This is a genomic window from Lutibacter sp. Hel_I_33_5 (assembly GCF_007827455.1).
GTDB lineage: Bacteria > Bacteroidota > Bacteroidia > Flavobacteriales > Flavobacteriaceae > Polaribacter.
The window spans coordinates 1,253,529-1,368,871 of the sequence record NZ_VISM01000001.1; the positions used below are offsets into that span (position 1 = coordinate 1,253,529).

At 29.7% G+C, this 115,343-nt stretch carries 116 protein-coding genes and 2 tRNA genes (2 of these 118 cut by a window edge); 40 read left to right on the forward strand and 78 right to left on the reverse strand.

Translation table 11 applies throughout. The annotated features are described in order from the left end of the window. Together OD91_RS05470 and OD91_RS05475 are read right to left on the reverse strand one after the other, a co-directional pair. Positions 1–372: the start of a formylglycine-generating enzyme family protein gene (locus OD91_RS05470; protein WP_144895378.1), read on the reverse strand. Its footprint begins 714 nt before the window's first position; 372 of the gene's 1,086 nt are visible here — the first part of the coding sequence; the start codon lies at positions 370–372; its stop codon lies off the left edge, out of view. A 56-nt stretch (positions 373–428) separates the two neighbouring features. Beyond that, positions 429–510: transfer RNA gene (locus tag OD91_RS05475), tRNA-Leu, on the reverse strand. Positions 511–605: 95 nt separating this feature from the next. Between OD91_RS05475 and OD91_RS05480 the strand changes: the two genes are divergently transcribed. The 4 genes from OD91_RS05480 to OD91_RS05495 all read left to right on the forward strand — a co-directional run bounded on the left by OD91_RS05480 (position 606) and on the right by OD91_RS05495 (position 6,621). Beyond that, positions 606–1,994 (forward strand): dipeptidase, encoded by a 1,389-nt coding sequence (locus OD91_RS05480; RefSeq protein ID WP_144895379.1) that lies wholly within the window; start codon positions 606–608, stop codon positions 1,992–1,994. 242 nt (positions 1,995–2,236) lie between these two features. After that, on the forward strand, positions 2,237–2,608 hold the full coding sequence (locus tag OD91_RS05485) for a BlaI/MecI/CopY family transcriptional regulator (RefSeq protein WP_144895380.1): 372 nt from the start codon (positions 2,237–2,239) through the stop codon (positions 2,606–2,608). Further along, positions 2,605–5,433, forward strand: a complete 2,829-nt coding sequence (locus tag OD91_RS05490; RefSeq protein ID WP_144895381.1) for a M56 family metallopeptidase — start codon at positions 2,605–2,607, stop codon at positions 5,431–5,433. Before OD91_RS05485 ends, OD91_RS05490 begins: the two co-directional genes overlap by 4 nt. A gap of 87 nt (positions 5,434–5,520) precedes the next feature. Next, positions 5,521–6,621 (forward strand): DUF4407 domain-containing protein, encoded by a 1,101-nt coding sequence (locus OD91_RS05495; RefSeq protein WP_144895382.1) that lies wholly within the window; start codon positions 5,521–5,523, stop codon positions 6,619–6,621. A 252-nt stretch (positions 6,622–6,873) separates the two neighbouring features. Here OD91_RS05495 and OD91_RS05500 read toward each other — a convergent pair whose 3' ends face one another. After that, positions 6,874–7,470, reverse strand: a complete 597-nt coding sequence (locus OD91_RS05500; RefSeq protein ID WP_144895383.1) for an alkylphosphonate utilization protein — start codon at positions 7,468–7,470, stop codon at positions 6,874–6,876. 146 nt (positions 7,471–7,616) lie between these two features. Between OD91_RS05500 and OD91_RS05505 the strand changes: the two genes are divergently transcribed. Then, positions 7,617–8,120, forward strand: coding sequence for a GNAT family N-acetyltransferase (locus OD91_RS05505; protein ID WP_186434410.1), 504 nt, complete (start codon positions 7,617–7,619; stop codon positions 8,118–8,120). Positions 8,121–8,153: 33 nt separating this feature from the next. Here OD91_RS05505 and OD91_RS05510 read toward each other — a convergent pair whose 3' ends face one another. The 7 genes from OD91_RS05510 to OD91_RS05540 form a co-directional block, all read right to left on the reverse strand. Further along, positions 8,154–8,468, reverse strand: a complete 315-nt coding sequence (locus OD91_RS05510; protein WP_144895385.1) for a GIY-YIG nuclease family protein — start codon at positions 8,466–8,468, stop codon at positions 8,154–8,156. 176 nt (positions 8,469–8,644) lie between these two features. Next, on the reverse strand, positions 8,645–10,267 hold the full coding sequence (gene ade / locus OD91_RS05515) for an adenine deaminase (protein ID WP_144895386.1): 1,623 nt from the start codon (positions 10,265–10,267) through the stop codon (positions 8,645–8,647). A gap of 3 nt (positions 10,268–10,270) precedes the next feature. Next, a complete protein-coding gene (locus tag OD91_RS05520) occupies positions 10,271–10,819 on the reverse strand; it encodes a 5-formyltetrahydrofolate cyclo-ligase (RefSeq protein ID WP_144895387.1) in 549 nt (182 codons plus the stop codon). Positions 10,820–10,833: 14 nt separating this feature from the next. Continuing rightward, a complete protein-coding gene (locus OD91_RS05525) occupies positions 10,834–12,081 on the reverse strand; it encodes an FAD-binding oxidoreductase (RefSeq protein WP_144895388.1) in 1,248 nt (415 codons plus the stop codon). A gap of 1 nt (position 12,082) precedes the next feature. Continuing rightward, entirely contained in the window at positions 12,083–13,093 is a 1,011-nt protein-coding gene (locus tag OD91_RS05530) for a 4-hydroxyproline epimerase (RefSeq protein WP_144895389.1), read from the reverse strand. A gap of 1 nt (position 13,094) precedes the next feature. After that, positions 13,095–14,678: an aldehyde dehydrogenase (NADP(+)) gene (locus tag OD91_RS05535; RefSeq protein ID WP_144895390.1), complete on the reverse strand. Its 1,584-nt coding sequence runs from the start codon at positions 14,676–14,678 to the stop codon at positions 13,095–13,097. Between the two features lies 1 nt (position 14,679). After that, positions 14,680–15,597 (reverse strand): dihydrodipicolinate synthase family protein, encoded by a 918-nt coding sequence (locus OD91_RS05540; protein ID WP_144895391.1) that lies wholly within the window; start codon positions 15,595–15,597, stop codon positions 14,680–14,682. A 154-nt stretch (positions 15,598–15,751) separates the two neighbouring features. Between OD91_RS05540 and OD91_RS05545 the strand changes: the two genes are divergently transcribed. Further along, the gene (locus tag OD91_RS05545; RefSeq protein ID WP_144895392.1) at positions 15,752–16,597 is read left to right on the forward strand and encodes an AraC family transcriptional regulator; all 846 of its coding nucleotides are present in this window, start codon (positions 15,752–15,754) and stop codon (positions 16,595–16,597) included. Here OD91_RS05545 and OD91_RS05550 read toward each other — a convergent pair. Genes OD91_RS05550 through OD91_RS05570 form a run of 5 tightly spaced genes read right to left on the reverse strand, consistent with a single transcriptional unit; the run spans position 16,594 to position 20,295 of the window. Then, positions 16,594–17,652 carry an ATP-binding protein gene (locus tag OD91_RS05550; RefSeq protein ID WP_144895393.1) on the reverse strand — a complete coding sequence of 353 codons (1,059 nt, stop codon included), beginning with the start codon at positions 17,650–17,652 and terminating at the stop codon, positions 16,594–16,596. The two genes, OD91_RS05545 and OD91_RS05550, sit on opposite strands and share 4 nt — an antisense overlap. Next, positions 17,652–18,785, reverse strand: coding sequence for an FIST signal transduction protein (locus OD91_RS05555; protein ID WP_144895394.1), 1,134 nt, complete (start codon positions 18,783–18,785; stop codon positions 17,652–17,654). The genes OD91_RS05550 and OD91_RS05555 overlap by 1 nt, the downstream gene beginning before the upstream one ends. Before the next feature lie 56 nt (positions 18,786–18,841). Then, a complete protein-coding gene (locus OD91_RS05560) occupies positions 18,842–19,261 on the reverse strand; it encodes a response regulator (protein WP_144895395.1) in 420 nt (139 codons plus the stop codon). A 57-nt stretch (positions 19,262–19,318) separates the two neighbouring features. Then, positions 19,319–19,684, reverse strand: a complete 366-nt coding sequence (locus tag OD91_RS05565) for an MmcQ/YjbR family DNA-binding protein (RefSeq protein WP_144895396.1) — start codon at positions 19,682–19,684, stop codon at positions 19,319–19,321. Then, positions 19,684–20,295 carry a DUF4230 domain-containing protein gene (locus OD91_RS05570; RefSeq protein WP_144895397.1) on the reverse strand — a complete coding sequence of 204 codons (612 nt, stop codon included), beginning with the start codon at positions 20,293–20,295 and terminating at the stop codon, positions 19,684–19,686. Before OD91_RS05570 ends, OD91_RS05565 begins: the two co-directional genes overlap by 1 nt. Positions 20,296–20,383: 88 nt before the next feature. Between OD91_RS05570 and OD91_RS05575 the strand changes: the two genes are divergently transcribed. Then, positions 20,384–20,857, forward strand: coding sequence for a hypothetical protein (locus OD91_RS05575; protein WP_144895398.1), 474 nt, complete (start codon positions 20,384–20,386; stop codon positions 20,855–20,857). A gap of 2 nt (positions 20,858–20,859) precedes the next feature. On the opposite strand, the gene OD91_RS05580 is transcribed toward OD91_RS05575, so the two are convergent. Genes OD91_RS05580 through ruvC form a run of 4 tightly spaced genes read right to left on the reverse strand, consistent with a single transcriptional unit; the run spans position 20,860 to position 24,258 of the window. After that, a complete protein-coding gene (locus OD91_RS05580) occupies positions 20,860–21,807 on the reverse strand; it encodes an alpha/beta fold hydrolase (protein ID WP_144895399.1) in 948 nt (315 codons plus the stop codon). A 4-nt stretch (positions 21,808–21,811) separates the two neighbouring features. Further along, complete coding sequence (locus OD91_RS05585; RefSeq protein WP_144895400.1) at positions 21,812–22,561, reverse strand: cyclase family protein; 750 nt, start codon at positions 22,559–22,561, stop codon at positions 21,812–21,814. Between the two features lie 18 nt (positions 22,562–22,579). After that, positions 22,580–23,707, reverse strand: coding sequence for a radical SAM family heme chaperone HemW (gene hemW, locus OD91_RS05590; protein ID WP_144895401.1), 1,128 nt, complete (start codon positions 23,705–23,707; stop codon positions 22,580–22,582). Then, positions 23,704–24,258, reverse strand: coding sequence for a crossover junction endodeoxyribonuclease RuvC (gene ruvC, locus OD91_RS05595; RefSeq protein WP_144895402.1), 555 nt, complete (start codon positions 24,256–24,258; stop codon positions 23,704–23,706). Before ruvC ends, hemW begins: the two co-directional genes overlap by 4 nt. Before the next feature lie 21 nt (positions 24,259–24,279). On the opposite strand from ruvC, the gene OD91_RS05600 reads away from it, so the two are divergent. The 3 genes from OD91_RS05600 to OD91_RS05610 all read left to right on the forward strand — a co-directional run bounded on the left by OD91_RS05600 (position 24,280) and on the right by OD91_RS05610 (position 27,299). Further along, positions 24,280–25,239: a lysylphosphatidylglycerol synthase domain-containing protein gene (locus OD91_RS05600; RefSeq protein WP_144895403.1), complete on the forward strand. Its 960-nt coding sequence runs from the start codon at positions 24,280–24,282 to the stop codon at positions 25,237–25,239. Then, a complete protein-coding gene (locus tag OD91_RS05605) occupies positions 25,236–26,390 on the forward strand; it encodes a glycosyltransferase (RefSeq protein WP_144895404.1) in 1,155 nt (384 codons plus the stop codon). The genes OD91_RS05600 and OD91_RS05605 overlap by 4 nt, the downstream gene beginning before the upstream one ends. A gap of 168 nt (positions 26,391–26,558) precedes the next feature. Beyond that, the gene (locus tag OD91_RS05610) at positions 26,559–27,299 is read left to right on the forward strand and encodes a Bax inhibitor-1/YccA family protein (RefSeq protein ID WP_144895405.1); all 741 of its coding nucleotides are present in this window, start codon (positions 26,559–26,561) and stop codon (positions 27,297–27,299) included. A gap of 138 nt (positions 27,300–27,437) precedes the next feature. Here OD91_RS05610 and mnmD read toward each other — a convergent pair whose 3' ends face one another. Next, positions 27,438–28,091: a tRNA (5-methylaminomethyl-2-thiouridine)(34)-methyltransferase MnmD gene (mnmD, locus tag OD91_RS05615; RefSeq protein WP_144895406.1), complete on the reverse strand. Its 654-nt coding sequence runs from the start codon at positions 28,089–28,091 to the stop codon at positions 27,438–27,440. Position 28,092: 1 nt separating this feature from the next. Beyond that, complete coding sequence (locus OD91_RS05620; protein WP_370511741.1) at positions 28,093–28,587, reverse strand: DUF4920 domain-containing protein; 495 nt, start codon at positions 28,585–28,587, stop codon at positions 28,093–28,095. Positions 28,588–28,701: 114 nt separating this feature from the next. Here OD91_RS05620 and OD91_RS05625 point away from each other — a divergent pair, with 114 nt between their 5' ends. From OD91_RS05625 to OD91_RS05640, 4 genes are all read left to right on the forward strand, one after another. Continuing rightward, on the forward strand, positions 28,702–29,757 hold the full coding sequence (locus OD91_RS05625; protein WP_144895408.1) for a branched-chain amino acid aminotransferase: 1,056 nt from the start codon (positions 28,702–28,704) through the stop codon (positions 29,755–29,757). A gap of 41 nt (positions 29,758–29,798) precedes the next feature. After that, positions 29,799–32,519 carry a glycoside hydrolase family 2 TIM barrel-domain containing protein gene (locus OD91_RS05630; RefSeq protein WP_144895409.1) on the forward strand — a complete coding sequence of 907 codons (2,721 nt, stop codon included), beginning with the start codon at positions 29,799–29,801 and terminating at the stop codon, positions 32,517–32,519. Positions 32,520–32,599: 80 nt separating this feature from the next. Next, entirely contained in the window at positions 32,600–33,544 is a 945-nt protein-coding gene (locus OD91_RS05635; RefSeq protein ID WP_144895410.1) for an MBL fold metallo-hydrolase, read from the forward strand. Positions 33,545–33,665: 121 nt separating this feature from the next. Then, positions 33,666–34,157 carry a nuclear transport factor 2 family protein gene (locus OD91_RS05640; RefSeq protein ID WP_144895411.1) on the forward strand — a complete coding sequence of 164 codons (492 nt, stop codon included), beginning with the start codon at positions 33,666–33,668 and terminating at the stop codon, positions 34,155–34,157. Positions 34,158–34,302: 145 nt separating this feature from the next. Here the strand turns inward: OD91_RS05640 and OD91_RS05645 are convergent, their stop codons facing one another. Both OD91_RS05645 and OD91_RS05650 read right to left on the reverse strand, forming a co-directional pair. Next, positions 34,303–34,689, reverse strand: a complete 387-nt coding sequence (locus tag OD91_RS05645; RefSeq protein WP_144895412.1) for a nucleoside triphosphate pyrophosphohydrolase family protein — start codon at positions 34,687–34,689, stop codon at positions 34,303–34,305. 52 nt (positions 34,690–34,741) lie between these two features. Further along, positions 34,742–35,422: an HAD family hydrolase gene (locus OD91_RS05650; RefSeq protein ID WP_144895413.1), complete on the reverse strand. Its 681-nt coding sequence runs from the start codon at positions 35,420–35,422 to the stop codon at positions 34,742–34,744. Between the two features lie 75 nt (positions 35,423–35,497). Between OD91_RS05650 and OD91_RS05655 the strand changes: the two genes are divergently transcribed. After that, a complete protein-coding gene (locus OD91_RS05655) occupies positions 35,498–35,713 on the forward strand; it encodes a hypothetical protein (protein ID WP_255513189.1) in 216 nt (71 codons plus the stop codon). Here the strand turns inward: OD91_RS05655 and OD91_RS05660 are convergent. Genes OD91_RS05660 through OD91_RS05670 form a run of 3 tightly spaced genes read right to left on the reverse strand, consistent with a single transcriptional unit; the run spans position 35,691 to position 38,353 of the window. Beyond that, positions 35,691–36,458 (reverse strand): hypothetical protein, encoded by a 768-nt coding sequence (locus OD91_RS05660; protein ID WP_144895414.1) that lies wholly within the window; start codon positions 36,456–36,458, stop codon positions 35,691–35,693. The two genes, OD91_RS05655 and OD91_RS05660, sit on opposite strands and share 23 nt — an antisense overlap. Further along, complete coding sequence (locus OD91_RS05665; RefSeq protein WP_144895415.1) at positions 36,442–37,005, reverse strand: DNA-3-methyladenine glycosylase I; 564 nt, start codon at positions 37,003–37,005, stop codon at positions 36,442–36,444. Before OD91_RS05665 ends, OD91_RS05660 begins: the two co-directional genes overlap by 17 nt. A gap of 4 nt (positions 37,006–37,009) precedes the next feature. Beyond that, a complete protein-coding gene (locus OD91_RS05670; protein WP_144895416.1) occupies positions 37,010–38,353 on the reverse strand; it encodes a M24 family metallopeptidase in 1,344 nt (447 codons plus the stop codon). 101 nt (positions 38,354–38,454) lie between these two features. On the opposite strand from OD91_RS05670, the gene OD91_RS05675 reads away from it, so the two are divergent. Then, positions 38,455–38,880 (forward strand): DUF6146 family protein, encoded by a 426-nt coding sequence (locus OD91_RS05675; protein ID WP_144895417.1) that lies wholly within the window; start codon positions 38,455–38,457, stop codon positions 38,878–38,880. A 58-nt stretch (positions 38,881–38,938) separates the two neighbouring features. Further along, a complete protein-coding gene (sppA, locus tag OD91_RS05680) occupies positions 38,939–40,687 on the forward strand; it encodes a signal peptide peptidase SppA (RefSeq protein WP_144895418.1) in 1,749 nt (582 codons plus the stop codon). A gap of 1 nt (position 40,688) precedes the next feature. On the opposite strand, the gene OD91_RS05685 is transcribed toward sppA, so the two are convergent. Together OD91_RS05685 and OD91_RS05690 are read right to left on the reverse strand one after the other, a co-directional pair. Further along, on the reverse strand, positions 40,689–41,126 hold the full coding sequence (locus OD91_RS05685) for a DinB family protein (protein ID WP_144895419.1): 438 nt from the start codon (positions 41,124–41,126) through the stop codon (positions 40,689–40,691). Positions 41,127–41,141: 15 nt separating this feature from the next. Then, a complete protein-coding gene (locus OD91_RS05690; RefSeq protein WP_144895420.1) occupies positions 41,142–41,630 on the reverse strand; it encodes a dihydrofolate reductase in 489 nt (162 codons plus the stop codon). Positions 41,631–41,929: 299 nt separating this feature from the next. On the opposite strand from OD91_RS05690, the gene OD91_RS05695 reads away from it, so the two are divergent. Then, entirely contained in the window at positions 41,930–42,226 is a 297-nt protein-coding gene (locus tag OD91_RS05695; RefSeq protein WP_144895421.1) for an isoamylase early set domain-containing protein, read from the forward strand. A gap of 42 nt (positions 42,227–42,268) precedes the next feature. Here the strand turns inward: OD91_RS05695 and OD91_RS05700 are convergent, their stop codons facing one another. From OD91_RS05700 to OD91_RS05725, 6 genes are all read right to left on the reverse strand, one after another. Then, on the reverse strand, positions 42,269–43,093 hold the full coding sequence (locus tag OD91_RS05700; protein WP_144895422.1) for a thymidylate synthase: 825 nt from the start codon (positions 43,091–43,093) through the stop codon (positions 42,269–42,271). Between the two features lie 163 nt (positions 43,094–43,256). After that, entirely contained in the window at positions 43,257–44,654 is a 1,398-nt protein-coding gene (locus tag OD91_RS05705; protein ID WP_144895423.1) for a NupC/NupG family nucleoside CNT transporter, read from the reverse strand. A 15-nt stretch (positions 44,655–44,669) separates the two neighbouring features. Then, positions 44,670–45,278, reverse strand: coding sequence for a bifunctional nuclease family protein (locus OD91_RS05710; protein ID WP_144895424.1), 609 nt, complete (start codon positions 45,276–45,278; stop codon positions 44,670–44,672). A 130-nt stretch (positions 45,279–45,408) separates the two neighbouring features. After that, entirely contained in the window at positions 45,409–46,365 is a 957-nt protein-coding gene (locus OD91_RS05715; protein WP_144895425.1) for an electron transfer flavoprotein subunit alpha/FixB family protein, read from the reverse strand. A gap of 68 nt (positions 46,366–46,433) precedes the next feature. Continuing rightward, positions 46,434–47,174, reverse strand: a complete 741-nt coding sequence (locus OD91_RS05720) for an electron transfer flavoprotein subunit beta/FixA family protein (protein ID WP_144895427.1) — start codon at positions 47,172–47,174, stop codon at positions 46,434–46,436. A 113-nt stretch (positions 47,175–47,287) separates the two neighbouring features. Continuing rightward, positions 47,288–49,786: a hypothetical protein gene (locus tag OD91_RS05725; protein WP_144895428.1), complete on the reverse strand. Its 2,499-nt coding sequence runs from the start codon at positions 49,784–49,786 to the stop codon at positions 47,288–47,290. Between the two features lie 232 nt (positions 49,787–50,018). On the opposite strand from OD91_RS05725, the gene OD91_RS05730 reads away from it, so the two are divergent. The 3 genes from OD91_RS05730 (at position 50,019) to OD91_RS05740 (ending at position 54,261) form a co-directional block, all read left to right on the forward strand. Further along, positions 50,019–50,996: a pyruvate dehydrogenase complex E1 component subunit beta gene (locus OD91_RS05730; protein WP_144895429.1), complete on the forward strand. Its 978-nt coding sequence runs from the start codon at positions 50,019–50,021 to the stop codon at positions 50,994–50,996. Between the two features lie 148 nt (positions 50,997–51,144). Continuing rightward, positions 51,145–51,672 (forward strand): inorganic diphosphatase, encoded by a 528-nt coding sequence (locus tag OD91_RS05735; RefSeq protein ID WP_144895430.1) that lies wholly within the window; start codon positions 51,145–51,147, stop codon positions 51,670–51,672. 120 nt (positions 51,673–51,792) lie between these two features. Then, the gene (locus tag OD91_RS05740; RefSeq protein WP_144895431.1) at positions 51,793–54,261 is read left to right on the forward strand and encodes a sodium-translocating pyrophosphatase; all 2,469 of its coding nucleotides are present in this window, start codon (positions 51,793–51,795) and stop codon (positions 54,259–54,261) included. A gap of 66 nt (positions 54,262–54,327) precedes the next feature. On the opposite strand, the gene OD91_RS05745 is transcribed toward OD91_RS05740, so the two are convergent. From OD91_RS05745 to OD91_RS05780, 8 genes are all read right to left on the reverse strand, one after another. Beyond that, positions 54,328–55,482 (reverse strand): NAD(P)/FAD-dependent oxidoreductase, encoded by a 1,155-nt coding sequence (locus OD91_RS05745; RefSeq protein WP_144895433.1) that lies wholly within the window; start codon positions 55,480–55,482, stop codon positions 54,328–54,330. A 27-nt stretch (positions 55,483–55,509) separates the two neighbouring features. Continuing rightward, complete coding sequence (locus OD91_RS05750; RefSeq protein WP_144895434.1) at positions 55,510–56,355, reverse strand: biotin-dependent carboxyltransferase family protein; 846 nt, start codon at positions 56,353–56,355, stop codon at positions 55,510–55,512. Then, a complete protein-coding gene (gene pxpB, locus OD91_RS05755; protein WP_144895436.1) occupies positions 56,352–57,074 on the reverse strand; it encodes a 5-oxoprolinase subunit PxpB in 723 nt (240 codons plus the stop codon). Before pxpB ends, OD91_RS05750 begins: the two co-directional genes overlap by 4 nt. Next, positions 57,067–57,783, reverse strand: coding sequence for a 5-oxoprolinase subunit PxpA (gene pxpA, locus OD91_RS05760; RefSeq protein ID WP_144895437.1), 717 nt, complete (start codon positions 57,781–57,783; stop codon positions 57,067–57,069). The genes pxpB and pxpA overlap by 8 nt, the downstream gene beginning before the upstream one ends. After that, a complete protein-coding gene (locus OD91_RS05765; RefSeq protein ID WP_144895439.1) occupies positions 57,784–59,010 on the reverse strand; it encodes an Nramp family divalent metal transporter in 1,227 nt (408 codons plus the stop codon). Continuing rightward, on the reverse strand, positions 59,003–60,112 hold the full coding sequence (locus OD91_RS05770) for a DUF2891 domain-containing protein (protein WP_144895441.1): 1,110 nt from the start codon (positions 60,110–60,112) through the stop codon (positions 59,003–59,005). Before OD91_RS05770 ends, OD91_RS05765 begins: the two co-directional genes overlap by 8 nt. Positions 60,113–60,200: 88 nt before the next feature. After that, positions 60,201–61,811: a phosphoenolpyruvate carboxykinase (ATP) gene (gene pckA / locus OD91_RS05775; RefSeq protein WP_144895442.1), complete on the reverse strand. Its 1,611-nt coding sequence runs from the start codon at positions 61,809–61,811 to the stop codon at positions 60,201–60,203. A gap of 95 nt (positions 61,812–61,906) precedes the next feature. Then, a complete protein-coding gene (locus OD91_RS05780) occupies positions 61,907–62,281 on the reverse strand; it encodes a DUF423 domain-containing protein (RefSeq protein ID WP_144895443.1) in 375 nt (124 codons plus the stop codon). A gap of 71 nt (positions 62,282–62,352) precedes the next feature. On the opposite strand from OD91_RS05780, the gene OD91_RS05785 reads away from it, so the two are divergent. Further along, positions 62,353–63,723: a saccharopine dehydrogenase family protein gene (locus tag OD91_RS05785; protein WP_144895444.1), complete on the forward strand. Its 1,371-nt coding sequence runs from the start codon at positions 62,353–62,355 to the stop codon at positions 63,721–63,723. A 2-nt stretch (positions 63,724–63,725) separates the two neighbouring features. Here the strand turns inward: OD91_RS05785 and OD91_RS05790 are convergent, their stop codons facing one another. Next, a complete protein-coding gene (locus tag OD91_RS05790) occupies positions 63,726–64,448 on the reverse strand; it encodes a tRNA1(Val) (adenine(37)-N6)-methyltransferase (protein WP_144895445.1) in 723 nt (240 codons plus the stop codon). A gap of 101 nt (positions 64,449–64,549) precedes the next feature. On the opposite strand from OD91_RS05790, the gene OD91_RS05795 reads away from it, so the two are divergent. Continuing rightward, complete coding sequence (locus tag OD91_RS05795) at positions 64,550–65,200, forward strand: peptidoglycan-binding protein (RefSeq protein ID WP_144895446.1); 651 nt, start codon at positions 64,550–64,552, stop codon at positions 65,198–65,200. Positions 65,201–65,213: 13 nt separating this feature from the next. Here OD91_RS05795 and OD91_RS05800 read toward each other — a convergent pair. From OD91_RS05800 to OD91_RS05810, 3 genes are all read right to left on the reverse strand, one after another. After that, positions 65,214–65,298: transfer RNA gene (locus tag OD91_RS05800), tRNA-Ser, on the reverse strand. After that, entirely contained in the window at positions 65,297–65,824 is a 528-nt protein-coding gene (rimM, locus tag OD91_RS05805) for a ribosome maturation factor RimM (RefSeq protein ID WP_144895447.1), read from the reverse strand. Before rimM ends, OD91_RS05800 begins: the two co-directional genes overlap by 2 nt. Before the next feature lie 17 nt (positions 65,825–65,841). Continuing rightward, positions 65,842–66,420, reverse strand: a complete 579-nt coding sequence (locus OD91_RS05810) for a 30S ribosomal protein S16 (protein WP_144895448.1) — start codon at positions 66,418–66,420, stop codon at positions 65,842–65,844. Between the two features lie 335 nt (positions 66,421–66,755). Here OD91_RS05810 and dnaE point away from each other — a divergent pair, with 335 nt between their 5' ends. From dnaE to OD91_RS05825, 3 genes are read left to right on the forward strand one after another with little or no spacing between them, the layout of a single operon-like run. Then, complete coding sequence (gene dnaE / locus OD91_RS05815; RefSeq protein WP_144895449.1) at positions 66,756–71,093, forward strand: DNA polymerase III subunit alpha; 4,338 nt, start codon at positions 66,756–66,758, stop codon at positions 71,091–71,093. Between the two features lie 24 nt (positions 71,094–71,117). Then, on the forward strand, positions 71,118–72,950 hold the full coding sequence (locus OD91_RS05820; RefSeq protein WP_144895450.1) for a hypothetical protein: 1,833 nt from the start codon (positions 71,118–71,120) through the stop codon (positions 72,948–72,950). 2 nt (positions 72,951–72,952) lie between these two features. Then, positions 72,953–73,633 (forward strand): hypothetical protein, encoded by a 681-nt coding sequence (locus OD91_RS05825; RefSeq protein ID WP_144895451.1) that lies wholly within the window; start codon positions 72,953–72,955, stop codon positions 73,631–73,633. Here OD91_RS05825 and gldA read toward each other — a convergent pair. Beyond that, positions 73,630–74,523 (reverse strand): gliding motility-associated ABC transporter ATP-binding subunit GldA, encoded by an 894-nt coding sequence (gene gldA / locus OD91_RS05830; protein WP_144895452.1) that lies wholly within the window; start codon positions 74,521–74,523, stop codon positions 73,630–73,632. The two genes, OD91_RS05825 and gldA, sit on opposite strands and share 4 nt — an antisense overlap. A gap of 94 nt (positions 74,524–74,617) precedes the next feature. Here gldA and lipB point away from each other — a divergent pair, with 94 nt between their 5' ends. Then, the gene (gene lipB / locus OD91_RS05835) at positions 74,618–75,322 is read left to right on the forward strand and encodes a lipoyl(octanoyl) transferase LipB (RefSeq protein ID WP_144895453.1); all 705 of its coding nucleotides are present in this window, start codon (positions 74,618–74,620) and stop codon (positions 75,320–75,322) included. A gap of 96 nt (positions 75,323–75,418) precedes the next feature. Here the strand turns inward: lipB and OD91_RS05840 are convergent, their stop codons facing one another. Both OD91_RS05840 and OD91_RS05845 read right to left on the reverse strand, forming a co-directional pair. Then, complete coding sequence (locus tag OD91_RS05840) at positions 75,419–76,471, reverse strand: nucleoid-associated protein (RefSeq protein WP_144895454.1); 1,053 nt, start codon at positions 76,469–76,471, stop codon at positions 75,419–75,421. 59 nt (positions 76,472–76,530) lie between these two features. Further along, positions 76,531–77,130, reverse strand: coding sequence for a ribonuclease HII (locus OD91_RS05845; RefSeq protein ID WP_144895455.1), 600 nt, complete (start codon positions 77,128–77,130; stop codon positions 76,531–76,533). 84 nt (positions 77,131–77,214) lie between these two features. On the opposite strand from OD91_RS05845, the gene OD91_RS05850 reads away from it, so the two are divergent. Then, positions 77,215–79,179: a putative porin gene (locus OD91_RS05850; RefSeq protein WP_144895456.1), complete on the forward strand. Its 1,965-nt coding sequence runs from the start codon at positions 77,215–77,217 to the stop codon at positions 79,177–79,179. A 38-nt stretch (positions 79,180–79,217) separates the two neighbouring features. Next, positions 79,218–79,451, forward strand: a complete 234-nt coding sequence (locus tag OD91_RS05855; protein WP_144895457.1) for a hypothetical protein — start codon at positions 79,218–79,220, stop codon at positions 79,449–79,451. Positions 79,452–79,607: 156 nt separating this feature from the next. Here the strand turns inward: OD91_RS05855 and nhaC are convergent, their stop codons facing one another. Beyond that, positions 79,608–81,074 carry a Na+/H+ antiporter NhaC gene (gene nhaC / locus OD91_RS05860; RefSeq protein WP_144895458.1) on the reverse strand — a complete coding sequence of 489 codons (1,467 nt, stop codon included), beginning with the start codon at positions 81,072–81,074 and terminating at the stop codon, positions 79,608–79,610. A 78-nt stretch (positions 81,075–81,152) separates the two neighbouring features. Here nhaC and OD91_RS05865 point away from each other — a divergent pair, with 78 nt between their 5' ends. Further along, positions 81,153–82,172 carry a metal-dependent hydrolase gene (locus OD91_RS05865; RefSeq protein ID WP_144895459.1) on the forward strand — a complete coding sequence of 340 codons (1,020 nt, stop codon included), beginning with the start codon at positions 81,153–81,155 and terminating at the stop codon, positions 82,170–82,172. Between the two features lie 50 nt (positions 82,173–82,222). On the opposite strand, the gene OD91_RS05870 is transcribed toward OD91_RS05865, so the two are convergent. Then, positions 82,223–83,440, reverse strand: coding sequence for an aminotransferase class I/II-fold pyridoxal phosphate-dependent enzyme (locus tag OD91_RS05870; RefSeq protein WP_144895460.1), 1,218 nt, complete (start codon positions 83,438–83,440; stop codon positions 82,223–82,225). A 157-nt stretch (positions 83,441–83,597) separates the two neighbouring features. Here OD91_RS05870 and OD91_RS05875 point away from each other — a divergent pair, with 157 nt between their 5' ends. After that, the gene (locus tag OD91_RS05875; RefSeq protein WP_144895461.1) at positions 83,598–84,056 is read left to right on the forward strand and encodes an Lrp/AsnC family transcriptional regulator; all 459 of its coding nucleotides are present in this window, start codon (positions 83,598–83,600) and stop codon (positions 84,054–84,056) included. Between the two features lie 59 nt (positions 84,057–84,115). Here the strand turns inward: OD91_RS05875 and OD91_RS05880 are convergent, their stop codons facing one another. The 7 genes from OD91_RS05880 to OD91_RS05910 all read right to left on the reverse strand — a co-directional run bounded on the left by OD91_RS05880 (position 84,116) and on the right by OD91_RS05910 (position 90,247). Next, on the reverse strand, positions 84,116–84,754 hold the full coding sequence (locus tag OD91_RS05880) for a YceI family protein (RefSeq protein WP_144895462.1): 639 nt from the start codon (positions 84,752–84,754) through the stop codon (positions 84,116–84,118). A 60-nt stretch (positions 84,755–84,814) separates the two neighbouring features. Next, positions 84,815–85,267 (reverse strand): D-aminoacyl-tRNA deacylase, encoded by a 453-nt coding sequence (gene dtd / locus OD91_RS05885; RefSeq protein ID WP_144895463.1) that lies wholly within the window; start codon positions 85,265–85,267, stop codon positions 84,815–84,817. Positions 85,268–85,273: 6 nt separating this feature from the next. Beyond that, positions 85,274–86,233: a ribosome small subunit-dependent GTPase A gene (gene rsgA, locus OD91_RS05890; protein WP_144895464.1), complete on the reverse strand. Its 960-nt coding sequence runs from the start codon at positions 86,231–86,233 to the stop codon at positions 85,274–85,276. Between the two features lie 96 nt (positions 86,234–86,329). Next, positions 86,330–87,412 (reverse strand): bifunctional 3-deoxy-7-phosphoheptulonate synthase/chorismate mutase type II, encoded by a 1,083-nt coding sequence (locus OD91_RS05895; protein WP_144895465.1) that lies wholly within the window; start codon positions 87,410–87,412, stop codon positions 86,330–86,332. A 20-nt stretch (positions 87,413–87,432) separates the two neighbouring features. Next, positions 87,433–88,284, reverse strand: a complete 852-nt coding sequence (locus OD91_RS05900; protein ID WP_144895466.1) for a prephenate dehydrogenase — start codon at positions 88,282–88,284, stop codon at positions 87,433–87,435. Then, positions 88,281–89,423 (reverse strand): pyridoxal phosphate-dependent aminotransferase, encoded by a 1,143-nt coding sequence (locus OD91_RS05905; RefSeq protein WP_144895467.1) that lies wholly within the window; start codon positions 89,421–89,423, stop codon positions 88,281–88,283. The genes OD91_RS05900 and OD91_RS05905 overlap by 4 nt, the downstream gene beginning before the upstream one ends. Then, positions 89,420–90,247, reverse strand: coding sequence for a prephenate dehydratase (locus OD91_RS05910; protein WP_144895468.1), 828 nt, complete (start codon positions 90,245–90,247; stop codon positions 89,420–89,422). Before OD91_RS05910 ends, OD91_RS05905 begins: the two co-directional genes overlap by 4 nt. A gap of 386 nt (positions 90,248–90,633) precedes the next feature. On the opposite strand from OD91_RS05910, the gene OD91_RS05915 reads away from it, so the two are divergent. Continuing rightward, positions 90,634–91,656, forward strand: a complete 1,023-nt coding sequence (locus OD91_RS05915; RefSeq protein WP_144895469.1) for a type IX secretion system membrane protein PorP/SprF — start codon at positions 90,634–90,636, stop codon at positions 91,654–91,656. On the opposite strand, the gene murI is transcribed toward OD91_RS05915, so the two are convergent. The 8 genes from murI to OD91_RS05955 form a co-directional block, all read right to left on the reverse strand. Then, positions 91,653–92,450 carry a glutamate racemase gene (gene murI, locus OD91_RS05920; protein WP_144895470.1) on the reverse strand — a complete coding sequence of 266 codons (798 nt, stop codon included), beginning with the start codon at positions 92,448–92,450 and terminating at the stop codon, positions 91,653–91,655. The two genes, OD91_RS05915 and murI, sit on opposite strands and share 4 nt — an antisense overlap. A 68-nt stretch (positions 92,451–92,518) precedes the next feature. Then, a complete protein-coding gene (locus OD91_RS05925) occupies positions 92,519–93,025 on the reverse strand; it encodes an OmpH family outer membrane protein (protein ID WP_144895471.1) in 507 nt (168 codons plus the stop codon). A 14-nt stretch (positions 93,026–93,039) separates the two neighbouring features. Next, on the reverse strand, positions 93,040–93,807 hold the full coding sequence (locus tag OD91_RS05930) for an OmpH family outer membrane protein (RefSeq protein WP_144895472.1): 768 nt from the start codon (positions 93,805–93,807) through the stop codon (positions 93,040–93,042). 62 nt (positions 93,808–93,869) lie between these two features. Next, positions 93,870–96,452 carry an outer membrane protein assembly factor BamA gene (gene bamA, locus OD91_RS05935; protein ID WP_144895473.1) on the reverse strand — a complete coding sequence of 861 codons (2,583 nt, stop codon included), beginning with the start codon at positions 96,450–96,452 and terminating at the stop codon, positions 93,870–93,872. Beyond that, the gene (locus OD91_RS05940; protein WP_144895474.1) at positions 96,382–97,125 is read right to left on the reverse strand and encodes an isoprenyl transferase; all 744 of its coding nucleotides are present in this window, start codon (positions 97,123–97,125) and stop codon (positions 96,382–96,384) included. Before OD91_RS05940 ends, bamA begins: the two co-directional genes overlap by 71 nt. Positions 97,126–97,129: 4 nt before the next feature. Beyond that, positions 97,130–97,807, reverse strand: coding sequence for a DUF6089 family protein (locus tag OD91_RS05945; RefSeq protein ID WP_144895475.1), 678 nt, complete (start codon positions 97,805–97,807; stop codon positions 97,130–97,132). 105 nt (positions 97,808–97,912) lie between these two features. Then, the gene (locus tag OD91_RS05950) at positions 97,913–98,812 is read right to left on the reverse strand and encodes an NAD kinase (RefSeq protein WP_144895476.1); all 900 of its coding nucleotides are present in this window, start codon (positions 98,810–98,812) and stop codon (positions 97,913–97,915) included. Beyond that, positions 98,812–99,471, reverse strand: a complete 660-nt coding sequence (locus tag OD91_RS05955; RefSeq protein WP_144895477.1) for a CBS domain-containing protein — start codon at positions 99,469–99,471, stop codon at positions 98,812–98,814. The genes OD91_RS05950 and OD91_RS05955 overlap by 1 nt, the downstream gene beginning before the upstream one ends. Before the next feature lie 59 nt (positions 99,472–99,530). Between OD91_RS05955 and OD91_RS05960 the strand changes: the two genes are divergently transcribed. Both OD91_RS05960 and OD91_RS05965 read left to right on the forward strand, forming a co-directional pair. After that, on the forward strand, positions 99,531–100,244 hold the full coding sequence (locus OD91_RS05960) for a pyridoxine 5'-phosphate synthase (protein ID WP_144895478.1): 714 nt from the start codon (positions 99,531–99,533) through the stop codon (positions 100,242–100,244). 1 nt (position 100,245) lies between these two features. After that, positions 100,246–101,010, forward strand: coding sequence for an alpha/beta fold hydrolase (locus OD91_RS05965; RefSeq protein ID WP_144895479.1), 765 nt, complete (start codon positions 100,246–100,248; stop codon positions 101,008–101,010). Positions 101,011–101,013: 3 nt separating this feature from the next. Here the strand turns inward: OD91_RS05965 and OD91_RS05970 are convergent, their stop codons facing one another. The 8 genes from OD91_RS05970 to OD91_RS06005 form a co-directional block, all read right to left on the reverse strand. Continuing rightward, on the reverse strand, positions 101,014–102,390 hold the full coding sequence (locus OD91_RS05970) for a leucine-rich repeat protein (RefSeq protein WP_144895480.1): 1,377 nt from the start codon (positions 102,388–102,390) through the stop codon (positions 101,014–101,016). Between the two features lie 74 nt (positions 102,391–102,464). Next, positions 102,465–103,196 (reverse strand): DUF4097 family beta strand repeat-containing protein, encoded by a 732-nt coding sequence (locus OD91_RS05975; protein ID WP_144895481.1) that lies wholly within the window; start codon positions 103,194–103,196, stop codon positions 102,465–102,467. Between the two features lie 131 nt (positions 103,197–103,327). Further along, a complete protein-coding gene (locus OD91_RS05980; RefSeq protein WP_144895482.1) occupies positions 103,328–104,122 on the reverse strand; it encodes a DUF4097 family beta strand repeat-containing protein in 795 nt (264 codons plus the stop codon). Positions 104,123–104,134: 12 nt separating this feature from the next. Continuing rightward, positions 104,135–104,878, reverse strand: coding sequence for a zf-HC2 domain-containing protein (locus tag OD91_RS05985; RefSeq protein WP_144895483.1), 744 nt, complete (start codon positions 104,876–104,878; stop codon positions 104,135–104,137). Between the two features lie 2 nt (positions 104,879–104,880). After that, positions 104,881–105,420 carry an RNA polymerase sigma factor gene (locus OD91_RS05990; protein ID WP_144895484.1) on the reverse strand — a complete coding sequence of 180 codons (540 nt, stop codon included), beginning with the start codon at positions 105,418–105,420 and terminating at the stop codon, positions 104,881–104,883. Positions 105,421–105,557: 137 nt separating this feature from the next. Next, the gene (mscL, locus tag OD91_RS05995; RefSeq protein WP_144895485.1) at positions 105,558–105,968 is read right to left on the reverse strand and encodes a large conductance mechanosensitive channel protein MscL; all 411 of its coding nucleotides are present in this window, start codon (positions 105,966–105,968) and stop codon (positions 105,558–105,560) included. A gap of 39 nt (positions 105,969–106,007) precedes the next feature. Then, a complete protein-coding gene (gene alr, locus OD91_RS06000) occupies positions 106,008–107,105 on the reverse strand; it encodes an alanine racemase (RefSeq protein WP_144895486.1) in 1,098 nt (365 codons plus the stop codon). Further along, positions 107,098–107,721 (reverse strand): thymidine kinase, encoded by a 624-nt coding sequence (locus OD91_RS06005; protein ID WP_144895487.1) that lies wholly within the window; start codon positions 107,719–107,721, stop codon positions 107,098–107,100. Before OD91_RS06005 ends, alr begins: the two co-directional genes overlap by 8 nt. A gap of 103 nt (positions 107,722–107,824) precedes the next feature. On the opposite strand from OD91_RS06005, the gene OD91_RS06010 reads away from it, so the two are divergent. From OD91_RS06010 to OD91_RS06025, 4 genes are read left to right on the forward strand one after another with little or no spacing between them, the layout of a single operon-like run. Further along, a complete protein-coding gene (locus OD91_RS06010) occupies positions 107,825–108,595 on the forward strand; it encodes a hypothetical protein (RefSeq protein WP_144895488.1) in 771 nt (256 codons plus the stop codon). A gap of 15 nt (positions 108,596–108,610) precedes the next feature. Next, a complete protein-coding gene (locus tag OD91_RS06015; RefSeq protein ID WP_144895489.1) occupies positions 108,611–109,006 on the forward strand; it encodes a DUF6165 family protein in 396 nt (131 codons plus the stop codon). An 8-nt stretch (positions 109,007–109,014) separates the two neighbouring features. Then, on the forward strand, positions 109,015–110,028 hold the full coding sequence (locus OD91_RS06020) for a DUF3089 domain-containing protein (RefSeq protein ID WP_144895490.1): 1,014 nt from the start codon (positions 109,015–109,017) through the stop codon (positions 110,026–110,028). A 46-nt stretch (positions 110,029–110,074) separates the two neighbouring features. Further along, entirely contained in the window at positions 110,075–110,551 is a 477-nt protein-coding gene (locus OD91_RS06025; protein ID WP_144895491.1) for a DUF4252 domain-containing protein, read from the forward strand. 18 nt (positions 110,552–110,569) lie between these two features. On the opposite strand, the gene OD91_RS06030 is transcribed toward OD91_RS06025, so the two are convergent. After that, positions 110,570–110,917, reverse strand: coding sequence for an arsenate reductase family protein (locus OD91_RS06030; RefSeq protein ID WP_144895492.1), 348 nt, complete (start codon positions 110,915–110,917; stop codon positions 110,570–110,572). 40 nt (positions 110,918–110,957) lie between these two features. On the opposite strand from OD91_RS06030, the gene OD91_RS06035 reads away from it, so the two are divergent. Then, the gene (locus OD91_RS06035) at positions 110,958–111,413 is read left to right on the forward strand and encodes a DinB family protein (RefSeq protein WP_144895493.1); all 456 of its coding nucleotides are present in this window, start codon (positions 110,958–110,960) and stop codon (positions 111,411–111,413) included. 41 nt (positions 111,414–111,454) lie between these two features. Further along, positions 111,455–112,603 (forward strand): cystathionine gamma-synthase, encoded by a 1,149-nt coding sequence (locus tag OD91_RS06040; RefSeq protein WP_144895494.1) that lies wholly within the window; start codon positions 111,455–111,457, stop codon positions 112,601–112,603. Here OD91_RS06040 and OD91_RS06045 read toward each other — a convergent pair. From OD91_RS06045 to OD91_RS06055, 3 genes are all read right to left on the reverse strand, one after another. Then, positions 112,592–113,398 carry a hypothetical protein gene (locus tag OD91_RS06045; protein ID WP_144895495.1) on the reverse strand — a complete coding sequence of 269 codons (807 nt, stop codon included), beginning with the start codon at positions 113,396–113,398 and terminating at the stop codon, positions 112,592–112,594. The genes OD91_RS06040 and OD91_RS06045 overlap by 12 nt on opposite strands. A 77-nt stretch (positions 113,399–113,475) precedes the next feature. Next, positions 113,476–115,080 carry an Ig-like domain-containing protein gene (locus OD91_RS06050; protein ID WP_255513190.1) on the reverse strand — a complete coding sequence of 535 codons (1,605 nt, stop codon included), beginning with the start codon at positions 115,078–115,080 and terminating at the stop codon, positions 113,476–113,478. A 51-nt stretch (positions 115,081–115,131) separates the two neighbouring features. Continuing rightward, positions 115,132–115,343, reverse strand: partial view of a ComF family protein gene (locus OD91_RS06055; protein ID WP_144895496.1) — the 3' portion only. The gene runs 475 nt beyond the window's last position; the window shows 212 of its 687 coding nt (coding positions 476–687); its start codon lies beyond the right edge, outside the window — the gene reads right to left on this strand; the stop codon is at positions 115,132–115,134.

Below are 115,343 nucleotides of genomic sequence, written 5' to 3' on the forward strand. Positions count from 1 at the left end.
CTTTTGAGCATTTGAAGGAAGTTGTTTTTTCATTTCTTCCCAATCAATTACTCTTTCCGCTATCGTAATATAATTAGTGGCTTCTACAAATTTTTTATATTGTTTATTGGTAACCTCAGTAATATCAATAAAAAAACCATCTACAGTTACCTTATGTGCTGGCTTTTCTCTTTCCATAGCATATGTATCAGACTTTTTTGCACCTTGAATAAACGTTTTTCTCTCAACCCAAACCATCCCTTTAGGAGGGTTAATTTTAGATATTTCTTTATCTTTAATTGTCTCTTTTTCTTTTGAGTTCTTTTTACAACTAAAAGAAATAGCAACAATGCAGAAGAAAACTAGTTTAATGAAGTAATATTTTTTAATCATCTTATACAAATAAATTAAAAAATCGCTGAAAATCAAAAGATTAACAGCGATTATTGTACAGGCGGAGAGACTCGAACTCTCACACCTCGCGGCACTAGATCCTAAGTCTAGCGTGTCTACCAATTCCACCACGCCTGCATTAATTTAGGACTGCAAATATAAACAATCCACTTAAACTGCAAAGTAGTTCATAATTATTTTTCTATTTTTGAAAGAGACAAAAAAAACAATCCATGCAAGACATAAAAACGTATATCAAAAATAATAAAGAACGCTTTTTAAATGAATTAATTGAGCTTCTTAAAATTCCTTCAGTAAGTGCAGATACAGCATTTACTCAAGATGTTTTTAATACAGCAGATGCAGTAAAAACTAGTTTAGAGAAAGCAGGTTGTGATAAAGTAGAAGTATGTGAAACTCCTGGATATCCAATTATTTATGGAGAAAAAATTATAGATAAAAACTTACCCACTGTTTTAGTCTATGGACATTATGATGTTCAGCCAGCAGATCCAATCAATTTATGGGACTCGCCACCGTTTGAACCTATCATTAAAAAAACAGAAATTCATCCAGAAGGCGCAATTTTTGCACGAGGATCTTGCGATGATAAAGGACAAATGTACATGCATGTGAAGGCATTAGAATATATGACATCAACAGGTAATTTACCTTGTAATGTTAAGTTTATGATAGAAGGTGAAGAAGAAGTTGGTTCCGAAAGCTTAGCTTGGTTTGTACCAAGAAATAAAGAAAAACTAGCCAATGATGTTATTCTAATTTCAGATACTGGTATGATAGCAAATGATATTCCATCAATAACAACAGGTTTACGTGGTTTAAGTTATGTAGAAGTAGAAGTTACAGGGCCAAACAGAGATTTACATTCAGGGTTATATGGTGGTGCCGTTGCAAACCCAATTAATATTTTAACAAAAATGATTGCCTCTTTACATGATGAAAACAATCATATTACAATACCTGGGTTTTATGATAATGTAGAAGAATTATCTACTGAAGAAAGAGCAGAAATGGCAAAAGCACCATTTTCATTTGAAGCCTATAAAAATTCTTTAAAGATTAAAGATGTGTATGGAGAAAAAAGCTATACAACAAACGAAAGAAATTCAATCCGACCAACTTTAGATGTAAACGGAATCTGGGGCGGTTACACTGGCGAAGGTGCAAAAACAGTAATTGCAAGTAAAGCCTATGCAAAAATCTCGATGCGATTAGTTCCAAATCAAGATTGGAAAGAAATAACTGAACTATTTAAAAATCATTTTGAAAGTATTGCTCCAAAATCTGTGTCTGTAAAAGTTACACCACATCATGGCGGTCAAGGTTATGTTACACCAATTGACAATATTGGTTATAAAGCGGCAAGCAAAGCGTATGAAGCTACTTTTGGCAAAACTCCAATTCCGCAAAGAAGTGGTGGTAGTATTCCTATTGTAGCTTTATTTGAGCAAGAATTGAAAAGTAAAACTATTTTAATGGGCTTTGGTTTAGATTCAGATGCAATTCACTCACCTAACGAACATTTTGGAGTTTGGAATTATTTAAAAGGTATAGAAACCATTCCGTATTTTTATAAATATTTTACTGAATTATATAGATAAAATAATACTTTGGGCGTTTCCCAATTATTTGAAATAAAATAATTGGGTCAGGCTTTTCGTTACAATCTTTTACCTTGTTCTCGATACTCGCTACGCGAACTCGAACCGACGGTAAAAGGATTTCCACTACAATCCTTAACGCGCTTTCTTGCCAACTTATAGAAAATTGAAACATATTTAAACTCTACATTTGTAGAATTCATTTTTTTACTCTATGTTTGTAGAGTAAAAAGTGAATTCTTATGCAATTATCTAAAACAGAAGAACAATTAATGCAATATTTATGGAAACGTAAAAAAGCATTTTTAAAAGAATTATTAGAAGATTTTCCAGAACCAAGACCAGCTACAACAACCGTTGCAACTTTATTAAAAAGAATTTCTGATAAAGGTTTTATAGATTATAAATTATTCGGTAAGTCTAGAGAATACTTTCCTATTATAAAGAAAACAGACTATTTTTCTAATCATGTAAACGGATTGATAAAAAATTTCTTTAACGATTCCGCAAGTCAGTTTGCTTCATTTTTTACTAAAGAAACAAATCTTTCAACAGATGAATTAGAAGCACTTAAAAAAGTGATTGACAATCAAATTAAAAAACAACAAAAATGATAGTTTACATTTTAAAATCAGCAAGTTGTTTAGCGTTATTACTTTTCTTCTATCATTTAGTTTTAGAGAAAGAAAAAATGCACAACTTTAATCGTTATTATTTATTAATTGGGGTTGTTGTTTCATTATTAATTCCGTTTGCAACAATAACAATTAATGCCATTCCAGAAACTATTGCAACAATTCAAACCATAGAGCAACCAAAATATGTTATAGAAGAAACTGCTCCTTTAATTATCGAAGAAACAATAGATTACTCAAAATATGTAATTGGATTTTACATTTTAATTTCATCAATATTACTCATTAGATTTGGAAGAAATTTATTTAAAATCATTCAAAAAATTAGAGTTAATAAACAATTAGAACACAAAAATGCAACTTTAGTTTTAGTAGATGATAAAATTTTACCACACACTTTTTGGAATAAAATTTTCATAAACAAAAAAGCTTATGAACAAGGTGAAATTGAAGAGGAACTTTTTACACATGAACTAACACATGTTACGCAAAAACATACGATTGATGTATTATTAATAGAACTTTTACAGGTTGTCTTTTGGATAAATCCTTTATTTATATTTCTTAAAAAAGCAATACAATTAAATCATGAATTTTTAGCGGATGGAACCGTTATAAATCAGCATAAAAATACATTCCAATATCAGCATTTATTATTGAATAAAGCTGCTTGGAACAACGAATATTACTTGGCCAGTAATTTGAATTACTCACTTACTAAAAAAAGATTAAATATGATGACAACAAAAAGTTCACGTACAAAAATCTTGTTAAAAAAACTGGCGGTAATTCCGCTATTAACAGGATTTGTTTTTCTCTTTGCAGAAAGAATTGAAGCACAAGAAGTTATTAAGACTATTTATGAGAAAACAGAAAATGGTAAAAAATTGACAGATTCTGAAATTTATAAAGAATATGTTTATCAACAAGGCTATATACAAACAAAGGATGAATATGGTAATAAAATCTATAAAAAGTATTCTGAATTATCTAAAGAAGAAAAAAACAAAGTTCCACCACCACCGCCTTTAAAATCAAAAAATAAAATTCTATCGAAAGAGTTATTTGAAAAATTAAAAAACAATCAAAAATATGCTGTTTGGATTGATGGAAAGGTAGTTGAAAATGAAGTCTTAAATAAATATAAAAACTCAGATTTTCATAACTCCTATGTAAGTTTTATACATGCAAATGCTAGAAGTAAACGATTTCCACAAAATTATCAAGCATATTTAGAGACAAAAAAATATTTTAAAGATAATATTGAAAAAAGAGTTTACAATTTTGTGAAGTGGAAAAAAGAAAAAGAAAGATTTAAAAAAGCAAAATGGCAAAAAGGGCCAGATGGAGAACAAATACAAATCATTGAATCTCCAACTAAAGAATATATTGATTCAGAAATCCAAAAAGAATATTCATCAAAAATAACAATATCTGAACAATCTATTACTGGAAATAAAAATAATGCCACTCTAGAAGAACTAAAAGAATATAATGTTTTAGCTAAAAAATATAATAAAGTTGATATCGAAAAACGTATCATTAAATTAAAAGATTTAAATAGATTGGAGATACTGTTTAATAAACTTTCTGAAAAACAAAAGAAAGATGCTCAATCGTTTCCAGAATGTATTCCTTCAAAACCAATAATAAAAAATGATAATTATAGAGAAGTCAGTGCGAAATTTATTAAATCTTCGTATCTAAAAGAATTAAAATTATACTTAAAACAAATTCAAATTTACAAGAAAGATAAAAGTAATTACAATAAAAAATTATTAAATAGTCACTATACTAACATAAAATACTTGTACAATAAAATAGACTCACAAGAAAAAAACATCCCACCACCACCAATGATTCCTGTTCCGGAAAAGGATAAAAAAACAATAAAACCTGTAAATTTAGATGTTGAAAAGGATAAAAAATTAATTTTAAACGGAAATCAAATTGATAGAAAAAAAATTGTAAATGAAATTATAAAAATTAATGCACATTTATCTAAAGAAGAACAAAAAGAGTATGTTATTGTATCAATTATTATTCCAGATAAAAGCTATTCAACATTTGTAAATAAAATCCGATTAGAATTAAACCAAAAAAGAATTTCTTTTATAGTTGTTGGTTATAAATCAGAATTAAAAAAATCACACAATCCTAAACATATCAGTATATATGACGGCCTAACAATAAATGAAGCTAAAATAAAAAATGAAAAGAAAAAAAATAAAACATTAAAAAAAGATTCTCCTTGGTCAATAAGTGAGCCTAAATTTGAAATAGTAGAATTTATTCCAGGTAATCATAAACTCGAAAAATTTAAAAAAAATGATATAGATTTCACAAAAGAGTATAAAGACAATGATAAGATTAAATATTATTTAGATGGAAAGAAAATTTCTAAAACTGAATTAGATAAAATTAAACCAACAAATTTCAAAAATGTTAATGTTGATAAAAGAACAAATTCAATTTTTATAATTACAAAAAAAGCGACTGAAGTTAATAATTTAGTGAGTAGAACAACTTCAGAATCATTTCCAAAAAAGGAGAATACCAAAAATGAAATAAATAGTGGTTGGATTTACTCTAATAACAAAACATTGTTTCACGTAAAATTAAATGGTGAAAAAAAATATTTCAACCGATTTGGGCATTTAGTTAATAAAAGAGGGGAAGTATTATCTAAAAATGGAATTGGCAGTACTGGTTGGAAAAAAATTAACGGTAATACCTATTTCTATATAACAAGAAATAAAAAAACTGAATATTTTGATCAAAAAGGAAATAAAGTTAAATTCTAAACTTTTGTTAAAAGCCTCACATTGTGAGACTTTTTTGTAACATATACTTAAAATTATCGTTGGTATTGTATACCAAACTTATATGTTATGCTTAAAAAGTTTTTTCTTACTTGTTCTGGAGTCGATCTAGATATTATTAAAAATTGTGCAAACGGAGAACAGAATAAATACGTTGGCATTGGTGCAACCGTATTTTTCACAGCAATAATGGCAACGATTGCTAGTAGTTATGCGTTATATACAGTTTTTGAAAATATTTACACTTCAATTTTCTTTGGTCTTATTTGGGGATTACTCATTTTTAATTTAGATCGTTTTATTGTTTCTACTATTAGAAAAAATGATTCTAAATGGAAAGAAATTGTACAAGCCTTACCTCGTTTAATTTTAGCAATTATCATTGCTATTGTGATTTCTAAGCCTTTAGAAATGAAACTTTTTGAAAAAGAAATTAATCAGGTTTTATTAACTGAAAAGAATCAAATGACGTTGGATAACAAAACTCAGATTGCGCAACAATTTACACCCGAAATTCAAAATATTCAATCAGAAATTGCTGGTTTAAAATCTGAAATCACTTTAAAAGAAAACGAAACCAATGTTTTATATGAAACGTATATAGCGGAAGCGGAAGGCAGAAAAGGAACAAAACTTTTAGGTAAAGGACCTGTTTATAAAGAAAAAAGAGAAAAACACGATGCAGCTTTAGCTGAACTAAGTCAACTTAAAAAAGAGAATGCAGAAAAAATAAAAGAAAAAGAGAAAGCTATTGTAAGTTTAGTTGAAAATCAAAAAACTGTTGAAACAAAAACACAACCAATTATTTCTAATTTTGATGGTTTAATGGCTCGTATTAATGCTTTAAATAAATTACCTTGGTTACCTTCTTTTTTTATATTCCTATTGTTTTTAGCGATAGAAACATCGCCAATATTTGCAAAACTAATTGCACCTAAAGGCGAATATGATTATAAATTGGAAGATAAAGAAACTGCTTTACAAACTTGGGTAGCTCAACAAGTAAATCAACGCGAAGAAATGCTGCAAGCGGATATTGACATCAATAAAAAAATATATTCAGATATTAAAACTGAAGAAGAATTATTTGCCTACAAACAGAAAATGGCTCGTGATTTAATGAAGCTTCAAGCTGATTCTTTCTATAAAAAACAACAAAAAATGTTGTAGTTTCATTCCGAACTTGTTTCGGAATCTCAGTATGAGAAGCTGAAATAAATTCAGCTTGACGTAATAGTAATCACAAAATTTGGCAAATAAGCCAGCGTTAGCGATTGAAACGGCATCCTTTTTAGTTGTCAGTTCGAGTGAATTTGTGAAGAATGAACAAATTTGTGTCGAGAACAAAAACTAAAAAGATATAGTGTAAAGCGCGACCTGAAAGGGAACGTCCAACTTCTCGGCCGTACTCGAAATGACATTCTATTCTTTTTCAGCCATTTTCTTTACATAATCTGTAATAATTACAATCTGAGTTGGCCCAACTTTGCCTTCTATATATTTTGCATTTTCATGATCTAAAGAAATTCTACGCACCGCAGTTCCTTGTTTAGCGACCATGCTAGAGCCTTTTACTTTTAAATCTTTAATCAACACAACACTATCGCCAGCTTGTAAAATAGCACCGTTAGCATCTCTATGGATTATCTTTTCACTCTCATCTAAATGATCTCCAGATTCTTTGGCAAAACGCAAATCATCATCCTCTAAATACATCATATCAAGTAAATCTTTAGGCCAACCTTCGTTTCTTAATCGTGATAGCATTCTCCAAGCAACAACTTTTACAGCTCTAAATTCACTCCACATAGAATCATTTAAACAACGCCAATGATTTGCATTTGTTTCTTCTGGATTGTTAATTTGAGTAACACAAGTTTCGCAAGCTAATAAACTACCATCTACTCCACCACCGCCTGTTAATGTAGGTTTTACTTCATAAATTGATAAATTATCTGTTGCTGCGCATAATTCGCATTGATTGCCACTTCTTTTTTGTAAATCTTCTAATAAACTCATGCTTAAATTTTAGTGGAGTAAAAGTACATATAATAGAAATAGTTTATCTAAATTTAATTAGGTTTGTCTTTCCAGCGAAAGCAGGAATCTATAGTTAGCTTTATATGGATTCCCGATTTCTCGGGAATGACAAAAAAATGAACATCATGTATTTAGAAAGTGAACGACTAATTATTAGAGATGCAAAAGTAAGCGATGCTGCTTTTTATTTTCAATTGTTTAATGATCCTGATTGGATACAGTTTATTTCTGATAAAAATTTAAAATCGGTTGAAGAAACCGAAGTCTATTTAAAAGATATTTTATTGAAGAACTTTCAATTAGGTGGATTAGGTTTTTTTACAGTAATTTTAAAAAAAACTAATGAACCTATTGGAACTTCAACAGCTTTACAAAGAGAAAAACCTGAATATATTGATATTGGTTATGGATTTTTACCTAAAGGAAGAGGAAAAGGTTACGCTACTGAAGCTACAAAATTGATTATTGAATATGTGCGTACTACTTTTAAACAAAAAAAAGTGTTTGCTTTTACAATGCAACATAATAAAGCTTCACAAAAATTATTAGAAAACCTCAACTTTACATATGTAGGTCTTCAAAATGTTTTTGATGATGGTGAAGATGCTGTTTATGAGTTTGAGTTTTGACATTTGTCATTCCCGAGAAATCGGGAATCCAAACTAATCATTCAAAATATTATCATACCAATCGCTTGCTAAATCTTTCCATTTAATATTCTCTTTTTCTATTAACTCTATTTTCCAAGACCTATTCCATTTCTTTAATTTTTTCTCTCTATCTATGGCTTCATTAACGTTTTGAAAAGTTTCAAAATACATTAATTTATTCACACCATATTTTAGTGTAAATCCTTTTTTAATTCCCATTTTATGTTCGTAAACTCTTCTTTGTAAATCATTTGTCATACCAATATATAACGTCCCTCTTATTTTACTAGCTAAAATATAAACGTAATATTGATGTATGATTTTCATAATTCTAAACTAATTCTGGATTCCCGATTTTTCGGGAATGACAAAGAGATTTTCATTTTTATTACTAAAGAAGTAAATTTATAACGAATTACTTTATGTTTGTCATTCCCTTGAAAAAGGGAATCTAGACTACCTTTTTAGGCTTTCAAATTCTCGGGAATGACAAACATGCTCTGTTATTTTAATTCTAAAGAAGTAAATTTAAATGTATTACCGTCAAACAAACCTTTATCTGATAGTTTTAAAGAGGGAATTACCAACAACGCCATAAAAGACAAACTCATATAAGGAGCGCTTAATTCACTTCCCATTTGTTTTGCCATCGCATCTAATTCAGCATACATTTTTCCAATTTCTTGTGCTGGTTTATCAGACATAATTCCTGCAACTGGTAGCGGAACAATTTTTTCTTCTGATGCAGTTACAGCACAAACTCCACCTCTATTTTTAGTGATTAAATTCACTGCTTTACAAATCATTTCGTCAGAAACTCCAACTGCAATAATATTATGAGAATCATGCCCAACTGAGCTTGCAATTGCTCCTTCTTTAAGTCCGAAGTTTTTTATAAAAGCAATTGAAGGCGCTGCATTTTTGTAACGATTTACAACCGTCATTTTTAAGACATCTTTTTCAACATTAGAAACTAAATTCCCATCAATAATTAAAGAATTAGCTTCAATTTGATTTGTCACTAATTCACCATCTAAAGCTTCTATAACTCTTATTTTTTTTGCTGTTGATTCAAATCTAAAATCTTCAACTTTTTTCTTTTCAGTATTAAAGTTATTTAAAACTTCAAATTCAATATTTTTTACAAAAGATTGACCATTCTTTGAAACCAATTCTCCATTAATATATGTTTCTAAAACCTTAAACTTTTCTAAATCTTCAATAATAATAAAATCTGCATCATCTCCTTTTTGCAATAATCCAACATCTAAGTTATAATGCTTTACAGGATTTATACAAGCAGCTTTTAGAACTTTAAAAACTTCGATTCCTTTTGAAACTGCTCTTTCACATAATTGATTGATATGACCTAGCAATAAATCGTCCGGATGTTTATCATCAGAACAAAACATCATATTCTCAAAATGTTCTGGCAACAAATCAATTAATACTTCAAAGTTTTTTGCTGCACTTCCTTCTCTAATAATGACTTTCATTCCTTTCTGAAGCTTTTCCAATCCTTCATCATAGGTAAAACATTCATGATCTGTAGAAATTCCGGCAGCAATATATTTGGTTACATCTTCTCCTCGTAAACCTGGTGCATGACCATCAATTGATTTGTTATTATTTTTTGCGTGTTGAATCTTTTTTAAAACTTCTTCATCATCAAACAAAACACCAGGATAATTCATCATTTCTGCTAAATATTTGATATCTGGGTTTTCCATCATCAATTTAATATCATCAGAATTAATTACCGATCCAGCGCTTTCAAAAGATGTTGCAGGAACACAAGATGGTGCTCCAAAATTGAATTTTAACGGAACTTTCTTTCCATTTTCAATCATGAAATCCACACCCTTAACGCCTAAAACATTTGCAATTTCATGAGGATCTGAAACTGTTGCAACTGTACCATGAACAACAGCAATTTTTGCGAACTCTGAAGGAACCAACATAGAGCTTTCGATATGAATATGTGCATCTACAAAACCAGGAAGGATAAAATTTTCTTTAGAATGATTCGCTTTTCTAATGTCAATAATTTTTCCGTTTTTAACTTCAACTTCTCCTTTATAAATATTTCGATTTAAAATATCTACAATTTTTCCTTGTACAATCATCTGTTATTTTGGGTATATAATTTGATCTAAAGCTACATCAAATTTATTAAGGTCTTCTATTTTTTCTACTGGTTTAAAAAAGTTGATTCCTACTGTTTTTACTTCATTTTTACATGCTGATAAAAATCGATCATAAAACCCTTTTCCATAACCAACACGGTATTTTTTTACATCAGAAATTAATAAAGGAACAATTACTAATTCAATTTCTTTTACATCAATTTCTTTAGCATTTACAGGTTCTGGAATTCCGTAGGTGTTAATTTTTAAGTCGGTTGATCTATCAAAAATATAATGCTGTAAAGTATTATTAGAAAAATCACTTTTAGAAACTACAACCGTTTTTTGATGACTTAACAAATAGTCGATTATCGGATTTGTATTGATTTCTTTTTGCTTTTCAATAGATAAAAAAACATGAACAAATTGAATTTGAGAAAAATCATATTCAAAAAATTGAGTATAAATATTTTCTTGAATGTCTAAAATTTGACTTTCAGTTAACTCTTTTCTCTTTTGTTTATAAATTCTACGAAGTGTGTTTTTTTTCATGAATAACAAAGATATCAAGAATATCTTTCTACATGAAATGGTGTTAAATTTAAACTTGTTTTCTTATCAGAAATAATTTCAGAAACTAATTTACCTGTTGCTGGCCCTAAACTCCAGCCCATCATTGCATGCCCAGAAGCAACTGTTACATTTTTCACCTTAGACAATCGTCCAATATAAGGTAATCCATCAGGGGAACACGGTCTTAATCCACATTCTGCATTTTCTTTTTCTTGCTGATTAATTTTTAATCCGTTATAGTAATTTTCTCCTGCTCTTGCTATGGCATGTACTCTTTTTGCGTTTACGTTATGATTAATTCCTCCAATTTCCATCGTTCCAGCAAACCTTGTAAAACCATTCATGGGTGTTACTGCAACTTTTGCTTCCATTAATATTGCGGGGATATTAATTTTAGTTTCTCTTTCAACATTAATTCGATATCCTTTTCCTGCTTGAATTGGAATTTCAACTCCTAATTTTTTAGCCACTTTTTGTGTCCAACTTCCAGTTGCCAAAACAATCTCATCTGCTTTTAATTCTTGACTTTCTGTTTTAACAGCTTTCACTTTTTTATTATCAATAACAATATCAACTACCTCTTCATTTGATAAAATAGTAACTCCATTTTTTTCTAAATAGTTTTTTATTTGAGGCATAAATTCATTAGGCGTCATATGTGCATCCGAATGATAATACACTGCACCTTTAATATTTAAATCTACATTAGGTTCGAGTTTTTTAACTTCTGCTTTCGATAAATTTTCTACTTTCAAACCTTCATTAATCGCTATTTTTCCCGTATTCCATTCTTCTTCACCCACTTTTTCAGTTTGATAATACATTAATAAACCTTTATGCTTATAGAAGAAATCAAACTCATTTGAAGTTTTTAATTCTTCAAACAACTCTCTACTCAATAAATTTATATCTTTTATAATTGGGATTGATTGTGCTACTTTTTTATGCGTTGCTGATTTTTTAAAAAAATAACTCCATTTTATAAAATCATAATCTAATCTAGGTTTTACATAAAACGGACTCGATGAATTAAACATCCATTTAATCCCTTTTGAAATCATTCCAGGAGCTGCTAAAGGAATAATATGACTTGGAGTAATATACCCAGCATTTACATAAGAAGCGCCACTTTTAAAATCAGACTTATCGATAACAGTGACTTGATGTCCTTCTTTTTGAAGATAATATGCAGAGCATAAACCAATAATTCCTCCTCCGATTATGATTACTTTTTTACTCATATTAAATTACACTAAATCCATAAGCGTACGGATCATCATCAGTATCAATCGTAATGGTATTATGTCCATATATTTTTGCCCAACCTTTAACACTTGGAGTAATTGCTAATTTTCCATCTAACAATGTTTCTTTTTCTACACATCCAATAAACTTAGACCCAATAAAGCTTTCATGAATAAAAGGTTCGCCAATTTTTAATTTTCCTTTTGCATATAATTGTGCTAAACGAGCAGAAGTTCCTGTTCCACATGGGCTTCTATCAATCGCTTTATCCCCATAGAACACTGTATTTCTTCCTGATGATTTTGGGTCAATTGGATTTCCTGTCCATAATAAATGGGTTACATTTTTTATTGTTTTATTCTCGGGATGAATAAATTTTTCTGAATATTTTTGGTTGATGCGCTCTCTTACTATTTGAGAATATTGAATTATTTTACTTGCTGTAAAATCATGAATTCCAGAAAAATTTTCTTGAGGATCTATTATTCCATAATAATTTCCACCGTAAGAAACATCGAAATTAATTTCACCTAATTCTGGACATTCAACCGATAAGTTTTCGGCAGCCAAATAACTTTTAACATTTGATAATTTTACCCAATCTACTTTATTCTTTGTTTGCTGATATTCGATCTCCACTAAACCTGCAGGAGCTTCCATCCTAATTTTTCCTGGAGTTTTAGGCGTTACTAAACCTTCTTCTATAGCAACAGTTATTGTCCCAATAGTTCCATGTCCACACATAGGTAAACAACCAGAAGTTTCTATAAATAAAATGGAAAAATCATTTTCTGGATTGTGTGGTGGATATAAAATTGAACCACTCATCATATCATGACCACGAGGTTCAAACATCAATCCTTTACGAATCCAATCATATTCTTTTATAAAATGCTGACGCTTTTCACTCATGGTTTTTCCAATCAGTTTTGGCCCACCTTCTTTAATTACACGAACTGGATTTCCACACGTATGCGCATCAACACAAATAAAAGTCGAACTACTCATTTTATATTTTTTCTAAAGTCTGTTCACCATTTACATTTCTAGAAATGTGTAACGGATTCTCATTTTTCAATTCGTCGGGCAACAAATCATTTGGCCAATCTTGATAACTAAATGGACGTACCCAACGCTTAATTGATGAAACTCCAACAGCTGTAAATCTGCTATCGGTAGATGCTGGATAAGGCCCGCCATGAACCATCGATGGACAAACTTCTACACCAGTTGGAACTCCATTAAAAATAATTCTTCCAACTCTATTTTGTAGTGCTGCAATAACTTTTGAATATGAACTGATTTCATTATCATCAGAAATAACAGTTCCCGTTAATTGCCCTTCTAATTGTGAAATTATCTGTTGTAACTCATCTGAATCTTTACATTGAACCACCATCGAAAACGGCCCAAAAACTTCTTGATGTAATGTTGGATTTTCTAAAAATATCTTTCCACTTACAGTCGTTATAACTTGTGATGCATAATTTGATTTTACTGCACTTTTATACTCATTTACAACTTGTAATCCTTCTTGTAAAATTAATTTAGACTTATTGCTTTCGTATCCTTTTACAATGTTTGGATGTAACATACAAGACGGATTCATTGCTACCATTGTATCAGCTAATTCTTTAGTGAAATTTGATAAATCATCACTTTTTATTCCTAAAATTAACCCTGGATTTGTACAAAATTGACCTGTTCCTAAATTAACAGAACCTGCATAGGTTTTAGCAATCGCTTCTCCTCTATTTTTTAATGCTTTTGGTAATATTACAACAGGATTTATACTTCCCATTTCTGCAAAAACAGGAATTGGTTCTTCTCTTTTTATTGCTAGATCTAATAATGCCCTTCCTCCTTTTATACTTCCTGTAAACCCAACCGCTTTTACTTTTTGATGCGCAACTAATTGTTGTCCAACTTCTATTCCGCTTGAATTTAAATTTGAAAAAACACCATTTGGCATATTTGTTTTTTCTGCTGCTTTAATAATTGCTGAAGCAACTAATTCTCCTGTACCTGCATGCATTGGATGCGATTTTACAATTACGGGACATCCAGAGGCTAAAGCCGCTGCTGTATCTCCTCCTGCTGTTGAATAGGCTAACGGAAAGTTGCTTGCTCCAAAAACCACAACGGGACCTAATGGAATATTCATTTTTCTAATATCCGATTTTGGCATCGGTTCTCTATCGGGAATTGCTGTATCTATAGTAGCATCTACCCAAGAACCATCTGCAACTAAATCTGCGAATGAACGCAATTGAAAAACAGTTCTACCTCGTTCTCCTTTTGCCCTTCCTTCTGGCAAACCTGTTTCCGAGCAATACGTTTTTATCAATGTATCATCTAATGCTAGAATTTCATCAGCAATTGCATTTAAAAAAGCAGCTTTTTTACTTCCAGAAATTGTGTTGTATTCTTTAAATGCATTAGCTGCTAATTCAATAGCATCATTAATTTCTTCGTTAGTAGCTTCAAAAAAAGTAAAATTATTTTCTTTATTTGCTTCAGGATTAAACGTTGTATATGTTTTTGTCCCTTTTGCTGATTGTTGACTTCCTATATAATTTTTTCCTGATATCATCCTACAAATTTTTATATGCTGGTAATGTTGGTCTTACTTTTAAACCTTCTTCAATTATTTTCTCTATTCGGATTCTTTCTTCTCCTTGTAACATTAATCTTGGCGCTCTCACATATTCTGAACCAATATTTGTGAATTTGGAAGCTAATTTAATGTACTGCACTAATTTAGGATTAATATCTAATTCTAACAAAGGCATAAACCATCTATATATTTCTAAGGCTTCTTTAACTCTACCAGCTTTTTGCAACTCATAAATAGCAACCGTTTCTGCTGGAAAAGCATCAACTAATCCAGCTACCCAACCATCTGAACCTATTAATAAACTTTCTAATGCCAGGGTATCTACACCACATAAAATAGCTAATCTATTTCCAAACCTATTTTTGATTCTTGTAATGTTTGTAGTATCTCTAGTTGATTCTTTAACTGCTTGAATATTTGAACATTCTTTCAGTAACTCTTCAAACATATCTAAAGTAATTTCAATTTTATAATCTACTGGATTGTTGTAAATCATAATTGGAAGTTTGGTGCTATTTGCAACTGTTTTAAAATATTCTACAACTTCTGCATCGCTAGCTTTATAACGCATTGGAGGCAACATCATTAAAGCCTTTGCACCATCTTCTTCGGCTGTTTTTGCTAATTCTATAGCGGCTTTTGTTGTTTGCTCTGCAATGTTCATTAAAACTGGAATCTTACCTTCAACTAATTTTACGGTTTCTCTAGTTAAAATTCTACGTTCTTCATTTGTTAGTGTACTAGCCTCTCCTAAAGTTCCTCCTAAAACAATTCCATGAACTCCAGCATCTATCTGAGCTTTAATATTAACACTAAACATTTCTAAATCTAACTCATCATCTTTAGTAAACTGAGTTGTAACTGCTGGCATAACGCCTTTCCAAACTATATTCATATTCTTAATATTTTATTCAAAATTAATATTGATTTCTGATAATTACATTTTTAAAATTATCTGAAATTAATACTATACTATCCTATTTTGTATTTTAACAATTAAATATGAATATTATTTGCATATTTTTACAAATTAAGATGAGTGAAAATATATGAAGGTTTTACCTTTTAAAATTCCGAAGACTAAAAATATAGGTCTTATTTATCAAGAAGATAAAGCCTCAATTTTTTATGATAAACTTCATCAACATGAAGAAATTCAAATTTGTATTATCATTCAAGGTGAAGGAACGTTAATTGTTGGCGATACAATTAATGAGTATAAATCTGATGATATTTTAGTAATAGGAAGCAATATTCCGCATGTTTTTAAAAGCGACATTTCTAATTGTAAAGAATCATTTATGATCTCTTTATTCTTCACAGAAAAATCTTTTGGTGATGATTTTTTTACATTTGATGATTTTAAAGAAATTACAGGTTTTTTCAAAAAATCACAAAGTGGATGTAAACTTTTAAGTAATCAACAGAAAGTAAAAGAAATATTTTCAAGCCTTAAAAAAGCATCAAACTTAGAACGTTTTATCAGCTTACTAAAAATTATAAAGCACATAAACAATTCAAAAACTAGTCCTTTAGCAGATTTCATTTATCCTAAAAATTATTCTGATAATGAAGGAAAAAGAATGAGAGATGTACTTGATTTTACAATACATAACTATGAGAAAAATATTTCTTTAAGTGTAATCGCTTCTAAAGCTAATATGACTCCAAATGCTTTCTGTAAGTATTTTAAACAGCGTACTAATAAAACTTTTTTTACTTTTTTAAATGAATTAAGAGTGGAACATGCGTGTAAATTATTAACTACCAATAACAATTTATCTATTAGTGAAATTGCGTTTCAATGTGGTTTTAGTAACCTATCTAATTTTAATAGAAAGTTTAAAGAGGTAAAAAAAACTACACCTTCAAAATATAAAACGTTTAAGGATTAATTCCTTACTTTTTTTATTGAAAAGTAAAATATAGTTCCTTCATTTACTTTAGAATCTACCCACAAATTACCTTGATATAAATCAATAATTTTTTTAACAATAGATAATCCTATTCCGGTTGAATCTTTATTGTTTTCTAACTTATAAAAAGTTTTAAATATCTTTTCGAAATACTTTTTATCAATTCCTTTACCATTATCTTTTATCCGAAAACTCCAGTAATCTTTAGAATCAAAATACAATATTTCTATAATTCCTTTTTCCTTATCATTATACTTAATCGCATTTCCTATAATATTTTGAAACAATTGTAGTAATCTAAACTTATCTCCTTTAACAACTGGTAGGTCATCTTTAATAATAATTTCTATATGATCTGGAATTACAGTTTGATTCAAATAGTTATTTATTAATAAATTTAAATTAACTTCTTGGATTTCGTCTTTGTTTCTTCCAATTGAGGAGTAATCTAAAATACCGTTAATTAACAACTCCATTTTATCTACATTGGTTCTAATAAGATCTAGATTCTTCACACCTGCATCATCTAACTTATCTTTATAATCAGAATGTATCCAAGAAGTTAAAGCATCTATACTTCTTAATGGCGATTTTAAATCATGAGAAACCATATGTGCATAATCACTTAACTCTTTGTTTTGATACTCCAAATTATTTAGTAATATATCTCTTTGCTTATTTATTTTTACAATTTCATTTGTTTGATTTTCTATAAAATCTAACAATTTAGATTCATCTATATCAACGGATTCTTGACCTTCTGAATACTGCAAACCAGCAAAGTTTAAGTTGCTAAGAATACTCCTAAGTTTATTGATTACTAATTGTTGTGATTCGGTTTCTTTTTTTAGTTGAAGATTTGCCTCAACCAACTCATCAGAACTGATAGACATTGCTCTTTGCAACATTAAAAATTGATCATCAAAATTATTGTACGAATTATTTACAGCTTCAAAAAATGCTTGTAAATTCTTATCAGAACGATATTTTTCTTCTAATTTTTTTCGTAATTGTCTTAATAGTAAAGAGTTCATCATTCACTAATTAAGGTTATAGTCATTGTTTGATTATGAAGTTGTGCTTTTTGTTCACCTTCAAAAGGTGCAATTTCACCATATGAATAATACCCACAAACAGTAATTTTATCTCCAAAAACTTCTCCAGCTTCCTCAATTTCTTCTTCTACTCTTTGATCCAAAACTAATTTTCTACCGATACAACTTACTAAAAGTGCTAATTGAGGTTTTTTAGTTTTCTTATCCATCGCTTGCTTCGCTGCTTGTTCGGCTGCATTTGCAATCTGATCTACACTTGTCATCATTAACTGTACAACTGAATTTTCTGGAATATTCCCTGCCAAAATCATTGTATTATCTTCTTCATTAATATTTAAAATAGTTCTAACAACAGGTTGTTTTTCATTATCCGATTTTACATTTAATGGGTACAATAATGCTGCAGCAGGTAAATCTTTAGCTTTATCGCCCAAATATTTTTTATATAAATTTAATGCAGGTTTATTATCTAATTCAAAAAGAATATTGTCTTTAGACTTTGTAACTATTCTTTCTGGGCCAAATGGTGTCCAACCTCCATGAATTGAGAATGAAGATTCAAAAGTTTTTCCATAAAAACCAATTGCTACAATTTCTCCAGATTTTGGATTTTCGTTATATGAGGCTAGCGTTTTTTCAAATCTAGCATCATCCCCACACAAACCTCCAGTTATTAAAACACCTTCTGAAGCTACTGAATTCATTCCATTTGTAAGCAAACTACCGTTTACAAAACTACCTTCCGAAACTACAAAAACATGTTTTAATCCTTCGGATGGAAATTCATTAATTAAATTACTCCCAGTTACAAAACTATCTAAATTAGAAGTAACAATATTACTAGATTTTATGATGAAATTTGTTTTTTCAAATTCAATTGCTGTTATAATAATAGATTCGTTTTCTACTGTATTCTGATAAATATTGCCGGATGTAGAGCCAAATACTATATGACCATCTGGAAATAATTTTCTTACATCAGAATATACATTTTCATCTTCCAACAAATAGCGATCACCAAATACTAAAACTAAAGGTTCTTTTAATTCATTTTTTTTACTAACATACTGCCAATCTGAATTTTTATCTCTCTTTAATTGTAAAGTTTTCATAACAAAAAAACATGTTAAATGTTAGTAAATTATTTTTAGAATTAGTCTTTAAAATTTCAAGAAGAAATTAATTCATTATAACTCCAATAAGAAAATATATTATCAATTTTAGAAACATAATCTTCGTATCGAAGTGGTTTTATTATATAACCAGCAATACCGTTTTTATAGCAGCTTTTTATATCTTTTTTATGATTAGAAGTTGTTAAAATTACAACAGGAATATAGCGTAAATCTTCATCCTTTTTTAAGGTTGCCAAAAATTCTGTTCCATGAACACGTGGCATATTTAAATCTAATAATATAATATCTGGCAAGCTATTCTCTTCATTTTTTAAGTACTCTAAAGCTTCTTCACCATTACTATTCGTAGTTACTTTTAGATTCATAGACAAACTAGAAACTGCTCTTTGAAACTTCATCTTTTCAACTTCATCGTCTTCAACTAAAAGAACTTTAATATTAGAATTTGACATGGGGATAATTATTTACACAATTTATAACGTTTGTTAAAGTAAGAATTTATTTTTGATTTAACAATTTTCCAATTCTTCTTTTAATTTTTTAGAAAGACTTTTTACTATTAAATTGTATGAATGATCGATTAATTCGAAAGCAAATTTATCAGAAACATCATTATTTAAATGTACCGTATTCCAATGTTTTTTATTCATATGCCAACCAGGGTTTATACTTTCATATTCACCTCGTAATTCTTCTGCCCAATCAGGATCACATTTTAAATTCATTTTAGTATCCCCTTTTTCCCAACTACTTAACCCAACTAGCGCAAACATTTTGTTCATTACTTTAAAAACTAAAGTTACATCATCAAAAGGAAAATGTTCTGTTACTCCTTTTTTAGCGATGCAATAATCCCTAAGTTGCTCTATATGCATTATTCTATTCGTTTTGTATTTGTATCTGGAATTTCTAAAGCTGAGTAATCTAGATTCCAACCAATCGTTTCTACTAAATTTTGCATTAACTGAATGGTTCCTAAGGCTTCTTTATTTGCAATTTGCATTAAATTACTTTCTGGTATTTTTTGCAAAATATGCTCTTTCGCTTCTTTATTTACCTGCGTTAAATCTTCAGAATTAAACTTATTTAACATGCCATTTTGAATATCATAAAAACTAATATTTGGTTCTATTGATAATACTTCTGGCAAGGGAAATTCCGATAAATAAAGTGTCTTTTTTTTGGGATCAGAATTCATTTTTATCTTTCTAAAATCAAAACCAATATGCGCTTTTGCATTAATAAGTATGATTGCTTTTTTCTTACTAGAAATTAATCCTAAAAATTTTTCTTTAGTATTTTCATGATGATAAATTTCCGAAAACTCTCCTTCTACAGTAATTAACTTACAAACTCTTTTAATTTTATCTAATAAAATTACAGACTGCTGTTCTGTAAGACTTTTACTTTTTACTGAACTAAATTTTTGAAATAAAAAATATGCCAAAACTGCTCCAAATGCTAAACCTAAAAAAAGTAATTCCATACTTACGAAGTTACAGGTTTTAGTTTGTTTCTTCGTCCATTTTGATTTATTTTCGCCATGAAAACCGAATTTTATACTCTAGAAAAAGATGAAAAGGATATTAATTTTACTTATTTTTTCAATATTCGCAGTAAACTGCTCTAAGAACTCAAACAAGTTTGGGAAACTAAAAATTAACTATCGTATTGTTAAACTAGATGAACGTGGAAATTATGAACTTAGATGGAAAGATACTTTAGGTAAAAAAAATGGCTACACTAAATTTAATAGACCTTTTGAGCTTTGGACGGTCTTATGGGATAAGAATAATGATACTATTGGTAAATATTCTGGATTTGGAGCGCCTCAAAAATCTACTGACTTTTACACAACAGATTCAGTAATAAAAATTGATTTTAAATTAGGTGTAAACTATTTTTATCAAGGTTATTTTAACAAAACTGATGAAGAGAAAAAACAGTTATGGAATAAAAATTTAAAAAGGATAACAAAATATAAACCAGTTTTTATAGATCTTAATAATCTTAAAAAAGATATCCCTTTAATCTTAGAACCGAAATAAAGTTATTTTTCCTGACTTAAAAATTGACGTAATATAGTTAAACTCTCTTCTGGATTTTCTTCCATCGGAACATGACCTGAATTGGGCAAAACTTTTAATTGAGAATTTGGCATTAACGAATCCATCCTTTCACCATTATCAAGCGGAATCCAATTATCTTTTGCTCCCCAAATTAATAAAGTTTCAGTATTCAATTTTTTAAGTTTGTCAACATTTTGATTTGCTTCTAGTTTAAAATCGGTTTTAGCTCTATCAACAAAAGCTTGTCTATTGCCTTCTCTTAAAGCCATTTCATGATAACGAGTAATTAAGTTTTCAGTAATTTTAGAATCATCTTCATACACTTGCTTCATATTATCTTTTATCACCATTTTTGGCGTTAGGTATAAAAAAAGTGAATTTAAAACTGGAGTTTTTGCCATTGTAAAAATCCATGGGATACTTTTATTAATTGGCAAGCCACTGGAATCTAATAAAATTAATTTTTTAACTTTTGATGGATTTTCAGCCGCATAATTCCAGGCTATATTTCCTCCTAAAGAATTTCCAGCTAAATAAAAGTTATCTACTTTTAATTTAGATAAGAAATCTTTTAAAAAACGAGTGTAATTTTCAATAGAATAATCTCCTTTTTTATTTGGACCAGTTAATCCAAAAGCAGGTAAATCCATTCTAATAACTCGGTATTCTTTAGTTAAGTTTTCAGTCCAAGAATCCCAAGTATGAAGAGAAGAAGCTGTTCCATGGATTAAAACAATTGTTTCACCTTTTCCTTCATCTCTATAATGAACTTGCATTCCATCAATTTCTGTAAATTGTGAATGATCATTAGCATATTTTTCTTTTAAAATTTCAACCGGAATATCAGAATAATAAGCGCCTTTTATCAAAAGAACTAAAAGGATTAAAAAGACATATAAAATGATTCGTTTAACAGATAATTTCTTCATAAATCTATTTTAAAATTTCATATAAAACTGGCTTACTCGGTGTTGCATCATTTTCAAAAGGAGCAATCATTAAGTTTAATAAATATTCTCCATCTTCAACATTATTTGGAACAAAAATAAATTCTGTAATTGTAGCATTCATTCGTATTTCACCAGCAGTATTCCAGAATGCGTTATGGGCTAATAATTTTCCATCATCTCTTTCTTTATCTACTGATGGCAAATCTATTAACAAATGTTTTATTCCTTTTTCTCTTAAATAAATAGCAGCTTCTTCTAATAAATAAGTTGGATTTGTATTCGAATATTGCATCGATTTCTTATCCTTTAAATTTGGTAAAGTTCTAATAACAATGGCATCTCTTTTCTTATTCTTTAACGCTATTTTTAGTTGTTTAGAAGATATGAAAAAATCTTCTCCATCACTCTCAGGCACTACTGTAACTACCTCAGCTAAAAAAATAAAATATTTTAAATTTTTATTTATAGAATGTACTTCTTTTGTAATATGTCCAACACATTCTGTATGCGTAATATGAGAATGAGGATTAAAATGGATGTTATTAAAATTTACTACAGCACCTTCTGAAACTTTTATCTTTTCTCCATCCATACTTTCTGGAAAAATCTTTGGATCTTCTATATACCAAGCATTGACATTTTGCTTAGAAACATCAATAGGAATTGAAATATCTATTGGATTAGAGATATTTACTTCTATTTTTCTTGAATTATATTCTATAATTGCTTTCATCCTTTAAAAATACATTTTTTAATCAATAATAAAAAGATCTGATGCTAAACCATCTGCTAAAAATTTTCCTTTACTTGTTGTTTTAAGAATATTTTTATCAATAGTTAATAACTCTTTTTCAATAAATTTTTCTGAAGATAAAATTAAATGCTGATAAATTTCATCTCCAAATTCTTCTTTTATTTTTGTTAATGAAACACCCCATATAGTTCGTAAACCTGTCATTATATATTCGTTAAAAGAATCTTCTTTTGTAAGTTTTTCAATTTCAGAAGGTAATTTCCCAGCAATAATATCTTTAATATACTTTGCATTATTTGATACATTCCAACTCCTATGCGTTTTATTAAAGGAATGAGCAGAAGGTCCAATACCAATATATTTTTTTTGATGCCAATAACTCGCATTGTGTTTAGAGAAATATTTAGACTTACCAAAATTGGAAATTTCATAATGTACAAATCCGTTTTTGACAGTTTCTGAGACCAAAATATCAAAATGTTCTTTAGCTAATTTTTCATCTAACGCTGGATATTTTCCTTGTTTAATAAAAGTATCTAAGGCTGTTTTTGGTTCAACTGTTAAAGCATAACTTGAAATATGATTGATTCCAAAATCAAAAGCAATTTGTAAACTTTCTTTCCAACGATTATTGCTCATATTCGGAATTCCGTAAATTAAATCTACTGTAATATTATCAAAATAACGAGTTGCAATAGATAAACAATTCTTTGCCTCACTTGCGTTATGAGCACGATTCATACTTTTTAAATCTTCTTCAAAAAAAGATTGTATTCCAATACTTAATCGATTAATAGGACTATTAGAAAGTTCTTTAATTTTCTCTTCGGATAAATCATCTGGATTTGCCTCTAAAGTAATTTCAGGGTTTTCAGAAACTGTATAATTTTTATAAACAGATTCTATTAAAATAGTTAATTCATTATTGGTTAATAATGATGGTGTACCTCCACCAAAATAAATGGTTTCAATAGTTTCATTTTGCAATTCGTTTTTTCGGATTTCGAGTTCTTTTATCAAACTAGAAATTAACTCATCTTTCTTTTTTAATGAAGTAGAAAAATGAAAATTGCAATAGAAACATGCTTGTTTACAAAATGGAATGTGAATATAGATTCCACTCATTTCTTAACTCTCTTTTCGTTTTGTTTCACAAAACTTGCCCAACCTGTATAATTTTTTCCACCAACAACTTTTCCTGAATTGTAGAAATGACAAACAGCTGCTGCTAATCCATCAGTTGCATCTAAGTTTTTAGGTATCGTCTTAAGATTTAAAAGCGATTTTAGCATCAAAGCAACTTGTTCTTTACTAGCATTACCATTACCAGTAATTGCCATTTTAATTTTTTTAGGCAAATATTCTGTAATCGGAATTTCACGTGATAAACCTGCAGCCATTGCCACTCCTTGCGCTCTACCTAACTTAAGCATAGATTGAACATTTTTACCAAAAAATGGAGCTTCAATAGCAATTTCATCAGGGTTATAAGTATCAATTAATTCGATGGTACGTTCAAAAATAAGTTTGAGTTTTAAATAATGATCGTCATATTTTTTGAGCATTAATTCATTCATTTGAATAAATTCCATCTTTTTGCCTACCACTTTTATTAAGCCGAAACCCATAATTGTAGTTCCAGGATCAATTCCTAATATGATTTTTTCTACACCCAAATTTTATCGTTATTTGTATAAATGTACTATTCGCTCTCTTACAAAACTAAACAATTCTTTTGGTTGCTCATTAAATTAGCTATTGTAATTGGATGCGGATATTTTATTTATCAAAAATTATTAGAAAATGACAATTTTAAATTTATCGATTTTTATCAGAAATTATTGAAAAATGATATTTTTACATCAAAAAACATTGCTTTTTTAATCATTTTTAGCTTTTTTAATCATTTTTTAGAAATTTTAAAATGGAGAGACTTAGCCTCTTTTAGTCATAAAATAAGTTTAAAAAGTGCAACAGAACAATCTTTAGCATCGTTAACAACTTCATTAATTACACCAAACAGAATTGGAGAATATGGTGCAAAAGCCATGTATTTTGATAAACCGTTAAGAAAACAAATTGTAGGCTTAAATTTAGTTGGTAATTTCTATCAAATGCTAATGACAATTACTTTTGGAGTTTTAGGTTTTACTTATTTTGTATGGCAATACAATGTTCAAATAGATTTTCATCGAATCTTTAGGGGATTACTTCTTGGCTTCTTTGTTATTACAGCATTCTTTTTTGGTGCTAAGCATTTTAAATACAGAGGATATTCAACACAAAAAGCAAGAGAATTTATCAAGAAAATTTCAAGAAGTTTAAATATAAGAGTTGCTTTTTTATCATTAATACGATACGTTATTTTCTCTCATCAATTTTACTTCTTACTTCTAATTTTTAATTTAGAAATCTCTTATTTTGATGCAATTTCAGCAATTGCATCTGTTTATTTTATTGCTTCCATTGTACCTATGTTATCACTTTTTGATGTTGTTTTAAAAGGCTCTGTAGCAATTTGGGTTTTTTCTTATCTACAAGTTGATGCGATCACAATTTTATCAATCACAACGCTAATGTGGATTTTCAATTTTGTGTTTCCTGCAATTATTGGAAGTTATTATGTACTTACTTTTAAACCCAATATTAGCAAATGATTTGGGCTCTCTTTTTCATATTATTTCTATACGGTTTACTGATCCTTTCTTTAGGATTTGGTTTTGTAAAGCTGAAAAAAAATCAACTCGAAAACAAGAAATCGATAACTCAATTTTCTATTATTATCCCGTTTCGGAATGAGTCAGAAAAGTTACCAATTTTACTAGAATCTATTTCTAAATTAAGATACCCAAAAGAGTTATTCGAAATTATTTTTGTTGATGATGATTCAACAGATGATTCTGTTGAAATTATTAATTGTCACCTCGAGCGCAGCCGAGAGGTTGTAGATTTCGACTGCGCTCAACCTGACATTCGTATCATAAAAAATAAAAGGATATCTAAATCTCCTAAAAAAGATGCAATTACAACTGCAATTGGGCAAACAAAATTCGATTGGATTATAACAACCGATGCTGATTGTATTTTACTTGAAAATTGGTTACAATCTTTTGATGAATTCATTATAAAAAACAATCCTAATATGATTGTTGCTCCTGTTAATTACAAGACAAAAGACAACTTTTTAGATTCCTTTCAGTTATTAGATTTTATGAGTATGCAAGGAAGTACAATTGGCGGATTTGGAATCCAATTTCCGTTTATGTGCAATGGTGCAAACTTGTGTTATAAAAAAGAACTATTTAAACAACTTAATGGTTTTGATGGTAATAATCATATTGCAAGTGGAGATGATGTTTTTCTGTTTGAAAAATTTTTAGAAAAAGATAAAAACGGCGTCAAGTTTTTAAAATCTAAAGATGCCATTGTTACAACGTTTCCTGTAAATTCTTGGACTGATTTAATACATCAACGAGTACGCTGGGCTGCAAAAACTGGTAATTTTAAATCTGGTTTGGTTAAATTTATTGGATTGTTGGTTTTATTAATCAACTTAAGTATTGTTATCTCTTTTTTTGGATGGATCTTTCAGCAAGTTTCTTACAAGATTTGGTTGTTCTTATTCGCATCTAAATTCATTATTGATTTATTTTTATTCTTACCGACCATCAAATTTTACGAACACAATAAAAGGTTTTACAAATGGTATTTATTAAGTAGTTTATGCTATCCTTTTTTTAGTATTCTTGTCATTTTTAAATCTGTTTTTTCAAGTTATCATTGGAAAGGAAGAAGTTTTAAAAAATAAAAGGTAATCTATTCTTATCAATAAAATAGATTCCCGCCTTCGAAGAATGACAAAAGTTGGCAAACAGGCTTAGCCCTGATTGAGGTATTTGTTGGAGCTCATTTTTGTCAAAAAATAGCGACTACCGAAAGCAGGAAATAGCTTCTTAAAAAATAGTATATTTGAGATATGAGTTTACTTGGTTTAAATACTTCTAATCCTGCTTTTTCGAACTATTTCTGGGGGAAATCTAGAAAAAGTTCCGCTAAAATGACTTTAGGTGGCATTATCTTAAAATCGATTTTAATGTTGTGCTTGGTAGCAACAACAGCCTGCTATACCTGGAAAATATTTTTTGAAGGAACGGATATAAAATGGTACATTACCATAGGAATGTTTGTTGCCATTGTTGCAAGTTTATTTATCTCATTTATGCATCATTTAGCAAAGTATTTATTGCCAATTTATGCATTGGCAAAAGGTTTTTTTCTTGGCGGAATTAGTGCTTATGCCCACAAGCGTTTTCCTGGTTTACCATTGCAGGCAATTGGCGTTACGATGGCTACTTTTTTTGTAATGTTTTTACTTTTTAAAACTCGTATTATTAAAGTTACCAGACAGTTTAGAGCCGTTGTAATTACTGCTTCTATCACCATTTTTACAATTTATATAATTGCTTGGATTTTATCTTTTTTTGGAATTAATGTTCCGTTTATTTGGGGAACTTCTTGGGTTGCAATTGGTTTTAATATTATTGCTGCAATTGTTGCTAGTTTAAGTTTACTACTAGATTTTGACTATATAGAAAGACAAATTGGTAGAGCGCCAAAAGAAAAAGAATGGTTGGCTACATGGGGCTTTTTAATTACACTTATTTGGTTGTACGTAGAAGTTTTACGTTTAATGCGAAAGTTAGCAATTCGTTTTTAAAAAAAGTAATTCATAATTGATTCTGCTTTAAACCAAAGTACTAAAGCTAGTAACAATAACAAAATTAAAAATAGTCCTTTTGCATTTTTTTTGGTTTTTCTATTTCCGAATTTTCTTTTGAATTCCATATTTTAAGTTTTACTTTTTTATTCCTCTTAACATTTCTCTTTTTCCTGGTGGACCAGGCAAACGTTCTACGTCAAAACCAACAGCTTGCATTACTCTTCTTACACTTCCTTTTGCAGAATAGGTAACTAAAATTCCGTTTTCTTTTAAAGCATTAAACATTTTAGCAAAAATTTCTTCTGTCCATAATTCTGGTTGTACTCTTGCCCCAAAAGCATCAAAATAAATTAAATGAAATGCGTCTTCATCTTTAATATCTTCGAAAAACTGTTTTCTTTTAGTTAACCAAAATGAATCGGAAATTTGATGTTTTTTTTCCCAAGAAACATCGTGCATCTTTTTAAAAACAGTACTTTCTTTTTCTGCATTTAATACAGCTATAAAATTCATCTTTTCAATCTCTTCAGCTATAACAGGATATGCTTCTACTCCAACATAATCTATTTGTCTTTTACTTTCTAAATAGGTAATAAAACAATTTAAACCAGTACCAAAACCGATTTCTAGTATCGAAACTTTATCAGAAGAAACAACTTTTAATCCGCTATTAATAAAAACATGATAGGTTTCATTAATTGACCCATTTTTAGAATGATATTGCTCGTTCCATTCAGGAATTTGAATAGATGTTGATCCGTCTGAAGTAATTATGATTTCTCTCTTCAAATTATTTTAATAAAACTCCGTTAGCAGTAAATGAAAATGTTGTTTTTGGAGCTATAATTTTCGCTATTTCTTCTTTAGATTTTCCTGCATCTTCTGCATAATGACGTAATTCATCAATCGAAGTTTCTTTTACAAACGCTTTTCCTTCCACAATAACATCGCTTCCTTCACTATCTAAAGGCATAAAAAATCCGTAATCTTTAAAACGTACCATGGTTTGTTTTGTACTGTCTAATGAAAGTTTCATCCAACATCCTTTTTTAGAACAAACCTCATTTATTTTTGAAGAAAATTTAATATCTATAGTATCTCCAACTTTTAAATCGTTAAATTTCTCTAACATTTTTGTAGATGCTAATACGTCTGTATCCGTAATTTTTTCACCAAAAGATTGATATGCAATTTTTTGAGGCGCTTCTACTTTTTCCTTTTTCTCAGTTTTACATGAAAACATCAGCATTAAACATAACAATGTTGTTAAATTTTTAAAATTCATATTCTTCATTTTTATCATTTTACACAAAGATACATTTTACGTTTAAATTTTAAATTAATTAGTAACTATTCCTTAGTATTTTTATAACTTTGATTCCTTTAATAACAAACTTTTATGGCAATAAAAATAGACATCCAAAAGACACAAAAGTCGAGAATTGATTCGGTAGATTTTGATAATTTACCATTTGGTCATGTATTTTCTGATCACATGTTTGAATGCGAATTTAAAGATGGAAAATGGCAAAGTGCCGTCATTAAAGAATATGCGCCTATTAGTTTATCGCCAGCTGCAAAGATTTTTCATTACGGACAATCTATTTTTGAAGGTATGAAAGCCTACAAAGATGCCGATGGAAAAACAATGTTATTTAGACCTTTAGATAACTGTAAGCGATTAAATAAATCTGCAGAACGTTTGGTGATTCCAGAAATTCCTGAAGATATTTTTATGGAAGGTTTAAAAACGTTATTAGAAATTGATAGCGATTGGATTCCTACAAAAGAAGGAAGCTCTTTATATATAAGACCTTTTATGTTTGCTTCTGGCGAAGGTTTTCATGCATCGCCAGCAGATGAATATAAATTAATTATTTGTACAGCGCCTTCTGGAGCATATTTTGCAGGTGAAGTAAAAGTATTAATTGAAGAAAAATATGCACGTGCTGCTAATGGTGGTGTCGGTTTTGCAAAAGCTGGTGGAAATTATGCTGCGCAATTTTACCCAACACAATTAGCCATCGATAAAGGATATCAGCAAGTAATTTGGACAGATGATAACACGCATCAATTTATAGAAGAAGCTGGAGCGATGAATATTTTTGTTCGTATTAATGACACTTTAATTACGAGCCCAACAAGTGATCGAATTTTAGACGGAATTACGCGTAAAAGTATTTTACAAATAGCTGCAGATACTGGAATAGAAACAGAAGTAAGAAAAATTTCTGTTGGTGAAGTTGTAGAAGCGGCAAAAACTGGAAAATTAAAAGAAATGTTTGGGGCTGGAACAGCTGCTGTGATTTCTCCAATTGCTGGTTTTGGTTTTAAAGATGAAGATTTTGATTTACCAGAATTAGAGAATCCATTTGCATCACAATTAAAGAAACGTATTACAGATATACAAACTAACAAAGCAGAAGATCCTTATGGATGGAGAGTTTTTGTTTAGAGAATAAATTTATTTTAACTAGAATTTTATTCCCCAAAAAAATGAAATCATTACAACTAAAATTAGTTTTATCAACTTTATTACTAATCTCTGGATTAACAATAGCGCAAGATTTAAACAATATTCCAGAATATTCTAAAGCTGGCTTTTTTGATGTCCCAAATAGTGGACGTGAAGTTTTTGACTTTAATGTAGGTTGGCGTTTTTATAAAGGTGAAGTAAAGAATGCTGAAAAAGTAAATTTTGATGATTCTAAATGGGAAGTTGTAAGTACACCGCATGGTTTAGAATTAAACTCTACACAAGCAAGTGGTTCTAATAATTATCAAGGAGAAGCTTGGTATAGAAAACGTTTTACAGTTCCTAAAAATATTGAAGACAAAAGATTAGTCGTTTACTTTGAAGCGATTATGGGTAAAAGTAAAGTTTGGATAAATGGTGAATTATTAACCACTCATTTTGGCGGATTTCTTCCTTTTAGTGTAGACATTGCTTCTAAAATTAAAAAAGGAGAAGAAAATAGTATTGCTGTTTGGGCAGATAATAGTGATGATCCATCGTATCCTCCAGGAAAAGCGCAAACGGTTTTAGATTTTTCTTATTTTGGTGGTATCTACAGAGATGTTTGGTTAATTTCTACAAACGACGTTTATATAACTGATGCTAACAAAGTAAATTCTGTTGCTAGCGGTGGTTTGTTTGTTCATTATGAAGATTTATCAGAAAAAAGTGTAAAAGTTATTGTTGATGCTGATGTTGCAAACGCTAAAAACATAAAACAATCACTTTCTGTAAAATATATTCTAAAAGATACTTATGGAAAAGTTGTTTGTGAAGGTAAAACGAAAGCTACAATTGCTCCAAATTCTAACAAGAAAGTTTCTTACACACTTAAGGTTAAAAACCCTGAATTATGGTCTCCTAAAAATCCACATTTATATGATTTAGAAGTTCATGTTTATGAAGGTAAAAGAAAAATTATTGATGCCGTAAGACAACGATTAGGGATTAGAAAAATCGAATTTAGAGGCAAAGATGGGTTTTATCTAAATAATAAATCATACGAAGGAAAATTGATGGGCTTTAATCGTCATCAAGATCATGCATATGTTGGTAATGCATTACCGAATTCTGGTCAATGGAGAGATGCAATCATTTTAAAAGAAGCTGGTGCAGAAATTATTAGAGCAGCACATTACCCTGCAGATCCTGCTTTTATGGATGCATGTGATGCACTTGGAATATTCTTTATTGTTGCTACACCAAGTTGGCAATTCTGGAATGATAAAAACCCTGATTTCGAAAAACGCATCTATCAAGATATTAGAGAAATGGTGAGAAGAGATAGAAATCATTCATCTGTTTTACTTTGGGAACCGATCTTAAACGAAACTCATTATCCAGATCATTTTGCAAAAAAAGTGCACACTATTGTTCACGAAGAATTTCCGTATCAAGGCGCATTTACAGCTTGTGATTCTCATGCAAAAGGAATGGAATATTTTGATGTTATTTATAGCCATCCGCAATATGTAGATAAACATAAAGAATGGCAACCAGACCCAGAAAATGCAATTAATAATACTATAAAGTTTGATTACAGTCATGAAAAACGAAGCATTTTCACCAGAGAATGGGGAGATAATGTAGATGATTGGAATGCTCATAATTCTAATAGTAGAACTGCAAGAGGTTGGGGAGAAAAAGCGCAATTAATTCAAGCAAATCAATACGCCGTAACCGATTACAGATACACAAATATCGAAACACTAAACAGTACACCTAAACAACATGTAGGTGGCTCTTTATGGCATTCATTTGATCATCAAAGGGGTTATCATCCAGATCCTTTTTTAGGAGGAATTGCAGATTCTTTTAGGCAACCAAAATCTTCTTATTATTTGTTTAAATCACAACAAAAAGCTGAACATATTGAACCTATGGTTCATATTGCTCATGAGATGACACCATTCTCTAGCAAGGATGTTACAGTTTTTACAAATTGTGATGAAGTTCGATTAATCGTTTTTGAAAAAGATACCATCATTAAAAAACCGAATAGGAATTTAAAAATGCCTAGTCCAATCATCAAGTTTGAAAATGCTTATGATTTTATGACCTACAAAAGGTTATATAGAAAGAAAAGACACAATGAAGTAACCATTGTTGCAGAAGGTATTATTGATGGAAAAGTTGTAGCAAGAGCAGTAAAAAGACCAACCAATAGAGTGTCAAAAATTAAACTAGAATTAGCTAATAAAAACATTCCATTAATCGCAAATGGTTCGGATATCGTTACAATCATAGCTTCAACGGTAGATGATAATGGCAATGTTAAGAGATTAAATCAAGAATCTATAAAATTTGAAATTGAAGGCGAAGGTGAAATCCTTGGAGGAATGAATATTATGGCTAATCCTAAACCAATTGAATGGGGAACGGCTCCTGCATTAATTAGATCAACTTTAACCGCAGGAAAAATTACGGTTAGAGCTTCCATTTTAAAAGAAGGAAAAAACTCTCCACTTTTTGGCGAATTAACGTTTACTAGTATTACTCCAAAAGAACGTTTATTGTATACTGATCTTCCAAAGAAAGTTAAAAGCAACGAATCTTCAAATTCAAATGCTACAAGAAGCGATATAGAAAAATCTTTATACAGACAAGTAAAGAAATTAGAACAAGAACTAAATCAATTAAAAATTAAACAAGTTCAGAAACAACAAACTGAATTTGAAAGAAAGCTAAAAAAGGGTAATTAACTTTTTTAGTTTTGAAAGAATTAAAAGCATCAACTATTTTGTTGATGCTTTTTTTGTAGCTTTATATCTTAAGTAAAAATATGAAAAAAATAGCTTTTCTAATTTTAATATCTTTCTTTTTTTCTTGTGAGCAAGAAAAGAAAAAAGAAAAAATTACTACAAATTTTAAACAATACATCACTATTTTAGGAACTGCTCAAGATGCAGGATATCCACATATTGGTTGTCAGAAAGAATGTTGTGAAAATTTTTATAGCGGAAAAAGCGAAAACAAAAGAGTTACTTCTTTAGGTTTAGTTGATATAGAAAACAAACAGAAATGGTTGTTTGAAGCAACGCCAGATATTGCAACTCAGTTAGCAGAATTAGAACAACATCATCTTAAAAAAGACAATATTATTGATGGCGTTTTTTTAACACATGCTCATATTGGACATTATTCTGGCCTTATGTATTTTGGCCGTGAAGCTTTAGGAAAAAAGAATACAACTGTTTTTACTATGCCTAAAATGAAATCATTTTTAACCAATAATGGGCCTTGGAGTCAATTAGTGAATTTAAAAAATATTCTTTTTTCTGATTTAAAAAATGATTCTACCATTGTTTTAAATAACCAATTAAAAGTGACTCCTTTTATTGTACCGCATAGAGATGAATTTTCTGAAACTGTAGGTTATAAAATTGAAGGCTCTAAAAAAACAGCTTTGTTTATTCCTGATATTGATAAATGGAAAAAGTGGAACAACAGTATTATTGAAGAGGTTAAAAAAGTAGATTATGCTTTTTTAGACGCCACTTTTTTTAATCAGAATGAAGTAAAAAGAGCCATGACAGAAGTACCTCATCCTTTTATAGAAGAAACTGTTGAACTGTTTAAAAAAGAATCTTTAGCTACAAAAAACAAGGTGTTTTTTATTCATTTTAATCATACAAATCCTGCATTACAAAAATCATCAAAAGAAAAAACAAGCGTTAAAAAATTAGGTTTTGGGTTTGCTGAGGAAGGAATGAAATTTGAATTGTAATTTCATTTGTTTCTAAACTTTTAAAAATATAACTTCGTTTTTGGTTGATCTAACTAATTAAAACTAGACATATCTATCCGTTAGCTACTAGCGAAAATAAATACTACAAACAAAATCACACATGAAAAAAATACTCTCTTTTATTTTAGTCATTTTAATATCTACATCTTGTACAAATTGTAAATTGATTGATAAATCAGAAGATAAAAGTAAGATTTTAAAATTGCATAATACACAAAGAGATTATCATTTTAATAAAAATTCAAATGCTTTTGCCAACCAGTTTTCTGATAGTTTTATTTCTGTAAACAAAGGATTAATTAGTCGTCCAAAAAAAGAAGAAACTATTTCGCGCTATAACGGATATTTCTCATCAGTTGAATTTATTAAATGGGATGATGAAACTGAACCTATAATTAAGTTTTCAGATGACGGAAGCATGGCCTATACTATAGTTGATAAAATAGTAACCTTAACTTATAAAAATCAAATGGGAGACACTGTTCAAAGAGAAACACATTTCGCTTGGACAGCAATTTATAAAAAGTATGGTAAACAATGGAAAATTGATTGTGTCACTTCAACCGAAAAACCAGCCGATATTGAAAATTAAAAGCAAGTGGCTAACACAGTCTATAATTAATTGCTTTGGTCGTTACTTATTTGAAAAATTCCTTCGAAATTTTCTCGCGTTAGTTTTTGTTTACTAAATTAGTTTCTCAAACACGCAACTACCATACACAAAACCGTAAACGAAACTACCTCTCCAAAATCTCCTTAATATTTGGTTTAAAGTAATTTGGACCTTTTAAAACTTTACCATCTTCTCTGTAAATTGGTTTTCCGTCTTCCCCTAATTTACTCATGTTGGATCGTTGAATTTCATTAAAAACCTCTTCTATTTTATCTTGCATTCCGTGTTCTATAATTGTACCACACAAAATATATAACATATCTCCTAAGGCATCTGCAACCTCAACTAAATCATTGTTTTGTGCTGCTTCTAGATATTCTTCATTTTCTTCTTTCATTAAATTAAAACGAAGTGTATTTCTTGCTTCACCAATATCTGCAATTGGTAGGCTATTCATGTTTAATTTAAAAGCGGTGTGAAATTCGGTTACGGCTGCTATTTTATTTTTCATTTTTATAATTTGTTATAATTTATGAGACTTCTCAACTACGTTCGAAGTGATATTAAATGATTTGTAATTCTTGTTTTATTTTTTGAAAGTCAAATTGTGTCCAGTCAGAAATATGACTTTTTATACTCTCTTTTTTAAAATCTGCAAGGTTTTTATCTCGGATTCCTAAAAAATGAACGCCAAGGTTTTTGGCAGTTCTTAGATCCCAAATTCCATCACCAACAGAAATAATATTTTTAAAATCATCAACTTTAAAATATTTCTTTGCTTTCTCCATTGCTGAAGAAACAATCTCTTCTCGGGTGTATAATTCATTGGAAGCTTCAACAACTTCTGGAATAAAATTAACGTTTGCTTGTTCTAATTTTATAATGGCTGGTTTTAATAAAGATCCTGTTGCAAAACAAATTGCATAATTTGTTTCATTTAAAAAAAAATCTATGATATTACTTGCTCCTGCTATCTCTTTTGTTTTTGTTAAACCTAATAAGTTTTTAATCATTTTTTCTTCAAAATTTGGAATAAAAGACAATTCGAATTTCTCATCAAAATTAGCTTCAAAATTCTTTTTTAAGACATAACTATCAGTTACATTTTTATAATTTTTCCAATCTTTATTAATGTTTGTAATTCCAAAATCTTGCATGGTTTTTACATACGATTCTAGATGCTGATTTTCACTTTTTGTAAGTGTATCGTCAATATCAAAAATAATAAGGTTTTCTTTACCCATTAATTTGTAATTTTGCTAAAAATACTAAATGATAGGGTGTAATCTATCTTTTGTTAATTACTATTAATAACCTTTATGAGCTTACTTATCGCCGCAAAAATGTTTACTACTGGACGAATTATTTTCGCAATCTTATTTGCTGTTGCTTTTATTGCAATTATGATATTAAGTTATAAGAAAGATAAAGAGAATCATAAAAAACATTATCAAGACTCTGCTAAAAAAGTATTGATTTACGGAAGTATAATAGTTCTTGTTTTTATGGCGATTAGATACTTTTCTGGGCATTAAATCGCTTTACTCTTTTCCATGTTGTTTTGTGTAACTGAATGTATAAAACAAAACTACCAACATCCAACAGAAAATAAAATAAACTAATTCCGCTTGGCGGATTATGACTTGGTAAAATATCGAATATACCAAAGGCTGTACTTGGCCATTTCCAAACTTCATACGCTGTACCAAAAAGCTCTAAAATCACAACCATTATATACATTGTTAAAAAAAACAATCTATCTTTTTTTCGTTTCATTAATATCAGAAACACAGCAATAGTCATTACAAAACCAAAGACATCATTCCACATTAATAAAGAAAAAAGTGCATAGGTGCTAATAATAAAATAAAGCAATCTATTAAGTGCTATACTATATTTTCTTACAATAGAAAATTTTGTAAAAGTATATACTCTTGCATACAAAGCTGCATGCCCTAAAGGAATATACCAAGGTAAATTTCCAAGTCTATAGGTGTACATTCCTAGGAATATCGAAAAAAAATATTCTCCAATAAAACCAATAACTACTGCATACAGCATTAACTTTCTGGTTCTTTTTACCGATCTATAATACAACATGCAAAAAGCCACCAACATAAAAATATTGGTAATCATTTGTGCATTGGCATTTTTTGAGGCGAATTCAGTTCCATCAAAATACAACGCCCAAATAAAAATAATTAGGAGTCCTAATTTTCGTAAAAAAAGCAATAAAATGCTTGATGCATCTTTTACAGGAATCTTAAACACATTTTTCATAACAAAAACAATCTGTTGTATGATCATTTACCATACCTATTGCCTGCATAAATGCATATATTATGGTTGATCCTACAAATTTAAATCCACGCTTTTTTAAATCTTTAGATATTACATCAGATAATGTTGTAGTAGCTGGAACTTCTTCTCTAGTTTTAAAAGTATTTAGAATCGGTTTTCCATCAACATAATTCCAAATAAATGTAGAAAACGACCCAAACTCTTTTTGAATTTCCATAAAAAGTTGTGCATTTGTGATTGCACTTTTTACTTTTAATTTATTTCTTATAATTCCAGCATTAAGAATTAGTTCATCAAACTTATCTTGATTATACTTCGCTATTTTTTTATAATCGAAATTATCAAAGGCCTCTCTAAAATTCTCTCTTTTCTTAAGAATGGTAATCCAACTTAATCCTGCTTGAAAGGATTCTAATAATAAAAACTCAAATAAAGTTTCATCATCATAAACAGGTTTTCCCCATTCAGTATCGTGATATTCGATATACAACGGATCATTATTCACCCAAAAACATCTTTTCTTCATTCTTTTAAATCTTAACTGGTTTAATTTCTAACTGCCTCTTATTCAAATATTCAAAGGTATTATCACCAAAAAAACCAGCCTCTTCTAACATAATTCTAATGTCCTTTTTCCATTCATCAATAGTAACCGTTACATTAAGTTCTATTGCATAAACAGTATTTTTATGCAGCGGATAATCGCCATTAAACGGAACGCCTCCTTGCGAATCCCACATACCAATTGTTGTACCAGAACTATGCCCATATTTCCCTAACGGATGTGTATAAATTGATGGTCTTAACCCTTCTTCTTTTGCTTTTGATAATGATTGTGCTAAAATTTCATTCCCAGTTTTTCCTGCTTCCATGGTTGTTGTTAAAATATCTTGCAACCTGTTTCCTTTTACAAAAGCTTTTTTAAGATAAGATGGAACTTCATTTTCATCTTCTTTTAATACATACGCATGTTGCTGACAATCGGTATTTAAACCTACATACGTAATTCCAAAATCGCAATGCAACAAATCTCCATATTGTATTATTTGCTCTTCGTATCCTTTGCTAAATGATTCTATATGAGATTTTAATGCTTCTGTACTTCTTTGGATATCGATTGTTGGATGAAACCATGTTTCTAAACCTAAACTGGTAACTTTCTGACGCATAAACCAAACCAAATCTTCGGATGTAGTTGTACCTGGAACTATTGTGTTTTCTGAAAATGTTTCGTCAATTATTTTATGGGTAATATCAACCAAGTCTTTATACAATCTCATTTCCTTTTTAGTCCTTGTTTCTATCCAAGCGATGGCTAATTTTTCTGCGGATACTAATTTAGAACTAATTGCCTCTGGTATATTTTCTTTTAACTCATCGTAATCAGTTTTTACCAAACCATCTGCTAATGCAAAATGTTTAGAACTATTAATTCCAATTTTTTGTGGATTTCGCGCTTCAATTAGAGCAACTAAAGCTTTCCATTGATTTGGCTCCTTCTCTTTATCCCAAGCTGATTGTATACTTTCTCCAACATTATATCTGGCAACAGCTAAACGTTCTATGGTATTTTTGGTTTTATCCCTATAAAAAACAAGAATGGTTCTTCTTCTTGCATTTAACCAAGTTGCGGGCAACATCGTTTTTAAAACTGGATCTTCATTATACTCTCTAGAAATTAACAGCCACATATCTAAATCTGACTCGTCCATTAATTTTGGCAGTAAATTTGTAAATCTGTCCTCTAAGATTTCATCTTTTAAAACAGCTCTATCTTTCTCATTTAAAATTGAATACTCATTTTTTTTGATTTCTTTTTGTGCACAAGAAAAAACAAGAAATGATATAAAAAGAACAACTATTTTTTTAAGCATCGTATAACATTTTAGTGATTTAAAATTAATGTTAAAAGAATTAAAAACCTATAGAAATCAAAATATTTTTTGCAACTTTAATTTTTCTAATAGTATTGATTATGAAACCTTTAAAAAACATTCTTTTTTTATTAATTACTACGATTTTTATGGCGTGTGGTTCTGCACCAATAAATACAAGTTCAAATCAGCAAGAAGAGCCCGTAATAATTGCTAATGAAGAATTACAATACGAAATTATTATTCTTGATATTGGTTTTAATAATTACCTAAATACGATTGCACAACCTGAGGGGTATTATGATCAATCCTTTATGGAAACTAGGAATAGAGTTTTTGTTGCAAATTGGAATAATAGAGCGCAAAACCCAACGCAATACGATGCATCTATTTATGAAAACATAATCGATTACCAACCGAATATCAATTATGGTTACGAAGTAAATTATAAACTTTTTAATTACTTTTTATTCGCACAGAGAAAATACAAAATGACTTTAGGTTTTGGCACTGCTAGACTAAATTAAGAGTTCTTTTTCATCATCATAAAAAGAGTATATTTGCTCTTCAAAATGAATATGTAAGATGAAATTTTTAAGAAACTTTTTAGCGTCAATTTTAGGAACATTAACAGCACTATTTTTTATATTTCTTTTCTTTTTATTAATCGCTTCTTTTTTAGGTGATGAAGGAAAAGTTGTTATTTCTCCAAATTCTGTAGTAGAATTAGATTTAACAGTACCTATTAAAGATTATGCGCCAAAAGAAAAAAATCCTATTGCAGAAGCCTTAGATTTAGTTGATGAAAAGCTAGGTTTAAATACTATCATTAATGCAATTGATAATGCTAAAACCGATAGTAATATTAAAGGAATCAGTATTAAAACTTCATACATAAATGCAGGAATTGCACAAACACAAGCCATAAGAAACAAACTAGAAGAATTTAAAGAAAGTGGTAAATTTATTTACGCCTATAACGATTTTTACACACAAAAAAACTACTATCTAAGTTCTGTGGCAGATAGCCTTTTCTTAAATCCGATTGGATTTATTGATTTTAAAGGATTGTCAACCGAAGTTTTATATTTCAAAGATTTTGAAGATAAATACGGTGTAAAGATGGAAGTGATTCGTCATGGAAAATACAAAAGTGCTGTAGAACCTTATTTATCTAATAAAATGAGTGAAGCCAATAGAGAACAAACTACATCATTTTTAAAATCTATTTGGTCAGAAATACTAGATGATATTTCTAAAAGCAGAAATATTAGCCAGGAAGATTTAAATTTAATTGCTGATAATTCTAATGGTAGAAATCCTAAAGTTGCCAAAGAAAATAACTTAATCGATGCAGAAATCTATCTAGATCAATATCAAGAAAAAATGAAAAGTGCTGCAGATGTTTCTAAACTAAAAACAGTTTCAATCTCTGATTATATAAATTCTGGAAAAGGCAGAAAATCATCAACTGCAAAAAATAAAATTGCAGTAATTTATGCACAAGGAACAATTTTATATGGTGAAGGTAGCGAAGATATTATCGGTCAAGGAATTATTAATAACGCCATAAAAAAAGCGACTAAAGACAAGAACGTAAAAGCCATTGTTTTAAGAGTGAATTCTCCTGGTGGAGACGCAATCACTTCTGAACTTATTTGGAGACAATTAGAAATTGCTAAAAAAGAAAAGCCGTTGGTTGTTTCTATGGGGAACGCAGCTGCTTCGGGCGGTTATTATATTGCATGTAACGCCAATACAATTGTTGCAGAACCTACTACAATTACTGGTTCTATTGGTGTTTTTGGAACAATTCCAAATGCAAATGAATTTGCAAAAGACATCGGAATAAATGCCGAGCAAGTAAGCACAAATAACAGTGCAAGTTATAGTGTTTTTGAACCTATGAATAAAAAGTTTTACGATGTTACCAAACAAGGCGTAGAACAAATTTACACCACATTTGTTAATAGAGTTGCTACTGGAAGAAACATGACATTTGAGCAAGTAGATGCAATTGCTCAAGGACGTGTGTGGACTGGAAAAGAAGCATTAGAAAATGGATTGGTTGATTCTTTAGGTAGCTTGGACGACGCTATAACTATTGCCGCAGAATTAGCAGAAGTTGAAACCTATAGGGTACGAAATTATCCTAATTACAAAAAAGACTTAAAAGACGCCTTACAATTTTCTCCGTTTGCTAAAGCAAGCAAAGATGAAATATTAAAAGAAGCATTGGGTGATGAAACGTATCGTTTATATAATACGGTAAATGAAATGAAAAACTTAAAAGGAATTCAAGCTAGAATGCCTTTTATTTATGAGATAAAATAAGTTATTTATCAATAATTTGATTAAGGTGATGCTCTAAATGATCGATATAATCAGTCATCAAAAACCTTAAATCAGAATTAGTTTCATCTGGAAGTATAATTTTATAACTCAACGTTTTTTCTGTCTGTTGAATCATTATCTGTTTTATTCGATTATTAATTGAAACCCAAAAAGCGACAATTTCTTTAATTTCGGAATTCTGATAATCATTTGCTTTAATTAACCCATCTTGGCTATAATTTCTAATCGCATAAGGTTTATTTTCAAACTGAATTTCTGTAAAACGTTGAAGGTTATTTATTCCAGAATCAATTAAATGACCTAGAATTTCTTTCTTAGACCATTTCTCTGGAGAAGGTTTTTTACTAATTTCAACATCAGAACAAGTAGAAATATACTGAATTCCTTTTTCAACTAATTGCTCTAATCTATTATGCATTTTATTAAGTATTGGTTAAATTTTCACATAGCTTACAAAGCTATAATCGTATTTGTTTTTATCATCCGCTTTAAAATCTTCTCTTTTAGCTTCTTTCCATATTTTAGAATCAATTTCTGGAAAGAAAACATCAGCATCAAATTCATGATGTACAATGGTAATATCTAATTGATTTACCAAATCTTTTTCAATGGCTTGTTTATAGATTTGTGCACCTCCAATTATAAAAATTTCCTCGTCTTCTTTAGCGATTTCTAATGCCTTTTCAATTGAATAAGCAACTTCACACCCTTTTTGCTTATATCTTTTATTTCTAGTAATGATTACAGTAGTTCTGTTCGGTAATGGTTTTCCAATAGATTCAAAAGTATTTCTACCCATTAATATGTGATGCCCAGTTGTAACCTTTTTAAATCGTTTTAAATCTGCTGGTAAATGCCAAATTAAATCGTTATCCTTTCCAAGTGCATTGTTCTTAGCAATCGCCGCAATAATTGTAATCATTCTACTATTTTTTTACAAAATTAATTTAAAAGATTTTGAAATTTGATGTTTTCAAGGCTTTTTTACCTTAAAAATCATTTTACGAAAACATTTTCGAAACCTAAAACTCATAAAATTGGATGTAACAATAAAGGTAGAAACATCAATATTCTATAAATTTTTAATGCTTTTATTTATGAAATCAAATTTTTGTTAGGCAAGTATTAACAAACTGATAATTCTTTGTTATTAATATTCAATAGTATTTTTTATTCACCTAGTCTTCAATACTTTTATCAAAAAAAGTAAATAAAATTATTATGGCAATCAAAAAACAATTTTTAAAGAGTAAACCAGTTTGTAAAGTAACTTTTACGGTACCAACAGAATACGCAAATAATGTAGCTGTTGTTGGAAGTTTTAACGAATGGAATTCTGAAACTACTCCATTAAAAAAGTTAAAAAACGGTTCTTTTAAAGGAACTGTAAATTTAGAAGCTAATAACTCTTATGAGTTTAGATATTTAGTAGATGGAAACTATGTAAATGATGAAGCTGCTGATGCATATGCTTGGAATGAATATGCTGGAACAGAAAACGCAGTTTTAAACGTATAAAAATCAAAAAAGAGTTTTCACATTGTGTGAAAACTCTTTTTTTTATATCGCAACTTTTCCTTTTATATGAGGATGCGGGTTGTAATCTATCAATTCAAAATCTTCAAACGTAAAATCTTCTATATTTTTTACATTCGGATTTATTTTCATCGTTGGTAATTTTCTAAGGTCTCTACTTAATTGCAATTCAACTTGTTCTAAGTGATTGCTATAAATATGCGCATCGCCAAAAGTGTGGATAAACTCACCAGCTTCATAACCACAAACTTGTGCCATCATCATCGTAAATAATGCATAGGATGCAATATTAAATGGTACACCTAAAAAGATATCTGCACTACGTTGATATAGTTGACACGATAATTTACCGTCTGCTACATAAAATTGAAAAAACGCATGACATGGTGGTAACGCTGCTTTTCCATTTGCTACATTTTCAGAAAAAGAAACCGACGTATCAGGTAAAACACTTGGATTCCAAGCAGAAACCAACATTCTTCTAGAATTAGGGTTACTTTTTAAAGTATCAATTACTTCTTTTAATTGATCTACTTCATCACTATTCCAATTACGCCATTGATGTCCGTAAACTGGTCCTAAATCCCCGTTCTCATCTGCCCATTCATTCCAGATTCTAACACCATTTTCCTGTAAATAATTAATATTTGTATCTCCTTTAATAAACCAAAGTAATTCGTAAACAATCGATTTTAAGTGTAACTTTTTAGTGGTTACCATCGGAAAACCTTCACTTAAATCAAAACGCATTTGATGTCCAAAAACACTTTGTGTTCCAGTTCCTGTTCTATCTCCTTTTTGATTTCCGTTATCTAAAACGTGTTGAATTAAATCGTGATATTGCTTCATTTTTCTTCTGCGTTTAACTGTTAAAATGTAAAATTGTTTAACAGGGTTAAAAATAAAAAAGCAACAACAAAAAAATGCTGATGCTTCGAAAATATATGAAGAAGTTATTAACCATTTTAGACTAATAGTTAAACACTTAAATAAATAAACATTTTAACAAAAACTACCCGATAATCATCCCAGCAATAGTTGCAGACATTAATGATGCAATAGTACCTCCAATTAAAGCTTTCATTCCAAATTCTGATAAAACTTTACGTTGTCCTGGTGCTAAAGAACCTATACCTCCAATTTGAATCCCTATGGATGCAAAATTTGCAAAACCACATAGCATATAAGTAGCCATAATTATCGATTTATTATAGGTTAAATGCGTAGCATTGGCAATGTTTTTTAATTCTGCTAATTGTATATAACCAACAAATTCACTTGCAGCTAATTTTATCCCTAATAATTGTCCCATCAGAGCCATATCTTCTTTTGCTACTCCAATTAACCACATTAGTGGTGCAAAAATATATCCTAAAATTGCTTCTAATGAAAAACTTTTATACGAAGTGTTTTCTGCCATCCAAGAATTTAAAGATGTAATATCTCCAACCCATCCTAAAATTCCATTTATCATTGCGATAAATGCTACAAAGACCAATAACATGGCACCTACATTTACGGCTAATTTTAATCCTTCTGTTGTTCCGTTTGCAATAGCATCTAATACATTAGAACCTATTTTTTCTTGAGAAACATTTACATCTGTATTTATTTCTTCAGTTTGTGGATATAATATTTTTGAAATCACAATGGCTCCCGGTGCTGCCATAACAGATGCTGCTAATAAGTGTTTAGCAAATTGTAATCGTAAAACTGGGTCATCTCCTCCAAGAAAACCAATATAAGCTGCCAAAACTGCTCCGGCAACGGTGGCCATTCCGCCAATCATAACCAATAACATTTCCGACTTATTCATTTTCTCTAAATAAGCCTTTATCAAAAGTGGAGCTTCGGTTTGTCCTAAAAATATATTACCAGCAACAGATAAGCTTTCTGCTCCAGATATTTTTAAAACTTTGGTCAGTAATAAAGCTAATAATTTTACTAGTCTTTGAATTAATCCTAAATAAAACAATAACGATGTTAATGCCGAAAAGAATATGATAGTTGGTAATACTTGAAAGGCGAAAATAAATCCGAAGGTATCCATATCTACAATCAAACCTTCAAAAAGAAACTTACTTCCAGCTCTTGTATAATCTAATACACTTACAAACAAACCTCCAATCCATTCAAATGCTTTTTGAATAAATCCAATTCTTAAAACCCCAATAGCAATTAATAACTGAAATGCTAATCCTAGACCTACCGTTTTCCAATCAATTGCTTTTTTGTTTGAACTAAATAAAAACGCAATTACTAATAAGGAAATCATTCCTAAAATTCCTCGCCATAAAGTTGATATTGAAAAACCTTGACTCGGAATTATTTCATTTGCAACTGTTGTTGCTTCTTGAGAAAAAACAGAAACTGATAGTAAGCATAAAAAGATTAAAATTATTTTCTTCATAAAATGTAATTTAACTTAAGATCGTTTACTTATTTCGTCTCTAATTTTTGCAGCAATTTCGTAATTTTCATTTGCTACAGCATCATTTAATTGAGTATGCAAATCTTTTAAAGATAAATGAGAAAGATCACTTTTTCTACTAGGCTCTTCTTCTAATTGTACATGAATTTCGTCTGACTCTAAATCTTCTTCAATAGTTAATTCTTCATCAGCTTTTAAATAAATACCTGCTTTATCTAAAATATTTTCATAGGTATAAATTGGTGCTTTAAAACGTACCGCTAATGCAATTGCATCAGAAGTTCTAGTATCAATAATTTCCTCAACACCTTCGCGTTCACAAGTAAGACTAGAAAAGAAAACGCCATCTACCAACTTATGAATAATTACTTGTTTTATGGTTATTGAAAATCTATCTGAAAAAGTTTTAAATAAATCGTGGGTTAACGGTCTTGGTGGTCTTATTTCTTTTTCTAGTGCTATCGCGATGGATTGTGCTTCAAAAGCGCCAATAATTATAGGTAGTGTTTTTGTTCCTTCCATTTCACTTAACACTAAAGCATACGCACCACTTTGCGTTTGACTGTAGGAAATTCCTTTTATAGTAAGTTGTATTAAACTCATTTAATAGTTTAGGTCAAAAAAAAATAAAAAGCTGTCTAATTTTAGGCTTTTGCATAAAATTTAGACAGCCTTTTTTCTGGCTACAATTTAATAAAAATTATGAGTTAGAAACTTTAATTTTTATAAAAAGTTATGATTGTTTAAATGCTTTTAATTTTTCTACTAATTGAGGAACAACTTCAAAAGCATCACCAACAATTCCGTAATCTGCAGCTTTAAAGAAAGGTGCATCGGCATCTGTGTTAATAACTACTTTTACTTTTGACGCATTAATTCCTGCTAAATGTTGAATTGCTCCAGAAATTCCGATAGCAATATATAAATTTGAAGCTACAGGTTTTCCAGTTTGACCAACATGCTCTCCATGTGGACGCCATCCTAAATCTGAAACTGGTTTAGAACATGCAGTTGCAGCTCCTAAAACTTCTGCTAATTCTTCTATCATTCCCCAGTTTTCTGGCCCTTTTAAACCTCTACCCGCAGAAACAACTATATCTGCATCTGCTATGGTAACTTTTCCGCTTGCTCTTTCTACACTTGTTGATGAAACTCCTAATTCTGGTAATGTGGCAGAAAAACTTTCTGTACTTCCACTTACAGAATTTTCATGAGCTCCAAATGAATTTTTAGCAAGTCCAATCACTTTTTTATCAGTAGAAATAACCGTGTTAGAAAATGCTTTGTTAGAAAACGCTTTACGTTTTACTGTAAACGGTTCTGTTGAACTTGGCAAAGCTACAACATTAGAAGCGTATCCAGCTTCTAAAGCAACTGCAACCATTGGCGCAACAAATAACCCATCAATACTAGAATCTATGATAACTACATTTGAATTTTGTGCATCAGCAGTTTGTTGAATAATTGAAGCATACGCTTTTGCATTAAAAGTTGATAAACTATCTTCTTTTACTTCAATTACTTTTTCTGCTCCGTATGCATATAATTCTGATGCATCACCACCGTTTATACTTAAAGTAACTACCTTACTTCCTAATTGTTCTGCTACTTTTTTTCCGTATGAAACTACTTCAAAAGCTGATTTTTTAAATTTTCCTTCCGATGAATCGGCAAAAACTAATACAGACATATTTTATTTAGTTATTAGTTGTTAATCATCAATTTTTGTAATACTCGACTAACAAAATTATTTTATTTTTATATTACTTTAGCTTCCGTATGTAAAAGATTAATTAAATCATCTACATTATCTACTAACTTCACAGCGCCTTTTGGTGCTGGTTTCTCAAATGATTGTGTGCTTGTCGCAGCATCTACTCCAACTGGCTCAACTACATTTAATGGCTTTTTACGTGCCATCATAATCCCTCTCATATTTGGAATACGTAAATCTTTTTCTTCAACAATCCCTTTTTGTCCTGCAACCACCAATGGTAATGAAGTACTTAAACTTTCTTCTCCTCCATCAATCTCTCTAGATAAAGAAGCATTAGTTCCTTCTACTTCCATTCCAACGCATCCGTTCACAAAGTTAAAATCTAATAAAGAAGCTAACATCCCAGGAACCATTCCTCCATTATAATCTATAGATTCTCTTCCTGCTAATACTAGATCGAATCCGCCATTTTTTACAATTTCTGCTAATTGCTTTGCAACAAATAATCCGTCTGTAGCTTCTGCATTCACTCTAATTGCATCATCTGCACCAATAGCTAAAGCCTTACGTAAAGTGGGTTCTGTAGTTGCATTACCAACATTTACAACTGTTACAGTTGCTCCTTGCTTTTCTTTAAACCACATAGCTCTTGTTAAGCTAAATTCATCATATGGATTAATTACAAATTGTACTCCGTTTGTATCAAACTTTGTATCATTATCTGTAAAATTAATTTTTGAAGTGGTATCAGGCACATGACTAATACATACCAATATTTTCATATAAAAATTCTTTTAATTTGAAGCAACGAAGATAGCACAAATAATTAAAAAATACTATGCATGCATAGTATTTTTTAATTAAATCTTTAAATTTATCTATAAACTTTTAAAACTTAATTAGGTAATTGTGCTGACCAAACGCTTCTGCCATGTGTAGATGCTATTATTTCATTCTTATGATTATCTATTGCAATTGAAGTAACCATAGAAACTGGCAAGTTTCTACCAAATCTAAACCATGAATCTTTAGCATTATCATATATATATACTCCATAATCTGTACCAGCAAATAAAGTATTATTAACAGCATCATATGCTAATGTGTTTACTGGAGTATTAGGTAAATTTGTAGAAATATTATTCCAAGTAACACCGCCATTTATAGAATGATAGACTTTTTTACCTTTTTCTAGATTACCAAAAGCTAGCCAAATTTCATGTTCATTTGTATCCTCAACTTCAATATCATTAATAAAAGCTTTGCTTAAAATTGTTTTATCATATTTATTTAAATTCTCGGTAAGATTAGTGTAAGTAATACTTTTAGGATTATTAAAATTTAGGTTATCAGTTTTATATAACGTGTTATTTATTCCATCAACACTGTAACGTACTTCTTTTCTTGAAACATACATTACTGAAGAATTTGATTTACTTATTGCAATTGCAGTATTAATACCTTGTTTTAATTTTTCAATACCATTAGAAATATCAATCGAGGATTTCATTTGGTCATTTGATAAGCTTAAAGCATAGGTGTAATTTTTTATTTTAAGGTTAAAGTATTCATTAGAATCAAAAACTAATTGAGAACTATTATTGGGATTAAATTTTAATTGAGATCTATTATAATTTCCAAACCTTCTAGCGGTAAAAGAGGTACTAACTCCTCCATTATTACTAACATGTAATGATCTAGCTTTATTAAAGTAAATAACACTTGCATTTTTGGGATCTGCGTACACTCTTCCCTCACCCCAAATACCCTCTGTTCTTGTCCAACCTAACCAATCTAAACCAGCATTATGATTTTCATACCAACCAGTATCTTGATTTCCAATTCTTAATGTTCTAAAATTTCCAAAATTATTATACGCCATATTAAAAGCTAAAAACAGATTTAAATTACCTGAAATATTAGGAAAATTAGAAAATTTTAAATTATTATCTATATCAAAAGTTCTATGAATTGAACCATCTGTACCTAACAATAATCTTCCGGTAGTAGCATTGTAATTAATTGCTCTTATATCTTGATGTAAATCATTATAATATCCATCTAGTATAGTTTCATTATGTTTTGTATTATTGATTACTCTTAATCTACGCGTACCTAAAAGTATCTCATTTTTACTTACAACTTGAAACGTTTGAATCATATTATCCGAAGAAAAAGCATACCTTTTTTTTGAAGATAAAGAATTATATAATTCTAGATTCGACCAATCTTTTTCTGCCGTTATAAAATAAACTTTTGAAATAGAACTTCTTAAACATAAATATAGCGTGCCCTTATAATTATAAGTAGCAATAGCATTATCAGAGCTCTTTTTCAAATTAACTTTAACGTCTTTAGTTGCGTTGATTTTATCGTTAATTAATGATTCTACAGAATCTGTAAGGTTTTCCCAAGTTTTACCTCCATCTGTAGTTTTAAAAACTAAATTATTAACTGGAACTTTTGAGTAACTCCAGACATCTACTCTACCTGTAACAACAACTATATTACTATTTATTGGGTTTACCTCAATATGAGAAAGTAAAATCTTTGATGCTTCTATTTCTGGAATTACATTTTTTGTTTTTATCCAATTTAAACCTGCATCAATTGACTTATAAACATGTTTACTTCCCAATGAATACATTATATTTGTATTACTAGCTACTGCAATTTTATTAGCATCAAATTTTTCATTCGAAACATACCATTTACCTCCAGATAAAGGTTTTTTTATAATACCTAACCCATATCTAGAATTTCCATGACCACCAAAATTAGCGCTTTCATTAGATGATGCTGCATAAATTGTATTACCTACAATCTTTACGTCATTTACAGTCCCAATCGGTAAATCATCTGTTAAAGAAACCCAAGTTGGACTATTGGAATCTATATTTTGTGTTTGCCAAACACCACCAGATCTAGCGCCAATTATTACATGGTTTTTATTTTTTGGGTTTACAGTGATAGCATCAATTCTACCAATCCCTTTTAGACCAGATTGATTTTTACCTCTTGGAAAAATAGTTGGCCCTATAATACTCCATTTTGGGATATTTTTTTCAACATCTTTTTTATTTTTTATGTTTTTTAGACTAAAATATTCTTTATCATAAGAATCCATATTGCCATTTTCATCTACTCTAGTTTCCCAATAAGAATGCCATCTTACATATTTTTTATATTCTTTATCCAAAGCTGCTTTTTCATTTTCATTCAAAGTCGATCTATTTTCAAATCGTTTTTCAAATTTTTCGTTATTAGCAATTACTAATTCAAAATAATTGTTTTCAGTAATATCTTTTCGGGTATTTTGAATTTGATTTTGTGAAAAAGTAAATTGAAAAATAAACAGAGAACTTAGCAATAAAAATTTTTTCTTAATTTTCATATAATTATATTTCAGCTTATTAATAATATTTAAGATTAAATATTTCTTTTTTCAATCTCAAATTTAGGTTATTTTTTATCCATTCGAAAGTTAATAATTAGATAAAATAAACTATTAAATATATCAATTTTATTATAATTAACTCTTTATAATATTTCAGTTTCTAAAAGAAAAAATTGAGTAGAAATTTATTACTTTTGCACCTCGAATAAACAACTATAATTAAAAGTACATGAAAACAGTTCAGTTTAGAGAAGCCATCTGTGAAGCAATGAGCGAAGAAATGCGTACCGATGAAAGCATTTATTTAATTGGTGAAGAAGTTGCAGAATATAACGGTGCTTACAAAGCTAGTAAAGGAATGTTAGATGAATTTGGTGAAAAGAGAGTAATAGATGCTCCTATTGCCGAATTAGGTTTTGGCGGTATTGCCGTAGGTTCTGCGATGAATGGAAACAGACCTATTGTTGAGTATATGACCTTTAATTTTGCTTTAGTTGGAATTGATCAAATTATAAATAATGCAGCTAAAATTAGACAAATGTCTGGTGGACAGTTTAATTGTCCAATTGTATTTAGAGGACCAACTGGTTCTGCAGGTCAATTAGGTGCAACGCATTCTCAAGCTTTCGAAAACTGGTTTGCAAACACACCAGGTTTAAAGGTAGTTATTCCTTCTAATCCATATGATGCAAAAGGTTTATTAAAAGCTGCTATTAGAGATGATGATCCGGTAATTTTTATGGAATCTGAACAAATGTATGGTGATAAAATGGAGATTCCAGAAGGTGAATATATTATTCCTATTGGAGTTGCAGACATCAAAAGAGAAGGTACAGATGTTACTGTAGTTTCTTTTGGTAAGATTATAAAAGAAGCATACAAGGCTGCTGATGAATTAGCTAAAGAAGGTATCTCAATTGAAATTATTGATTTACGTACCGTACGTCCAATGGATCATAATGCAATTTTAGAATCTGTAAAGAAAACCAATAGATTAGTTATTTTAGAAGAAGCTTGGCCATTTGGAAGTGTTTCTTCAGAAATTACTTATAGAATCCAAGATGAAGCATTTGATTATTTAGATGCTCCTATTAAAAGAATAACAACTTCAGATACACCAGCACCATATTCTCCTGTATTATTAGAGAAATGGTTACCAAACAGCAACAATGTTGTTAAGGCTGTGAAAGAAGTAATGTATCTTTAATTACTTTAAAACATATATTAAAACTCCTTTCTATACTATTTAGAAAGGAGTTTTTAGTTAAAAAAGAATAACCTTTTATTAACCTTTTAAAAGAGCAAATAATTAGTATTTTTGCAGTCCATTTTTTATGGATAAAAAATAGATAAATATGAGTACAAAAGAAAAACAAACATTTGATGTTTTAATCGAAATTCCTAAAGGAAGTAGAAACAAATATGAATACGACTTTGAACTAAATAAAATTCGTTTTGACAGAATGCTATTTTCTTCAATGATGTATCCTGCAGATTACGGATTTGTCCCCGAAACATTAGCATTAGACGATGATCCTCTGGATGTTTTAGTACTTGGACACGAACCTACTTTTCCAATGTGTGTTATGGAAGTAAGACCTATTGGAGTGTTTCATATGACTGATGAAAAAGGACCAGATGAAAAAATCATCTGTGTACCTGTTTCTGATCCTATCTGGAATAAGAAAATAGATTTATCCGATTTAAATCCACATAGAATTAAAGAAATAGAGCACTTTTTTAAAGTTTATAAAGATTTAGAAAAGAAAAAAGTTGATGTTGGTGGTTGGGGAGACGCAGAAGAAGCCAAACAAATCTATAAAGATTGTGTTGAGAGATATGAGAAAAGTGAACATAAAAAGAATGGAAATTTCAAGATTTAATAATTAAAATACACTTTAATTATCAACCTCTAAAAAATGTTAATTTTAGAGGTTTTTTATTCCACAATGTTTTACTACTTTTACGTCCGCTTTTAATTAATCAAATTTTAAATTACATATATGGAATCAATGATGATTTGGATGCCAATTGCATTGGCTATTTTAGGTTTAATTTACATGTGGATTAAACAATCTTGGGTAATGAAACAAGATGCTGGAGATGGTAAAATGAAAGAAATTTCTGACCATATCTACGAAGGAGCTTTAGCTTTTTTAAGTGCAGAATATAAACTACTATCAATATTCGTAATTATAGTAAGTATTGCTTTAGCAGTTGTATCATTTATAGTACCTACAACACACTGGTTAATAGTTATTGCATTTATTTTTGGAGCTGTTTTTTCTGCATTTGCAGGAAACATAGGAATGAAAATTGCAACAAAAACAAATGTTAGAACAACACAAGCTGCAAGAACAAGCTTACCAAATGCTTTAAAAATATCTTTTGGAGGTGGTACAGTAATGGGACTTGGAGTTGCTGGTTTAGCCGTTTTAGGTTTAACAGCATTCTTTATATTCTTTTTTCACTTCTTTATGGGAGGAGAATGGACGAATACAACAGATATGACAATTGTATTAGAAACATTAGCTGGTTTTTCTTTAGGTGCAGAATCAATTGCATTATTCGCAAGAGTTGGTGGAGGTATTTATACCAAAGCCGCTGATGTTGGTGCCGATTTAGTTGGTAAAGTAGAAGCTGGTATTCCAGAAGATGATCCAAGAAACCCTGCTACAATTGCAGATAATGTTGGTGATAATGTTGGTGATGTTGCTGGTATGGGTGCTGATTTATTTGGTTCATACGTTGCAACTGTGTTAGCTGCAATGGTATTAGGAAACTACGTAATAAAAGATATGGGAGGGGCAATAAATGATGCTTTTGGCGGAATTGGTCCTATCTTATTACCTATGGCTATTGCAGGTGTAGGAATTATCATTTCTATTATTGGTACTTTATTAGTAAAAATAAAAAGTAACGACGCAAAAGAGCCACAAGTAATGGGTGCTTTAAATAAAGGAAATTGGACTTCTATTATTTTAGTAGCTATTTCTTGTTTCGGATTAGTAACCTGGATGTTACCAGAAACTATGAAAATGGAATTCTTTGGTGAAGGTTTGCAAGAAATCTCATCTATGAGAGTATTCTATGCAACGTTAGTTGGATTAGTAGTTGGTGGAGTTATCTCTGCTGTAACAGAATATTATACAGGATTAGGGAAATCTCCAATCTTAAAAATTGTTCAACAATCTTCAACTGGAGCAGGAACAAATATTATTGCAGGTTTAGCAACGGGTATGATTTCTACATTTCCATCAGTATTATTATTTGCTGGTGCAATTTGGGCATCGTATGCTTTTGCAGGATTTTACGGAGTTGCTTTAGCAGCTTCAGCAATGATGGCAACTACAGCTATGCAATTAGCAATTGATGCTTTTGGACCTATTGCTGATAATGCAGGAGGTATTGCTGAAATGAGCGAACAAGAACCAATTGTAAGAGAACGTACAGATATTTTAGATTCAGTAGGTAACACAACTGCAGCAACCGGTAAAGGTTTTGCAATTGCATCTGCTGCATTAACTTCGTTAGCACTTTTTGCTGCGTATGTAACATTTACAGGAATTGACGGAATTAACATTTTTAAAGCACCAGTTTTAGCGATGTTATTTGTTGGCGGAATGGTACCTGTGGTATTTTCTGCATTAGCTATGAATGCCGTAGGAAAAGCTGCCATGGAAATGGTACAAGAAGTTAGAAGACAGTTTAGAGATATTCCTGGAATTATGGAAGGAACCGGGAAACCAGAATACGATAAATGTGTGGCAATTTCTACACAAGCTTCTTTAAAAGAAATGATGCTACCAGGTTTATTAACCATTGGTTTTCCATTAATCATTGCTTTTTTACCTTTATTATTTGGAATGGAAAAATTAGCCATCGCAGAAATGCTAGGTGGTTATATGGCTGGTGTTACGGTATCTGGTGTACTTTGGGCAATCTTCCAAAATAACGCAGGTGGAGCTTGGGATAACGCTAAGAAATCTTTTGAAGCTGGAGTTGAAATTAATGGTGAAATGACTTTTAAAGGTTCTGAAGCTCACAAAGCCTCTGTAACTGGAGATACTGTTGGAGATCCTTTTAAAGATACTTCTGGACCATCAATGAATATCTTAATTAAATTAACATGTTTAATTGGTTTAGTAATCGCTCCTATTTTAGGAGGACATAGTTCTGAAGGGCATGCATCAACAGAAGTAAAAAAAGAAATCACTGTTAAAGGGACAGATGAATTAGCAAAAGCAACTATTACTACTGTTTACATTGTAGATGGAGTTGAAAAAACTAAAGAAGAAGTAATTGAAGGAACTTTAGAAGAAGTTGAAGTTAAAGTAAATGCTATTAAAGGTAAAGATATTCATGGAAAGCATCATTTTAAATTAGATGCTTCTAAAGGTGAAAAAAGCAAAATGGTGAAAGTTGAATTAAAAAAAGAAGTTCACGAAGACCATAGTGGACATAACCATTAATATTTAATTCACTTTTTCATAAAACAAAAAAGCATCTCATAGAGATGCTTTTTTGTTTTATGAATATTAATAACTTCTTTTTTGAATCATTTTATAAGCTCTTTTTTCAACTATACTTTTTGATGCGCTCACAATAAATTCGAATAATTTTTTAAATTTTGTAAGCTTTAGTGTCAGTTCACTAAACCTAAGTAATCTACTAAATTCTTGCTTGATGTCTTTTTTATAAGACAACATAAATGCTGCTGAAAAATTATCTTCTTGTAAACATTCAGCAATTTTATTTGCACAAATAATACCAGACATCATTCCAGTACCAACACCTTCTTTATAAAAAGAATTAGCCAACCCAGCTGCGTCACCGACTAATAAAAATCGTTGACCACATATTTTTTGATTTCGATAATTATTCGGTATTCCCCAACCTCGCCAAGAGCTTATTTGCTCAGCATCCTTAAATTTATGAGCTACTTTTGGATGATTTTCTAAAATCGATAAAATTTCATTTTTTAGATTAATATCATTGTTTAAAATCTTCTGCGTATTTCCTCCCAATGTAATATTAACCTCATTATGAGCCAACGGAAAAAGATAGAAAAACAAAGACATTTTTTTATAATGCAATCGAATTTCTGCTTCATTATTTATAGGTAAATCAGTAACATTTTTAAAATATGCGCTAATAAAAGTTGAAGTTTTTTTTCTATCTGGAATATTTGATCCTAACTTTTTTGAAACAATTGACTGAATTCCATCAGCTCCTACAACAACTTTTGTTAGAATTTCTTTTCCATTTTTAAGCGTAACTATAATTCCTTCAGGAACTTCTTTAAATTTCCTAACAGCATTTCCAAATTCGCAAGTAGTATATTCTTCTGATAATTCTTTCACTAAAAAATGATCGAAATGAATTCTTTTTCCATAAGAAATAACCATATCCCGATCTTCAGTTTCTTTAAACTGAATTTTTAATTTATTGTTGATGTGTAAATTTATCTTTTTACTGTGTATAAAATTCGAATCATTTAAAAACGCTTCTAATAACCCTAAGGTTTTTAACGATTTATAGGCATGAAGTATCAAACCATCACCACAGGTTTTATCCCTAGGAAATTCTGCTTTATCAACTATATAATGATGTATTTTAAGTTTAGATAACATTAGTGATGTACTTGCTCCAGAAGGCCCAGAACCAACAATACATACAGCTGTTTTTATCATAATTTTACAATTAAAAAGAGTGTAATTTTAAGACTCTTTCATGGAAAATGAAACTTTTTCTCCAGTTATTTTCTGACTCAATACACTAATTGCATACTCAGACAATTGTAAAACTCTGGGATAACCGCCAGTAACTTGGCAATCTTTCATTAATACAATTACTTTTCCAGAAGGAGTTAATTGTACTGTTCCTGGTAACACCGAAGATGTTAAAATTGGTTTTAAATTATTCTCTAATAATTCATTTAATCGATACCCAACTCTATTTATATCTGATGAAATTGTAAATTTTTTAAATAAATTTTCTTTTTGTTTTTTAGTTAGCTGATAAAACTCTGGCCCTTCAAAACAATCTAAATTTGAAGAGGTAAAATGTTTTCTATTTATTTTAACTTTTGAAGAATTAGCGATATTAAAAACATTATTATCCTCAACATTAAGTTGATTTTCTTTTACTAAACGCAAAGGTGTAATCTCTTTTGAAAAACTTTTACTTCCAAAATAACGCGGACAATTTATTCCGCCTTTAACAGCAATATATGTTATTGCTCCATATTTTCTTTTTCCGAATGATAAAACAGCACCTTTTTCAACTTTATAAACACAATTAAGATTTATAGAATCTCCATTTAGTTTTACAGAAAAGTCTGCACCAGTTACACAAATAAAAGTAGTTTTTGTAAACTCAAATTTTGCTTGCCCAAAAGTAACCTCAATTAAAGCAGTTTCTTTTTTATTATTCAATAAACTATTTGCTAATTCTGCTGAAAAAGAATCTATATATCCAGCTACTGGAACTCCTAGCTTTGAATATCCAAATCTTCCTTTATCTTGGATGGTTGTATAAATTCCTGCATGTAAAACTAGAATCATATATCAACCGATTTTAATTGATATGTTCCTTTTTTAACTTCCTCTTCTATCTGATAAAAAGTATCGATATTAACACTTAAGAATTGAATTTTATCACCAGCTTTTGCAAAACAAGGACTCTCTTTTTTAACATTAAAAAACTCAATAGGTGATTTTCCTATAAGATTCCAACCACCAGAACTATCTTGTGGATATATTCCTGTCTGCTTCCCTCCTATACCTACAGAACCTTTTTCTACTCTAATTCTTGGTGTTTCTTTTCTTGGAATATGAATTTTAGAATCCAATCCTCCTAAATATAAAAAACCTGGTTGAAAGCCTAAAAAGTAAATTAAATAAGTTGGTTTTGTGTGAAGGTTAATAATTTGTTCTATAGAAATATTATTTGTTTCTGATATGGTTTTTAAATCAAATCCGAATTGTAAATCATAACAAACTGGGATTTCCCAACAAACTCGTTTTGATGAATTTTTATTTGTTTTAGAAGAGTAAATTTCTTTTAAATCGCCTATAGTATCTTCAAGACTTCCTACTCGTTTTATATATTTAATTGTTAAAGAATTGTAAGCTATTATAGTATCTAAAACATTTTTATTTGTTGATACCTTTTTATCAAAACCAATAATATCTTCAATGATATTCTCATCAATTATTGAAGGCCATTCTATCAATAAAGCTTTATCCCCAAAAGATTTATATGTAAGATTGTACTTATTCAATTTTCATTTTTTGATGTAAGTGCTCTAAAATTGAAACTGAATTTTTATGATCTCCATGAATACAAAAAGTATTAGCTTTTGTTACTATTTCTTTTCCTGAAACTGTTTTCACTTTTCCCTCATTCACAATTTTTAAAACATGATTCAACACATCATTTGGTTTGTCAATAATTGCATTTACTTGATTTCTTGAAACTAAGGTTAAATCATCATTATAATTTCTATCAGCAAAAACTTCATAGACTATTTCTAATCCGTTTTCCTTTGCTACATCTTCAACTTTAGAATTATACGGAACATAGATTTTTACATTTTCAAAAACGTTTTTTATTGATGTAACAACAAGTTCTGCTTTTTGTTCATCAACAGCAATTAAATTATATAATGCTCCGTGAGGCTTTACATGATTAACTTTTACTTTTTGTAATTCAGCTCTTTCTTTTAAAAGTATCAATTGGTTTTCTATACTTTGTTGTAAATCAGCATCAGAAATACTCATGATTTTTCGTCCAAAATTTTCTCTATCTGGAAATGAAGGATGTGCGCCTATTTTTACATTATTTGATTTTGCTAAAGCAATCACTTTATCAATAGTATCAATACTTCCAGCATGAGCACCGCAAGAAATATTACACGAAGAAATATAAGGCATTAATAAATGTTCGTTATTAATTCCTTCTCCAACATCACAATTAATATCAATCTTCATTTATAGGATATTAAACACTTTTAAGATACTTTTTAAACCCAAAAACAAACTGATTCCTAGAATTAATATTCCAATAAAATTCTGAATTTTGGTGTTTTTAAAATTCCCTAGAACTGATTTTTTATTCATTATCCAAAGTAAAATTCCTGCTATAATTGGCAATAACATTCCATTTGCGACTTGTGCAAATTTTATAATTTCAATTGGCTTTATTCCGATTGAAGAAAAAATAACACCAATCAATAAAATAAAAATCCAAACCGCTCTAAACTTTTTAGATTTTAATCCGTCTTTCCATCCTAAACATCCTTTTGCCACATAAGCAGCAGCTAGTGGAGCTGTAATTGCAGATGTGATTCCTGCTGCAAATAATCCTAAAGACATAAAATATTTTGCAAAACTACCATACAAAGGTTCTAATCCTTTTGCTAAATCTACTGCGTTATTTATTTGTCCTGAAGGAATTGCAGCTGCAGAAATAATAATCGCCATCGAAACCAATCCTCCTAAAAAAATAGAGATAATGGTATCTTTTTTTGCAAATGATAAATCTTTTGAAGTCTTCCATCGTTCTTTTACTAAAGCGGCATGTAAAAACAAATTATAAGGCACAACAGTTGTTCCAATCAGACCGATAATAGTTAGTAAACTTTTATCTGGAAACTGAGGAATAAACATTCCTTTTATAATAGAAATTATGTTTGGTTTGGTAACAATTGCTGTAATTAAAAAAGACACACTCATTAATAATACAAGTGTGATTAGTGTTTTTTCTAAGAATTTATAATTACCGATATAGAGCAAAATAAAAGCAATAACACCAATGAATACACTCATCATATTTAGAGAAAACGCCCCGAATTCAAAACCAATTTTTCCAAAAACAGCTTCTAAGCCAAGAATTCCACCACTTATATTTCCTGCTTCATAAGATGCATTTCCAACTACGATTGCAGCTAAAATTAACATTATTATTAACTGCCGTATAATGGGATGTTTTATTTCTTCTCTTATAACTTCTGATAATCCTTTTTGAGAAATGATTCCTAATCTTGCTGCCATTTCTTGTAAAAAGATGGTGATTAGTATAGACAATAACATTGCCCATAAAAGATTCATTCCAAAATTTACTCCAGCTAACGTACATAATGTTACCGTTCCTGGACCAATAAATGCCGCTGCAACTAAAGTTCCTGGACCAATATTTCTGAATAAATTCTTAATCATTTCCCATAGAATTTAAAGCATAAATTGCAAAACTACCTAACCAATGTCCGCCTTCATAACTATCTCCTACAACATTAGGTAAGGAATAATTTATATGCTGATTTGCAGTGTTTTTTAAGTGATTATATTCGGGTAAATCTTTAGAAATTGTGTTTAAACACCAAGCTCTAGAAAAATTAACTCCATCAAGATGAACTAATTTACCATCACTCCTATCTGAAACTTCTCCAACTGCTAACGTAAAATTTTTATCATTTAATTGTGGCAAAAAATCTGAAATCCATTTTTTAAATTCGTTTTTTGGTAAAACTCGTTTCATAATTGCTGCTTCTTGCAGACAGGCAGATAAAAAATCAAATCCGCTAGGTTCCCAAGAAATAGGACAATTTTCATCATCCATAAAAAAGTCTTTCGCTCTTTTATTAATGAGTTCTAATAATTCATTATTCTTAACTGTATTAGCATAATCCCAAGCAAAAGTTAATCCGAATGCAGTGTTTGTATGCTCACCTACCCTAATCGGATAATTTAATTTTGGTAAGAATTCTAGATATTTTCTTACAATCAAATCAGTTAATGGCTGTAAATTTTCTTCTAATTGTTTTGCTGATGAATCATCCCAAGTATGTAGTTCTTCTGCTAATTTTAATAACCAAGCCCAGCCATAAGTTCGCTCGTAACTTTTATTATATTTTCCATCAAAATAAGCAACTTCTTGTAATATGTTTTCTTTAGAAATACTAGCTAAAAGTATTTCTTTCGCTTTGGCTGCTTCTTTTACTTCTGGAAAATTCTTCAATAAAGAAACTAAACTCCAATGTCCATGAACAGACGAATGCCAATCGAAACAACCATAAAAAGTAGGGTGTAATTCTTTTGGCGATTTTAAATCTTCTCCACTTCCAATTGTTTGATTTAGTTTGTTCGGATATTCTACATTCACACAATGTAAAGGCAACTGTAAAAGTCTGTTTGCTTGTTCTAAATTTAACTGAGGTTTTTCAACTTCAACAGTATTGTTCCCTACTATTTTGTGTTTAGATTTTTTAGAATTACATCCAATAAACAAAACAGCAATGATTAAAAATTTTAAGAGTTTCATGAAGTATTGAGTTTTTATAAATTTACAAAAAAGTAGGTAACAAAAAAACCATCTCAATTGAGATGGTTTTTTTGTTACTAATTTAAATTTAATGTGCGTATCGTTGTGGTCCACCTCTACGAATTTCTTCATTTGCAAACTCTTCAAATTGTTTAAAATTCACTCTAAATGCATTCGATAATTTAAACGCTGTTTTATAATAAGCCTCATCATTATTCCAAGTTGCTCTCGGGCTTAATACTGAAGTCGGAACTCCTGGACACGTCCTAGGTTGTGCAACTCCAAATACTGAATGAATATGATAATCTTCATAGGTGTAATCACCTAAATCACCATTTAAAACGGCAGTAATCATTGCTCTCGTATATTTTAATGCCATCCGTTTTCCTACTCCATATTGTCCGCCAGACCAACCTGTATTTACCAACCAAACATTTACACCCGATTCCACCATTTTCTTACTTAACATTTCCGCATATTTTGTGGGATGTAGTGGCATAAATGGAGCACCAAAACAAGCTGAAAAACTTGGTACTGGTTCTGTAACTCCTGCTTCTGTTCCTGCAACTTTAGCCGTGTATCCAGAAATAAAATGATACGCTGCTTGTGCAGGTGTTAACTTAGATATTGGAGGCAAAACTCCAAATGCATCCGCTGTTAAAAAGAATATATTTTTTGGATTCTTCCCAATTGAAGGTTTCTGAATATTCTCTATATGATAAATCGGATAACTTACTCGTGTATTTTGTGTAATTGAGATATCAGAAAAATCAACATCTCCTTTTTCATTCATTACAACATTCTCTAATATTGCTCCTTTTTTAATCGCAGAATAAATCTCTGGTTCTTGCTCTTCTGATAGGTTTATCACTTTTGCATAACAACCACCTTCAAAATTAAATACGGTATTTTCTGCTGTCCAACCATGCTCATCATCACCAATTAAACTTCTATTGGGATCTGTAGATAAGGTAGTTTTTCCCGTACCTGATAATCCGAAGAAAATAGCTGTATCACCTTCTATACCAACATTTGCAGAACAGTGCATTGGCAATGTATTTTTAAATACTGGAAGAATGAAATTTAATGCAGAAAAGATTCCTTTTTTAATTTCTCCTGTGTAACCAGTTCCACCAATCAACGCTATTTTTTTAGTGAAATTTAAAATCGCAAAATTATGCTGTCTTGTTCCGTCAATGTCTGCATCAGCCAAAAAACCTGGCGCATTAATTACTGTCCATTCTGGAGAAAAATCTTTTAATTCTTCATCCGTAGGACGTAAAAACATGTTGTAAGCAAACATATTACTCCAAGGATACTCATTTACAACTCTAATATTTAGTTTGTAATTTTCATCCGCACATGCATAACTATCTCTTACAAAAATTTCTTTTTCAGATAAGTAGCTTGTTACTTTATCATACAATTTATCAAACTTTTCTGCATCAAAAGGTAAATTGATATCACTCCACCAAACTTTATCTTTGGTTATGTCATCTTTTACAATAAATCGATCTTTTGGTGATCTTCCTGTAAACTCGCCAGTGTTGACTGCAATTGCTCCTAAAGAAGATACTTTTCCTTGATTTTTTTCAACAGTTTCATCATGTAATTCATCAGATGTTAGCTGATAACGAACTGTTGCATTTTTGATTCCTAGATTATTTAACGAAATCGATTTCGTATTTGTATCTACCATTACAATATTTTTAGTTAAGTTATTGTTGTGAGCAAAATTACGTAATATTATTATACGCAATAATATATATATAAATTTTATTAACTATTGATTGTTTATTTCTTTAATTTAAAGAAGTAATACGTCATTAAACCCCAGCCCAATATGAAAAAAAGACCTCCAAAAGGTGTAACAAACCAAATACTTTTTGCTGGAACATTTAATAAATGAATGGCATAAATAGACCCAGAGAAAAACAAAATCCCAATAAAAAACAGCATACTTAATCTATTTTTTTGGCTTTTGGAAAATTCAGTAAACATATTCAAAAATAATATTACAATTACATGATAAATTTGATACCTCACTGCCGTTTCAAAACTATGAAGTGCATCAACAGAGAGTTTTTCTTTTAACACATGTGCGCCAAAAGCACCCAAAATAATTGCGCATATTCCTAAAACCGAAGCAATTGTTAAATTTTTATACATTTTTTTAATTTTTGTTATATTTTAAACAATTTATGTACTTTAGCACCTAAACAAAAGTACAGAATAAATACATGAGAAATATATTAATTATTGGAGCGGGAAGATCTAGTTCATCACTAATAAAGTATTTATTAGATAAATCAGAAAAAGAAAATCTACAAGTTATAATTGGTGATATTTCTCTAGAAAATGCACAACAAAAAATAAATAATCATAAAAATGGTGTCGCAATTTCTTTAGATGTTTTTAATTCTGACCAAAGAATTGATGCCATAAAAAATGCCAATGTTGTTATTTCTATGCTGCCTGCTAGATTTCACATTGAAGTAGCAAAAGATTGTGTAACTTACAGTAAACATATGGTTACGGCTTCTTATGTTTCTCAAGAAATGAAAGCCTTAGATACATCAGTAAAAGAAAAAGGTTTAGTTTTTATGAATGAAATCGGACTTGATCCAGGAGTAGATCATATGAGTGCCATGCAAATTATTGATAGAATTAGAGATAACGGTGCAGACATGCTTTTGTTTGAATCTTTTTGTGGCGGATTAGTTGCTCCAGAAAGTGATGATAATTTGTGGAATTACAAGTTTACTTGGAATCCAAGAAATGTAGTGTTAGCAGGACAAGGTGGCGCAGCTATGTTTATACAAGAAGGTACATATAAATATATTCCGTATCATAAATTATTTAGAAGAACTGAGTTTTTAAAAATTAATGGCAGCGGAAATTTCGAAGCGTATGCCAATAGAGATTCATTAAAATATAGAAATATTTATGGTTTAGATAACATTCCGACTATGTATAGAGGAACTATTAGAAAAATTGGTTTTTCTAGAGCTTGGAATGTCTTTGTACAACTTGGAATGACAGATGACACATACACTATTGAAGATTCTAAAAACATGACCTATCGTGATTTTACAAATCTATTTCTTGCCTACTCACCGACTGATTCTGTAGAATTAAAATTTAGATCGTATTTAAAAATTGATCAAGATGATATTATGTGGGAGAAATTTTTGGAATTAAACATTTTTGATGCTTCAAAAAAAGTTGAGCTACAAAATGCTACACCAGCACAAATCTTGCAAAAGATTTTATCCGACAAATGGACATTACAACAACATGATAAGGATATGATTGTGATGCATCATAAGTTTGGTTACAACTACCAAGGAGAAAACAAGCAATTAGAAAGCAGTATGATTATTAATGGTGACGACCAAACCTATACTGCAATGGCAAAAACTGTTGGTTTACCTGTTGCAATGGCTGCTTTAAAAATATTAAATGGAGAGATAAAAACGCCAGGTGTTCAATTACCAATTTCTAAAGAAGTATACGAACCTATATTAAAAGAATTAGAAGAGTACGGAATTATATTTGTTGAGAAAGAAGTTCCTTATTTAGGATATAATCCTGATAATGTTATTGGGTAATATTACATTTTTAAATAAAAATCTTTAGTCAAATCAATATACTCTTCAGTGTATTGATGACGAGCAATTTCTATAACCAATTCTTTTTCTTTTATTTCTTTTTGATGAAAAGAAAACTCTAAAAGACTACGTTTTATTTCTGATGTTTGAGTTCCTTTAATTCTACAAACACTGTTTAAAAACATATCATTTTCTAAAGTCAATCCTATAATATTCTCTTCTTCTTTATAGGGAACGATCAAAGCAAAAGTTCCTGTTTTTGACAAAATTTTTGAAACTCCAGAAATCAATTCTTCAAAAGATAAAGAGGATGTAAATCGCGCTTTATTTCTAGCGGCATTATCAGTTTCAAAATCATCTGAATAAAAAGGAGGATTAGAAACAATTAAATCATAGGTTTCCTCTTCTTCAGCTAGTTCATTAGCAAAATCTTGAAAAGAGGAATTATAACAAAATAACCGATCTCCCCAATCTGATTGTTCAAAATTCTCTACTGTTTGTTCGTATGCATTTTCATCAATTTCAACAGCATCAATAGTCATTGCATCAGAACGTTGCGCTAACATTAACCCGATAAGTCCTGTACCAGAACCGATATCTAATATACTGTCTGGAAAACCATCAATAGAACACCATGCGCCTAATAAAACACCATCAGTTCCAACTTTCATAGCGGTTTTATCTTGATGAATGGTAAACTCTTTAAATTTAAATGGTTTGTTCATATAAAATGCAAATCTAACTTTACAAGTTTATATAAATTCCTTTTTTAGTAAGTTTTTACCTATTTTTGTTAAAGAACGACCATTCTGTAAATAAAACCATTATGAAACAAATCATCATTTTTCTACTTCTAATCATTGCCTTTTTTATTGGTTTTGGAAAGTATCAACAATATAAAAGATATCATACTGAAGAAGTTAATTACAAAACAGCAAAAAAGATTGATGCTGATTATCATAATAAAGAGGTTCTCTTAAAATATTATGAAGCCATTGAAGATATAAATAGTTTTGTTAAAATGGAATGGACGGCAAATGATATAGATGTTAGAACACCTGAGGATGATGATGCAGAAACACAACGCGCTATAAAAAATTATTCAAAAAAAATAGCAAAGATTAAATTCTATGAAGACATCCTTGAGAACTCTTTACAATTAAAAGAAAAAGGATTATCTAATAAAGACATTAAGTTTTTAGAAGAAACTGGACTAGATTATAAATCACATCAAAAAAATCTAAAATTCGATAAAATAAAAGGATTGTATAATTCAGAAATCAAAATATACAATGGTAGAAAAAGTCCATTAACATTTGAAGTTCAAAAACAACTTACAAAACTTGGTTATACATTAGATATTGATGGGGCTTATAGACAAGAAACTATTAATGCTGTTAAAGATTTTGAAACTAAAAACAACCTTCTATCTGATGGGTTATTAGATGTTATAACTTTAGAGAAGTTGTTTGAATAACCAATAAAATTTGCAGAGAGGAAGGGATTCGAACCCTCGATACGTTGCCGTATACACGCTTTCCAAGCGTGCGCCTTCGACCACTCGGCCACCTCTCTAATTTAAATACAAGTCAATTAATCCTTCTGGAGTTTCAACATGTATTGTTTTATGCTCTCTATCCACTTTTTTGATAAAATCGTCTATCATAGGAATAAAGATTTCTTTACCCTCATTATCAATTTCAAAAAGAGGCTGTGCAGCTTTATCATTTATATGAACAAGTACACCAACGTCACCAAAATTTACATCAACAACTTTAAAACCTATAACTTCATGATAATAAAATTTATCGCCCGAAAGTTTAGGTAGTAAATCTAAAGGCAAATACACGCCAGATTTTAAAATAGCATCTGCATCTTCTTCAGAATACACATCTTCAAACTGAACACGTAATTGATTTCCTTTATGCAAAGAACTTTTTTCAATAAAAAATGGAACCAAATTATTGCCTAAATCGACATAAATTGATTCCATTCCTTTATATAATTCAGGTTCGTCTGTATCTAATTTGATAACAACTTCACCTTTAAAACTGTATTTTGTAACGATTTTGCCTAAATAAAAACAATCTTCTTTATGCATTATCGAAATAAATAACGTTACTCTGCAGCTTTATCTTCAGCTCTTGCCTCTGTTGCTTCTTCAGCAGCAGCTTCAACCTCTTCAGTTGCTTCTTCAACAGTTTCTGTAGCCTCAACCGCTTCTTCTGCAGCAGTTGCTTCTTCTTCTACTTTTTGTGCAGCAGCAATTCTTGCTTCGTTTACAGCTTTTTCAGCTTCTAAAGCTTTTGCTATAACATCCGCTTTTGCTTTTGCTAATTCTTCTTCTTTAGAACTTACTTTACCAGTTTTTTCTTCTAACCAAGCATTAAATTTCTCTTCAGCTTGCTCTTCTGTTAAAGCTCCTTTTCTAACTCCACCAGCTAAATGATTTTTTAACATTGCTCCTTTATACGACAAAATTGTTCTTGCAGTATCTGTAGGTTGTGCTCCGTTTTGTAACCATTTAACAGCTCCATCAACATCTAAATCAATAATTGCTGGATTTACATTAGGATTATACGTTCCTAATTTTTCTAGGAAACGACCATCTCTTTTAGCTCTAGAATCAGCAGCTACAACCCAATAAAAAGGTTTTCCTTTTTTACCGTGTCTTTGTAATCTAATTTTTACAGGCATTCTTTGTTAATTTTGTAAGGTACTCGACCTTGATTATTAATAATCTTACCATCTCGTGATAAGTGGGCGCAAATGTACAAAACCTTTTTAAAACTAAAACACTAATTATCAATATATTTTACACCTTTTTGAGGCGTTACCACGTATCATTCCTTACACTCATTTTTTACGTGGTTGCACTTTTCGCGTTACACGGCAACTTGCTACAATCGCTAACACAGCAGTACGTAAACTATCAACATTCCGTTAATAACTTACAATCAAAAATCTTTCAAAAAAACGTATTTTTACATTCCGTTTAAACAATTAAAAGCAACTACAAATACACACCTTTCATGTATTTAATTTTCGATACCGAAACTACTGGTTTACCTAAAAGTTGGAATGCTCCAATTACGGATACTGATAATTGGCCAAGAGCCATACAAATTGCATGGCAATTACATGATGAAATGGGTATTTTACTAGAAAGTAATGATTTTCTAATTCAACCAGACGGATTTAATATTCCTTATGATGCTGAAAGAATTCACGGTATCTCAACAGAGTTAGCCCAAGAACAAGGAATTTCATTATCAGAAGGACTTGATGCTTTTAATAATGCGCTTCAGAAAACAAAGTTTATTGTTGGTCAGAATGTAGGTTTCGATATCAATATTATGGGATGTGAATTTCATAGACTAGGTGTAGAAAGTAATTTAACATCCCTCCCACTTCTAGATACCTGTACAGAAAAAACAGCTTTTTTATGCCAGTTGCCTGGCGGACGTGGAGGAAAATTTAAACTACCTACATTAACAGAGTTACATAAACATTTATTTGGTATTCCTTTTAGTGATGCGCATAATGCAACTGCGGATGTTGAAGCTACAACACGATGTTTTTTAGAACTGATAAGATTAAGGGAATACACTAAAGAACAGTTAGATGTAGATCAAAGTTATTTTAAAAACTATTCCGAAGCCAATCCAAAACCAATACGTTTAATTGGTTTAAAACACATCAACCTTAAAAAGGAAAGTGATAAAATAAGAAAGCGATTAGAAAAAACGCTAAATAAAGAAATTACAGAAACTTCATCCGAAGAAATTGAAGCTTTAAAGGACGCAACTTTTGCGCATTTACATAATCATTCTCAATATTCTGTACTACAATCTACAACTCAGATTGGTAATATTGTAAAAGCTGCTGCAAACGATAATATGTCTGCAGTTGCTATAACCGATACCGGAAATATGATGGCAGCTTTTCATTTTGTGAAAGAAGTTATCAATCATAATAAATCAGCAGGAAAACCATTAAAAGCTATTGTTGGTTGCGAATTTAATGTTTGTGAAAATCATTTAGATAAAACAAAAAAAGACAACGGTTATCAAATTGTTTTATTGGCAAAAAATAAAAAAGGATATCATAATTTAGCTAAAATGTCTTCTATTGCTTTTGTTGATGGCTTTTATTATATCCCAAGAATTGATAGAGAAATCATCAAAAAATATAAAGAAGACGTTATTGTTTTAACTGGGAGTTTATATGGAGAAGTTCCAAGTAAAATTCTTAATGTTGGCGAAAAACAAGCCGAAGATGCATTACTTTGGTGGAAAGAAGAATTTGGTGATGATTTTTATATCGAATTGATGCGTCATAATCAACAAGATGAAAAAATTGTAAACGAAACCTTATTAAAATTTGCTAAAAAACACGATGTAAAAACAGTTGCTACTAACAATACTTTTTACTTAAATAAAGAAGATGCCAATGCACATGATATTTTATTATGTGTAAAAGATGGCGAAAAACAAGCAACTCCAAAAGGACGTGGACGAGGATATCGTTATGGATTACCAAACGATGAATACTATTTTAAGTCTTCTGAAGAGATGAAAAAACTCTTTGCAGATGTTCCAGATTCAATTATAAACATTCAAGAAGTAGTCGATAAAATTGAGCCTTTTGTTTTAGCGAGAGATGTTTTATTACCCGCTTTTGATATTCCAACTGAATTCCAAGATAAAGAAGATGAAAAAGATGGTGGAAAACGAGGAGAAAACAATTATCTAAATCATTTAACTTACGTTGGTGCTAAAAAACGGTATGGAGAATTAACAGAAGAATTAAAAGAAAGATTAGATTTTGAGCTAGAAGTAATTGAAAAAACTGGGTATCCAGGATATTTTTTAATTGTTGAAGATTTTATTAGAGAAGCCAGAAAAATGGATGTTTCCGTTGGTCCAGGGCGTGGATCTGCGGCAGGTTCAGTTGTTGCCTATTGCCTTTGGATTACGAATATAGACCCTATTAAATACGACTTACTTTTTGAGCGTTTTTTAAATCCAGAACGTGTATCAATGCCCGATATTGATATAGATTTTGATGATGAGGGACGATCTAGAGTCATGGATTATGTTATAAATAAATATGGGGCTAATCAGGTTGCGCAAATTATTACTTACGGAACCATGGCTGCAAAATCTTCCATTCGAGATACTGCTAGAGTTTTAGATTTACCACTTTTTGAAGCGGATAGAATTGCAAAATTAATCCCAGGAATTAAGCTGAAAAATATTTTTGGTGATGATGATAAAAGTAAAGGTAAAGTTGCTGCATTACGTTCCGAAGAAAAGCAATTAGTTGAAGAGCTTAGAACAATTTCTTACGGAAATGATCTAGCTTCAGAAACTATAAATAAAGCAACTATTTTAGAAGGTTCAGTTAGAAATACAGGGATTCATGCTTGTGGAGTTATTATTACGCCAAGTGACATTACAAATTATGTTCCAGTAGCTTTAGCTAAAGATTCCGACATGTATGTTACCCAATTTGATAATTCAGTCGTAGAATCTGCTGGGTTATTAAAAATGGATTTCTTAGGACTAAAAACACTGACTTTAATTAAAGATACTGTAAAAATTGTTAAAGCGAAACATGATGTTGATTTAGATCCTGAAAATTTTCCGCTAGATGATGAAAAGACATATGAGTTATTTCAACGAGGAGAAACGGTAGGGATTTTTCAATATGAATCTCCAGGAATGCAAAAACACATGCGCTCTTTAAAACCGACCGTTTTTGAAGATTTAATTGCCATGAATGCTTTGTATCGTCCAGGACCAATGGAGTATATTCCTTCTTTTATTAACCGTAAACACGGAACTGAAGATATAGAATACGATTTACCTGCCATGGAAGAATATCTTTCTGAGACCTACGGAATTACGGTATACCAAGAGCAAGTAATGTTACTATCGCAAAAGTTAGCAGACTTCACCAAAGGTGAAGCAGATGTTTTACGTAAAGCGATGGGTAAAAAACAAGCTGCAGTTTTAGCTAAAATGAAGCCTAAATTTGTAGAACAAGCTTCTGCCAATGGACATGATGCAGAAAAATTAGAAAAAATCTGGAAAGACTGGGAGGCTTTTGCATCCTATGCATTTAACAAATCTCACTCAACTTGTTACGCTTGGATTGCTTATCAAACTGCCTATTTAAAAGCGCATTATCCTGCAGAATATATGGCTTCCGTTCTTTCAAATAATATGAAAGACATAAAAACAGTTTCGTTTTTTATGGAAGAATGCAGACGAATGGGCTTGGATGTATTAGGCCCAGATATTAATGAATCTTATAGTAAATTCTCTGTAAATAAAGAAGGCGCAGTTCGTTTTGGAATGGCAGCCATTAAAGGTGTTGGGAGTTCTGCTGTAAAAGCGATTATTGAAGAACGAAAAGAAAACGGAAATTACACCTCTATTTTTGATGTTGCTAAACGTGTAGATTTACGTGTTGCTAATAAAAAAGCCTTTGAAGGCTTAGTCTTAGCTGGCGGATTTGATTCATTTGAACAAACCCACAGAGCACAATATTATGTAATGGATGAAAAAGAAATTCCATTTATTGAACGTGTTTTAAAGTTTGGAAATAAATACCAAGAGAATCAAAACTCATCTCAAGTTTCTTTATTTGGTGAAGCTTCGGAAGTACAATTTGATGAACCTATGATTCCGCTTTGCGATACTTGGGGAACCATGGAATTACTAGCTAAAGAAAAAGAAATGATTGGGATGTATATTTCTGCGCATCCGTTAGATGATTTTAAAAACGAATTGAAATTTTGTAATGCTAATTTAAGTGCTTTTAAAAGCGATTTATCAAAATATATCGGTGCTAATTTAGCCTTTGCAGGAATTATTGCCGATGTACAACATAGAGTTTCTAAAGCAGGAAAAGGTTGGGCTTCTTTTTTTATTGAAGATTATAATGAAAATCATGAGTTTAGAATTTTTGGTGAAGACTACCTAAAGTTTAAACACTTTTTAGTCCCTAATTCTTTTTTATATGTGAAAGCTACAATTCAAGCAGGATGGACAAATAAAGAAGGAGTACAAGGCGAACCAAGAATTAAATTTACCGATTTTAAACTACTACATGATATCATGGATACCATGTGTAAAAAAATAACCATAAAAGTTCCTGTTCAGCAAATTAATGAAGCTACCGTTGTTGGTTTAGAAAATATTTTGAACGTTAAAAAAGGCAAACAATCTTTATACTTTACTATTTGGGATGCTGAAGAAGAAATAGAACTTAATGTGATGAGTAGAAATACAAAAATTGAGGTTTCTAACGAATTTTTACAGACCCTAGACGAACAGCGTATTAATTATAAGTTGAATTAGTATATTTGTTAAAAATTAAATACTATGAAAAAAATTGCTATTTGTCTAGCACTTCTTTTTACAACCATTTTTCTTGTTAAATGTAATTATAAATTTGCTGAAGATTTTTATAAAGAGATTGAAGTTACTGAACCAACTGCTTCTTTAGCATTATTAAATTTTAAAGATGGAGAGGTTTACAAAGAATCCAAAAATATAAATTTTATTTACTCTGGAGACAATAAACATAGATTATTCCTAATACAGATTTTCATAGATGATAAATTAGAGATAGATACTAATGAATTTAGAGGAAGTTTTTATATAGATTCACAAAAACTTTCAGAGGGTAAACATAAAATCAAAATTGAATATTCTTTTTCTTCTGGAACAGGTAGTTTAGCAGATATTGGTAATCTTGAAACTTATTATGTTGTTGAAGAATTTAGTTTTTCAATTGATAAATCAATAGCTGATCCTTTTTCTATTACAAATGTTAAAATAGAAGATGGTACAATAAATATTTATTGGGAAGAGATATTAGATTACAATTTTGAAGAAGCTTATCTAATAGTTAAAAATAATAATAGAGAAGTGAAAAAAGAAATTCTTTCTATAGATATATTAAAATCAAAAAAATATAATGATAATTTTAGTGTTACAGGAGATTTATCCTATCAAATAATACTTCATAATAATTTTGATTCTGTAGAGAGTAATATAGTTAATTTAGAAAATATAGATTTACCAATACCGACATATAAAATTTTAAATGAAAATAAAGCTAAAATTTCCATAGGTAAACATATTTTATATAAAAACTTTGATTCATATATTTTTTCATCTAGTTTAAATAATAATCAAAAAATTGAAATCGATAATATTGGGGGGAGTTTAGAGTTAAATTTTGAAAAAAAAAATAAGCTCGATGAGCCTTTTTATAGTCGGTTTTCTTTATTTAAGAATAATATATATGTTGATGATATATCTTTTAATATTTATTGGGGTAATAAATTTGATTTGAATGATGTGAGTGTCGAAGAATATATTTATGACAAGAAAACTTCTGCTTATTATGCTTTAGAATTAGAAGGTCCTCAAACTTATCAATCTCCTAGAACTGTAGTTATTTATAAATTAAGTAATCATGACATGTCAATATTAAAATTCTCCAAGTTAACAACTGTCTTTGAAGAAACTTCAGATTTGGTTCTAGACCCTTTTACAGGTAATTTAATTATAGATTTAAAGAACAAATCTTTAGTTATAGATATAAATAATCTAAACATTATAAAAGAATATAATTCAAAAGATTATTTTTCGTCAGATAGTTTTAAAGTTATGTATAGAAATGGAAGAGTGATAATAAATGAAAGTTACACTAATCAAACATATATCTACGATTCGCAAACTAAAAAACAACTTCATAACTTGAATATCAGATATACAGACTTATCAGATAGTGGAAATTACTTTTGGGATAGAGGTAGTAACGTTTATAAAATAGAAAACTTAAACATAACTAAAACTTATACAATTGAAGCAACCGGATACACCTCTAATTTTAAATTTATCGATGGTCAAGATCGTTGTATTTTTAATAGATTTTATGGATCCCCTTATCTAATGGATTTAAAGTCAAATATTAGAATTCAACTGAGTAATTCTACAGATGTAAGAAAATTTGAATTTGACAATATAACCAATAAAGTATTGTTAAGATTTTATGGTGAGGCTTCCCTTATAGATTTAGATAGTGATAAAACTTATAATTTTGAATATAATTCTGATAATGAGCACAGAGGTTATAAATTAAAGATATTGAATAATAAATTGATATCATCAAAAGGTTATTATTTAGATTATTTTGAAAATTAATTATGAAAAAAATTTATCTAGTATTTTTATTTACATGTTCTTTAATGTTTTCCCAACAAGGAAAAATATTTATAGAGACTAACTTCAATACATTCTCTCATTCTAATTTATCATCTTTTTCTCAAGAATTTAAAAATGATTTATCTGAGATACCTTTAAAATTACAAGATGACTTTTCTGCTAATATTGGATTTACAATTGGCTATACAATTATAGAATCTGACTTATCAATATTTGCAAGCTATAATGCTACAGGTGGAAAATTATCTTATTCAGATTATTCTGGAGTAATTAGATTAGAACAACCCTTAAATGCTATATCACTTGGAGGTATGTATTTGGTTGATTTAGATGAATTCAATACTTTTAAACTAGGTTTCAAAGGATTCGCTATGTATTCTAGTTTAGAAGTGAATAGTTATTCAAAAATAGGAAATAATGTAAATCAAGACTCTTTAAGTTTTAATTCTTTTGATTTGGGTGTAGGTGCTTCTTTAATTTACGAGTACCCAATTTCATTTTTTTACCTAAGAGCAAATGTTGGTTTTGATTTAGTTTTTGGTAATAAATTAATATTTAGCCAAAATAATGAAGCTCATCTTATTAATAATTCCAATGAAGATGTAAAAACGGGTTGGTCTGGTTTTAGATCTGGTTTAGGCATTGAAATACCTATTGATTAACTAGTTAGCTCTCTGAACAAGTTCTCTAAGTTTTTATTTTCGGCATTTAATCCAAGTATTTTTAATCCATTTTCTTGTGCAAAATCAAAGATTTTAGGTCGCATATCTTCTTTTGAATTAAAAACCAATGTCCAATTGTTTTCAGAAGTATTTTTATAAGAAGTTATATTTGGTAAACGCTTTATAAATTGTTCTTCTAATTTATAATCAAACGTAACTTTTATAAATTGTTCTGTGCTTGTTTTTAATTCTGCTATAGGTTTATCAATAACTATTTCACCTTTATTTAGAATAATTACTCGATCACAAACCGCTTCTACTTCTTGCATAATATGTGTAGATAACAATACTGTTTTATCTTTCCCTAATTCTTTAATCAATGCTCTAATTTCAACTAACTGATTTGGATCTAAACCTGTAGTTGGTTCATCTAGAATTAAGACAGATGGATTGTGTAAAATAGCAGCTGCTAGACCTACTCTTTGCTGATAGCCTTTAGATAATTGATATATTTTTTTATGGGATTCAGAAGTTAAGCCAACTTTCTCAATTACTGTCGTAATTTCACTTTTTTCAACCTTAAAAATAGAAGCTTGATATTGCAAATATTCTCTAACATACATTTCTGTATACAAAGGGTTGTGTTCTGGTAAATACCCTATACTTTTTTGAGCTTCGATTTGAGAAGTAAGCATGTCAATTCCATTAACTAAAATTGAACCTTCAGTTGGTTTATAAAACCCTGTCAACATTTTCATGGTTGTAGATTTTCCAGCACCATTTGGGCCTAAAAAACCTACTATTTCTCCTTTTTTTAATGAAAAAGAAATATCGTTTACTGCTTTTTGTGATTCAAAAACTTTAGATATAGAAGAAACTACTACAGACATACATCAAAAATAACTGATTTATTCAGTAAACGAAACATTCTTACGATTAGTTTATGATAAGTTCCTATTTTAAATATTTATCTTTGTATTCTGAATGAATAAAAAAATTATTTTACAAGATTTAGGTCTTAAAGACTATAAAAATACTTGGGACTTTCAAACCGATTTGCTACAAGAAACGGTTGATATTAAAATAAGTAACAGAAGAAATGACAAATTTGAGACTACCAATAATCATTTTCTATTTGTAGAACATCCACATGTTTATACTTTGGGTAAAAGTGGCGATTTATCTAACTTGTTATTAAACGAAAATCAGCTTAAAGAAAAAGGAGCTACTTTTTATAAAATAAATCGTGGAGGAGATATTACATATCATGGTCCAGGACAAATTGTAGGGTATCCTATTTTAGATTTAGAGAATTTTTTTACCGATATTCATAAATATCTTCGCTTACTTGAAGAGACAATCATTTTGACCATTACCGAATATGGCTTAAAAGGTACAAGAAGTAAAGGTGAAACTGGAGTTTGGCTGGATGTTGGAACTCCTTTTGCTCGTAAAATTTGTGCTATGGGAATTCGTTCATCACGTTGGGTAACCATGCATGGTTTTGCTTTAAATGCGAATACAAATTTGGGGTATTTTGATAATATTATTCCTTGTGGAATTCGAGGTAAAGCTGTGACAACCATGGAAGCTGAACTTGGCAAAAAAGTTGATTTAGAGGAGGTAAAACAAAAAATTTTAAAGCACTTTAAAAATTTATTTGAGGTTGAAGAGTATATTATTAAATAAAAAACAACAGAAAAGATTTCTCGACTCCGCTCGAAATGACATATTCTTTATAAACTAAACTAAAACATAACAACTAATCACTAAGAACTGAAAACCCTACTTTTCTTCGTTAAAATATACTTTGTAATACTTCATTTTCTTTTCTTCATCATAGCCTCTTTCTAAATATTCTGATGAAGCATCTGGAGCATCAACATCTAATTTTATACTAATATTTGTATCAAGTTTAATCTCTGTTTTTAACTTAGATTTTTCTTTCTTTAAAACTACGTTAGAAACATCAAAATTATTTCTGATTAGCACATCATTTAGAGTTTCGAAATGTTTTTTATAATCTTCAAAAAGCTCTTTGTGCTTTTCTTCTTCAAAAACATCATCTTTAAAATCATGATAATCTACAGCTTCATGCTCTTTAAAATAATCAACTGTACTTGCTAAAAAATTACCTTGTTCTTGTTTACCAAATTCTGGTTTAATTACTTCTTCTGAAAACTCTTTACACAGTTCTAAATAATTTTGAGTATGTGAATTATAATCGTCCGCAAACTTTACACTTAAGAAGTTTTTAATCCAATATTGCGCATCATAATTATTATTATCTACGGATAAAACAACGGTTCCTTCTACATCAGACGTATTTAAAATCAAACAACCTTTATCTATTTTCTTAGTACTTATGCCTTGCTGAACAACTACGTCAAAACTCTCATTATCATCTAAATAACTCTGAAAAAAGTCAACTTTATTTTCAATTTTAAAAACACCAACTGCTTCTGTTAACACATCGTTATATTCTATTCCTTCAATAAAAGCTACAATTACATCACCTGTTTTTATTTGAGCTGAATTAGATTGCTCATATAAATGATTTACAATATTTTTAGAATATTCTACAAAGGTACTTTCATCCTTAAAAATCTCTGTTGCGTAATTATTTACTTCGTTTAAACGAACATCTGCATGATGAGAAAAACGATAACTCTGTGATAAATTAACAAAGGGTTTTACCAAAAAAGAACGCATTAAATCATAACTTTCTTGATCGAATCTGATTAAATCTTCAGAAAAAACATTATGTCCACTATTATATTTATTAGCGACTTTATGAAGTATACATTTGGTGATTTCTGCTTTGGTTTTTTTAATCATCTATCAAAAAATTTGGATGGTAAAAATAGAAAAAGTTTAGTGATGATTTTAAAGAATTATTACAATTCTAACTTTAATTGTTCTGGTAACAATTTAAATGTTTTTCTATGGTGAATTGTGGCGCCAAATTCACGTATTGCATTTCTGTGTTCTTTGGTTGGATATCCTTTATTTTTTTTCCAATTATACATAGGAAATTCTTGATGAATCATAGCCATATACTCATCTCTATAGGTTTTCGCTAAAACTGATGCTGCAGCAATACTCATAAACTTGGCATCTCCTTTTACAATGGTTTTATGTGGAATGTCTTTATAGTCTCTAAACTTATTTCCATCTACAATAATATATTCTGGTATCATTTTTAATTGATCGATAGAACGATGCATACCAGTAATAGAGGCTTGTAAAACATTAATTTCATCTACTTCTTCTTGATATACAAATGCAACACCAAAAGCTAATGCGTGCTTTTCTATATATGGGCGTAAAGCCTCTCTTTTTTTCTCAGAAAGTTGCTTAGAATCGTTTAATAAATCATGCTTAAAATCTTTAGGTAAAATAACCGCAGCTGCTACTACAGGTCCGGATAAACAACCTCTCCCTGCTTCGTCTGTTCCTGCTTCTAAAGAAAACTTGCTATAATTAAGTTTTAACATCACAACAAATTAACAATTTAGATTGTAATTATTCACATTTTTTTTCGTTTAAATATTTTACATTTGCGCTAGTTATCATTCTCTATGAAGAAAATTGTCTTACTAATATTTCTAAGCTTATTTATTGGGAGTTTAACATCTCTATCCCAGGTAAGAAGAGGTAAAACAGGAAGTTCTAATGGTAATGTCACACAACTTAATGATTCTTTAAGAAACAAAAGTGAAATTACTGTAACGTTAAGTGGCAAAACCAAGTATACAGATTACAAAATTATATCTCATAAAAAAGATACAACAGTCGTTGATACAACCTTAACTATTCAAAAAGAATACAAATATAATTTTCTACGCAAAGACAATTTTGAATTATTAGCCTTTCATAATCAGGGGCAAACTTTTAATAATTTAGGATATAATTTTAGAGATATTTCTGCAATTCCTGATATTGGTTTTAGGGCAAAACAGTTTGGTTATTTTAACGTAGAAGATGTGAAATACTACAAAGTTCCAACTCCTACTACAGAAATTTTATATAGAACTGGCTTACAACAAGGACAGGTTCTAGACGCAATATTTACTTTAAATTTTAATCCAAGATTAAATGTAGCCATGTCTTACAAGGGGCTAAGATCTTTAGGACAATATAGAAGAGCATTGGTTAGTTCGGGTAATTTTAGAGGTTCTTTTCACTATACAACTAAAGAAAGTCAATATTCATTAAAAGGACATATTACTGTTCAAGATATTTTAAATCAAGAAAGTGGAGGCTTAACAGATGAGAGAACTCAAAGCTTTATTGATGACGATCCAGAATATAGTAGTAGAGATCGATTAGATGTAAATCTAATCGATACCGAAAACTTATTTGAAGGTGAGCGATATTATTTTCAACACGATTTTAAATTACTTGGTAAGAAAGATTCTTTAAAGCAAAAAGATTTTACAAATCTAAAAATAGGACATACTTTTTCTACTGAAAATAAACGTTATAATTTTACTCAAGGAGCTGTTGTAACTGCATTTTTTGGAAATGTTAGCGAAACTGGTGCTGTAAATGAAACTGTAGAAAACAGATTAACTTCTAATCAGTTCTTCCTAGAATTTAACTCAAAATATATTTTAGGAACTTTTAAAGCTAAAATTAAACTAAGTAGTTATGAATATGGCTACAACAGATTAGTAAATAAAACTATTGGTGCAATAAATAACACAGACTTAACTGGAGATGCTGTTTCTTTTGGTGCCGATTGGAAAGGAAGAATAAGTGATTTTCAAGTTATTGCAGATGCTACTGTTACTCCTGGTAGTGGACGTTTGGCTGGGAATCATTTTAAAGGGGAAATGCAATATAAAAAAGACAGTCTTTTTACAATAAAAGGAAGTTTATTATTAAATTCTAAATCCCCGAATTTTAATTTTCTTTTACATCAAAGTGTTTATGATTCTTATAATTGGGAAAATAATTTCAACAATATTAATACTAGAAATTTAGGGTTTAATTTTAATTCTAAATGGATAAATACTTCTGTTGATTTTACTAACATTGAAAACTACACTTATTTTGATGAAACCAATGCTCCAAAACAAACAAATCAATCTATTACCTACCTTAAAGTAAAAGCTAATAAAGAATTTAATTTTTGGAAATTATATTTTGATAACACCATCATGTATCAAAATGTAAGCAGTGGAAGTTCTGTTTTTAGAGTGCCTCAATTAGTTACTAGGAATACACTTTATTATCATGATTCATGGTTTAAAGGTGACCCGATGCAAGTTCAAATTGGTGCAACTTTTAAATACTTTTCTAAATATAAGGCGAATGCTTACAATCCACTTTTAGCTGAATTTACTTTACAAAACACCACTGAAATAGGATATCCTACAATCGATTTGTTTTTTAATGCTCGAGTGAGAAGAACCCGTATCTTTTTTAAAATTGAAAATGCTGGCGCTGGCTTTGGTGATAAGAATTATTTTTCAGCACCTAATTACCCATATAGAGATTTAGTAATCCGTTTTGGATTAGTTTGGAATTGGTTTATTTAATCCTAAATCTTTTCCAAAATAAAGGACTTTATAATAAAATGAAAAATAAGCTTAAAAAAAACTGGAAACTATTTCTAATTGCTAGTTTAACCTTAGGATTAGCTCCTTTTAATCCGCCACATATTTTAGGAAAGCTCAAATGGATATTGGGCGGAAATGCTTTTTCGTCTGAAAATGGTATGCTAGCTCAAGATTGGTTTGATGTGTTACTGCATGGAGGCCCGTGGATATTACTTTTTATTTCTATTTTTTTAAACATTCGTAAAAAGTAAAATTTAAACAATCATTTCTGAGATCATTTTTTCGGAAACGGTTAATTCTTCTGTTCAATCTTTAATTTATTGTTTAGAATATCCCCAAAAATCTTTAGATTTTAATGCAACTTCTGTTATTAATTTTGCATCAGAAATAGCTGCAAGAACAATCATTTATTTTGTAGTTAATTGTCTAATTTTAATTCTAAAAGCTGCAAATAATAAAGTTGTGAATGGTGACAACCAGTTAAAAATTGCATAGGCAAAATATTCTCCAACCCCTACTCCCAAAACTCCAGATTGATAAGCTCCACAAGTATTCCACGGAATTAACACAGAAGTTACGGTTCCAGAATCTTCTAAAGTTCTACTTAAATTTTCTGGCGCCAGTCCTTTATCTTCATATGCTTGCTTAAACATCTTACCGGGTATTACCAATGCTAAATATTGATCTGAAGCAATTACATTTAGTCCTAAACAGCTAATAACTGTACTCGCAAATAAACCAAAAACAGAACTCGCAACAGATAATAATACTTTTGTGATTTTAGCTAAAGCTCCAATTGCATCCATAACGCCTCCAAAAACCATTGCACAAATAATTAAAAAGATTGTCCAAAGCATTCCGTTCATCCCTCCGGAAGAAAATAATTCAGTTAACTTTTCATTATCTGTTGTTATCTGTGTATCGGACAAAACTGCATTTATAATTGCTTGAAAATTTGAGTTGGATATGCTTGATAAAACATCAGATTGAAAAATAAATGCAAAAACTGCGGCTAAAACAACACCAGTTCCTAAAGCAATCAATGGTTTTGTTTTCATTAATATCATAGCAATTACAGCTACAGGAACTAAAAATAACCACGGAGTAATATTAAAAGTTGAATCTATACTCGCTAACAAATTACTTATATCTGCACTTCCACTTGTATCTATTGTTGCACTTAAAATAATAAAAACAATAAGTGTAATTATAATTGTTGGCACTGTTGTGAACGCCATGTATTTTATATGTGTAAACAAATCTGTCCCTGCCATTGCTGGCGCTAAATTTGTTGTATCGGAAAGTGGTGACATTTTATCTCCAAAATAAGCTCCAGAAATTACAGCTCCAGCAATCATTCCTGATGGAATACCTAATGCACTTCCAATTCCAATTAATGCAATACCAACAGTTGCAGAAGTTGTCCAAGAACTACCTGTAGCTATTGAAATAATTGCTGCAATAATAACTGTGGCTGGTAAAAAAATTTCTGGACTTAACACCTGTAAACCATAATAAACCATTGCAGGTATTATTCCACTCACCAGCCAAGTTCCAGCCAAAGCACCTACCAAAAGCAGTATCAGTATTGGCACAAAAATACTTTTCCAGTTTTCCCAAACCTCGGCAATCATCCTACTAATAGAAACCTTATTAAAAAATCCAACTGCAGCTGCAATCACCCCGCCAATTAATAATATATATTGATTAGAATAATCTCCAAACCAAGCTCCATCTGCATAAAAAATATTATACGCCAATAAACCCATCAATAAAACAACAGGAATTAAAGCTTCCCAAATGTTTAATTCTTTGTTATCTACAATTTTTTGATCTTGGATATTTATTTCAGAAATATTTTTTTCGTCTTGCATTTCACTAAGTTTAGTTTTGTAATGTTACGATTTTGTAAAGAGGTATGCAAATCAAAACTGTTTACTACATTTGTGATAATGGATTCATTAACTCAGATTGTTTTAGGTGCTGCTTGTGGCGAAATCATTTTAGGAAGAAAAATTGGTAACAAAGCTTTATTATTTGGAGCTATTGGTGGTACAATTCCTGATTTAGATGTTTTTATTGGCGAATGGATGTATACTAATGAAATTGATGCTATGGCTTTTCATAGAGGTTTTATGCATTCATTATTGTTTGCCGTTTTTGGTTCTTTTTTCTTTGGATGGATTACTCACAAACTTTATAATACTAGAAGTAGAATTGGGACAACAACTCAAAAAAATTGGATTTGGTTATTTTTCTTATCCATGTTTACACATCCTATTTTAGATAGTTTTACGCCTTACGGAACACAGTTATTTGCACCTTTTTCTGATTATAGAGTTGCCTTTAATAACATTTCCGTTGCAGATCCCTTTTATACAATTCCATTTCTGTTATGCTTAATTATTTTACTATTTTTTAACAGAAAAAGAACGCGAAGAACTTGGTGGCTAAAAACTGGAATTTATATTAGTTCCGCATATATGTTATTTACTATTGGGAACAAACTATACATGGATTCAGTATTCAAAAAATCTTTTGATAAAGCTGGAATTTCTTATTACCGTTTTTCTGCTCAGCCAACTATTTTAAATAATATTTTATGGTACGGAATTGCTGAAAATGATGAAAATTATTATGCAACTTTTTATTCTTTATTTGACAACAATGACTTAGCTGATAAAATATTAGTGATTCCAAAAAATCATACAACTATTGACATTCATCACCCAGATATTAAAACACTAACTTGGTTTAGTAACAACTATTTTAATCTTTCCAAGAACGAAGACGGAACTTTTAGTTATGTAGATTTACGCTATCCAATGTTAGATCCAGACAACAAAGATTCTTCGGTTTTTAGATTCACCCTTTTAAAAGAAAATGGACGTTGGGATATTTTACCTTTTCGAGGAAATCCTCCAAATAAAGAAGATTTTTCTAAATTTTTAGAGCGAATAAAAGGGATATAAAAAACTAAATCAAAAAATAAAATATTCTCAGCTTAGTTTTTGGGAATAAATTAAGTGAACACTTCTTCTTTTAAAACACCAATTTCAAGCATACAAGCTTTCATCATAAGATAGGTACGTTCTATATTGTTATCTAAACCAATCGAAAAACGAATTAATCCATCTGTTAAACCCATTTCCATTTGTTCTTCTTCAGGAATTTCTGAAGAAGTAGAACTTCCAGGTGCAGAAAATAATGTCTTATAAAACCCTAAACTGACTGCTAAATAACCTAAATTCTTATGTTGCATTAACTCCATCAATTCATTTGCTTTTTCTAAAGAACCAACATCAACGGTTAACATACCACCAAAACCATATTCTGTATTCATCATCGATTTAAAAAGTTGATGTGATGGATGTGAAGCTAATCCAGGATATACAGTTTTTAATCCATCAGCTTCAAATTTATCAGCTAAAAAAGCAGCATTTTTACTATGTTGTTTCATCCTTATGTGAAGTGTTCTCATATTTTTTAAAATAGACGAAGCTCGTAAACTATCCATCGTTGAACCTAACAACATACTAGCACCATCATTTACATTTCTTAAATTATCGACAAACTCTTGTGTTCCGCAAACCACACCACCAACAGTATCCGAAGAACCATTGATAAACTTTGTTAAACTATGTACTACGATATCCGCACCTAATTTTACAGGTGAAATTGACAAAGGAGAAAACGTATTATCAACCACCAATTTTAAATTATATTTTTTAGCTAAAGCTGATAAACCAGAAATATCTGCAACTTCTAACAATGGATTACTCACAGATTCACAATACAAAACTTTAGTGCTTTTTGTGATGGATGCTTCAACAACATCTAATTTTGTGATGTCTACAAACGTAGTTTTTATTCCTAGCTTTGGAGTGAAATTTTTAAGAAAAGCATACGTTCCTCCATAAATGGTTCTACTAGAAACTATATGATCTCCTACTTCACATAATTGTAATAATACTGGTGTAATTGCTCCCATTCCAGATGCTGAGACATTTGCTGTTTCGGTTCCTTCCATTGCTGCCAAAGCTTCTCCTAAATATAAATTACTTGGCGTTGTATGTCGAGAATATAAATAACAACCATCTGCATTTCCTTCAAAAGTATCGAACATTGTTTTTGCCGAAAGAAAAGTATAGGTAGATGAATCTGATATCGAAGGATTTACACCTCCAAACTCACCAAAATACTGTAAATCTTGAATGTTATCAGCTGGATTAAATTTCATATCTGTAGTTTATCTGAACACAAAAAAACGATTAAACAGAAATAAAATCAATATTAACTTATAAATATAGATTATTTATCTAAATTTATCTTAAATTACAGTTTTAAAAATTAATTTCAACTAGAAAAAGATTCTTTTTTAGAAAAAAAATTTAATTATGCTTTTAGATGCTACTGATAAAAAGTTAATCAATTTACTACAAAACGATAGTAAACAAACTACAAAACAACTCTCTTTGCAATTAAATCTTTCGGTTACTGCCGTTTATGAGCGAATCAAAAAACTTGAAAGAGAGGATATAATAAAAGAATATGTGGCAATCATCAACAAAGATAAAATTGATAAATCTTTTTTGGTTTTTTGCCATATAAAACTCATTCAACATGCTATTAAATATGTATCCAGTTTTGAAAAAGAAATCACTCAATTAGACGAAGTTTCAGAATGTTTTCACGTTAGTGGAGATTATGACTATATTTTAAAAATTCATGTAAAAGATATGAAAGAATATAGGAGGTTTTTAATCAGCAAATTAACATCCATTAAAAACATTGGTAGCACTCACAGTATTTTTACAATTGGAGAGGTTAAAAATTCTACAAGAATTATTTTATAAAAATAAAACCCAAAACTTTAAAGCTTTGGGTTATTAAACCTAATAAAAAGATATTTTTATTAATTCTTAGTCTTCACAACAAAAGACATTTCAATTAAATCATCTACAAATTTATCTTTTAGATCTTTAAAAAATGTTTTTGATTTATATTTAATATTAAAGTCTGCTCTATTAATATTAAAAACATCACTTTTAAAAATTGTTACTCCATCAACTGTAGAAATAGATGCAGGAATTGTAATACTTTTTGTTACATCTTTTATTTGTAAATTTCCAGTTACAGCAAGTTTTCCTTCTGTATCTTCTACTTTAGTTATTACAAATTTTGTTGTTGGATATACTGGGACATCAAAAAAGTCTGGTCCACTTAAATGACCTTCTATATTTCCAGCTCCATCACTTCCAATCATATCTACATTTTTAATAGTAGTCATATCGATAACAAACTCACCTTCAGTTAATTTTCCGTTTTCAATTAATAAACCTCCACTTTTTAAATGTACCGTTCCGTCGTGTGTTCCTGTTGGTTTTGCTCCTTTCCATGTTACAATAGAGTTTTGAACATCAACATTATTTAGTTCTGAAACATTGGTTTCTACTTTTACAGCTTCTTTAGCTTCAACTTTTTCTTTTTTCTCTCCTTTGCAGCTTGTAAAAACAGTTGCTAAAACTAATGCTGATAATATTATTTTTTTCATGTATAAATGTATTTGAATTATTCTTGTCGCAAATATAAAGTAATTTATTTTCCTTGGAAACTATTTTTTATCTTTTGTATCAATTATAATAGTTACTGGACCATCGTTTAATAATTCAACTTTCATATCAGCTCCAAATTCTCCTGTTTGAACTTTCTTGTTAAAATCATTTTCTATCTGTTTGATAAAAGCTTCATACAATGGAATTGCAATAGATGGTTTTGCAGCTTTTAAATAACTTGGTCTATTACCTTTTTTTGTTGAAGCTTGTAAAGTAAACTGACTCACAACAATAACTTCTCCATCAACATCAATCAATGAATTGTTCATCACATAATTTTCATCATTAAAAATTCTAAGATTGATGATTTTTTTAGATAACCAATTAATATCTTCTTGCGTATCTTCATCAACAATACCTAATAAAATCAATAACCCTTTTTGGATTGATGCAACTTTAACACTTTCAATTGTAACACTCGCTTTAGAAACTCTTTGGATAACTGCTTTCATAGATTTTTAATCTTCTTCTTCCCAAATATCTGTTCTATAATGTTCAGATTCTTCTTCACCTTCTAAAATTTGAAGATAACTTTTATAGCGAGACCACGCAATTTCTTCTGCATCTAAAGCTTCTTTTACAGCACATTTTGGTTCTTTAACATGGATGCAATCATTAAATTTACAGTCTTGTTTTAAAGCAAAAAACTCTGGGAAGTAATCCCCTAATTCATATTTATCTATATCAACAATTCCAAAACCTTTTATTCCTGGCGTATCAATAATTTTAGCATTAAAACTTAAATCAAACATTTCTGCAAACGTAGTTGTATGTTGTCCTTGTTTATGTTGATCGGATATTTCTTTAGTTTTTAAATCTAACGTGGGTTCTATAGCGTTAAGAAGTGTTGTTTTTCCAACACCAGAATGACCCGAAAACATCGATGTTTTATCGGTCATTATTTCTTTAACTTTATCAAGTTTTATTCTTTCTTTTGCTGAAACCTCTATACATCTATATCCTATCTTTTCATAAATATCTTTTAGGTATAAAATCTCAGCTCTTTCTTCGATTTGATAAGTATCAATTTTATTAAACACTAAAACCACATCTATTCGATAAGCTCTTGCTGTAACAAGAAATCGATCTATAAAAGTTGTAAATGTTGGCGGATTATTGATGGTGATTAATAAAAAAGCAACATCAATGTTTGCAGCAATAATATGTGTTTGCTTGGAAAGATTTACAGATTTTCGAATGATAAAATTCTTACGTTCATGAATATTATTAATAATCCCGATTTCATCATCTCCTTTTTTTTCTAAATCAAAATCAACAACATCACCAACAGAAACAGGATTGGTACTTTTAATACCTTTCATTCTGAATTTTCCTTTAATCCTACATTGATGAAAAGTACCATCTTTAGATTTCACGTGATACCAACTACCTGTTGATTTATATACAATTCCTGTCATTAATACAAAGATGAGAATAAAAAACCATTATAAAAAAGAAGCTGCAAAATCATAAATTACTTTCTGATTTTGCAGCTTAAATAAAATTAATGAAAATTATCCGTTAATTATTTTTTCTTGATGATTAATAGATTCTTGGTGAATTGCTTTAAACATTTTTAAAACAAACTCTTCACTTAAACCTCTACTTTCACCTTCTAAAATCATATTTCCTAAGATTTCATTCCAACGTTTAGATTGTAAAACTGCAACGTTTTTATCTTTCTTTAAGGCTCCTATTTGATCAGAAACTTTCATTCTTTTCCCTAATAATTCAATTAATTGATCATCAGCAACATTAATTTGGGCTCTTAAATTATCTAAAGAATTTAAAGATTCTGGTTCAGTAATACTTTCTTTTCTAATTCTTAAATCTTCCATAATCTGCTTTAATTTTGTTGGTGTAACTTGCTGTGCAGCATCACTCCAAGCATTATCTGGATCAAAATGAGTTTCAATCATTAATCCGTCAAAATTTAAATCTAAGGCAGTTTGAGAAACATCAAAAATCATTTCTCTATTTCCTGTAATATGTGAAGGATCATTAATTAAAGGTAAATCTGGAAATCTATTTTGAAATTCAATAGCTATTTGCCATTCCGGAATATTTCTATATTTTGTTTTTTCGTACGTTGAAAAACCTCTATGAATTGCTCCTAGGTTTTTAATCCCTGCAGTATATAATCTTTCAATTCCACCTAACCATAAAGCTAAATCTGGATTTACAGGGTTTTTAACCAATACAATTTTATCAGTTCCTCGTAAAGCATCAGCAATTTCTTGCATAATAAATGGAGACACTGTAGAACGTGCTCCAATCCATAATAAATCTACATCATTTTCTATTGCTAATTTACAGTGTGCAGCGTTTGCAACTTCTGTACAGGTTTTCATACCTGTTTCTTCTTTTACTTTTTTAAGCCAACCTAAACCTAAAGCTCCAACACCTTCGAAGTTTCCTGGTCTTGTTCTTGGTTTCCAAATTCCCGCTCTAAAATAATTTACATCAGAATCTTTTAATTCGTGTGCAATTTTTAAAACCTGCTCTTCGGTTTCTGCACTACAAGGCCCTGCTATTACTAGTGGATGCTCTAAATTCATGTCATCCAACCATGTTCTTAATTCTTTTGTATTCTTCATTTTTCTACTTGTTTTGGCTTTTATTTTATGCCGTTTAAAATTTGTTTAATATGATTTGTACTTTCCATTTCTGAAAAGATTGCTTCAAAATTATCTTCTTGCATCAGTTTTTTAAACTGCTCTAAATTTTGAATATATTCTTCTAATGTTTCAATAACATTAACTTTATTCTGTTTAAAAATTGGTGTCCACATTGCTGGCGAACTTTTTGCTAAACGAACTGTTGAAGCAAAACCTGAACCTGCCATATCAAAAATATCACGTTCGTTTTGTTCTTTTTGAATCACAGTTTTACCTAACATAAATGCACTTATATGTGACAGGTGCGAAACATACGCAATATGCTTATCATGAGAAATTGGATCCATATATCGAATACGCATTCCAATGGCTCTAAAAAGGTCTAAAGCTTTTTCTTGTAATTTAAAAGTTGTCTTTTCAACTTCACAAATAATATTCGTTTTTCCTTTATACAAGCCAGGTATCGCTGCTGTAGGTCCAGAATTTTCAGTCCCAGCAATTGGATGACATGCTAAAAAATTTCTTCTCTTTGGATGATGTTCAACTACTTTACAAATTTCTTCTTTTGTTGATCCAGCATCAACAACTAAAGTGGTATCTGATATTTTATCTAAAATTGTTGGTAATAGTTTTAATGTCGCATCAACAGGAATAGAAACAATTACTAAATCTGCATTCTGCAAATCGTCTAAAGTTGCTTTTTTATCAATTAAATTAAGTTCTAACGCTTTATTTAAAGTGGTATCTTTTCTACTGATTCCATGTATTACAACGTCTGGATTGTGATTTTTTATATCTATGGCAAAACTACCACCAATTAAACCAATACCAATCATGTATATATTTTTCATAATCTTGATATTGCCTCTTTAATTATTTCTGATGTTACACATAATGAAAAACGAATATATCCTTCCCCTTGAGAACCAAAAACAGTTCCTGGGGTAATAAAAATATCTTTATCATACAAAATTGAATCTGTAACTTCTTCTGATTTTTTTCCTTCAGGAATTTTTGCCCAAACAAATAATCCTGTTGAGTTTTTTGAATACGTACAGTTTAATTTATCAGCTAACTGAAAAATTAAATCACGACGCTCTTCATATATTTTATTTTGTTTATTAAACCAATCATTTCCTAATTGTAAAGCTTTAACAGCTCCTTTTTGAATGCCGTAAAACATTCCAGAATCCATATTACTTTTTACTTTTAATATTTGGTTGATAAAATCTTGATTTCCTAAAACCATTCCTACTCTCCAACCAGCCATATTAAACGTTTTACTTAAAGAATTTAACTCTAAAGCAATTTCTTTTGCGCCGTCAACTTCTAAAATACTTTTAGGCGCATCGTTTAAAATAAAACTATAAGGATTGTCATTTATAATTAAAATTTGATGCTTTTTTCCAAAAGCAACTAACTTTTTAAAAGTATCTTCTAAAGGATTTGTTCCTGTTGGCATATGCGGATAATTAACCCACATTATTTTTATTTTACTTAAATCTTGTTCTTCTAATTCCTCAAAATTCGGTTGCCAATTTGAAGCTTCATTTAAATTATAATACACAGGATTTGCACCAACTAATTTTGATACAGATGTATATGTTGGATATCCAGGATTAGGAATTAAAACTTCATCACCTTCATTTAAAAAAGCCATTGAAATATGCATAATTCCTTCTTTACTCCCCATTAAAGGCAGTATTTCATTCTCAGGATTTACATCAACCTTAAATTTATTTTTATAAAAAGAAGCAATCGCATCTCTTAATTCTGGTAAACCTTGATATGATTGATATTTATGTGCAGATGCATCAGTTAAACTACTTGAAATTGCCTCTAAAACTTCTGAAGGTGGTTGTAAATCTGGGCTTCCAATTCCCATTTGGATTATTGGTTTTCCTGCCAATGTTAATTGACGAACTTCTCTTAATTTTTTAGAGAAATAGTATTCTTGAACGGTATCTAATCTTTTTGCTGCTTCTATCATCTTCTTCCGTTTTTATATGCACCCAACACTTTAAATTCTGCTGCCATTATTTTAATAATTGAAATGGCTTTTTCATACGCTTCATACTCATCAAAAGTAACATCAACAAAAAATGAATATTTCCATGGTGTCTCTATCACTGGTAACGATTGAATCTTTGTTAAATTCATTTTACAATCACTCAATACATTTAAGATTGCTGCTAAACTTCCACGCTTATGATCTAACTGAAATTTTATTGATGCTTTATTAATAGCATCTTTTCCGTTATTAGGCTTTTCAGTCTGAACAATTACAAAACGTGTTGCGTTATCTTTTATCGTTTGAATTTCATCTTCAATAACTTCTAGCTCAAAAATTTCAGCTGCAATTTTTGGCGCAATTGCTGCAACTCCTTTTAAATTGTTTTTTGAAATTCTTTTAGCAACTTCAGCTGTATCAACATCTTCAATTAATTTAATATGAGGATATTTTTTAAAGAACTCTTTACATTGTAACAATGCCATAGGATGTGAACACACTTCTGTAATATCTTCTAACTTTTGATTTGGCAATGCCATTAAGTGATGATGAATGTTTAAATATTGTTCTCCTACAATGTGCAAATCATTCTTATCAATTAAAGCATAATTAGGAATGATAGATCCAGCAATAGTGTTTTCTAGAGCCATAATACCAACATTTGCAGAATTATCTAAAAGACTATCTACTAAAACATCAAAAGACATGCATTCTTTTAATTGAATGGCAGCACCATAAAAGTCGCGTGCAACTTTATGATGATTTGAGCCTTCTGCTCCTTGTATGGCTATAATTTTATTCATTTATGTTCTAAAAAAAAAGTCTCGAAATTTTCGAGACTTTATATTTTATAATTGATTTAACAACATGGTATAAGTCTCTATCTTTTATTAAAAAAATAAAAGTAAAAATAGAAACGGTTCCAAGTGTTATGTAACATCTTAATAATCTTTGTTTTGAATTGACAAATCTATACATTAATTTGATATAATCAAATATTGTGTACTTTATTTAATTAGAATTAAATATTTCTTAATCTAAATGGTTGATTTTAATTTAAATTAATAATTCTTTCTTTTTTTAATGGTATTATTACTATTAATTCAAAGTATTACACTCAAAAACAAACAATAATTAAGTAGTTTTTAAGTTTAAGAAAGGAAGTTTTGTTAAAAAAACACAATATTTCATGTTTGTTTTTATAAAAACTATATATTTGGAAACCCCTAAAGAATTAAGATTGATAAAAAAAATCACTTTATTATTAATCATGTTTTTTTGCGTGAAAAATTTCGCACAAGAAACATTACCTATTTATTCTGATTATTTATCAGATAATGTCTATTTAGTACATCCTGCTGCTGCAGGAATCGGTACGTGTGCAAAGTTACGTTTAACAGCTAGACAACAATGGGCAGGAATAAAAAATGCTCCAGAATTACAAACATTAAGTTTTCATAATAAGTTCACTGATAAAGCTGCTTTTGGGTTTGTTTTATTTAATGATAAGAACGGTTTTCATTCTCAAAAAGGAATTCAAAGCACCTATGCTTATCATTTAGAATTAGACCAAGGAAATGTATTTAATCAATTATCTTTTGGTTTGTCTTTTACTTTTGTACAAAATCAATCTGATCAAAGTACATTTACTGGTGATCCAGCAGTAAGTCAATTGATACAAAGCAGCTCTTATTATAATGCAGATTTTGGAATGGCTTATCATTTAGGTGGTTTTTCTTCATATTTAACGGTAAAGAATTTATTATTATCTGCAAAAACAGGTTTTAATGCTAGTTTTGAACCTTTAAACTTAAGAAACTATATTTTATCGCTTGGTTATTATTTTGGACAAAATGCTAAAATTCAACTTGAACCTTCATTAATGGTACAACTAAGAGAATCTACTGGTGAAAGAATTGCTGATTTAAATATTAAGGCCTATAAAAATTACGAAAATATGCAATTATGGTTTGCATTGTCATATAGAAGGAGTTTTGACACAAAACCTGTCCAAAACTTACAATACGTAACACCTATAATTGGCGTAAATTATAATCGTTTTATGTTTTCTTATACCTACACAAAACAAATAAATGATATTGTATTAACTAATAGTGGATTTAATCAAATTTCTGTTGGATACGACTTGTTTTGTAAAAGACAAAGAGCTTCTGCCTGTCCAAACATCCATTCAGCATTCAATGGCTTTTAAAAGTCCAATTCTTTTATAGTTATATTTTTTTTATACTCTTTTATTAGGGAAGATAAATTTTCTTTTGGTTGATTGATATAAAACTGGTGATTTGTTTTTTCATTCAAACCTGAAAAAGATAATTTATGTTTTTCTAAAATAGCTTTGGTTTGTCTTGCCACCGCTTCACCAGAATCAATAATTTTAATATCATTCCCTACTATTTCCCTAATCTTTTTAATTAAGTATGGATAATGTGTACATCCTAGAACAATAGCATCTACATTTCTAACTACCATTGGTTGTAAATACTTTTCTAAAAGTGAAGTCATTTTAACAGAATCAATTTCCCCATTCTCAATTAACTCAACTAATCCTTCTCCAACTTGCTCTAAGACAACTATTTCATCATCAATTTTACTTGAAGTTTTTTCAAACAAATCGCTATTTAAAGTTCCTTTCGTTGCTAAAATTCCAATAACATTTGTTTTAGTCGCTAATGATGCTGGCTTAATTGCTGGTTCTATTCCTATGAACGGAACATCATACTTTTTTCTTAGGATTTTAATGGCATTTGTAGTCGCTGTATTACATGCTACAACTATCATTTTACATCCTTTTTTTAATAGAAGTTCTGTGTTTTTTATACTTAATTCAATAATTTTTTCTTTAGATTTTTGTCCATATGGGGCATTCTTACTATCAGACAAATAGATAGTGTTTTCATTGGGTAACGTTTGTACTATTTCTTTCCAAATAGATGTTCCACCAACCCCAGAATCAAAAATACCAATAGCGTTTTTATTGATTTTCATATATTGTTAAAAATAAAAAAATCCTGTTTAAAAAAACAGGATTTTCAATATTCATTTTAATTAGATATTTAAAAACCTAATTTAGTTTTTACTGCATTATATAAATCTTCTCCTTTAGAAACTAATAATCCTTTACCAGAAGACGCATCTAAAACATATAAAATACTTTTGCTCGCTGCAACTGCTTCTACTGCTTTTTTAGCTTTTTCTAAAATTGGTAATAAACCATCGTTTTGTTTCTTTTGCATATCTTGGTATGCAGCTTGTTCAGCTTGTTGAATTTTCGCTCTTTCTTGTTGTACTTCACCAGCTCTTTTCTCATTTTCAGATTGTGTCTGAGAAACTTGCTCTGCAGTATACTTTTTCATTTTAGCTTCCAACTTTTTTGCCATACCTTCAATTTCATCTTTATAGGTTTTTGCAAGCTTTTCTATATTTACCTTTAACGTTTTAGTTTCTGGCATATTAGCTACTAATTTTTCGTAATTTATGTGAGCTACTTTTTGTGCATTTGCTACACCACCAAAACTTAAGGTAAGTACTGCAATTAATAGTAACGTCTTTAAATGTTTCATTCTTGTTGTTTTAATTAATTATTATCTTGTTTTTTTGCTTGTTCTTTTTTCTTTAATAACTCTTCTTTTTTCTTTTTAAGCAATAATCTTTTTGCTTCTCTTTCTTTTAATCGAGCCTCTCTTTTTGCTTGAATTGCTTTTTTCTGTGCTTCTTTATCTGCTAACTTTTTATCCTTAACTGCTGTTTTAGCTTCTAAAACTTGCTGTTGTTTTTCTGTTAACTCTCTTGGAGCATTCTTTTTAGCATTTCTTTCTTTTACTTTTTTGGCTCTACCAATACTACTTAAAACGAGCTCGCTAATATCGTGTTTTTTGTTTGAATACAACATAACTAAATCGCTAGATTTATCAAACACAAAATCATACTTTTTTCTAGCAGCGATACCTTGTATCGCATTATAGACTTGATCTTGCACTGGCTGAACTAATTGTTTTCTCAACAAAAACATGTCTCCTTTTGGTCCAAAATATAAAGATTCTAATCTTCTTAATTCTTGTTGTTTTAAGGTAATCTCTTCTTCTTTCTCCTCAATTAAATCTTTAGTTAAAATAGCTTTCTCGTCAGATAAGTCGGTTTTCAACACTTCAATATAACGTGCTTGTTTATCTAAATTATTTTTCCATTTGGCTACTTTAGTATCTAACGTATTTTGAGCTTCTAAATATTCTGGAACATTTTCTAGAATATATTCCATATCTATATAAGCGATACGTTGATTTTTTTGAGCAATAGTCAAAGAACCAGTAAGTAAAAGAACGATTATAAAAAATATATTTTTCATCTGTATAATGTGTTTAGAAAAAACCGTGCCAAAAATTTTATAAGTTACAAATGTAGCAATTTTTAGAACTGTCTTCCAATAATAAAATGTGTTTGCCAACCAGATTTTACAGATTGCCCAGGTAATGGATCAAAACCATGAGCAAAATCTATTCCTAATAATCCAAATGCAGGCATAAATATACGTATCCCTAATCCAGCTGATCTCTTTAACTCAAACGGATTAAATTCAGAAAAAGTATTATAAGAATTTCCAGCTTCCATAAACCCTAAGGCATAAATAGAAGATGACGGACTATCAGTAATAGAATAACGCAATTCTAATTGATATTTATTATACATAATACCTCCTTCTGCAGAAGATAAACGGTTATTTTCATATCCTCTTAAACCTATTGTTTCTCTTCCATCTAATTGAAATGCTGCAATACCATCTCCTCCAACAAAATATCTTTCGAAAGGAGAATTTCCAACCTCTTTATTATATGTTCCTAAATACCCTAACTCGGCATTGGTCATTAAAACTAACTTAGGAGTAAATGATGTAAACCATTTTCCTTTTGCTGATAATTTATAGTATTCTAACCACTTATATTTTTCTGCAGTACCTAAACTTGAATAATCTTTTCCATTTACTAAAGAATACGGAAATGTTGCTTTTGCAGCAATAGAAAAGTTTGACCCATACGTTGGGAAAATCAAACTTGGTCCAGCAGAACTTCTAGTTAAAGAAATATTATATGCTAAATTATTTAAATTACCATTATTAATAACATCTCTACCAACACCAAATTGATAGTTATTTAAGTTAAAACTTTGATAACTTATCGATTGTGATAATTGAAAGAAATCATCTGGCCATTTTAAACGTTGACCTAGTCCAATACTAGCCCCAATAATTCCAATACTCTGATCTCTATCTACCGCTCCAGTTTGAAAGTTAAAACGATATTGATTTGAAGAATACAAAGAGAATGATAATGATTTTGGTTTTCTACCTCCTAACCATGGTTCTGTAAAAGACAAACTATACGTATTATACGTTCTACTTGACTGTAAACGTAATGCTAAGTTCTGTCCATCACCCATTGGTAAAGGTTTATAAGCTTCTTTATTAAATATGTTTCTTATCGAGAAATTATTAAATGAAAGTCCTAAAGTACCAATAAAAGATCCACCTCCATAACCACCTTGAAGTTCTATCTGACTACCTCCTTTTTCTACCACAGCAAATTCTATATCTGCTGTTTTGTTTTGATAATTTGGGTTCACATCTGGTGACACATTCGTATCAAAAAACCCTAGCTGTCCAATCTCTCTAATAGATCTAATTATTGCTTGTCGACTAAATAAATCTCCTGGTTTCACACGTAATTCTCTAAAAATTACATGATCATTAGTTTTATCATTTCCAGAAACAGTTACTTTTTTAATCGTTGCTTTTTCATCTTCTCTAATTCTAACTTCAACAGTAATAGAATCATTTTTTACTCTCGTTTCAACAGCATTTACTTGAGAGAATAAAAATCCATTATTCTGGTAAAGTGTTTGAATATCTTCTGAACTTGGAGTACCATCTCCAGTAACTCTTTCTTTTAAAACCGCACCATTATATACATCTCCTTTTTCAATTCGTAAAAGTCGTTGTAATGTTTCATCAGAATATTCTTTATTTCCAACAAATAAAATTTCTGCAAACTTATATTGTCTTCCTTCTTCTAATTTTATTTCTAAGCTGATCGTGTTATCATCATTCCAAACAATTTTATCATCTAAAATTCTTGCATCACGATACCCAATTCTACTATATTTTTCTAATATACTTTCTAAATCTTCTTTATAATCATCCTCAATATATTTAGAACTTTTCCAAAAACGTCCAAAGAATTTTCTTTTTGTGTTTTTCATTGCTCCTCTAAGCTTACTATCAGATAGCGCTTGATTTCCATCAAATTTTATACTCTTAATTTTTATTTTCTCTCCTTTATCAATAAAAATAGACATACTAACTGCATTAATGTCAGAAGTATCTTTTTGAGTATTTAAAGCAACCTTGGTCTTTAAAAAACCTTTGTCTGTATATTTCTTTTTAAAATAATTTTTTGTGGTAACAACTAAGTTGTCTGTTACCATTGCACCAGGTTTTAATTCAGCATCTTTTTTAAGTTCTTTTGCTCTTGATTTTGAAACTCCAGCAAAAACTACTTCTTTTAATTGTGGTAATTCTATTACATCAAACTGAAGATATACTGCATTTCCATCAATTTTTGATAGATAAACATCAACATCGCTAAATTGCTTACTATCATATAATTTTTTAATGGCACTGGTCAATTTATCTCCTGGCAACTTTATTACCTGACCATTTCTTAAACCGGTATAAACACGCACAGTTTGTTCACTAAATTTCTGAAGTCCAGTAATTGTTATTCCTCCAAGAATATATTCTTTTCCTTTTTCAAAACTAACACTTTGATTAACATTTATAGAGTCTTTTGCCGTCTGAGCAACACTACTTGTTACAAAAAGTAGTAAACTAAAAAATGTTACCGTAGTAACTATTTGCTTAAAAAAATTATTCTGTAATCTGTTCGCTTGTCTTTCCAAATCTTCGTTCTCTATTCTGATATTCAATAATTGCGTCATAAAAATCTTCCTTCCTAAAATCTGGCCAAAGCACATTTGTAAAGTACAATTCTGCATAAGCCATTTGCCATAATAAGAAATTACTAATGCGTTTTTCTCCGCTAGTTCTTATCATCAAATCAACATCGGGCAAATTAAATGTATATAAATGGTTATTTATAATATTTTCATCAATATTTTCAATTTCTAGCTCTTTATTAACAACTTTTTTAGATATGTTTTTAATAGTATTAACAATTTCTTCTCTAGAACCGTAACTTAATGCAAAAGTTAAAGTCATACTATCATTTTCTTTTGTCTTTTCTATTACGTTTAACAAAGTCTTTTGTGCTCTTTTTGGTAAACTAGTAATATTACCAATAGCATTCACTTTTATTTTATTTTCTTGAAAAGTTGGGAGTTCTTTTTTTAGAGAGTTCACTAAAAGTTTCATTAAAGCATCTACTTCTAGCTTAGGTCTTTTCCAGTTTTCTGTAGAAAAAGCGTATAAAGTCACAAACTTCACCCCTAATTCTCCTGCTGTCTCTAAAGTTTCTCTAACTGCTTTTAGTCCATTTTTATGTCCAAAAACTCTATTCATTCCTTTAGATTTCGCCCAGCGTCCATTACCATCCATAATAACGGCAACGTGCTTTGGTACTATATCTAAATTAATACGTAGTTTTTTATCCATATAGTTATTTGGGGTCTGCATAACATGCTGGTCTTCCAAAAGTATATACTAATGAAACACCTGTAAACATATACCAATCGTCTCCATTTCCTCCAAAATTTAAAGAAGAAATATTTGACGTTGTATAATCTAAATCGTCTTTTAATGTGTACCTAAACCTTGCTTCTACTGCAATTGCTAATTTACCAAGGAATCTTGATTTATAACCAATTCCAAAAGGTATTGCATATCCTGTAGTATTCTGGTATAAATAACTACCTGGCGTAGGTTCAGATTTTACTGTCTTATAATCATAAGCTACAAATTCTGCTAAAATATAAGGCGTATGAGTTTTATCATCTGAAGATAAATCATATTCAAAAAAATTGAATTCGATACCAACAGCTAATTCATTTATAGTATTAGAAAAAGATATATTTCTATTCACTCTTATTTGATTATCGGATCTTGAGTCTTTACCTTCAATCGGCAAATAACTATAGGTTCCTCTTACTGCTATTCTAGGGTTCCAATTCCACTTATAAATAAGTCCAATTGCGGGTTTACTTGGCAATATATAATTTGTTCTACCAATATCTCCTACATAGTTTGTACCTCCAACAAAAAAACCTACTTCGTTAATTTGTGCTATAGATAAACTAGTAACACACAAACATAAAACTATCAATAAACGTTTTTTCATCCCCAAAAATAGCGTGCAAATATAGGTATTTCAATTTGCTTTATAAAGTTAATAAACTGTCTTTTTTGAATAACTGTTTTTTTGCTGTTTTATTGTTGATGCAATTTACTTAGCAGACTTATTTCTAGTATCTTCTCCCCATAGTAGTTTTCCCCGCAAGGTTTTAAGAAAAGATTGATTTTCAAGCAAAATACTTTTTACAGTAAATGGTGCTTTTTTTATAAATATTTTAGTGTTTTTTGAAACCGTTGTAATTCTTGAATCTAAAGAAATTAAATAGTCTTTTTCTCTAGCGCTCACCTCTAACTTTATTGCCGTATTATCTGGAATTACCATTGGACGTGCATTCAAATTATGGGGTGCTATAGGTGTAATTACAAAGTTTTTTGAACTTGGTGAAATTACAGGTCCATTACAACTTAATGAGTACCCTGTTGATCCTGTTGGAGTAGCAATAATTAATCCGTCAGCCCAATAATTGGTTAAATATTCATCATCTAAATAAGTTTTTACACCTATCATAGAGGTTGTATTCTTTCTTGCTATGGTTATTTCATTTAAGGCAAAATACGATTCTTCAATTTCTTCTGATTTTGGAGAAGTCTTTACACTTAACAAACTTCTTTCTTGAATTGAATACTCCTCTTTTAAAAGTAGACTTACTGCCTCTTTTATTTCATCTTTCTGTATGGTTGCTAAAAACCCTAATCTTCCCGTGTTTATTCCTAAAATTGGAATATTTGATTCTCTTATAAATGTTATTGCTCTTAAAATTGTTCCATCACCACCAATAGAAAACAACATATCAAACGAGCTATTTAAATCGTTATACGTTTGATAGGTTGGATATTTTTTGTCAATAGAATTATTTTCTTGCAACAAATCATAAAACTGCTTTTCAAAAAAAACAACAATATTATTCTTCTCTAATTCCACTAACAATGTTCTTATTTCATTTTCAGCAGAAACCGTATATGCTTGTCCGTAAATTGCTACTTTCTTCATTACATATCAAGGTATTTTTGCAGATATTCTGATCTACTTTTTAAATCTTCTAAATAATAATCGTCTTCATGTTTGGTAATGACAGTATAATCATATCGCCTAAACGTTTGAATCATTTCATTAACTTCTTCTGATAAAATTTTAATGGTTACAGAAACATTATCAATATTTTCTGATGAAATATACATACCAAGCAACTTACCATTATTAGATTCTACAATCTGAGAAATTTCACTCATAGAATACTCACTTTTACTCTTTTCTATAATCAAAGTTTCACTTTCATTATGTAAAAAAGGGCTATCGGCAAAAGCGTCTAAAATATCACTTAACTCATAATAACCAACATAATTTAAATTCTTATCTAAAACTGGAATTAAGTTACAATCATTATCTGCAAACAACGTGATTAAATCTAACATTGCTGTGTTTTCGTACGCATGAAAATGATGCAACAAATCTGTATAGGTTGCAAGTTCACTACTTTTATTCTCTATAGTTTGAATATCACTTTCGGCAAAACAACCAATTAATCGTCCATTTTCAACAATAGGAAAATGTGTTATCGGTAAGTTTTTAACTAACTTTTGAGCACTTTTTACTGTGCTTTTTAGCGTTAAAGCTTTGATCTCTTTTAGTATGTAATCGTTAATATTCATTAATACGAATATAGGTTAAAATGATTTAATGATTTACCTTTGCACCCTAATTTAACACGATGACAAAGTTAAGCGTAAATATTAATAAAATAGCAACTTTACGAAATTCTAGAGGCGGAAATGTGCCTAACTTATTAAACGTTGCAACCGATATTCAAGAATTTGGAGCAGAAGGGATTACCATTCACCCTAGACCCGATGAACGTCATATAAAATATCAAGATGCAAGAGATTTAAAACCGATTGTAACTACAGAATATAATATTGAAGGAAACCCAATAAAAAGTTTTATCGATTTAGTATTAGAAGTAAAGCCAACCCAAGTCACTTTAGTGCCAGATGCAGTTGATGCAATTACATCTAATGCTGGTTGGAACACCATAAAACATCAATCTTTTTTGCAAGAAGTTATTGGTGAATTTAAACAAAACGGAATTAGAACATCTATTTTTATTGATACCGATACTAAGCTAATTGAAGCTGCAGCAAAAACGGGAGCAGACAGAATAGAATTATATACTGAAGAATTTGCTACACAGTTTGATTTAGGAAATAAAAATGCTGTAAAACCATATACAGAAGCAGCAATTATTGCTCATAAATTAGGTTTAGGCATTAATGCTGGACATGATTTAAGTTTAGAGAATATCCAGTTTTTTAAAGAAAATATTCCAAATCTTGCAGAAGTTTCTATTGGACATGCATTAATTGCTGAAAGTTTATATTTAGGCTTAGAAAATGTAGTGAAAATGTATTTACACCGACTACAATAGTATGGAAATACTACATTCTAGAATTCTTGGAGAAGGAAAACCATTGTTAATTTTACATGGTTATTTTGGTATGGGCGATAATTGGAAAACTTTAGGTTCTAAGTTTGCAGAAGATTATCAAGTACACTTAATAGATCAACGAAATCATGGGAGAAGTTTTCATTCTGATGAATTTAATTATGATGTTTTAGTTGATGACTTATACAACTACATAAAACATCATGAGTTAGAAAACGTACATTTATTAGGGCATTCTATGGGAGGAAAAACGGCGATGTTATTTGCAGTTACCTATCCTGAATTACTCGATAAATTATTAATTGCAGATATTTCTCCAAGAGCATACAAACCTCATCATAACGAAATATTAGCAGGTTTAAATTCCATAGATTTTTCTTTACAAAACTCCAGAAAACTAGTAGACGAAAAATTATCTGAATTAATTCCAATTTTTGGAGTACGTCAGTTTTTATTAAAAAATGTGTACTGGAGAGAAAAGGGGCAATTAGATTTTAGGTTTAACTTAGAATCCTTAACTAAAAACAATCTTGAAATTGGAGCTAAACTGCCAGATGAAACCATTTTTAATAGCGAAACATTGTTCTTAAAAGGTGAAAAATCTGGTTATATTACTGAAGCTGAAAAACCAATTATTGAAAAACATTTTCCGAATGCTAAAATAGTTGGTATTACTAATTCTGGACATTGGTTGCATGCAGAAAATCCAATTGATTTTTACAATCAAGTACTTGATTTTTTAAAATAACAATTACTTACTTACAATTAACTTTTTAGTGGTTTTTGAATTATTATAAATTATTTCAAGCAAATATATCCCATTAGATAAATTAGTGTTTCCAATAATTGTTTCAGGTTTATTATGGATAGTTTTTGTTTCTATTTGTTTGCCAGTTATATCAAAAAGGTTGAATTTAACATCTTCATCTAAATTAGTAAGTTTTATTTTAAAAATACCTGTTGACGGATTTGGGTATGTCTCAAACGCTAATACGCTTAATTTTTCAACATTTAAAGTTGTATTCACTGATACAGCAGTTCTTAAGGTACTTTCACAATCATTTTTAGTTTGAGAAGCATAATAAGTAGCATTGTTTACTAATGCCGTAGTACTATTTAATAAATTTCCAGCTGTAAGTGCATCATACCACTTAATATTTTCTCCCGTAATAATGATATCTGCCAAAGTCTTATCATTACCAAAACTTTGAGTAGCTTCTGCGTTTGGCATATTGGTTGTACTTTCTACCTTAAAATTTTTCCAAACTTCTGCTGTTTTGTAGGAGTCAAGGCTTGCACATGATACTTTTAACGTAACATTGTTTTGAATTACATCTTCATATACATTAGCATCTATAACTATAGGCGTTTCAGGAAAAGCAGTTATTTCTGTTAATTTTTCACAACCTAAAAATGCAAAATCACCTATACTAGTTACAGAATTTGGAATTGTAAAACTAGATAAATCCCAACAATGAGCAAAAGCCTTATTACCAATACTAGTAATAGAATTAGAAATATTAATATCGGTTAACTTATAACAACTATTAAAAGCAGAATCACCTATACTTGTAACAGAACTTGGGATTGTAACACTAATTAACCCCGAACAATTACCAAAAACCCATTCACCTATACTTGTGATAGAATTAGGAATGGAAACAGTTGTTAATCTAATACTATTAGCAAAAGCATAATCACCTATACTTGTTACAGAGTTTGGAATGTTAATACTTGTTAATCTATAACAGGCAGAAAAAGCCATATTACCAATGCTTGTTACTGAGTTTGGGATATTAATACTATTTAAATAATTACAACTATTAAAAGCACGATCACCAATACTTGTTACAGAGCTAGGTATATCAATACTGATTAAGTCATAACAAGTAGAAAAAGCAGAATAACCAATATTGGTAACCGTATAAGTAATTTCGTTATTTGATATTGTACTTGGTATACTTACATTAGCCATACAACCACTTGTAACTTCTACATAAGAATTTACTACATCTATAACATTGTAACTAATTCCATCTTTAGTAAATGTTTGTGCTTTTGTAAAAGATATAGAAAAAAATAATGTAGCAAAAAGTAAAAATATTCTTAAATTGTTATTCTGTTTCATGATTTTTTAATTATTATGATTTTGTAAAACTAATTAAAAAACTCATTCTAAAAAAACAACTTCAATTTTATACTCTAAATCTTCCTTAAAAAAATATCGCCGCTAACAGTTTTTAATTTTAAGTTAGCCGTTCCTTTCTTAACAGTACCAAAGACTTTACTTCCATAACTACGCTTTTTGTTTTTGCTAAAGTCAATATCTAAATCAGAATAAACAGTTCCAGTAACTGTTTCTGCTTTAAACTCAGCATCAGAAACTACCACATCAATATCACCGCTTATAGTTTTTAAATACATAGTATTTGAATGCTTTTTTACAGTTATATTTCCACTAATTAAATCTAAAGTTAACTTTCCATTATATGAAAGTGCATCAACTGTCCCTGATATACTCTTAACTTTCAACTCCATGTTTTCAGGAACATAAATCACATAGTTTACCTCTATCTCATTATGATTACTACAGTTATTATAACTATTACAATCACTTCCGTTATGAGTAATGGTAACACTATTTTTATGTCTTTTAAAGAACTTTCCGTAATCAGACTTTACAGTATAAGTACCTCCAATTTTGTCTGCTTTTAAACTAAAAAAATCATTGTCTTTATTATCGTTTAAATTTACTGTTGCTTCAACAGCTACCTCATTTTTATCCCAGTTTTTAACAACAATCTTTTCCGCGAATTTTACATGAACATAGACTTCATTAATTCCGGAAGCTTTACTGTTTTCTGTTACTTTTTTTTGTGCTACTAGGTTACTAAAAGTCAATAGCAATCCTAATAAAAAGGCTAATCTTTTCATTTTTAGTGATTTAAATTATTTTTGAATTATTTTTAATTTGTCATTTTGAGTGAAACAAAGTGTAGTCGAAAAATCTTAAGTTACTATTTGTTTGATGAGATTTCTCTACAAGATCGAAATGACATTAAGCTTTATTTTTTTCTCAAGTATATATTCCCCATAGAAGATTTTATATAAATTTTTACACCCCCATTATTAAGTTTACTTATAATACTTTTTCTACCACTAACGTTTTGTAAACCTTTTTTCTTAGGCATATCAAAATCGAAGTTTGTATAAACAGTTCCTTGTGTTTTTAACTCTAAATTTGCTTTCGTATTTGCAGGTATTGCAACATCAATTTCAGACACGGAAGTACTAATAGTTATTGGCGAAGATTGACTTACTTTATCAAAATCAATATCTACTTTTCCAACATTTGCGTCTACAGTAATTGGTCCTGTAACATTTTTCATTTGTATTTTTCCGACGTTAGCAGAAGCTTCTATTTCACCTGTAAATCCCGTCATTTCAATAGAACCTAAATTACCCGCGTCAACAGAAATATTCATGTTTTTTGGTAGTGTAATTTTTAAACCTCTACGTTGATGCATAGATTTTAAATCACTTACATACAGAATGTTTCCTTCTTTATTAATTGAAAATCCATAACCATTAGTATTGTCTTTTCCGCCTGGATAAATTGCAGTTAACCCTTTTCTCTTATCTTCCTTTTTAGGGTCATTTCTACGCCAATGATCATGTTCTTTATGATTTCTTGTATTGTCTTTAATTGTTAACTCTGCTTTGTTTGTTGAAGTTAAAACAATTTTAGTACCGCTACTTAAAACCACTTTGGTGACTCCTGACAAAGCGTATTTAAACTCTTTTTTTTGAGCTGTAACTAAAGAGCTAACTAATAAAATTAATATGAATATTTTTTTCATGATTTCTTGATTTTATAATAAATTGGATAAATTTAATTCTAATTGTTGTTTAACATATTGAGGTGTTTCCTCATTATTTAACATTTTTCGCATTGGTAATACAGCTCTTTTTTCTTGTATTTTTGATAAAATCTGAATGACTTCTATTTGTACAGAAGTGTTTTTATCAGTTTCTAAAGATTTAATTAATGCATCTCTTACCATTAACTCAGATGAAAATTTAAACAATGCTTCTGCAGCTGCTAAACGTACATTTGTGTTTTTATCAAAAAATAATCTATTAATTAATGCATCAATAATTTTTGTGTCTTTTATGTTGAAATTCTCCGCATTTGAAACCGCTAAAATTCGTTTACTAGCAGAAGTATTTTCTAATAAAGCTAAAACTTTTTGTTGATTATCACTTCCAATTTCAGATTGATACTTACCTAATAAGAAAGCACTTAATACAACAGTAATCATAGCAGCAATTCTTAAAAAAGAAGACCAATTTCTTTTGCTTTCTAGCGGAATTACTTTTGTTTGATTTCCCTTTATTTCTTCCGCTAACAGTTTTTCGAAATTATTTTTTAAACGACTGCTTGGTTGTTCCATTATATCACTATCCAAAGAACTTAAAAACTGTTTTGTTTCTGTTAATTCTTTAGTGCAATTGTAACATGTTTTTAAATGATTTTCTATTAAAACGCTCTCTTCTTTAGAAACATTTTTCTCTAAATATTCAACTAATTTATCTTGAGTAATTTTACAATCCATAGTTAACTTTTTACAGTTTGAAAATAAATATCCTTTAACTTTTTTAGTGCTCTATGCACTTTAACTTTTACCGCTCCTTCATTGCTACCTATAATTTCTGCAATCTGCTCGTATTTTATTTCTTGAAAACGATGCATCACAATCAATTCTCTATCAGCAGTTTTTAATTGTAATAATGCTTTTTGCAAATATTCTAATTCTTCTTCACTTCTTTCTGATACGATTACTTCATTAGAAACTAAGGTATCATCATCAATCATATTAGTTCTTTCTTTCTTTTGTTTTTGATAATAACTCGAAAATATATTTCTTGCTACTGTATAAATCCAAGAAGCAAAGTTTCCGTTTTTATAAGAAGTTCTATACTTCATTATTTTAATAAAAACATCTTGAGTTAAATCTTCACTCACCATTTTATTTTGTAACATCTTATTAAAGAAATTATAAATACGGACGTTATATCTATCAAATAATATTGATAGTTTTTCTAACTCTCCGCTAGCTACTGCTAACATTATTTCTTCATCGGTTAGATGTTTCAATTGTATCGGTATTGGTTAGTTTCTATTCTTAAAACCATCAAATTACAAAAAGGTTACATTTTAAATAAATTTATTTTTTGAAACATAAAAAAACCACTCTATAAAAGAGTGGTTCATATATTATAAAAGGAAGAGTATTATTTTTTAGATAATAAGTCTCTAATCTCTGTCAATAAATCTTCTTGAGACGGTCCTGCTGGAGCAGCTGGAGCTTCTTCTTCTTTCTTTTTCATTTTATTATATGATTTCACAATCATAAACATAACAAAACCTACAATAACTAAATTGATTATAGTATCTATCCAAGCACCATAAGTAATTGCGTTTTCCGGAGTTGTAACTTTACCAGAAGCGTCAACAACAGCTTCAGATAAAACATGTTTCATATCTGCTAGGCTAACATCACCCATAAACATACCCACAACAGGCATCACAATATTACTCACAAAACCTTTTACAACTGCGCCAATTGCGCCAGCCATAATTACTGCCACTGCAAATTCAATTACATTACCGCCAGTAATAAATTCTTTAAATTCTTTTAACATTTTTAATCGATTTTTAATTAGTTAATTAAGGCTAAGATACTAAATTAATTCTCTTTTTACACGTTGAGAAATTGCTGTTAACACTTCGTAGGATATTGTTTCTGCGTTTTCAGCCATTTCATTTATCATTTCTTGACTGTTAAAAATAACTACCTCATCACCTTCTTTACATTCAATTTTGGTAACATCAACCATAATCATGTCCATACAAACATTTCCAACAATTTCTGCTTTTTGATTATTGATTAAAACATAGCCGTTTTCGTTTCCAAGTCTTCTTGATATTCCGTCTGCATGACCAATAGGAATGGTAGCAGTTTTTGTTAGTCTTTTTGCAACAAAAGCTCGATTATAACCAACTGTTTCTCCTGGTTCTATTTGATGAATTTGTGAAATTATTGATTTTAATTTATGTGTGTTTTGTAATTCTGAAGTTACTTGAGCATCATTTCCGAAACCATATAATCCAATTCCTAAACGCACCATATCAAATTGTGCTTGACTATAATTTACAACACCAGAAGTATTTAAAATATGAATCATTGGCTCGTATCCTAAATGCTCATAAAATTGTTTCACAATGTAAGCAAAGTTATTAATTTGACTTACAGTAAATTCTTCTTCCTCCAAATCATCACTTGCAGCTAAATGAGAAAATATTGATTCAATTCTCACATTATTAGATGCTTTTATTTCTGATAAAATAACTGAAACATCAGTATGCCAAAAACCTAATCTGTTTAAACCAGTATTAAACTTTATATGAATTGGAAAATTCATGGTTACCTTTTCATCAGCAAGAGCTAAAAAAGCTTTTAATATTTTATAATTGTATAAATTGGGTTCTAGTCTGTATTCAATAATACTTCCTAAATTAGGTATTTGTGGATGTAAAACTAAAATTGGTTTTTTAATTTTCGCTTCCCTTAAAGCAACTCCTTCATGTGTATAGGCTACTGCAAAATAATCTACCTTATCTTCTAAAAACTTAGCAATTTTTATAGCATCACTCCCATAACCAAAAGCTTTTACAACAACCAAAACTTTTGTAGTAGGTTCTAATTTTTGTTTAAAATAGTTAAGATTATGTTCTAAAGCTTTACTATCAATTTCTAAAACAGTTACATGATTATTCATCTTTATTCTCAGATTTTGATATACTTATTTTTTCTTGCTGTTTTTGCATAGCTTTATAATAGGCAGCTCTACTTAAAGGTTCGTATTCTTCGTTTTCACCTAATAAAACCAAATCATCATTAATGGCTTTTCTAAAACTAAAATGCGCTAAATTTCCTGTATGTGTACAAACTGCATGTACTTTAGTCACATATTCTGCTGTAGCCATAAGTGCTGGCATTGGCCCAAATGGTTTTCCTTTAAAATCCATATCTAAACCAGCAACAATAACTCGAATTCCGCGATTGGCTAAATCATTACAAACCGAAACAATTTCATCATCAAAAAACTGCGCTTCATCAATCCCAACAACATCAACATTATTGGCTAATAATACAATATTTGCTGATGAAGGCACAGGTGTAGATCTAATTCTATTATCGTTATGAGAAACTACTTCTTCATCGTCATATCTAGTATCAACTGAAGGTTTAAAAATCTCTACACGTTGTTTTGCAAATTGCGCTCTTTTTAATCGTCTGATTAATTCTTCTGTTTTACCAGAAAACATGGAGCCACAAATTACTTCTATCCAGCCAAATTGTTCTGTATGATTTACGGTATTTTCAAGAAACATTTTGTAATTTTAAGCCTTAGAGTTCTATTTTTGCAAACAGAAGTTCGAATTCAGACAAATTTATTAAAATTTAGCCTCAAAAATTAATTATAGCTAACAACTTATGCACAAAAAACTAGCAGCAGATTTAACCAGCTTAGCACACAGTATTTTACAACTTAAAAATAAGGATGATGTTTTTGCTTTAAAACAGAAAGCACATGAAGTTTATGAAAAATTATCGGTTTTAGCCTATGTAGAGGAATATATAAACACAACGCCAAATGCTGATATTTCTAAAGAAGAATTAATTGAAAAGATAGAAAATGCAACTTCAACAGAAAAAACTGAAAATCTAATCATAAAAGAGTTAGATGAAGAACAAGAAATAGATGATGCTGCTGATGATATTGCAAATGATGTTTTTGAAAGTATAGAAAACGATGATACAATTGAAGAAAAAGTAGATGAGATTTTAGAACAACCTTTTGATGAAATTGAAGAAATACTTTTTTCTAATAATAATGACTTAAAAAATGACATGAAAGATATTGGTGATTTAAAAACACCAACATTAGAAGAAGAATTACAAGACACAATTTCTGTGGATGTTGCTGCTGATTTATTTGAAAATGCTGAACCTAAAAAATCGTTAAATGATGCTTTGCAAGGAAATATTCAGATTGGATTAAATGACAGAATTGCATTTGTTAAAAATTTATTTGATGGGAATCAAGAAGATTTTAATCGTGTAGTTTCTCAACTTAACACCTTTAAAACTGGTAAAGAAGCACGAAAATTTATCAATAAAATGGTAAAATCAGATTATGACTGGAGCGACAAAGAAGAATACGAAAACAGGTTATTAGAAATTATTGAACGTAGATTTCAATAAAACAATTTATAGAAGATGAAAATAGAAGTTTCTAACGGAGAAATTATTGATAAATATACTATTTTAGAAATCAAGCTTTCTAAAATTAAAGATTCCAAAAAACTAAAAAATATTCAAAACGAATTTGATGTTTTAACACCAGATGTGGAGAGTATTTATTCTGAGGTAGAAGACCAAAATCAACTTAAAAAATTGCATACAGATTTATTAGAAATTAATAAAAAATTATGGAAAATTGAAGATGATATTAGAGAATGTGAACGTGCAAACGATTTCAGCAAAAAGTTTATAGAACTTGCCAGAGCTGTGTATTTTATAAATGATGACAGGTCTGATGTTAAAAAAGAAATTAATCTTTTTACAGGCTCGGATTTAGTAGAAGAAAAATCTTACGAAGATTATAAATCTTAACATTATTTATGAGGTTTAAATTCTATTATCTTTTAGTATTAGTTTCTCTTATTGGATGTAAATCAACCTACAAAACACAAACTTTTTTAGAGAAAAGTATTCCATTAGCACCAGATTATAACAATGAAGAAAATTGGGCTGTTTTACCATGGAAATACGATGAAGAATTAAAGAATTTTTCTCCAAATCAGGAAACAGTTAATACATTAAAAGCCGATGTTTTTTACGTCTACCCAACTTTAATTACAGATTACAAAGATACTCGCTGGAATGTTCCAATTAATGATACAGAACAGCAAGAGAAGATTTTAACAAAAACAGTGAAATATCAAGCTTCTGCATTTGCAACCTCAGGAAAATTATATGTTCCTTATTATAGGCAAGCTCATATAAGGTCGTATGATTTGTATAATTCTGGAGGTAAAGAAGCTTTTGAAATTGCTTACGCAGACGTAAAAAAAGCATTTGAAATCTACCTAGAAAAACATAATAATGGTAGGCCAATTATAGTTGCAAGTCATAGTCAAGGGACAACACATACAAAACGCCTGTTAAAAGAATTTTTCGATCAAAAACCTCTACAAAAAAAATTAATTGCTGCTTATTTAGTAGGAATGGGTATTAACCCAAATGAATATAAAAGTATAAAACCAATGACTTCGTCTAAAGAAATCGGTGGTTTTATTTCATGGAATACGTTTAAAAAAGGTAATTACCCTAAGAAAGGCAAAAATTGGTATAAAGGATGCGTAACTACAAATCCTATTTCTTGGGACAATTCAAAAAATACCACATTAGATCAGCATAAAGGTTTTTTATATACTAATGATAAGTTTTATTCGAAAGCATTAAAAATCGAAATTACTGATGGTTTGGTTTGGTCTACAAATCCAAAATTTCCAATGCGCTTTTTTATGTCTTTTCTAAAAAACTACCATGCGGGAGATATTAATCTTTTTTGGCAAGATATTAGAGAAAATGCTGAGTTAAGGACTAAAACTTGGTTAGAAAAAAATCAGTAATGTAACAAAGTTAACTACTAATCGTCTCAAAAGAAAACCAAGTATTATGAAACGATTAACAACAATTTTATGTGCACTTTTTATGGTAAGTGCATTTGCCCAAGAAACTACTTTTAAGAAATTCTACAAAACACACAAAGATCATTCAGCATTTTCTATTAATTTATCTGCTTCTTTTGCTGGTTCTTTTTTAGATGATGACGATCAAGAAGATTTAAAGAGTTTAGTTAATAAATCAAGTGATTTTAAATTAATGGTTTTTAATAATGAAGACAACTCAGTTTCTAAAGATTTTAAAAAATATATCAGAAGGAATAAGTTAAAAACGTTAGTTAAAATAAAAGATAATGATAGTAAAGCTGATTTTTACATTTTAGAAAAGAATAATTATATCCGAGAAATCATTCTTAGAGCTAGTAGTGATGAAGATAAGTTAGTTTTATTTGGATTAAAGACGAAACTTACAAGAGACGAATTATCAGAAATGATGTCTTCATCTAATATAAAAATATCATCAGACTAAAAAATTAAAAGAGAAGGTTTAACCAATCTTCTCTTTTAACTTTTCGATTACTTTTTTACTATTTCCAATAAAAATTTCTTCATCTAAAATAAATACTGGTCGTTTTAAAAAAGTGTATTCATCTAAAATATATTGTCTGTAATCAGCTTCTGAAACTTGTTGATTTTTTAAGTCCATAGCTTTATAAAGTTTTGCTCTTTTGTTAAACAAACTTTCATAACTATCCGTTAATTTTCTCATTTCTTCAAGTTGAGAAACTGTCACAGGATTTGCTTTTATTTCTTGTCGTTCGAAGCCTTCCATATTTACTTCTTTTAAAATTCTTCGGCACGTATCACAAGTTTGTAAAAAGTAGACTTTTTTCATAAGGATTATCTTTATCTTTGGAGCGAATTTAAAGATAAAAATGAAGACTCAATTTGATATTTTAAAAAAATCTAGAGAATTAATTTTAAAAGTAATTGACGGATTAACTTTAGAGCAACTACACAAAATTCCAGATGGATTTAAAAACAATATTACTTGGAATGTAGCTCACTTAGTTGTTACTCAACAATTATTATTATATAAAAACTCAGGGTTAAATTGTTTAATTCCTGATGATTTAATAGAGGATTTCAAAAAAGGAACCGCACCAACAACAACTTTCACAGAAGAAGAGTTTAATGATGTAAAAGAGCTTTTAATAGGATTACCTGAAACTTTAGAAGAAGATTTTAATGCAGGGATTTTTGAAAACTACAAAGAATACCCTACTAGTACTGGTTTTGTTTTAGATTCTTTTAAAACAGCGGTTACTTTTAATAATTTTCATGAAGGAATTCATTTTGGAGTAATCTTAGCACTTAAAAAATTAGTGTAATCTTTTGTAAATTTACAAGACTATAATTGAAATAATAAACGATGAAATTTAACACAAAAACAATTCACGGAGGTCAAGAACACGAACCATCAACGGGTGCAGTAATGCCTCCAATATTTCAAACATCTACGTATGCCCAGTCTAGTCCTGGAGTTCATAAAGGGTACGAATATTCTAGAGGAGAAAACCCAACAAGAGCAGCATTAGAAAATAGTTTTGCCGCAATAGAAAACGGAACGCATGGTTTTGCATTCTCATCTGGATTGGCAGCAATAGATTGTGTTTTACGTTTATTAAGCCCAGGTGATGAAGTTATTGCTGGCGATGATTTATATGGTGGATCTTATAGAATGTTTACGCAATTATTTCAAAAATATGGTTTAAATTTTCATTTTGTAGACATGAATTCTGTTGCAAATGTTACAGAAAAAATAAATTCTAATACAAAACTAATTTGGCTAGAAACACCAACAAATCCATTAATGAAAATTGCAGATATTAAAGCAATTTCAACGAATGTGAAAAATATAGACAGTAATATTTTAATTGCTGTTGACAATACATTTGCAACACCTTACTTACAACAACCGTTAGATTTAGGGGCAGATATTGTAATGCATTCTGCAACTAAATATTTAGGAGGACATTCTGATTTGGTTATGGGAGCCTTAATGGTAAAAGATGATAAATTGGCTAAAGACTTACATTTTATTCAATTTGCAGCTGGCGCAATTGCAGGACCAATGGATTCTTTTTTAGCGCTTCGTGGAATAAAAACTTTACATATTAGAATGCAACGTCATTGTGAAAACGGTAAAGCAATTGCAGCGTTTTTAGTTAATCATCCAAAAGTTGGTGACGTTTATTATCCTGGATTAAAAAATCATCCAAATCATGAAGTAGCAAAATCACAAATGAAGGATTTTGGCGGCATGGTTTCTTTTAGATTAAAAGATGAAAGTCAGAAAGCAGCGTTTAGATTTTTAGAAAACACTAAGGTATTCACGTTAGCAGAATCTTTAGGTGGTGTAGAAAGTTTAGTAAATCATCCTGTAACGATGACACATGCTTCAATTCCTGAACCAGAACGTTTAAAAATTGGAATTACAGATTCTTTAATTAGATTAAGTGTTGGTATAGAAGATATCTCTGATTTATTAGCTGATTTAGAACAAGCTTTAGAAATTTAATATTTCTGTACCTAATGGTCTTGAGAAATTTAAATGATAAATTAAACCTACTTGTAAATTAATTAACCATTCATTTTTTTTGTTTTCAATAACGTCTGCTTGTAACCCATCTAAAGCATCCGAAAAGAAAACTTGCCAATTAAATTGACTAACAGCGTCAAGTTTTTGCGATAGTTTATATCTAGTGCCAAAACCTAAAGTAGCAGATAAAGCTGATCCTTTTCCGACATCTAAAGCTCCCGGAACTCTCCACTTTTGTGGTAACACTGTTATATCTTGTCTCCAATCACCAAGACTAGACTCTAATGTATTTTCGAAAGCAGAGTATTTAATACCAAATGCAAAATAAGGGCTCCATTTTGTTTTAGAATAAGGATACACAAAATCTCGCAAACAATTTATATGGTAGTTTAACTCAAAACCTACATTAAATATTTGAGTACTCCCTTTCATTGCTCTTAGTAATTTTGCTAGATCCGTATTTCCATCAACAAATTCACCACTATGCTCTAAATCTCTTTTAAGAACAAAATTCACCTCTGTTTTTAGGGACACATAACTCCAAAATTTATGATCTGCATTCCAACGAAGGTCTTTGTTAAAAAAATGAAGGTAATGGTTGAAACTAAAAGACAAGTTACTATTTCCATAACTACTTAAGAAATTTCCTCTCTGTCCGTAATCTGTTTGTATGGTAGCAGTTCCAAACATAAAACCAACATCATGAGTAAAATGTTGCGCTCTAATTTGCTGAATACCAAAAAGCAGAACTAATATTATTACTGTTTTTTTCAATACTTAGGGGGGGTGTCAATGTACACAAATATATTAAAACACACGTGAACAAATGCAATCTAATAACTTAATTTTTATTAATTTATTGTGAAGTTCTCAATATTTTCCCAATTAGCTCTAACATTAAGTATAGTTGAAAAATAAAATATTTCTTCTGGCTGGATTTTATTCAAGAAAATACCAGAATCCCATCGCTTATTGTTATCACTATCAATTATAGCTCTAACAACATACTTTTTGGGTAGTAAAAAATTGAAATTTATGAGTTCTGAACTTGATAAAAACTTACGTTCAATGAGTTCATTTTTTTCAGTTAATAGCTCTATAATTAAATTACTTTTTTTTGAATTTATAACATTAAGCTTTATTGTACCGTAATCTTCTATTTTTTTAGTGTTAAACGAATATTTCAAGGTATCATTTTCGACTGAAAAAATATCAGATAAAGCTCCTGGAAGAAATTCCATGCTATATCCATTTGAATGTTTTCGATCAAACAAAAAAGCGATTTTATTTTCCTTTTTAGATTTTAAAAATTGATATTTTACACTTAATGTATCCTTATCAATTAAAGTTATTTTAGTTGTATCAATATTTATAATTGGGTTATTAGTTTCAAGAAAAAAAGTATCTCTAGGATTTAAAACTCCTCTAATGTTTGAATTTATTTTTAAAGAATCTATCTTCTTTTTTCTTAACATTATAGTAGTTGTGTCAATTTGCTTTCCATTTGTTATCACAAAATTTAATGAATCTGTTTCAAATGGAGTATACCAATAATTTAACGTGTCTTTATCTTTTTCAAATTTAGAAATCACTTTACTTTTTTCAGGGAAACTAGAAATTGATGTTATTTTCATCTCTTTTCCATCACCATTAAAACCAAAAATAATTTTTCCTTTTGACGCTTCCTTTCCTCTTTTAAAAATATAGGGTTGTTTTTCTTTAAACAAAGAAATAGCACTTAAAACTAAACTGTCTTTTGGTAGTTCTATAGTGTCTTTATAGAAACCTATTTTATCTGTTTTTGGATTAAAAATATAATCGTTTGTTGCATCTTTTAAAGCTAATAATAAATACTTTCCTTTTTGAAGATTTGTAAACTCAAACTTTGTTGTATCAATAGTGTTGGTTACATAATTTGGTTTCTGTTTATATATTAAAGAATCACTATACGCACTATCAATCCTATACAATAATACACTTATATCTATATCTGGTTTTCTTTTTATAGCATCTTTTATACTTCCTTTTAACGTTAAAGAATCAATATAAGTTCCTGTTGAAAAAACATATTTAAAGTTTTCTAAAACATTGCTCTCATTATTATCCTGAACTGCTTTTCCAAAATTTAATGTATAGGTTGTATTTGGCTTTAAAGTATCAATAATTTTAATATTTATATACTTACTTGGTGAACCTTGAGGTGTAATTAAAGCTGGATTTTTAAATGGTGGAGAAACCACCAAATTTTTATTTAGTTCTTTTAAATTTATATATTCATCAAAATATATTTTAATTTCTTTTTCATTAAAACTAACACTTTTATAAGGCGGATTTGCAGTTACCATTAAAGGTGCATCTTCATCTTTTGGGCCACCATCAGGATTTCCTTTTCTTGCACAACTAAAAATGGTAATTAGAAAACCAAAATAAAATAGAAATTTAAACTGTTTTATCACAAAATATAATTTGATACAAATAAACAATATTTTTAGTATTTACAACAAGTATTATTCTGTAAACGCTATGGTTGCAATACTTATTTTAATGTTCTTGGTTTTTAACAATTCTAAACAGCAAGCTTCTAAAGTAGCTCCCGTAGTAATAACATCATCTATTAATAAAACATGCTTGTTTTCAAAGAAATGAATGTCAGTTAATTTAAACTTCGTTTTTGCGTCATTAAAACGCTCTAAACGGCTTTTATATGTTTGTGTTTTAG

Bases quoted from the DNA above. Each gene is read 5' to 3' on its own strand.
- OD91_RS05700 (WP_144895422.1), bottom strand. From the start codon at position 43,093: ATGAAGCAATATCACGATTTAATTCAACACGTTTTAGATAACGGAAAT.
- OD91_RS05685 (WP_144895419.1), bottom strand. From the start codon at position 41,126: ATGCATAATAGATTAGAGCAATTAGTTGAAAAAGGAATTCAGTATATT.
- OD91_RS05875 (WP_144895461.1), top strand. From the start codon at position 83,598: ATGCTTTTAGATGCTACTGATAAAAAGTTAATCAATTTACTACAAAAC.
- OD91_RS05500 (WP_144895383.1), bottom strand. From the start codon at position 7,470: ATGAGTTTATTAGAAGATTTACAAAAAAGAAGTGGCAATCAATGCGAA.
- rimM (WP_144895447.1), bottom strand. From the start codon at position 65,824: ATGCATAAAGAAGATTGTTTTTATTTAGGCAAAATCGTTACAAAATAC.
- OD91_RS05560 (WP_144895395.1), bottom strand. From the start codon at position 19,261: ATGTCAAATTCTAATATTAAAGTTCTTTTAGTTGAAGACGATGAAGTT.
- OD91_RS05905 (WP_144895467.1), bottom strand. From the start codon at position 89,423: ATGATAGAAGCAGCAAAAAGATTAGATACCGTTCAAGAATACTATTTC.
- OD91_RS05900 (WP_144895466.1), bottom strand. From the start codon at position 88,284: ATGAAAAATATATACATGATTGGTATTGGTTTAATTGGTGGTAGTTTT.
- OD91_RS05705 (WP_144895423.1), bottom strand. From the start codon at position 44,654: ATGAAGAAAATAATTTTAATCTTTTTATGCTTACTATCAGTTTCTGTT.
- OD91_RS05520 (WP_144895387.1), bottom strand. From the start codon at position 10,819: ATGAAAAAAAACACACTTCGTAGAATTTATAAACAAAAGAGAAAAGAG.
- OD91_RS05975 (WP_144895481.1), bottom strand. From the start codon at position 103,196: ATGAAAAGATTAGCCTTTTTATTAGGATTGCTATTGACTTTTAGTAAC.
- OD91_RS05880 (WP_144895462.1), bottom strand. From the start codon at position 84,754: ATGAAAAAAATAATATTATCAGCATTAGTTTTAGCAACTGTTTTTACA.
- OD91_RS05985 (WP_144895483.1), bottom strand. From the start codon at position 104,878: ATGGATTGTAAAATTACTCAAGATAAATTAGTTGAATATTTAGAGAAA.
- OD91_RS05565 (WP_144895396.1), bottom strand. From the start codon at position 19,684: ATGCATATAGAGCAACTTAGGGATTATTGCATCGCTAAAAAAGGAGTA.
- OD91_RS05780 (WP_144895443.1), bottom strand. From the start codon at position 62,281: ATGTATAAAAATTTAACAATTGCTTCGGTTTTAGGAATATGCGCAATT.
- OD91_RS05710 (WP_144895424.1), bottom strand. From the start codon at position 45,278: ATGAGTTTAATACAACTTACTATAAAAGGAATTTCCTACAGTCAAACG.
- OD91_RS05610 (WP_144895405.1), top strand. From the start codon at position 26,559: ATGAGTTTACTTGGTTTAAATACTTCTAATCCTGCTTTTTCGAACTAT.
- dtd (WP_144895463.1), bottom strand. From the start codon at position 85,267: ATGAAAGCAGTTATCCAAAGAGTTTCTAAAGCGAGTGTTACAATTGAA.
- OD91_RS05825 (WP_144895451.1), top strand. From the start codon at position 72,953: ATGAAAAAAATTTATCTAGTATTTTTATTTACATGTTCTTTAATGTTT.
- OD91_RS05980 (WP_144895482.1), bottom strand. From the start codon at position 104,122: ATGAAAAAAATATTCATATTAATTTTATTAGTTAGCTCTTTAGTTACA.
- OD91_RS05910 (WP_144895468.1), bottom strand. From the start codon at position 90,247: ATGAATAAAATTATAGCCATACAAGGAGCAGAAGGCTCAAATCATCAT.
- sppA (WP_144895418.1), top strand. From the start codon at position 38,939: ATGAAATTTTTAAGAAACTTTTTAGCGTCAATTTTAGGAACATTAACA.
- OD91_RS05570 (WP_144895397.1), bottom strand. From the start codon at position 20,295: ATGGAATTACTTTTTTTAGGTTTAGCATTTGGAGCAGTTTTGGCATAT.
- OD91_RS05795 (WP_144895446.1), top strand. From the start codon at position 64,550: ATGAAACAAATCATCATTTTTCTACTTCTAATCATTGCCTTTTTTATT.
- OD91_RS05620 (WP_370511741.1), bottom strand. From the start codon at position 28,587: ATGAATTTTAAAAATTTAACAACATTGTTATGTTTAATGCTGATGTTT.
- OD91_RS05480 (WP_144895379.1), top strand. From the start codon at position 606: ATGCAAGACATAAAAACGTATATCAAAAATAATAAAGAACGCTTTTTA.
- OD91_RS05555 (WP_144895394.1), bottom strand. From the start codon at position 18,785: ATGAAAACTTTACAATTAAAGAGAGATAAAAATTCAGATTGGCAGTAT.
- OD91_RS05960 (WP_144895478.1), top strand. From the start codon at position 99,531: ATGACAAAGTTAAGCGTAAATATTAATAAAATAGCAACTTTACGAAAT.
- OD91_RS05750 (WP_144895434.1), bottom strand. From the start codon at position 56,355: ATGATTCTAGTTTTACATGCAGGAATTTATACAACCATCCAAGATAAA.
- lipB (WP_144895453.1), top strand. From the start codon at position 74,618: ATGAATAAAAAAATTATTTTACAAGATTTAGGTCTTAAAGACTATAAA.
- OD91_RS05940 (WP_144895474.1), bottom strand. From the start codon at position 97,125: ATGGATAAAAAACTACGTATTAATTTAGATATAGTACCAAAGCACGTT.
- OD91_RS05625 (WP_144895408.1), top strand. From the start codon at position 28,702: ATGGCAATAAAAATAGACATCCAAAAGACACAAAAGTCGAGAATTGAT.
- OD91_RS05745 (WP_144895433.1), bottom strand. From the start codon at position 55,482: ATGATAAAAACAGCTGTATGTATTGTTGGTTCTGGGCCTTCTGGAGCA.
- nhaC (WP_144895458.1), bottom strand. From the start codon at position 81,074: ATGCAAGACGAAAAAAATATTTCTGAAATAAATATCCAAGATCAAAAA.
- OD91_RS05690 (WP_144895420.1), bottom strand. From the start codon at position 41,630: ATGATTACAATTATTGCGGCGATTGCTAAGAACAATGCACTTGGAAAG.
- rsgA (WP_144895464.1), bottom strand. From the start codon at position 86,233: ATGACAGGAATTGTATATAAATCAACAGGTAGTTGGTATCACGTGAAA.
- hemW (WP_144895401.1), bottom strand. From the start codon at position 23,707: ATGAGTGGAATCTATATTCACATTCCATTTTGTAAACAAGCATGTTTC.
- OD91_RS05670 (WP_144895416.1), bottom strand. From the start codon at position 38,353: ATGCTTAAAAAAATAGTTGTTCTTTTTATATCATTTCTTGTTTTTTCT.
- gldA (WP_144895452.1), bottom strand. From the start codon at position 74,523: ATGTCTGTAGTAGTTTCTTCTATATCTAAAGTTTTTGAATCACAAAAA.
- OD91_RS05810 (WP_144895448.1), bottom strand. From the start codon at position 66,420: ATGCCTGTAAAAATTAGATTACAAAGACACGGTAAAAAAGGAAAACCT.
- OD91_RS06030 (WP_144895492.1), bottom strand. From the start codon at position 110,917: ATGAAAAAAGTCTACTTTTTACAAACTTGTGATACGTGCCGAAGAATT.
- OD91_RS05585 (WP_144895400.1), bottom strand. From the start codon at position 22,561: ATGAAAGCAATTATAGAATATAATTCAAGAAAAATAGAAGTAAATATC.
- OD91_RS05715 (WP_144895425.1), bottom strand. From the start codon at position 46,365: ATGTCTGTATTAGTTTTTGCCGATTCATCGGAAGGAAAATTTAAAAAA.
- OD91_RS05550 (WP_144895393.1), bottom strand. From the start codon at position 17,652: ATGAACTCTTTACTATTAAGACAATTACGAAAAAAATTAGAAGAAAAA.
- OD91_RS05645 (WP_144895412.1), bottom strand. From the start codon at position 34,689: ATGAAAAATAAAATAGCAGCCGTAACCGAATTTCACACCGCTTTTAAA.
- OD91_RS05575 (WP_144895398.1), top strand. From the start codon at position 20,384: ATGAAAAGGATATTAATTTTACTTATTTTTTCAATATTCGCAGTAAAC.
- OD91_RS05865 (WP_144895459.1), top strand. From the start codon at position 81,153: ATGGATTCATTAACTCAGATTGTTTTAGGTGCTGCTTGTGGCGAAATC.
- OD91_RS05870 (WP_144895460.1), bottom strand. From the start codon at position 83,440: ATGAAATTTAATCCAGCTGATAACATTCAAGATTTACAGTATTTTGGT.
- OD91_RS05605 (WP_144895404.1), top strand. From the start codon at position 25,236: ATGATTTGGGCTCTCTTTTTCATATTATTTCTATACGGTTTACTGATC.
- OD91_RS05525 (WP_144895388.1), bottom strand. From the start codon at position 12,081: ATGAGTAAAAAAGTAATCATAATCGGAGGAGGAATTATTGGTTTATGC.
- OD91_RS05895 (WP_144895465.1), bottom strand. From the start codon at position 87,412: ATGAAGAATACAAAAGAATTAAGAACATGGTTGGATGACATGAATTTA.
- mscL (WP_144895485.1), bottom strand. From the start codon at position 105,968: ATGTTAAAAGAATTTAAAGAATTTATTACTGGCGGTAATGTAATTGAA.
- OD91_RS05740 (WP_144895431.1), top strand. From the start codon at position 51,793: ATGGAATCAATGATGATTTGGATGCCAATTGCATTGGCTATTTTAGGT.
- OD91_RS05965 (WP_144895479.1), top strand. From the start codon at position 100,246: ATGGAAATACTACATTCTAGAATTCTTGGAGAAGGAAAACCATTGTTA.
- OD91_RS06025 (WP_144895491.1), top strand. From the start codon at position 110,075: ATGAAACGATTAACAACAATTTTATGTGCACTTTTTATGGTAAGTGCA.
- OD91_RS05665 (WP_144895415.1), bottom strand. From the start codon at position 37,005: ATGAAGAAAAGATGTTTTTGGGTGAATAATGATCCGTTGTATATCGAA.
- OD91_RS05655 (WP_255513189.1), top strand. From the start codon at position 35,498: ATGAGCTTACTTATCGCCGCAAAAATGTTTACTACTGGACGAATTATT.
- pxpA (WP_144895437.1), bottom strand. From the start codon at position 57,783: ATGAAGATTGATATTAATTGTGATGTTGGAGAAGGAATTAATAACGAA.
- OD91_RS05635 (WP_144895410.1), top strand. From the start codon at position 32,600: ATGAAAAAAATAGCTTTTCTAATTTTAATATCTTTCTTTTTTTCTTGT.
- OD91_RS05505 (WP_186434410.1), top strand. From the start codon at position 7,617: ATGTATTTAGAAAGTGAACGACTAATTATTAGAGATGCAAAAGTAAGC.
- OD91_RS05855 (WP_144895457.1), top strand. From the start codon at position 79,218: ATGAAAAATAAGCTTAAAAAAAACTGGAAACTATTTCTAATTGCTAGT.
- OD91_RS05765 (WP_144895439.1), bottom strand. From the start codon at position 59,010: ATGATTAAGAATTTATTCAGAAATATTGGTCCAGGAACTTTAGTTGCA.
- OD91_RS05510 (WP_144895385.1), bottom strand. From the start codon at position 8,468: ATGAAAATCATACATCAATATTACGTTTATATTTTAGCTAGTAAAATA.
- pckA (WP_144895442.1), bottom strand. From the start codon at position 61,811: ATGGTAGATACAAATACGAAATCGATTTCGTTAAATAATCTAGGAATC.
- OD91_RS05600 (WP_144895403.1), top strand. From the start codon at position 24,280: ATGTACTATTCGCTCTCTTACAAAACTAAACAATTCTTTTGGTTGCTC.
- OD91_RS05580 (WP_144895399.1), bottom strand. From the start codon at position 21,807: ATGAAGAAATTATCTGTTAAACGAATCATTTTATATGTCTTTTTAATC.
- OD91_RS05545 (WP_144895392.1), top strand. From the start codon at position 15,752: ATGAAGGTTTTACCTTTTAAAATTCCGAAGACTAAAAATATAGGTCTT.
- OD91_RS05790 (WP_144895445.1), bottom strand. From the start codon at position 64,448: ATGAACAAACCATTTAAATTTAAAGAGTTTACCATTCATCAAGATAAA.
- OD91_RS05840 (WP_144895454.1), bottom strand. From the start codon at position 76,471: ATGATTAAAAAAACCAAAGCAGAAATCACCAAATGTATACTTCATAAA.
- OD91_RS06040 (WP_144895494.1), top strand. From the start codon at position 111,455: ATGAAATTTAACACAAAAACAATTCACGGAGGTCAAGAACACGAACCA.
- alr (WP_144895486.1), bottom strand. From the start codon at position 107,105: ATGAATAATCATGTAACTGTTTTAGAAATTGATAGTAAAGCTTTAGAA.
- OD91_RS05945 (WP_144895475.1), bottom strand. From the start codon at position 97,807: ATGAAAAAACGTTTATTGATAGTTTTATGTTTGTGTGTTACTAGTTTA.
- OD91_RS05785 (WP_144895444.1), top strand. From the start codon at position 62,353: ATGAGAAATATATTAATTATTGGAGCGGGAAGATCTAGTTCATCACTA.
- OD91_RS05930 (WP_144895472.1), bottom strand. From the start codon at position 93,807: ATGAAAAATATATTTTTTATAATCGTTCTTTTACTTACTGGTTCTTTG.
- OD91_RS05530 (WP_144895389.1), bottom strand. From the start codon at position 13,093: ATGAGTAGTTCGACTTTTATTTGTGTTGATGCGCATACGTGTGGAAAT.
- OD91_RS05725 (WP_144895428.1), bottom strand. From the start codon at position 49,786: ATGAAAATTAAGAAAAAATTTTTATTGCTAAGTTCTCTGTTTATTTTT.
- ade (WP_144895386.1), bottom strand. From the start codon at position 10,267: ATGATTGTACAAGGAAAAATTGTAGATATTTTAAATCGAAATATTTAT.
- OD91_RS05535 (WP_144895390.1), bottom strand. From the start codon at position 14,678: ATGATATCAGGAAAAAATTATATAGGAAGTCAACAATCAGCAAAAGGG.
- OD91_RS05845 (WP_144895455.1), bottom strand. From the start codon at position 77,130: ATGTTAAAACTTAATTATAGCAAGTTTTCTTTAGAAGCAGGAACAGAC.
- OD91_RS06035 (WP_144895493.1), top strand. From the start codon at position 110,958: ATGAAGACTCAATTTGATATTTTAAAAAAATCTAGAGAATTAATTTTA.
- OD91_RS05640 (WP_144895411.1), top strand. From the start codon at position 33,666: ATGAAAAAAATACTCTCTTTTATTTTAGTCATTTTAATATCTACATCT.
- OD91_RS05490 (WP_144895381.1), top strand. From the start codon at position 2,605: ATGATAGTTTACATTTTAAAATCAGCAAGTTGTTTAGCGTTATTACTT.
- OD91_RS05950 (WP_144895476.1), bottom strand. From the start codon at position 98,812: ATGAAGAAAGTAGCAATTTACGGACAAGCATATACGGTTTCTGCTGAA.
- OD91_RS05770 (WP_144895441.1), bottom strand. From the start codon at position 60,112: ATGAAACTCTTAAAATTTTTAATCATTGCTGTTTTGTTTATTGGATGT.
- OD91_RS05650 (WP_144895413.1), bottom strand. From the start codon at position 35,422: ATGGGTAAAGAAAACCTTATTATTTTTGATATTGACGATACACTTACA.
- OD91_RS05485 (WP_144895380.1), top strand. From the start codon at position 2,237: ATGCAATTATCTAAAACAGAAGAACAATTAATGCAATATTTATGGAAA.
- murI (WP_144895470.1), bottom strand. From the start codon at position 92,450: ATGAAAATCAATAAAAACGCTATTGGTATTTTTGATTCTGGGGTTGGT.
- OD91_RS05730 (WP_144895429.1), top strand. From the start codon at position 50,019: ATGAAAACAGTTCAGTTTAGAGAAGCCATCTGTGAAGCAATGAGCGAA.
- OD91_RS05495 (WP_144895382.1), top strand. From the start codon at position 5,521: ATGCTTAAAAAGTTTTTTCTTACTTGTTCTGGAGTCGATCTAGATATT.
- OD91_RS05630 (WP_144895409.1), top strand. From the start codon at position 29,799: ATGAAATCATTACAACTAAAATTAGTTTTATCAACTTTATTACTAATC.
- OD91_RS05735 (WP_144895430.1), top strand. From the start codon at position 51,145: ATGAGTACAAAAGAAAAACAAACATTTGATGTTTTAATCGAAATTCCT.
- OD91_RS05540 (WP_144895391.1), bottom strand. From the start codon at position 15,597: ATGAATATAGTTTGGAAAGGCGTTATGCCAGCAGTTACAACTCAGTTT.
- dnaE (WP_144895449.1), top strand. From the start codon at position 66,756: ATGTATTTAATTTTCGATACCGAAACTACTGGTTTACCTAAAAGTTGG.
- OD91_RS05955 (WP_144895477.1), bottom strand. From the start codon at position 99,471: ATGAATATTAACGATTACATACTAAAAGAGATCAAAGCTTTAACGCTA.
- OD91_RS06010 (WP_144895488.1), top strand. From the start codon at position 107,825: ATGCACAAAAAACTAGCAGCAGATTTAACCAGCTTAGCACACAGTATT.
- bamA (WP_144895473.1), bottom strand. From the start codon at position 96,452: ATGACGCAATTATTGAATATCAGAATAGAGAACGAAGATTTGGAAAGA.
- OD91_RS05915 (WP_144895469.1), top strand. From the start codon at position 90,634: ATGTTTGTTTTTATAAAAACTATATATTTGGAAACCCCTAAAGAATTA.
- OD91_RS06015 (WP_144895489.1), top strand. From the start codon at position 108,611: ATGAAAATAGAAGTTTCTAACGGAGAAATTATTGATAAATATACTATT.
- OD91_RS06005 (WP_144895487.1), bottom strand. From the start codon at position 107,721: ATGTTTCTTGAAAATACCGTAAATCATACAGAACAATTTGGCTGGATA.
- OD91_RS06020 (WP_144895490.1), top strand. From the start codon at position 109,015: ATGAGGTTTAAATTCTATTATCTTTTAGTATTAGTTTCTCTTATTGGA.
- OD91_RS05660 (WP_144895414.1), bottom strand. From the start codon at position 36,458: ATGAAAAATGTGTTTAAGATTCCTGTAAAAGATGCATCAAGCATTTTA.
- OD91_RS05675 (WP_144895417.1), top strand. From the start codon at position 38,455: ATGAAACCTTTAAAAAACATTCTTTTTTTATTAATTACTACGATTTTT.
- OD91_RS05720 (WP_144895427.1), bottom strand. From the start codon at position 47,174: ATGAAAATATTGGTATGTATTAGTCATGTGCCTGATACCACTTCAAAA.
- OD91_RS05850 (WP_144895456.1), top strand. From the start codon at position 77,215: ATGAAGAAAATTGTCTTACTAATATTTCTAAGCTTATTTATTGGGAGT.
- OD91_RS05820 (WP_144895450.1), top strand. From the start codon at position 71,118: ATGAAAAAAATTGCTATTTGTCTAGCACTTCTTTTTACAACCATTTTT.
- OD91_RS05925 (WP_144895471.1), bottom strand. From the start codon at position 93,025: ATGAAACATTTAAAGACGTTACTATTAATTGCAGTACTTACCTTAAGT.
- OD91_RS05695 (WP_144895421.1), top strand. From the start codon at position 41,930: ATGGCAATCAAAAAACAATTTTTAAAGAGTAAACCAGTTTGTAAAGTA.
- OD91_RS05970 (WP_144895480.1), bottom strand. From the start codon at position 102,390: ATGAAACAGAATAACAATTTAAGAATATTTTTACTTTTTGCTACATTA.